Origin of the sequence: Xenorhabdus mauleonii, assembly GCF_900113945.1 — a bacterium.
Taxonomy (GTDB): Bacteria; Pseudomonadota; Gammaproteobacteria; order Enterobacterales; family Enterobacteriaceae; genus Xenorhabdus; species Xenorhabdus mauleonii.
The window spans coordinates 1-99,117 of record NZ_FORG01000017.1 but is presented as its reverse complement, the minus strand read 5'-3'; the positions used below and the strand labels follow the sequence as shown (position 1 = coordinate 99,117).

The window sequence follows — 99,117 nt, the reverse complement described above, 5'->3', positions numbered from 1 at the left end:
CGAAGCTGGTAGTAAAAATAATCCGGTTCTTCTCCGGCCAGTAGCTCCGCTGCGGGCGTAAATTGCTCTATCGGCAGATAGCGGTAAGGCGTGCCTCGTTGGGTGTCATCATCGGGCTGTTGAACCACCTTAACGTCATGTAATCGGAACAATTTCATGGCATCGCCCAGCAGCAAGGGATAGCAGTGATTTTCGGCACTCAGCAGGACAGGCGGGCTGGTTCTTTTTTCCAGATGAATGGCCGGCACACAGCCCAACATAAAGGCATCACCGACATCATCCAGCGGCAGTTCGCCTTCAAAACGAAAAATCAGTTCAAAAGTACCATCCGTATTAAGCGGAACTTCCGTGCAACTACAGCTGATATCCAGCGTGACAAAGTTATACAGATGCGGCAGCGCATAATACTCAACCAACGTTTGCAGGCCGGCATAGGAGCTTTTTTTCATCGGCAGGATGGGAGCATCCAACACATCATGCCAACCATAGGGAAAACAGCGCAATTTTCGTTGTTCACCCTGTGTGCGCAGGCTGACATCACAAATATGCTGATCTAACCACAGGCTGAGCTGTGCTGCCTGTTCAGTAACCGTGCCAAGGAAAAATGAGAGCGCTCCGCATTTCCAGACCGAAGAAGTACTTCCCGTCTGACAAAGGGTCAGGATAATTTCACTGTGGGTGCCGGTTTTTTTCACCCTGCGATCCCATACAACTAGCGGCTCAATATGCAGTGAACGGCAGGTTTTGAAACTGAGCAATTGCCCATCCGTTTGCGCAGAAACGGAAGTGTTCTTGGGAATATCAACAGCCCCCTGATGTTCGCCATCGGCAGGGAAAAATTGCATGATAGTGGTGGGCGGAACAGGGCACAGCACTAACGGCCAGATACGGGACAGAATACCGTGGGTAATTTCGGGGAAATCATCCTCCAGTTTATCCCGTAAGCGGGCAATCAGCAGGGCAAACGCCTCGAAAAGACGTTGAATATCGGGATCATGGGCTGTTGCCAGAAAATCAGTTAAATGGGGTGATGCTTTTGCCACGCGCTGAGCTAGTTCCCGCAGGTAAGCGCATTCTTGCAGGTACAGCGATTCCTTGCGGTTTTTCATATTTCTCCTTCTTTGCACAGATATTCAAACTAATGAACCATCGGCATTTCATTGAAAATATTTATAAATAAAAAAGAAATAGACGATATTTGACTATTATACGGAGTTATTTGTTAGTTTAACTAATGAATTTCGATTTTTTTGCTATTCAAGAAAAATCTTAAAAAACAATCGCAGTAATCATTTGACCCCTTTCACTTCAACCGATAACATCTTTGCTGACAATAACGATCCATCGCCTGTCAGGATCACCTTCGGGTGGCGAAATAAATCTCCCGTAGCCTGAAAGGGAGAGCAAGTATTGCGGTACATCTGCGCACTTTTGGAAGCAGATATCGTTGGACAATAACCCATCGTCTGGCGATGAAAGTTATCCGGCTTCTTGATTCACCGGCTTATCATTCACGTAGAGCAGTCCCCTGCCACGTTTTGATTAACGAATGGTTAAACGTCCCGAACACCGCGCGGCGTCACTTGCGTTTAAGCGGAGCGATTACCAAGTGACGCCGCTAAGCGGCCAACGTCCAAAGCACGCCCGGCCTGCCTTTACGACCCATTTGATCCACGTATTACTCAAAGTCACCCGTTGTTACGGGCCTTTTTCTGTCTGAATCGACTTGCTTCGTTTGTTTTTTAATCCACTGCCTGACAACAGGCTGATATCGAAAAAAAGGAGAAATTACCCACGTCACGATAATGAGGCGTTCATCCTGACTAAATCAGGCACTGAACGGGGAGTACTCCATCGCCGTGCTGAGCACATAGCGAACTCCTGCAAAAACTCAACACAATTCTCGCCCTGCTACACATTATCTGACGCACCACGGAACGGTGAACCTCACCGACACGCAGGGAGTGTTTCGAAATAAGTAAAATAAGTCTGAAAAACACAGGGGAAATACGGATAGCGAAGCGATCACGAACAAGAATAAACAACAAAGATTGATTTAGCCGTCCGTATTCTTCCCTGAGTTTGTGTGATAACGGAGGACAGGATTCGATGTGCCTTGACCAACAAAATGATTTAACTCACCGCTTGGTCTCGCAGAGGTCAACTGAGTTTAAAGTACACAGGCACAATGCTAAGCGGATTTATAGCCGTTCAACTTAGTAGTTCGGTTATTGAGTTAGATAAAACAATCAGTTAAAGTATTCCCGCCATTAGCAAAATCTAATGGTCAAGGTTTTGCAGCCTTGCGCACTTATACACTGGTAAGATACTTTACCAGTGTTCTTGCTATTACCTTTTCTATGGTGGTTCAGGCTGGGGAGGCTATGCCTCGCCGGAATAAGTGCCGGTCTGCAAACCCTGTCTGAATCACCACCATCAATGAATAATTAATGGAAGGGGTAGCAGGAATGATTGATATTAAAAAAGATTGGCATCAGGCCGATATTATTGCGGCATTACGTAAGCGTGGTACTACCCTAGCGGCAGTCTCCCGTGAAGCTGGACTCAGTTCATCAACATTAGCCAATACGCTCAGCAGACCATGGCCAAAAGGCGAATGGATCATCGCTAATTACCTCGGCATCCATCCCTCAGAAATCTGGCCTAGTCGATATTTTGATTCATACGGTCAGCCTATTGAACGCAAGATTCGCGATAAATCTGAAGTGGTCAATAAAATTGGTCACTAACTTAGAACGTTGCCAAAATAATCTATCTCATTCGTTGAGTATTAACTCATTGGTACACCTCGATTTAGCGTGTACCCAAGGGGGTACCCCTAGAAAATATTGAATATCACAAACCCATAAATAACAAGGCTTAATGCCGTATACTCAATGAACAGATCCAATATTGAATAGTATTTCATAGCCTCTCATAGCACTTCACAAAGCCAGTAATACTCAGATATTGCTGGCTTTTTGCTATTTCAGGGAATTGTATGGCTTATCAGCAAACTACGTCGTGTTTTATTTCCGATAGGATTTCGACATATTGATGCCTCGAAATCAATTTATTAGAACAACAACTTATTAGAATAAAACAAGAAAAGGTAACTTATTATGCCAATCCCTCAGCGATTAAAACCCTATAAGCCAAATGAAGAAGAATTTGCAAGAATGGAGTCATTGCTGACTCAAATCGAAGATAAAATTTTTGACCATAAAAATGCGCATGTTCCGGAGATCCAAGAACTCATCAATGAATGGAATAAAAATGCCAGCCGAGAGTTTGAATTCCATGAGTTCCGGGATTTGCATTCCTATACTGACAATGAAAGCTTTATTTACTCCGCTTTTTATAAAATAAAATACATTGCAGATCTGGGCTTTGATGAAGCGATGGCCTTGGTTAATATTTTCTCTGAAAACAATGAGCATGAGTCAGATGTGTACTATGCAATCAATTTATTGGAAGAGAATTTTCCGGATACCAATATTTCAGATCTTATTTTTTGGCCTGATGATTGGTTCCAAAATGAAACATTCGAAGCTGAACTCACCTCTGAAGAAATATTGGGTTATGCGATGGCTCGTTCAGGTAGATTTTTACCCGACGCTCCTGAAATTGAACTGAAATATCCAATCCCCCAGCAGTAACCTCCTTTCTTACTGATTGCCTTGATAGAAAGGTAGTATTAAACCTACTTGAGCGTTGCATGGCGCTCTTGTTGGGGATTTCTATGTTCGGTATATCTCCGTCATCTTATAAGCCGCATCTAGCGCTCACCCGACGATAGCGTGCGCATGACATCTAATTTTTGAGTCGGTTTAAACGTCATATTTTAATACCTCTTCAATCGATGTTGGTATGACAGGTTTGTCTCTCGGCTCTTGCGTCAGCTCAAAAAGACGCTGTAAATCATCTAAACTTTGCCAAAGCAACAATAGTTGGCGAAAGGATATTTACCCGGCCAGCTCAAATTTTTTAATGGTCGCAGCAGGTATACAACTACGCTTAGCCAACGCTTCTCGTGAGAGTTTAGCTTGCTTACGGAGGCTACGAAGATGTTTGGCAAAAGCATGTTGGACATCGACATCATCCAGTAATAAAAAACGGCCCATGACTTTCTCCCAAGATCTCCATAAATGGACACAATAATATCCATAAAGAAATCTGAATGTGATGGCTAAAATTCAGATGACGAACACGCAGCAGGCAAATAATTTCAAATGCATTTTTGCAATCCAAGGTGGGGGATAACTCCCCACCATTATGCAAAAATCACCAACTACCTGAAGCGCCACCGCCCTCGCTTTTGCCGCCGCCGCCAATAAAGCGATCGTTATCGTCATCATCGCTGTCATCTTCATTTTTTATTTTTATACTTTCAGCCGGAGGTTGAGTTTGGGAACTTGAGCCACCAAACAGGCCACCAAACAGTTTTTTGACCATTCCCCCCACCAGCGACAATAGCGAGAAAATAACCAAAAGCGCCAAAATGACTGGCAACAGAAAAATGAGCAGGTAATACCAAATAGACAGAGGGGGAAATACACCGACAAGGCTCAATACAAATGTAGCAGCAGCAACAGTCAAGGTGCATTTAAGGAAACGCTTAGCCCAGTGCCCTTCACGGAAAACCGCCAATGGCAGGGATATCATACCCAACAAGTAAAGCACTAATGGAGCAGTAAGATCTTTTCCGAGTGAGCTGTCAGATGATGCATTATCTTCTTCAAAAGCCTGAACGGTTTTTGCAATATCGCTCGGTGTTTCCATTTGTCCCGGCTGTTTCAGCAATGTTTCGATGGAATCAATCGAATTGCTGAGTCCTTCGAAATAAGCATCCTCTTTAAACGCCGGTTTCACATCCTGACGCAAAATACGTGCAACTTTACCATCGGTTAATTTATGCTCCAGACCAGAACCCACTGAAATACGCATTTGATGGTCAGCAGATGCAACCAAAAATAAAATGCCATCATTGTGTTCGGTACTGCCCAATTTCCACTTGGCAAAGACACGGGAAGAGAATTCTTCAACAGTCTCTCCACCAAGTGTCGGGATAATTAAAACAGCCATCTGCACCTTTTCTTCTGATTGCAATTTTTTCAGCTTACGGGTCAGGCGCTGCTTCTCTTCTTTGGTTAGAACATTGGCGGTGTCTACTACGTGCTTGTTTAAGACGGGGATCTCAACAGAGGTTGTTTTTTGATTTAGCTCTTTGGCAGATACATTTCCTATTCCGATAAGCAGTAAGAACAGAATAACAACGTGTTTCATCATCGAAAAATAGCGGCTTACCGGCTGTATCATGCGGGTACTACGACCATCCTTTGGCATACGGGCAATTACTGACATCAAATATCCTTGGTTATTTCTTCAACTATCAATTGCCAGTATTATAGGGATATATCCGATTACGTGTAATGAGAAAAGCGGCATTATTTTTACATGATGCCGCTGCTGGCAGGCTTATTTCCCTTCTTTGATTTTTGCTGCTTTACTTGCCGTCAACAATGCCAATATTGGCGTAATCGCGAAGAATAAAAGCAACCAATGGGAAGAGGTGGATGCACCTTCTACTCCTCCCGGCTGATAAAATCCGAATAAATTGACTATCATGCCGCCCAGTGCAGAGCCAAATGCGGTGGCAAATAATTGCACGGTAGTGATGGATGAACCGGCAATATTCTTATCGGCATCGCTGGAAACCTGCAAAATGCGGGTCAGAAGATGAGGCCAGCCAAAACCGATGCCGAACCCAAATATCCCCAAACCTAAAACGATCGCCAGTATTGTTTGCCACTCCCCAGCCGATGGGTTGGGCAATAGTACAAGCAACAGCAACATGCCAAGAAACATGAAAACGGGGCCACTCATAATGGCGAATCGCATTTTCGCGCCTTGCCAACTGGCACTGGCCATCTCTCCTATTGTCCAGCCAAGCGCTGCGGTCGCAACCATATAACCAGAAACCAGAGGAGATTGCCCATGCAAAATTTGCAGGAAATAAGGAATAAAAACATCACATGACAGGCCAACAACCAGCAGTAATATGGTAAGAAATAAAATCAGATGGGGAGAGCGCAGGCTCAGGGCGTTTTCAGGCAATAATCTTGCTGAAGTACGACGTTCATAGATGACCAGCAATGAGACCAATATCACGGCCACAGCAATGCCCAGAATATTCATCCGAACATCTTGGGACAAGCTGCCGGATGACACCGCCAGCACAGCCGCTGCCAATAAGATCAGTTGCACAAACGGTAATGGCGTATTGGTTTTATCCTGTTCCTGTTTTTTCGGCAGAATCATATAGGTAAATATGGCATACAACAAAATAATGGGCACCATAATGCCAAATGCATAACGCCATGCGTTCATTTCAGCGAAAATGCCGCCTATGGCCGGCCCGATTAAGGTTGCCACACCCCACACTCCCGAAATCAAGGCCATCGCCCGGGTCCAGAGGGATTCCTCAAACACCAGATTGATCATCGCATAGGACAGTGCAAACAAAAATCCACCACCGAGTCCCTGAATAGTTCTTCCAACCAGCATCATTTCCATCGTCGGTGCGACAGTGCAAGATAAACTACCAATGAGAAAAATGAGGGCCGCGATCAAATAAGCATTTCTTGCGCCTGATACACTCAGTAACTTAGCAGAAAGGATAGAACCAATTATTGATGCCATGACAAACAGTGTCGTATTCCAGGCATAGAGGTTCAAGCCACCAATATCGTTTACAACAGAGGGCAGAATAGTAATCGCAATTAAGGTGTTCGTTGCCATTAATCCGACACCCAATGAAAGTGCTATCGCACTTGGCGCATTTTTACTGGAAAACAGGTCCTTCCAGCGGCCTTCCTCAGCTATTATCATGATTTTGTCCTGAACACAGGTTGAGTTATGAAAAGTCTTACGTTAAATTAAACAAGCTAAATCTTGGAATAAATTAATGTCGGGATCATGAATATGTCAAGCTCAGACTTGGAATTTAATATAATCGCTGGGCACACAGTGAGTGATAAGTTATTAATGCTGCTAAAAACTCAAGGTGCCTTACAAGCCTCTGATGCCGGCAAGTTATTGGGAACAACTGGCGAAGCAGCCCGCCAGCAATTTGTAAAACTGGCTAAGGACGGCTTAGTCGAGGCGAAATCAGAAGCGAGAGGGGTCGGTCGCCCAATTCAACTCTGGCATCTTACGGAGAAAGGCCATGCCAAATTCCCTGATGCCCATGCAGAGCTAACAACACAATTGATTGCGATTATTCGCAGTCAATTGGGCGAAACGGCCATTGAAACAATTGTCAGCGCCCGTGAAAAAGAAACGTTTTCCAATTACCAAAAAGCAATGGCCGGTATCACAGACCTACAGGAAAAGGTAAAGCGCTTGGTTGCGATCCGCTGCCAGGAAGGTTATATGGCTCACTATTCTGTTGAGGATAACGGGGATATTCTGTTTTTTGAAAATCATTGCCCAATCTGTAGTGCAGCAAAAACATGTCAGGGCTTTTGCCGGGCAGAGTTGAACATTTTCAATGAAATTTTGCAGGCAGATGTGCAACGAATCGAATACATCCTCAGTGGTGGCAGGCGCTGCACCTACCGCATTACACCACTTAACCGTAAATAAATGCCATACGATTGAAATCATCACGCGCACCTCTTTTGCCAGACAGCATCACCGGCAAAAGAGGTGTGAAAGTGATTAGTTGCCCGCCGCACCCAGCCGCTGATAAATATAGTGCTTATAGCTCTCGACCAGTGCGCTATCCGAACAATCATTCAACGCACCGTCACACAAATGACGCATGGCGATGTTGGCCTGATAAAAAGGCGGGGCCGCCAGGCGGGCGCGCTCCAGGATCATTCCGCCAAGGAACGAAATATCGGTCAGCTTGCCCGTTGTGATGGGTGCTCCCTGTTGCAAGTTATCCCGCAGGGTAAATTGGGTAATATGAGCGGGATCAGAAAGCGCTGTGTGATAATGCTCAAAGTGAATGCTTGGCTGATGATCACCAAAATAGAGGAAAACCGTAGGCTTATCACGTTTGGCAACGAATTCACTGAAATCCTTGATGGCGGGATCAGAAGCCCGGATTTTCTCTATATAGTGGCTGAACTTGCCGACTGCCGTTGAACGTTCAATGTTTCCCGTCAGGCCATAATCGTCATGATGGCTTTCTTCATAAGGGCCATGTTCATACATTGTCAGGGAGAAAATAAAAATTGGCTTGTCTGTTTCTCTCGCCAGAATGGCTTTCACATAAGACAGCATATCCTGTGTCGGGATTGTCCACAGATTTTCATCCATGCTGGCGGGATATCCCAATTCCTGTGGCTGGATAATCCTATCAACACCCAATGTCTTGTAAGCGTGTCCTGCATGGTAAGCTGACTTATTAAATGGTGTCAGGACAACGGTGTAGTAACCGTTCTCTTTCATCGCACGGAATAAGCTGTTTTGCAGATGATCAACGACAAAGTAAAACACCCCGTTTTTACGTGAGCCAAAATCATCGGTATTCAATCCGGTTAAAACAGAAAATTCAGATAACCAAGTACCGCCACCAAAGGTTTGTACCCTGAGGGGGCTTTGGGCGCTGACTCCCGCATCACGCTGGAACATATAAAGCTCCGGCAACTTCACATTCGCGGGCAATTGGTACAGCTCGGGGTTAACCGTGGATTCTTGCAATAATACAACAACGTCAGGTTTCACATCAGCTTGCACGGCTGGCAAAGAAATCTGTTGCGCCTGTTGCAAGAAATAGTCAGCAGAAGTACCAAATTTCGGTGGCTGGTAATGTGCATCCATCGCTGACATTACCATATTGGTCATCGTTCCCCGCCCTTTCGGCAATTCTCCCTGCCACTGGGCATGATAAGCATTGACGGTCAGATGAATGCCCCAAAAACTGGCTGCCACCAGAACAATGCTGGCAATGCGCCATTTGATACCACGTACGGAAGGGGCGTTTTTCCAACCCAATATCATGTTGAATATCAACCAGACAATCATCCCCGCTACCGCAATACCTGCCAGCCAATAATGGCGCAAGGTTTCCTGATTTGAGGGATCTAACATGACGTTCAAATCCGAAAACAGCAGTTGCTCTTTGTAGTAATGGACTTTTATCTGATTGAGAAATTTGAGGATAATAAACAGAGTTCCGGCCAATACCGCTGAAAATAACCAACGTGCTGAAATCAGGAAAACCAGACCAAAGATGATGCCAAACACACCAACAGATATTAACGCAGGATAAATATCACTGCCCTTTTCAAATACCAATATCAAGGAAGCAATCAACAGCAATCCAAGATAAATCCCGGAGATTATCTTTTTCTTCATACTTTATTGAGTCCACACGTGGGTTCATGCTTGACATCCCTCGATGAAAATCGCTGGGTTGCCAAAGATACAGCCAATAAAATTCAGCAAGTTTGCTCAATGAAGACACCTTGGATCCAAAGGAGTTCAATAGAATGGTTTAAAAAACCCCCTCATCCCGCAAAACATGCAGATCGGCCTTTCTACGGGTAAATCCTGTCCGGTCGAAAAACTCCAGAATCTGGATAGCCAATTTTCGGCCGATGCCTAATTCATTTCTAAAATCAACCGCCGTGATCCCACCTTTATTCTTACTATATTGGCGAATGCAATCAGCAAATTGCAGTATGCGCTGACGATGGTAGTAACGATCTGGCACAATGGCGATAATTAACCCCAACTGGGCAGCTTTTCGCAGAAGAGCACGCACAATCTCTTCGTCTTCTCCCATTTCCGTTGCCAAATCGCGTACCCACCATGCTTCATTTTTAAAATACAGTTCATTGTTAAAGTGAAGCTCGGTCTTTTCCCAAAGGGCAACCTGTTCGGGGCTAAACGCCAAACCATGCTCCGGCAGGTGCAACAGGCCGTGGGTTTGCTTCAATTCCTTCCGTTCAAGCAACCGACTGACTAAGGTATAAACGAGAGTTTCATCCAATGAAGGTAATGCCATCCGCTTCAGGCGGGCTTTACTCACCCCCAGCTGATCGGCATGCTTTTGGTGATAATCCGCCAAAACCTGCACGAGCCTTTGTTCTGCCAGTACCGCATGATGCCGCGATAATGCCCAATCTCCCGCAATGACAATATCCATTTCTGCCAACAAATTGTTTAGTTGGTTCTCCGTCAATTGACGCGCCCAGGCAAAATGGCTGAGCGATAGCGCACCACGTGGCAAATACACGGAGAGATTATCCGCGTGGCTGCCCGAGCGAGCCAATTGAGACAGCCAATGCAAAAATTCAGGCTGCCGTTTGCCCCTGCGCGGGGGATCCAAATGAATGACCCGTGCTCCCGCCAGCGTCCTCTTGGCACCGATATCACGCAATATCAAGCGATCATTTTCTACCAGGCACAAAGGCTTATCCAACACCAATTCAGCCAATAACGGGCTATCCGCGAGTGAACTGCCCGCCAATGAATCGAGCAATGAAACCCGCCCGGTGAGATGGCTGGCAGCATGATGAATATGAAGGGACTGCCAATTTTGCAACGGTGCATCCGCTTCAATTTCTACCAATACTCTGGTCACCGCAGGGATTGATTGGAGAAACGGCGGCTTTTGTAACAGCAGCCAATCACCACGGGAAATCTGCTCTTTGCTGATATTACCGGCGATATTCAATGCAATGCGCTGCCCCGCCTGAGCCTGTTCGGCTGATTGATTCTGGGCATGCAAGCCCCGAATTCTGACCGTTTGATCACACCCGGTCAGCCATAGCGTATCTCCAACGCTGACACGTCCTGCCAACGCCGTTCCCGTAACGACAATTCCCGCCCCTTTAACGGTAAAAACCCGATCGATGGCCAGACGAAAACGGTGATTAGCTTTTGCATGTTGCGGGTTTTCAAGAAAAGAGGAGCGTTGATGAGTAAGGTTTGGCGAAGATATTGGCTCGGGCTGGTGGATGCCCCTTGATTGATGAATAGACAGTAAATGCTCCCGCAGTGGGGCGATGCCTTCACCATCAGTGGCAGCCGTGACAAACAAAGGCGCTGCTGGCCAACCTTGTGATCCCAGCAACTGCATTACCTCTTGCCGGACCTCTTCGACCCTAGCCTGCTCAACACAATCCGCTTTGGTCAGCACAACCGTGATATTCGGTCGCCCGAGTAAACGTAAAATGGCCAGATGTTCCCGCGTTTGGGCCATCACACCATCATCACAAGCCACGACCAACAGGATATGCTCAATTCCCCCCATCCCCGCCAACATATTGGACAAGAATTTTTCATGTCCCGGGACATCGACAAAGCCTACAGAAGAGCCATCCGGCTGTGGCCAGTAAGCATAGCCGAGGTCGATGGTCATGCCCCGTTTTTTCTCTTCCGGTAAATGGGTGGTATCAACGCCGGTAATGGCTTGAATCAATGTCGTTTTACCGTGATCGACATGTCCCGCAGTGGCAAAAATCATAGTCATTGCGCCTATTTTTATAACGCCGATTTTTTATGGTGATGTTTATAGTGAGGGCAGTAATGACCGCAATAATGCACTCCCATCTTCGAGGCAACGTAAATCCAGCCATAACCGTCCATCATACAAGCGCCCGATCACGGGATTATGCAAATTGCGCCATTGGTGAGCCAGTTTTTCCAATGTACTGCCACGCCCGTCAATGGCAGTAAACGTCAACGCCCAACTGGGCAGGCGATCGACAGGCAAAGATCCGCTGCCAATCTGGGAATGGCAAGGTTCATCGCGAACAATAAATTTTTCGCCATAATATGCCCGAACTCGGGGAAGCAACTGTTGCGCCATATCATGGATTTCGCTTTGTGGGCGAGTCAACAAGCGTAGGGTCGGTAATTTTTGATGGAGTTGTTCTGGATGTTGATAGAGGCGCAGTGTTGCCTCCAGCGCTGCCAGCGTCATTTTATCCGCCCGTAGCGCACGTTTCAGCGGATGGCGCTGAATAGCGTCAATCCACTTTTTTCTGCCGACAATGATGCCAGCTTGCGGGCCACCCAGCAGTTTATCGCCCGAGAAAGTGACCAAATCGATGCCTTGCCTCAGATATTCCCCGGGCATCGGTTCCGCAGGCAAGCCGTATTGCGTCATATCAATCATGGAGCCACTGCCAAGATCAATGGCCGTTGGGATTTGCACTCCCATCCCCAGCTTCGCTAACTCCTCTCCCGAAACCTCAGCCGTAAAACCCTCAATACTGTAATTACTGGTGTGTACTTTCATCAGCAATCCGGTTTCCGGATTGATTGCCTGCTGATAATCTTTCAAATGCGTTCGATTCGTCGTTCCCACTTCCACCAGACGGCAGCCGGCTTGCTCCATCACATCAGGAACACGAAACGCACCGCCAATTTCCACCAGCTCACCGCGGGAAACAACCACTTGCTTGCCCTGTGCAACCGTTGCCAATACCAACAGAACCGCAGCCGCATTATTGTTGACGATACAGGCATCTTCTGCGCCCGTCAGTGTGCACAACAGATCCGCCAATGCACGGTCACGGTGCCCCCGGCCTGCACCATCAAGGGAATACTCCAGTGTAACCGGCGAACGCATCGCTTGTGTCACGGCTTCAATCGCTGATTCAGCCAGCAATGCACGCCCCAGATTGGTATGAAGCACCGTACCGCTCAGGTTAAGTACCGGCTTCAAGGCTGATGTTTGCTCTTGTTTGATCCGGTTATTCAGTGATGCCGCCCAGTTATCACTCCATTCAGGCAAGGTTTGATGATTCCGGATATTGAACCGCGCTTGCTCCTGCATTTCCCGCAACATGTCCACGACCCGCGTCTGTCCATGCGACTCAACCAGCGGGATGATCCCGGGTTCCTGCAACAATTTGTCGATAGAGGGCAACTGGCGGTACAGCGAGTTTATTGCTTGTGTCATCGCTTTTCCCTTAGCCACTTATTCGTTGGGAAACAAAAAAGGATTCAGGCTGCTGCGAGAAAAACCTTCCTCTTCCATTTTTGCATCCAGAACCAGTGACGCCAGATCATCAGCCACGGCATCCACATTGGGATCTTTTTCCTGATAAAAAATTTTCAGGTAACTACCGCAATCCCCACAACTTTCTGCTTTCACTGCCGCTTGCTCACTATCCAGTGACCAATACCCCAAATCACCAGTTTGCTCACAATTACTGCATTTGATTCGCACAACATGCCACTCACTTTCACACAAATGGCAATGCAAATAACGCAAACCCTGACTCGAGCCAATTTGCACAATGCTGGCAACAGGCATACTGCCGCAAACCGGGCAAAACTGACGATGCTCGCCATATTCCGCCCGCGCTTTTCCGGGGATTAAACTGGCCATTTGCGCCCAATAAACGGACAGTGCTGCCCAGATAAATACGGCCTGATCGGCACTGACCTTGCCAAATTCACTATTGAGCAATGCACTGGCCATCTCTTCCAGCTCTTGTTCTGAATTTTTCGCCAGATTTTCCAGAGCTGGTTTCACGTGTTCAGGTACTGTAGGCAACAGTTCGGCCATTAAAGACTGTAAAATATTGTGCCAATGGAGAGTACGGGGTAAGGTTTTACAATTCAGAGGGATGCCACTTTTTTGCAGGTCATGGCTGAGGATCTCATCCAATTCGCGATCCAGAGGGTTATCATACAAAGCCTTCTGTTGCGCCTGCACAATTTCAGCAACAAAATTCAGGTAGCTTGAAAGTGGATTATCTTCCGTTGCCAACGTTTTTAAACGTTCCGCACGATGCTGATACAGATTTTTTAGGTTGGCAAACAACAAAGGAGGAATAAAACCAGCCCCTCTTTCATTAACGCGCTCTTTGCCTAACTGTTCTTTTGGCACAATGCGAATGCTCATTACCTTACCCCTCCCGCTGTGTTGATATCTAAATAGCAACCAATCTTACCTATCAAACCACAGAATGGCATGACCGTTAAGTTCAACACAAGTTTACTGGCATCAAATTTATCCGGATACCAAAAAAATACGCCAACGGTCGCAGAAGAAAAAAAAGAAAATGTCAGGTTCTGGTTAGGATTGCATTATTTTCGATTGAGAAATATTGTCTTAGCAGCATAATCATCAGAACTCTGCTTGATTGGGTTATCCATATCTGAAGATAATTAAAATGAAAGCCACACTAAAAGGGCCGCTCCAAATCAATATGAGCGGTATCTGGGAAAGTATGCTGAATCTTGATCCTGAGCTATCGATTGCCGGGCTTATCAGACAGCTAGAAACGAAAGTTAATTTTTACCTCGTGTCTTCGGAGTGGCTGGGATAAATTTTGCTGCTGGTACTATTTTCAATAGGTACTATCGGTACAACAAGAGAAAAACACATCGCTCTCCACACATGTTATTGAATACCACAACTGCCTTTTGAATAGACACACTCATAATTATTTTTTTGCATAAAAATCATAATATTATAATTATTTTCGTTTGTTGTTCTAATTCCAGCACGGCCGAAAATTATTGGTTTTTTAACTTTATAGTTCTAAAATGAAACAATTAATTTAAAGTAGGATATTAAGATGTCGAACATGGTTTATTGCCGTGGCTGTGGAAAAGAAATCCACGTTTCTGCTAATTCTTGCCCTGGTTGTGGCGCAGTCCAACAAGAAGAAATTAAAGGCGAAAAAAGCAGAATCACTGCAGCACTGTTAGCCTTCTTCCTTGGCTGTATCGGGGCACATAAATTTTATCTAGGAAGAATAGGAATGGGGCTTTTATACCTTATTTTTTGCTGGACGTTCATTCCTTATATTGTTTCTTTTATCGAATTTATTATCTACTTATGTATGTCAGATAAAGATTTCGCCAAGAAGTATGGCTAACCCTTTTTAAGCTAAACAGACGGGCTAACTAGCCCGTCCATTCACGCTGACGGTTTTTTAGTTCTAGAATCCAAACGGCCTGCTCAAAAATCACTCTTTCTCTTTTTGTTGCTCTTGCTTTACGATTTCACGATACCAGCGCGGGTGGTGTTTTTTCGCCCAGCCACGCGTAACCCAACCTTCAACCATTGCCCGCACTGAGCCTTTCACCCAGAATGCGGCATAAGCGTGTACGATAATGGTCAGGATCAAGCCAATCGCGGCCAGTGAATGTACCAGCAAAGCGATCCGGATTAATGGGATCGGAAAGTATTCCGCAAAATAGGGGCGCCAAATGATAATGCCGCTGACCAATAGCAGGAGCAAGCAAACACTGACCGACCAGTAAATCCCTTTCTGGCCGAGGTTGTATTGCCCAGTATCGCCGGCTTCTTCATTACGCAACACTTTATGAACATTTTTCGCCCACTCAATGTCGTCCTTGTCTATCATGTTATGTTTGAAGTACCTGAAAAACATAAAGACAAACAAAATGAACATCACCGACCCCGCAAAGGGATGCAGTATTCGCGAAAGCTGCGGCGTACCAAAGATATTCATCATCCAGTTCAAGGATGGGAAGAAAAAACCCAGTCCGCTGATGGCCGTGAACAGAAAACAGATAACAACCGCCCAATGATTGACTCGTTCAACCGGAGAATGACGAATAATGACATCGTTACGCTTTTTCATTTTTTCACCTCTCCGTTATTTTCATTGTCCGAATCAATATCCTTGAGGGCGCTCTCTTCCTCTTCTTCAGAAACCCGGTTCGGGCCGATACCCACATAATGGAAAATGCTCACGTGTTCTGTTTCGAACTCAAGGGGGTGAATATCCCGGAAGAGCATCATGACCAATTGCCTATCGGCGTATTTCTTCGTGAAACCGAAGATGAGATCATCTATCAATATGATTTCACCAATGATTGGTTTCATCAGATAATCGTAGAGAAAGTGTTGGAAAAGAACGTTAAGCAGCCTGAAATCACCGCTGGTATTGGTATGTATCCGGTTGAAGATTCTGGCGGTATCTGGAATTGGAACAATTTACTCAAGTTGCGGAAAATGAAACCCCCTGACAGAAGAAGAAGCAAAGATGCTCGAATGGGCAAGATTATCCCCCGAATGAACAACCTGAGTATTTTGATAAACAGCAGGCGAACGATAGACTCAACGCGTTGTTTAATCACTAAATCAATTAATCATATCTTGCAAAACCGGAAGAAATGTATCGCCTCCGGCTTCATTTTTAACTTTCCTATTCAATTCAATAAGCTGAAAGACGATCCTCTACAGTGTCATTGAACGGCAAAAGCCAATGAGCTGTTCCCCTTTCTATTTAAAATTATTTTCGATTCAGAAAATAACAGATGCAAGTAAAGACTAAGGCAAGTCCGGCCAAAGATAATGTTAGTGCTTGATAACCCTGAAGCAATGTATCAAAGCAGGATAATAAGAATACAGCAAAAGCGATACCACAAGCTCCTCCCATATTATGAATAGTCCATGAAGTTCCCATAGCAACAGCTGCTTGTTCCCTCGGCAAAGCACCCAATGCAATTAAAGTTGACGGCCCAAGAATTGAACCCCATCCCATGCCAAATAACAGTAGCGGGATAATAAACCACCAAACATTTTCTTGTGTTGAAGCGAGAGAAAGTAAAGCCGCAGCAGCGACAAACAGTAGCAAGCCAACCAAAATTATCCGTGAAGGGCCAAATTGTTTACTGCGATTACCTACCCAAGGAGAGGTTAAAGCAAACATAACTGTAGCTGGTAACAAAAACAAACCTATCTCAATATCATTTTTCTCCAACTGTTTTGCAAAAAACATCGGTAATGTCAATAGAACTATGCAGTAGAAGAAAGCAAGAAAAAATGTTGCGAACAGTGCTGAAACAAAACGCATATTATAAAAAAAATGGAACTCAATGATAGGTTCTGAAGTTTTTAACTCATGCCGTATAAAAATAAATAAGGCTATTACTGCAATGACCAACAAACCCCATTGTTGTAGAGAGTTTCCATCCAGAGAGAAATAACTAACCAGACTCATTAGAAAAAAAATCAAAAAAATACAACCGAGTATATCCAGCTTTTTCACTTTTTCACTTTTATACTCAGGTATAGACCAGATACATAGAATAAAGCTAATTACGATAAAAGGGATGTTTATCAAAAAAGCATAACGCCAATCTACAATACCAGCAAATAACCCGCCAATAATAGGACCTATTGCAAGACCTAGTCCATTAATACCGAATAAAACTCCAAGCGCTTTTCCTTGTTCATTTTTATCAAATAAATAGGAAATAATGGCACCAGAAACAGTATAGAGAATTGCACAACCAATTCCTTGAATAAATCTAAAAGCAGTGATAATGGCAAGATTAGTTGCGAGGCCAACAAATAATGATGCTGCACCAAACAGCACCAATCCCCAAATCAATACTTTTTTCCGCCCGAATGTATCAGCCAGTGTCCCCATAGGAACCATAAAAGCGGAAAGAGCTATCATAAATACAGAAGTAATCCACTGAGTTTCCCTCAATGATGTATTAAATTCACGCCCAATTGCAGGAATAATAGTATTAACAACAGTGAGATCTATACACCCAAGAAAACTCGCAATACATATTCCTATTAATCCTGTATATTTTCGGGTTTCAATTGCTGATTCACTCATTCATTAGTTCCCTTTTCTCTGCTTCAATAGAAGTTTGTGATTTACTCTTAAATTTCAAAGAGAGCCAGTTAGCACATTCATTATGTGATTCCTCAACAAAAACCTCTCTAGTTTTACTCATTAGTGCAGTCATTAATTTCGCATAAATGATAAAATCGATACCATCATCCTCCCACGTTGACATACGGATAGGACACTCTGCAAGAATATAAAAAAATGAACAGTAAAAAGCACCTTCGTATTCTGTAGTTCCACATTTAAGATTATTTCTTGATGAAGAATAATTTTTATTTTTCTTTCTCAACAGCTGCATCATAAGTAAAATTAGATATTCTAATAGCTAAGAAATCACCAATACATAATGCACGCAGATGATTATCTATCAGAGACTTAACATCAACTCCTATTGCTTTATTCATATTATCGCATCATCAAAACAGATTAAATAATATTGCATAAAAAATAAAAAGTAATTAAATAACAAATTATTATTAGATTGCATCTTATAATACTGAATAATCATAATAATTAATATTGATAGATAATAATACCCATAAAAATTAATAACCAAACAACCTAATTACCTCTAATTTCTTTTAAAAAAATAATAAATTTTGTTTACTATTTTATGGATTTTTTCAATAAAGATTTATCAATTTGTCATTCTGGTTATTCCATGCCTGAGAGGTAGGGCGAGGTTCTATATTTTTAATATATTAAATTAGTTAAATAAAGCAGCATAGTTACCAACACGATGCAATATTAATTCGGTGTTCTTTATATTTAGGTAGTAATGGCTGACCGACCTGTAGAAGGGCAAGGGGTTCAAGGAGAACATCTTGCGCTTTTTATTGTGGCATCTTTCTTCGCTCCTTTTTAAATCGAGTCTGGCAAATAATCACCAACATTGCCTCTACCACCCTAAATCGCGAATAGCTTGTCGAGTTTCACTGTTTGACCGAAGGAATCCGTCAGGTAATTACCCCTCAACCGCCAACCGATTAATTAACAAGCATGCATATCACAGTGGATAAACCCAAGCCCAACGCTTTGGCATTTGCCATAGCCGCTTCTTTAGATGCTGAAGATACTCTGGCTCTTACAACAATATCAGCCACATACATACCTTCCCCATATCAAATGTTTCGGTTAAGGAACATTGCAGCTATTTTGTTGCCACACAACAAATATAAAAAAACAGGGTATATCAAAATACCCTGCTCAAAAATCACTCTTTCTCTTTTTGTTGCTCTTGCTTTACGATTTCACGATACCAGCGCGGGTGGTGTTTTTTCGCCCAGCCACGCGTAACCCAACCTTCAACCATTGCCCGCACTGAGCCTTTCACCCAGAATGCGGCATAAGCGTGTACGATAATGGTCAGGATCAAGCCAATCGCGGCCAGTGAATGTACCAGCAAAGCGATCCGGATTAATGAGATCGGAAAGTATTCCGCAAAATAGGGGCGCCAAATGATAATGCCGCTGACCAATAGCAGGAGCAAGCAAACACTGACCGACCAGTAAATCCCTTTCTGGCCGAGGTTGTATTGCCCGGTATCGCCGGCTTCTTCATTACGCAACACTTTATGAACATTTTTCGCCCACTCAATGTCGTCCTTGTCTATCATGTTATGTTTGAAGTACCTGAAAAACATAAAGACAAACAGAAAGAACATCACCGACCCCGCAAAGGGATGCAGTATTCGCGAAAGCTGCGGCGTACCAAAGATATTCATCATCCAGTTCAAGGATGGGAAGAAAAAACCCAGTCCGCTGATGGCCGTGAACAGAAAACAGATAACAACCGCCCAATGATTGACTCGTTCAACCGGAGAATGACGAATAATGACATCGTTACGCTTTTTCATTTTTTCACCTCTCCGTTATTTTCATTGTCCGAATCAATATCCTTGAGGGCGCTCTCTTCCTCTTCTTTAGAAACCCGGTTTGGGCCGATACCCACATAATGGAAAATGGAAGCAGCAAACGTCGCAGCAAAACCAATTGCGGCCAATGGCTTCCAGACACCTTTCCAAAACGTGACTGTCGGACTGATGGTCGGATTGTCCGGCAGGCCGTGATAAAGCTGCGGCTTGTTGGCGTGATGCAACACATACATGACATGGGTGCCGCCTACACCTTCGGGATCATACAGACCGGCATTGTCATAGCCGCGCCCTTTCAACTCTTGCACCCGCTCAGCCGCCAGTGTTTGCATATCCTGCTTGCTACCGAAATGGATCGCTCCGGTCGGGCAAGTTTTCACACAAGCTGGCTCCTGCCCCACACCAACACGATCAACACACAGCGTACATTTATAAGCCCGGTTGTCTTCTTTATTGATGCGCGGCACGTCGAACGGGCAGCCCGCAATGCAATAGCCGCAACCAATGCAATGCTCTGACTGAAAATCAACAATCCCATTGGCATACTGAATAATCGCGCCTTCTGCCGGGCAGGCTTTCAGGCAACCCGGATCGGCACAATGCATGCAGCCGTCTTTACGGATCAGCCATTCCAGTTTGCCGTTTTCTTCCACTTCTGAAAACCGCATTACTGTCCATGACTTTGCGGTTAAATCGGCCGGATTATCATACACGCCAACGTTGTGCCCGATTTCATCACGAATATCGTTCCATTCTGAACAGGCCACCTGACACGCTTTACAGCCGATACAGGTGGTAACATCGATCAATTTTGCCACTTCTTGCTGGTGATCCCGCACATGCGGTGCGGGAGTCAACGAATTGGTGGCAGAGCGACGAATAATGTCTTGAGATTGCAATGACATAAATTTTCTCCCCTACACCTTTTCGATATTAACCAGAAATGCTTTGAATTCTGGCGTCTGCGTATTGGCATCACCAACGAACGGCGTCAGGGTATTCGCAAGGAAACCTTTTTTCGCCGCGCCTTCAAATCCCCAATGAATCGGAATACCAATGGTATCCACTTCACGTCCATGGACATTCAAAGTACGGATACGCTTTGTCACCACTGCTTTGGCCTTGATATAACCACGATTGGAGCTGACTTTGACCGTATCACCCTGTTTGATGCCTTTCTCCGCCGCCAGCCGTTCACCAATTTCCACAAACTGCTCTGGCTGGGCAATGGCGTTCAGCAATGCATGTTTTGTCCAGAAGTGGAAATGTTCGGTCAGGCGGTAAGTAGTGCCCACATACGGGAATTTATCTGCCTTGCCCATCGCTTCAAAATCGCTCTTGAACACACGGGCGGCCGGATTGGAAACCACATTCGGATGCAGGGGATTCGTGCCCAGCGGTGTTTCAAATGGTTCATAATGTTCAGGGAATGGCCCTTCTGCCATTTTATCGATGGCAAACAGGCGCCCCATCCCTTCCGGCTGCATGATAAACGGCCCGACATCCGTACCCGGAGCCGCATTGCTGTAATCAGGAATATCCACTCCCGTCCATTTGCCGCCATCCCATTCGATTAACCGCCGTTTGGGATCCCACGGATTGCCTTGTGGATCAGCCGATGCACGGTTATACAGAATTCGGCGATTCAGTGGCCACGCCCATGCCCACCCCAGTGTATTACCGATACCGGAAGGGTCCGCATTATCACGGCGTGCCATTTGGTTGCCTTCGGGGATCCAGCTTCCGGCAAAAATCCAGCAACCACTGGCCGTTGTCCCATCATCACGCAATTGCGCAAAAGATGACAATTGCTGGCCTTTTTTCACCAGCACATTGCCATTGGCATCCAGCACGTCAGCCAACGCGCGGCCGTTATTTTCCTGCGCCACTTCTTCCGCTGTCGGGGCATCGGGGTCAAAGTAATCCCAAGTCATATTCAAAACTTGCTCTGGAGCCGCCCCCCCTTCTTCCCGGTACAGATCACGCAGCCGCTTGAAAATACCTGACAGGATTTCACCATCCCCAATGGCTTCACCCGGCGCATCAGCCCCTTTCCAATGCCATTGCAACCAGCGGGCTGAATTGACTATCGAGCCATTTTCTTCCGCAAAGCAGCAACAAGGGAGCCGGAACACTTCGGTTTGAATAGAGGAAGGATCAACGTCATTGAATTCGCCATGATTCTGCCAGAACGAGGCTGTTTCCGTACTGAGTGGGTCAACCGTAATCAAGAATTTCAGTTTCGACAAAGCAGCGGCAACTTTATTCTTATTCGGGAATGATGCGATTGGGTTGAAACCTTGGCAAATATAGCCATTCACTTCCCCTTTCGACATCATGTCGAAATATTGCAGGACATCGTAAGGTTTATCCCATTTCGGCAACAGATCAAAACCCCAATCATTCTCTTTACGGGCATTATCCCCATAAAAGCTCTTCATCAGGCTGACAAAAAATTTCGGGTAATTACCCCAATAATTCACCTGCCCCGGCACCGTGGATTTTGGCGTATTTTCCTGCAAATAGGTCTGCAAATCAGACTGTTTTTCTGACGGCAGGGAGAGATACCCCGGCAAACTCTGGGATAACAGCCCCAAATCCGTCAATCCCTGAATATTAGAGTGGCCACGCAGGGCGTTAATGCCTCCGCCCGCCATGCCCATATTGCCGAGCAGCAATTGGATCATAGCCATAGTACGGATATTTTGTGCGCCAATGGAGTGCTGCGTCCAGCCCAATGCATACAGGAAAGAGGCCGTTTTATCTTTTGCGCTGGTTTCAGCGAGATATTCACACACCTTGAGAAAATCTTCCTTCGGTGTACCACAAATATCCGCGACGACATCCGGCGTATAGCGGCTGACGTGAGTTTTCAACAAATTCCAGACACAGCGGGGATGGGTCAGCGTTTTATCGCGCTTGGCAAAACCATTCTCATCCAGTTCATAATTCCATGAGGTTTTATCGTACTTACGGTTTTCCGCATCATAACCACTGAACAACCCCTCATCGAACGAGAAATCTTCCCGCACAATCAAGCTGGCATTGGTATAAGCCTCAACATATTCACGGTTAATCTTTTTATTGGTCAACAGGTATAAAATCACACCTGACAGGAAAGTAATATCCGTACCGGAACGAATAGGCGTGTAAAAATCCGCCACGGATGCCGTACGGGTAAAGCGTGGGTCAATAACGATAAGTTTGGCATTGTTGTGAATTTTGGCTTCCATCGCCCAGCGAAAGCCGACCGGATGCGCCTCAGCAGCATTCCCGCCCATCACGACAATCAGATCCGCGTTCTTAATATCCACCCAGTGGTTGGTCATCGCACCGCGACCAAATGTTGGAGCAAGACTTGCTACCGTTGGTCCGTGTCAGACACGCGCCTGGTTGTCTACGGCAAGCATGCCGAGAGCGCGACTAAATTTTTGCGATAAAAAACCAGTTTCATTACTGGCGGCAGAGGCACACAACATCCCCGTGGTCAGCCAGCGGTTGACTGTAACGCCATCTTGGTTAGTTTTAATGAAATTGGCATCGCGATCTTGTTTCATCAACCTTGCGATGCGATCAAAGGCTTCATTCCAGCTTATGCGCTGCCACTGATTGGAGCCGGGGGCACGATATTCCGGATAGTGCAGTCGATTTTTGCTGTGAATAAAATCAACTAAACCCGCCCCTTTAGGACATAAGGCTCCCCGGTTTACAGGATGATCCGGATCACCTTCAATATGGAAAATAGTGGATTTGGCATTTTTGGCGCCATCGCCAAGGCTGTACATCAACAATCCACAGCCGACAGAGCAGTACGTACAGGTATTTCTGGTTTCACGCGCACGCAGCAATTTGTAGTTACGTGTTTGTGCGATTGCAGCAGCCGGGGCAAATCCCAGAGCAGCAGCCGTCGTACCCGCCATACCGCCAGCGCAGATCTTAAAGAACTGCCTTCTGCTGACTTGCATGGGGAACTCCTCACTCACATTGCTCATTTCACACCCTCTAACAGAGAATTCGCAGGGGTGTTCGTTTTTTATCCCTACATCGTTTGATAATCATTGGATGAAGGTTTTTTTGATTTTCAACGCCATCTGTTATAAACATTGTTCATTGTGTGGCTCCAGCGACATTGCGCGGGTTGATCCCCTTATGTACCTCTATGGGTTTTGGGTTTCGAGTTGCATCAGGGCGGCAAAGGAGTGAACTCCGGAAGCATTGATAACCGTCTGCTGATAAAAACGGTGACCGGGGTGAACGAGTGCAGCCAACAAAAAATGCAGCTTGAAAGACGACAGGTATATCCACACAAACGGTATTATGAATTAATCCGCCGGAGAATTCACTAATGGATGATACAAAGCCAGGCAATGAATTAGCCATTGAAGGTATCAATGGTGCTTTCCGTTTCAATGTGAAACAAAAAAATCACCTTAACTGCACCAAACCAGATTGGGTGGCAGAAGAGGTTCCCATTGCATTGGTATATAACGGTATTTCTCATGTTGTTATGATGGGCAGCCCCAAAGATCTGGAACATTTCGCCATAGGTTTTTCCTTATCGGAAGGAATAATCACATCCTTGCAGGAGATCCGGGGCATTGATTCAGTGATCAGTTGTCACGGCGGAATTGAACTGCATATTGAACTATCAAGTCGCCGTTTTGTTGCCCTGAAAGAACGTCGGCGCAACATGGCCGGCAGAACCGGCTGCGGCATTTGCGGTACTGAACAACTGGCAGAGGTTTTTCAGCCACTTTCTCCCCTGCCTTTCACCCAGACATTTTCACTCTCTAATCTTGATACTGCATTGGCTCAATTATCCCACGTACAGGAAATCGGCACACTCACAGGCTGTACCCACGCCGCTGGTTGGGTTGATCAAGAGGGAAAAATGCTTGGCGGTTGCGAAGATATCGGTCGCCATGTTGCATTGGATAAGGTGCTGGGAATGCGGGCAAAAACGGGATGGCAACAAGGTGCCGTGTTGGTATCCAGCCGTGCCAGTTACGAAATGGTGCAAAAATCAGCCCATTGTGGGGTGGAAATTTTGTTTGCCGTTTCTGCCGCTACCTCGCTTGCCATTGAAGTCGCTCAGAAGTGCAATCTGACGCTGGTCGGATTCTGCAAACCAGGGCGGGCGACAGTGTATACTTACCCTCAACGACTCGTAGACTAATGAAGGCGGTACTTCATTTTCCCCAATAACCAAAAATAACCGAATGTTTATCAATCACTTCCTCTCCCTCAAATAGTAAAAATAAACATTTCAGCAACAAAAATTAACATTTAATTTACATTCGTATGAGTTGAATGTACTTTTCCAATACGGACTGAATGCGCTTCTTCAATATAGGTAATTAAATATTGAAGTTAAGGGCTATGGAGATTTAGGACGTTTTTACAGCAGGACAACAATAAATTCCTTATGTTTTGTATTTAGTGGGGAAAATAATGAAAAAGATCCATATATTCATAGCAATATTAGGCGCTTTAGGGTTAATAGCCCAAGCCCAAGCAAAGTTTGGAGATGGCATAAGCCAACAAGAAACAAATCCACATCTACTAATCGGAGAAGTGGAAGGTGAACCCGGTCTCGGGATAACTTCTCAGGGGGATAAAATTTACCCTGCTTCTTCTCTGAAATTCTTCGCAACGCGCGATAATAATGGCGTTTATCGTTACGACAACGGTAATGGTAGTATTATCGATGTCGCTCAGATTTACGGAACGAATATTTATTTCGGCGAATGGTCTCAAAACAAGTCCGATAAATCAGACGTCACCCATACTGTTTTTTATGCAGGTGAAAATGTGACAACCAATATGCCGAGTAATGGTTCTGCCACTTATTCGGTAGTAGGCCTTAATCAATACGACCATACCAACCCCCTCGTCGGTGAATTCAATGCAAACTTTGATACCAGAAAGATGAATGGTTCACTGAAAAATCAATCATTAAATATAAATATTGATGTCAATATCAATGATGATGCTGGATTCTCAGGCAAAGCTACAGCCAACAACAATATCAATGGAGTCACCGATGGAAAATTCTTCGGTGATTCGGCTGCTAATTTGGCTGGGTACACCAAATTTGATAGTGATATCTCCAAAAATACCGCTTTCGGCGGTACTAAAAAATAAACAGCCATAACCCATTTTCCAGAAGGCAGTGTTGATTTTAACACTGTCTTCTTCATTCACCTTATTTTCCCTGTTTTTTCGCGTTTTCTATCGCAATGCATTTTCAATTATGTGAACTTTGTGAGCAGGTTTTTCTATGACTAGCAAAAAAATAACTGAGAAAAAGATCCAGGGATTATTCATCATACTATTCGCCTTTCTCTGTTTAGCAACAGCCTATGCCAATGAAAATATTGACGATAAAATTTGGCAACCTGTCCATGCCAATCAGCAAAAAAACGACCTCAAAAACATCGCCCAAGCACTGTATCTTGCCATTAATCATCAACAGTGGCGGGAAGTCAGCCGCCTCTTGGTGCTTTACCAAAAAATACCTGAATACGATCCATTACTCGTCAATTTTGCCCAAGGTGGATTAGCTCGCTTTGAAGGTAATCTGACGCTTGCTGCTTCTTATTACCAAAAAATTCTGCGGCAAAAACCGCAATCCACACGTATCAAACTAGAACTGGCTCGCGTTTATTTTGAAGATCAAAAAAACCGGAAAGCCGAACAACTCTTCGATGCATTAAGTAAACAACGTCCATTACCCGAAACAGTCTTGCAAAACATCCATCGCTACCAAACAGCAATCGCCCGAAGAAGGGGCTGGCACAGTTCACTCTCACTCGGTTATATCTATAACGATAATATCAATGCATCTTCAGATCAGAGCCACTGCTTGCTTCCCATAAAAAATATGTGTGTGGAGAAAGTGGCCGCACCAAAAAAAATCAAGGATTGGGGGAATACTTATCACTTTACCTTAAACCGGTATGACCAATTTTTTGGCCATCATGGTATTTTTGGGCAGGGTTCGATTTATGGTGAGAATTATCTCCATTACCATGACGGAAATGAAAACTCACTCCGGTTAGCTGGAGGATATTATTATAAAAACAGAACCCATGATTTATCTTTCGGCCCTCTGTTTGAATATAATTATGACTTAAACAATCAAAGTTATTATGCCATTGGCGCTAACATGAAATGGCAATGGGATATGTCCGCTCGAACTGCGCTCTACGTTGAACTTGAACATAAAAAACTAAAATATAAACAAGAGTTTCACTTTAAAAACAGCGAACTGTCCTCATCTTATTTCAGCCTATCCCATGCCATCAATGACAAATTTATTCTGTTCGGCGGGGGGCTTTGGGTCTATCGAAACAATCCATCCCCGCCAGAACGCTATCAGAAATGGGGAGTCAATGCGGGAATAACCGGACAGCTCTATCCCGGTATCATAGCTTCACTGCTCGTCACTCTAAATCAATCACGCTTCGGATCCGACGCCACATCATTGCTTATCAGCCGTCAAGATAATGAGCAAATTTATACTGCTTACATTAAATTTCCTGCCGCTCAGATAGTGGGAATAACACCATCTCTCACTTTGCGCCATCGCCGCAACCGCAGCAATAGCAGCAATAACAGCAACATAGGCTGGCTGCATAATTATGATAAAAACGAAGTGCAGATACGATTGGAGAAGAATTTTTAGCCTATATTCGCTGTGACATTGCGCGCAAAATGCAAAAAAGTTTGATGGAAATAGAATTGATGGGAGTGCTTGTTATCAAGGAATATATCAATATCGGGTTTAACCCTATGATCGTTAAATAACAGGTAAAAAGATAAAATGGCTGCCAGTGTTAACAAATTATATATGGTGTCTATCATATTGGGGGCATCTCTCGTAGGGCTGGCGATGGGATATACACTCCCAATGGTCAGTTTGAAGCTGGCAGAGCAACACTACACATCAACATTGCTGGGTATCATGTCAGCACTGCCGGCAGTGGGAATGTTTATTTCTTCCATGGTGACCCCAGCAATTAGCCGTTTATTTAACATCAATAAGTTACTGAGCTTTAACTTACTGTTACTCACGGCTTCCACTTTATTTTCGACTTATTTCAATCACCCCTACTACCTCGCCCTTCCCCGGTTTTTGATGGGATTTGCCTGTGGTGTCATTGTGGTTATCGGTGAATCCTGGATCAGTGCCAATACCACAGATAAATACAAAGGCACATTGATGGGGCTGTACGCTTCAGCTTTCACTGGATGTCAGTTGCTCGGGCCATTGCTGATTTCACTCTTTGGCATAACGTCATTCATTCCCGCAACATTGCTGGCTATACTTGCCCTCTTTTGCATTACTTTGATCCTGACCAATCCTTCTGCATCCATATCATCACAAGCAGGAGAGGAAAAAGGCGGGTTTCCTGTATTCCCGCTTATCATGTCTGCCCCGTGCCTAATCGTTGGTGTCATTTGTTTTTCTTCTTTTGATGCCGTCGCACTCTCCATGTTTCCTCTGTATGGATTATCGTTGGGGATACCAGAAACCATTACGATTACGCTAATCACATTGATCTTTCTGGGAGACGCTATTTTTCAGGTTCCTATCGGGTGGCTTGCAGATAAAACGGATTTGAAGCGAATGCACATTATTTGCGGCACCATCTTCACGCTTTCCTTACTGGCACTACCGTTTACAGTGAATTCCATTTTCTTATGGTTCAATGTCATCATCATGGGTGCATTCGGCGGAGGGATTTACACTTTATCTTTGGTAAGGGCAGGAAAGAAATATTCAGGCCAACTGCTAATTGCCATAAATTCTTTGTTCGGCATTGTCTGGGGAGTCGGTAGTCTTACCGGGCCTTTAGTAACCGGTATCGCCATGGATCTCTTGGACGAAAAAGGCTTTATTATCACGCTTTCTTCCGTTGGCTTATTGTTTATTCTTTCACATTGGTTTCCCAGCAAGCCTATATCCAATGGTGGGCTTCAAGTTGCAGCCAACAAAACTACAACTTGAAAGGCAGAGAATGGATTGTTTATACAGATCATTTAGCGAATTAATCAAGGCTATGATACATCCACAAATTAGGCTCAATGTAATAAGCCATCTGTTTCTCAACATCCACCACCAGCGGAACCAAACCGCCCGGAATAACATACTCCCCGCTTTGTGGAAACTGCATGCCAGTCCATTCCTGCCACTGTTCCACTGTGCCATAAATATCCATGGAGCGAAGAGCCGGCTTGATTATTTTTGCCCCTAAACGCCAATGGGTACGGATCCACGGATCAAATGGCTCACCTTTTTCATTCTTCCAGCCACAGTATTCAACAAAATCTTGCAACGGATATTTGCTTTTCAAACTCGGCCTGACAGGAACCACCAGCCCTTCCAATCCTGCATCACGGGCTGTTTGTTTTATGCTGTTGATTAATAAAGCAGGGAGATTTTTCCCACGGAATTCAGGGTCAACCGTCACACCCAATGCTGACAACATGTTGGCTTTCTGCTTTCCTTTCGCTTCCCCTCCGGCATGTAATACGGCATCCCATCCCTCGTCGGGTAATTGATCCCATGAATGATTTCCCCAGGGAAAGGGTATCGCATTGAGTAGGCCAATCAGACGCTCTTCTCCATCTTGTTGCAAAATAGCGAACTTCTGAAACTGGCTGAAATCAGGTTCATAGAGCTTATCCCAGTGCTGTTCCGCCATCGAATCATAATCCATAAATAGCGGCCAATGGCTGCCGACAAGATGACCTATAGCCCCCTTGAGATCGGGTCGTTCTTTAGCTGATTGAATAATGATCTTTGCTTCCACTGTATGCCTTCCTCTTTTTATGCATATTTGTTCAAACTAGATTTTTAGTGAAATCAATAAATTATAATTTCCAGTAATTTAGAAAATGAATTGCACGCCTTATCATTCATATTCTTGCGTTATTTTGGAAAAGAAAAAACAGATATTAAATATAATTATAAAAATTGATTATTTATATAAAAGCAGAAACAAAGACTTTTTAATTAAAAATGGTTACATTATTTTTTATTAATTCATTTAATGAATGATAAGGTAAATTATCAACTTAATTAACGAGGATATTTTAATTACTAAACTACGTTATTAATAGCACAATAACATTAGGTCATTAAATCTACTTACATCACATTTCTTGCAAAAAAACAGATAAATAATCTATTTTCTAAAAAACAAAAAATAAATATAAATCAAATCATTACAAATAAAATTTCATTTCCCACCGACAAACAAAATACCAAACGGTAATAATTATCATTTACATTATCATTTAAACAATGTACTTTTTTTCCGCGCAATAAATCAGGCCGTTTTTAAGATTGGGTAACAAGGGATCCCCCATTCCAAACGAGGATAATGATGAAAAAGATAAACGTATTAGTCGCCGCCTTAGGGGCATTGGGATTTATGGCACAAGCTCAGGCAGCCGTTGGATTTGGCCAGAGTCAGATAAGCTCTCCGTCATACATTAAGGTTGGCGCAACCGAATCGGGTTCAGGCTCGCACGGTGGCAAAAGCGGCGAACCCGGTATTGGTGTCAGTTCCGTTTATAACGGCAAAATTACTGGCTTTGCTGGCTTGACGCGCATGGCACCAACTGACAGCAATGGTATCCATAATATCTCAATGGCAGGGGCACCCGGTACTCATGGCGGTATGGGCGTATTCCATTTCAGCAAAGTTGCCAATGCAGATGTGTATTTTGGTGAGTGGTCTCAGACAGGTCAAGCATCAGACAGTACCCACACTGTTTACTATTCAGGCAAGGATGTTACCACCAATATCCCAACCGATGGTACAGCGACTTACGCAGTAACGGGTATCAACCAATACAGCGGCAACAACGCCCTGTCCGGTACATTTACTGCAGATTTTGGTGACAAAACACTGGTGGGTTCACTGGCAAATACTGCGATGACGATAAATATTAATGCTGATATCTATGCTGATGCCAGCTTTGCTGGTGATGCCAAGATTGGCAATCTTAACGGAGAAACTCAAGGCCACTTCTTTGGTGACAGTGCTGCCAGCTTGGCTGGATATGCCAACTTTGCAGGTGACAAATCCAAGGATACTGCTTTCGGCGGTTCTAAACAGTAATCACTGATTTTTCAGAGAAGAGAACAGTGCCATTTTGGTGCTGTTCTCTGTTTTTATTTCTAATAACGTGAGATTTGTAAGTTGGTTTTCCGATGCCTGACAACAGAATAACGCCAAAATTATCAGCAGCACTGATTGCTCTGTGCCTTTCCCTGCCCGTTTATGCCGATGAAGATACTCCACGCAAAATCTGGCAGGAGGCTCAACATAACCAACAAGAAAATGAAACTAATCTCATCACGCCGGAACCCCTTTTTGCTACAAACAACCCATCATTAATTGTGATTAACGGACAAACTTTTCAGGTCGAAAATAATATTAATGATATCGGGCAGGCATTATTCCTCGCCATTAATCACCGGCAATGGCCGGACGTCAGGCGCTTTCTCACCGCTTACCAAAAATTGCCGCAGCATGATGTCATGCTGGTGAATTTTGCCCAAGGGGGGCTGGCACGCCTTGACGGGGATTTAGATCTCGCCGCCTATCATTATCAACAGATCCTGCATCAACAACCTGATTTTCCCCGTATCGAGCTGGAACTGGCCCGAATCTATTTCGAAGATCACAAGAACCGAGAAGCTGAACAATTATTTACGAAACTGAATGTTGCTGGCTCGAATGAAAAACAGCAGCTACCCGCCGCTGTCTTGAAAAATATTAACAGCTATCTGGAAGCAATAGATCTGAGAACGGGCTGGCGCGGTTCTTTTTCAGCAGGCTATGCCTATAACGATAACGTCAATATGTCCTCTGATTATGGCCCTACTTACTTTATGGGCAGATATATGCAAGCTCCCAAGGCCGTGAAAGCATGGGGCATGTCTTACGATGCCACATTAAGCCGACGTTACCAGCTTTCGGGCCACCACGGTATTTTTGGCCGGGGCCTGGTTTATGGCGAAAACTACCGTAATTACCACGATGAAAATGAGAATACTTTCCTGCTGGTCGGTGGATATAACTTTAAAAACAGCAATCACGATTTCTCCTTCGGTCCGCTGTTTGAATATAAACAGCACACGGATGACATCAGCTACCGAGCCATTGGCGCTAAAACAGAATGGCGATGGGCATTGACCAATAAGACAGCCATGAATCTTGAGCTGGAACATAAACAACTGCGGCATCAGGAGCCACGTTACCGCAGAAAAGACGGTGCATTTTCTTCAACCTATCTCACGTTATCCCATGCCATTAACAGAGACTTTATTCTGTTTGGAGGGGGTGACTGGCTATACCGGAGCAACGACCATCATCCTGTAGATAGCTACCAACAATGGGGAATCCGGGCAGGGATCGCCGGGGAACTCTATTCCGGCATCAATGGCTCACTGTCTGCCACCCTGAAAGAACGCCGCTTCGGCGCGTTTCACCCCATGCTAAACACAACACGTCAGGATACTGAACAGATTTACACAGCGGTTATTAAAGTACCCGCTGCAGAAATATTGGGTATGACACCTTCCCTTACTTTCCGCCACCGACGCAATCACAGCAATGTGAATTGGCTATACGGCTATAACAAGAATGAAGTGCTGATACGGTTGGAAAAGTATTTTTAATCAAAAAATTATTATTTTTTATTTTCTTGATGATAACGAAAATCGAGGCAGGGATAACAATGGTATACCGCGTTAAAACACAACTCACCCCCATAACAATTGCATTGTCACTGGCATTTTCACTGACGGCATTTCCTGTATTTGCCGAATCCAAATCGACCGGCGCATCCTCAAATGGTAAAACTGATTTGGATAAAACTGATTTAGGTAAAATTATTATCACCGATACCAGCGAGAAAGATGAGGCTGGGTATAATGCTGTCTATGACAGAGATATCTCCAACATTTATATCGGCAAAAAAGAGATAGAGCGCTACAAAGGCTCATCGCCCGCCGATTTAATTAAAGGAGCCGTTGGCGTATACAGCGGAGATGCCCGCAACAGCGGTGCATTGGATATCAATATCCGTGGTGTTCAGGGACAAGGGCGTATTCCTGTGACCATTGATGGCACGGAACAAGCGATTACCGTCGGCCGTGGTTACAATGGCGCCAATAACCGCAACTACATTGACCCGAACTTAATCAGTAGTATTGAAATCGAAAAAGGCCCCTCTCTCAATCGCAATATTAAAGGCTCCGTCGGTGGTGCTGTCGCCATCAAAACACTGGGGATTGATGATGTGGTACCGAAAGGAGAGACCTTCGGCATCAATACCAAACTGGAAACCAGCAGCAACTCCGTAAAGGAGCGCACGCCTTCCCTGTCATTGGGGCAGGACTACCGCGATATCCCGAACTTTACCCAAAATGGCATCGAGACCGATCCTGCTTTACAGGTCACTCCCCATTCATCAAAAGACAATAAACTGTTTGGTTTTAATGATAATGCGTTCCGTATTGCAGTAGGCACACGGCAGGAATATTTCGATTTGATGGTGGCTTATGCTTACCGCCGCCAGGGCAACTATTTTGCTGGCAAGGGGGGAGCTCATCGTTATGATGAATCCATTACAGATGCCGACAGGGAGTTGATGAAAGGGGTGAGAACAACACTGGACCCTTATCTGCCATTTGCCGCCCGTATCTATCGCCCCGGCAATGAAGTACCGAATACCTCCAGTGAAATGCGTTCCTTGTTAATCAAAAACAGTTGGCGTTTTACTGATGATCAAACATTGCTGTTGGGTTTCCGTAATACCCATATGGAATTTGGCGATATTATGCCATCACGCTTGGGCTGGGTTGATCCGGTAAACAATAAGGTTCCCCAATGGCCGCTGGCGAATGTCCACCAACAAGCCGCCAACCTTAGCTATAAATGGCAACCAACCGATAACCCTTATGCTGATTTAGACATGAACCTGTGGACAACCCGCACCACCAGCAATACCAACACCGCAGGAGGGTATCCGCGCACTCCTGTCGATAGGGATTGGTACTGGGAAAATGGCGCCAAAGACAGAAACCCCAATATTGATGGCACATTGGTCAATTCTTCCGAGACCAATTCCCAAAACAACCGCTGGGGTATTGATATTTCCAATAAATTTACCCTGCATCCCAGTTTGGATCTGACTTTAATAGGCAATTTCCAACGGGAGCGTCTTGATTCCAATGATGACTACAGCTCCACTAATATGTATTTTTTCCAGTCGCCCTCACGAAAAGGACAACGTCAGGAGATCAATCTCGCGTTTAATTTTGACTGGCGACCAACTTCATGGTTGGAACTAAAAGCCGGTGCCAAACGTGTCTCTTACTGGTCTCAGGATGATGTGCTTAATGAACGACGAGCTGCAAAAGATTGGCGTTATCAAAAACAACAGGAAACAATCGGGCATAAAATGAGTTATTGGCGGACACCGACCGAAAGAGAAGCCTATATAATCCAAAAGTGGTCTGAAAAAAGAAAACCTCGATCACAAATGAGTAAAGAAGAAAGAGAAGAGCAACGAAAAATATCTAATGAATACTTTAAGATAAAGGCAAATAGCATATCTACACGCGATGGGCAAGAACGCAAGATGGCTCACGAAGAATTCGCTTGGCTTTACGATTCAAGAACTGGCACTCTCAATAAAAGCGATAACCCTTATTTCAACGGTCAATTGGATATGAATGAAAAGGTTATCGACCCAATAAGTGGCAAGGAAGGCTATAAATATGAATATGGATCAGGTGTTGATGCAAATGGCATACTCGGCCCTGAAGTTAATGATCCTTGGGAGCCCGCAGCCAGACGTAAAGATCATGCCTGGGCACCTTCATTCTCGGCAACGGCTTATGTGACCGATGACCTCCGGCTCTATACCCGTTATGTCGAAGCGGTAAGAATGCCCAGCCTTTTTGCCGACACGGTCGGTTTTTCCGGTTCACCGGGTAACCATTCAGGCCAGCACTTCAAACCCGAACGTGCAAAAAACGCAGAAGTTGGTTTTGTTTATGATTTCAGCCAATTAGTAGAAGCTGAACGCCATGCCGATATCAAATTTTCTTACTACAATACTGTGATTGAAAATGTATTCGATCGGGACGACACCTATCAATTTTCCCAAATGGACAAGCAAAAACTTGCTGGACTGGAATTACAGGCACGTTATGACAACGGCAGTTTCTTTACCGATATGGGGTTAACCTACAACATGAAAAACAAGGTGTGTGACAAGAGCTCCACCTTAAGAATGGACTCCCAAAATCGTTATGGTATCCCTGAATGTATTGATGGTGGTTTTCCTGGCGGTTACCTGCGTACCTCGATCCAGCCCCAATACTCTGCCAACCTGACCGTCGGCGGACGTTTGCTTGATGAAAAACTGGAGTTGGGCAGCCGCATGCTTTACCACAGCAAGGCAGAAAACAAAGATGAGAAATGGTTGATGAATGCCTTGCCGGATATCTATAAAGGCCAAGCCAACAACCCAATGCGCTGGAATCCGGTGTTCACGGTTGATGCCTATATCAGTTATCAAATCACCCCAGCCGTATCGATGGAGCTGGTCGGCACAAACTTAACCAATCGCTACTATCTTGATCCGCTGACACGTTCGATGATGCCGGCACCGGGCAGAACCTTTAAGCTCAGTTTAACGAGTCAGTTTTAAGGGATAACGATGATCAACACAGCCATATCAGACAATCCGTCCATCCATTTTCCGGGCATGCCCAAAACAGGCATACTGGCAAGTGTTCTGATTGCCGTTTTATTGCATACCAGCCTGATATGGCTGTTTAACCGACATGCTTCATACGATGACACCGCCCATCATATCAATAACAGCACCCAAGCCACGGGGCTATCGATTACGATGGTTTCTGCCTCATCATGGGCAAGTGAGCCTGAGGCTGTCCCTCCGCCTCCGCCACTGTTGTCTGTTCCTGAATCACCGACAAAACCTGAAATTGCCTTGGATAAAGCCGTTCCCTCTGAAACTAAAGTGGAAAAACAGCAGGAATCCAATAAACCTAAAAAACGAAAAAAACCACAAGAAATGCCTGAAAAGAAACTCTCGCCATCACCGCAGGTACAAGAAAACAGTCATACCGAACAGGAAATCAACGGTAGCGATCAAATTAATTCACAAGGCAATATGAGCCGGGCAACAACTTCACAGCCTTTGGTCGGGCAAGGGAATAGTGAGGTGGATAATTATAATGCGAGATTACGACAAGAAATTGAGCGACATAAAAAATACCCGCGCAAAGCCAAAAGGATGAAACAACAAGGTATCGTCACCGTCACGTTTACCCTGCTCAACGACGGTACATTAGCCGCTGCCAGAATCGTTAATTCCTCCGGTAGCAGTACATTAGATAATGCCGCACTTGATGCTATCAATAACGCCAATTCAGTTGGCACCAAACCTGCGGATATAGCACCAGAAGTGACGCTATTACTTGAATTTATGTTGAATAAAGCGGATTAAAACGCCTCAGTGAAAAGAGCCGTGTTTTTAGAATTTTTCAAACTCTGTTAATTGAATGAGTTTGGCATTTTTAAAATTCACGCCTATTAATGCCGTGAATATCAAGAATATTAAACCAAAATAAATTTCAAGCTACTGCTAATAAGGCAGCAACTTGAAAGATGATGGGGATGGAATAGTAGAATTCAGCGGTAAGTTACTTCCCGATACAAAAACTCGAGAAAATCCGCCCAAGCAAATCATCTGAGGTAAATTCCCCCGTGATTTCGCTCAATACTTGCTGCGCAAGGCGCAGTTCTTCTGCCAGCAGTTCTCCTGAGCGGGCAAAGACCAATTGCTGGTGGCCTTCCTGCAAATGTTCTGCTGCCGTATTCAGCGCCTGCAAATGGCGACGACGTGCCAGAAAACCACCTTCAGTATTGCTGTTGAAACCCATAGCTTCTTTTAGATGATCGCGCAGCAAATCGACACCTTTCCCGTCACGGGCGGAAAGGCGAATTAATGTGTAACCACTGATTTCTGAAACGCCGGTTTCTTCTCCGGTCATATCGGTTTTATTGCGGATAACCGTCACTGGCAGGGATTCCGGCAACTTAGCCATAAATTCAGGCCAGATTTGTGCAGGTTCAATCGCATCAGTGGTCGTACTGTCTACCATAAACAGAACCCGATCCGCTTGCTCAATTTCCTGCCATGCCCGCTCAATACCGATGCGTTCCACTTCATCGCTGGCTTCGCGCAAGCCCGCCGTATCAATCACATGCAACGGCATGCCATCAATATGAATGTGTTCACGCAAAACATCACGCGTTGTACCTGCGATATCAGTAACGATTGCAGCTTCACGACCCGCCAATGCGTTGAGCAGGCTGGATTTACCCGCATTCGGACGCCCGGCAATCACGACTTTCATCCCTTCACGTAACAGGCTACCCTGACGTGCCTGTGAACGAACCTGTTCCAGCTCGGCAATCACTTCATCCAGCTTGGCTTCTATCTTACCATCGGAAAGAAAATCAATTTCTTCGTCAGGAAAATCAATCGCAGCTTCAACGTAGATGCGTAAGTTAGTCAGCTCTTCCACCATTTGATGAACCTGATGGGAAAATGCCCCTTGCAAGGAGTTCATCGCGGAACGGGCAGCTTGTTCAGAACTGGCGTCTATCAAATCGGCAATGGCTTCTGCCTGTGCCAAATCGAGTTTATCGTTCAGAAATGCACGTTCCGAAAATTCCCCCGGATTGGCAATGCGAACACCCGAAATCGCCAGAATGCGCTTTAGCAGCAAATCAAGAATCACTGGCCCGCCGTGCCCTTGAAGCTCCAGTACATCTTCCCCCGTAAAAGAGTTGGGACCAGGGAAGTAAAGTGCGATGCCTTGATCAAGTACAGAACCATCCGTATCCCGGAAAGGCAGGTAATCAGCGTAGCGGGGCTTCGGCAGTTTTCCCAATACCACCTCAGCGACTTCCGCCGCCTTGCGGCCAGAAATACGCAGAATGCCTACACCGCCTCGTCCCGGAGGGGTGGCCTGAGCGACTATCGTATCGGTGGTATTCATGGAATTCTCTCTTTTGATCTATGAACTGAAATTTTGCCAATGCACTAAAATAGTAAAGGCGGCCAATGACCGCCTTCGTGAATGTAATCTTTAAAAGATTTACTTCTTACTGAGATCGATTTTCTTTTCACGCTTTTCGCGGGTATGCAAGCCACGCTTCTCCAGACTGCGGAAAATAACCTGCTGCTGGATAATGGTCACCAAGTTACTCACGATATAATACAGAACCAGACCAGATGGGAACCACAGGAAGAAGACAGTGAACACAACCGGCATGTAGGTCATGATCTTCTGCTGCATCGGGTCAGTCACAGTAGTCGGTGACAGTTTCTGAATAACAAACATGGTCACACCCATCAGCAATGGCAGGATGTAGTATGGATCCTGTGCAGACAAGTCTTTAATCCAACCAATGAATGGCGCATGGCGCAGCTCAACAGACCCCATCAGCATGTAATACAAAGCAAGGAAGATTGGCATCTGGATAAGCAGAGGTAAACAACCGCCCAGCGGGTTTACTTTCTCTGTCTTGTACAACGCCATCATTTCCTGGCTCATACGCTGGCGGTCATCACCAAAACGCTCACGCATTGCCGTGATTTTTGGCTGCAACAGACGCATTTTCGCCATTGAGGTGTATTGCGCCTTAGTCAGCGGATACATGATACCGCGCACGATAAAGGTAATCGCAATGATGGAGAAGCCCCAGTTACCGATGAATTCATGCAGGAATTTCAGCAACTTGAACAGTGGCTGGGAAATAAACCACAACCAGCCGTAATCTACGGTCAGATCCAAGTGTGGTGCAATGGCCGCCATTTCGTCCTGAATTTCAGGACCAACCCACAGAGTCGAAGAGATGTTCTGCTGGCTGTTTGGCGCGATATTGATACTTTCACCCTTGTACCCAATAATCGCCATTTTTTGGTTTTTCAGGTCAATGGTGTAGAAATTGCTGCTCTTGCCTTCTCCCGGAACCCAAGCAGTCGCGAAATACTGCTGGAGCATCGCAACCCAGCCGCCTTTTGTGGCAACGGAAAGTGGCTTGCTTTCAATTTCGTCAAATTTGTATTTTTCGTATTTTGCTTCATCGGAAGAATAAGCAGCACCTCGATAAGTATGCAGGGCAAAGTTGCTGCTGCCCGTATCACGGTGTTTCGGTAATTCAACACTTTGCTTCAGCTGACCAAAGAACGCCATCTGCAATGGCTTGTCAGTAACGTTATTGATGCTGTAGTCAACAGAAACCGCATAAGAACCACGTTTTAGAACGAAAGTCTTAACATAGACAACACCATCCGGCGCAGTGTAAGTCATCGGAATACGCAATTCATTCTGACCATCAGCCAAAACGAAATCATGCTGAGTGACTTGATAAAGTGGACGTACCGCTTGGTTATCTGGGCCATTAAGACCAGTTAACCCACTTTGGGCCTGATAAGTGAATTCTGGCGTTGTTTCCAGAAGTTTGAACGGAGTTTTAGAACCTAGGGTATCAGGATAGGCCAGCAGATCAGCCTCCTCGATATCACCGCCACGGGTATTGATATGCAATGACAGCACATCCGTTTTCACGGTGATCAGTTTACTTTGCTCACTGCTACTTACTTCGTTGCTCAGCGTATTGACTTGCTGAGTGATCTGGGTTGCTGGTTGTGGGTTCTTATCACTCTCCCACGCTTGCCAGACCAAGAACGAAACAAACAGCAAAGCGATGAGAAGAAGATTGCGTTGCGAATCCATCGTTAATGTTCTCTGTTATCGTCGTTTTTAGGTGGGACAGGATCATCACCACCTTTGTGTAAAGGGTGGCATTTTAATACGCGTTTCACTGTTAACCAACTGCCTTTTATCATTCCAAACCGACGCAATGCCTCAATTCCGTAGTGGGAACAGGTAGGATTGAAACGACAACGAGGTCCCAGCAGTGGACTAATCACTAGCTGGTAGCCCCTGATCAACATAATCAGGAGGCGCGAGCCAAGCGACAGTGACGACGCCATAATTTGCCCAAAGCTTCCGTTAGCTCACGGTTATCGAGCTCAGCGACCCCTTTCCTCACCAAAATCACAAAATCCATTGACGGCAATTTATGTTGATTTAAACGAAAACATTCACGAGCCAGTCGCTTGATACGATTACGCTCATGGGCGCGTTTAACGTTTTTTTTGGCGATGGTTAGACCAATGCGGGGATGCCCCAGCTCATTCAAGCGTCCAAGAATAGTTATCTCTGCGGAGCTTGCCCGTTGCGGCTGCTGGAAAACATAAGTGAAATGCTCGGGAGTTAACAAACGTAACTCCCTCGGAAAAGCGAGCTTAACCATGCGGTATGGTTAGCTTTATTACTTAGAAACGGTCAAACGAGCACGGCCTTTTGCACGACGGCGAGCCAGAACCTGACGACCATTTTTAGTGGCCATACGAGAGCGGAAGCCGTGAGTACGGTTACGCTTCAGTACGGATGGTTGAAAAGTGCGTTTCATAGCGATTTCTACCTAGCTTAAAATTTGTTACTGATTCAGCAAATGCGTTGGCGACCAGTGAGAAATAAGTAGACACCGATGCCTCAATCGCAACATCAATATATAGAAAGAGGCCGGATTGTAATAAAATGTACTACCCTTAGTCAATCCAAGATGACGCGAGTCTGACCGTCTTCTACCAGATTTTTAGTTCTCCTGACATGGCCAGACTTTTTGCTACCTAAGTTTCCTACCAAAAAGTGTTTCCCAAAAATCCTCACCAGACATAACCGGAAAAAATCGTTGGCTTCACACGCAGGGTGCAAGATTATACGGACTGTACAATAAATCGCAAGGATCATACACAGATCGTTTCATATGAATATGTGATCATTAAAGTTGTGTTTACTTTGAATCCTAAACAATAGTTAAATGAAATTTGCTATATGCCATGATTACACTAAAGTATCTACTGTGAGTCTTTATATTCTGCAAGTGCCAAAGCGTGGTGACCTCCCTGTGGATAAAAAGCGTCAAAGCTGTGTAAAAGAATGAGGATTTCTGTCGTCTTTTGCGTTATGATCGTCGGCCACGATCCCAACCTGTCTATAAGCGGATCGTTGGGGAGCGATGATATTCAAAATCGCCACAAGGTACATGCTGTCTTCCTCACCACCGAGGGTATGCCTTGTGCCCAGTATAACTATCTATTATTCCGATTTCTTTTATTGGTCTCGTTTTAGGGGAGTTCGCCGTGTCACTTTCGCTTTGGCAGCAATGTCTTGCCCGATTGCAGGATGAGTTACCTGCCACAGAATTCAGTATGTGGATACGACCCCTTCAGGCAGAACTGAGTGATAACACTTTGGCTCTCTATGCCCCCAACCGTTTTGTGCTTGATTGGGTAAGAGAGAAGTATATTAATAATATCAATTTGTTATTAAATGATTTCTGTGGTCCTGAAGTACCGTTGTTACGTTTCGAAGTAGGAAATAAACCTATTTCACCAAACCAAACTGCATCTCAGAAAATCATTACCGATATGCCGGTGGCTACAGTGCCGTCCAGTTCGTCGATCCGTCCGAGCTGGGACAATGCAAAGGCCCAGCCTGAGTTATCTTATCGTTCCAATGTGAATCCCAAGCATACATTCGATAACTTTGTTGAGGGTAAATCCAACCAACTGGCCAGAGCCGCCGCCAGACAAGTTGCCGATAATCCAGGGGGAGCATACAATCCTTTGTTCCTCTATGGCGGAACCGGTCTGGGTAAAACCCACCTTTTGCACGCGGTCGGCAATAGCATCATGGCACGCAAAGCCAATGCCAAAGTCGTGTACATGCATTCTGAACGTTTTGTTCAGGACATGGTCAAAGCATTGCAAAACAATGCGATAGAAGAGTTTAAACGTTATTATCGTTCCGTAGATGCTCTACTGATCGATGATATTCAGTTTTTTGCAAATAAAGAGCGATCCCAAGAAGAATTCTTTCACACGTTCAATGCCCTGCTGGAAGGTAATCAACAGATTATTCTGACATCAGATCGCTATCCGAAAGAGATCAATGGCGTCGAAGATCGGTTAAAGTCCCGTTTTGGTTGGGGATTGACCGTTGCCATCGAACCACCGGAACTGGAAACTCGCGTTGCCATCTTGATGAAGAAGGCTGACGAGAACCAAATCCAGTTGCCGGGTGAAGTGGCTTTCTTTATTGCCAAACGCCTGCGATCTAACGTTCGTGAACTCGAAGGCGCTTTAAATCGAGTCATCGCCAATGCTAACTTTACGGGTCGGGCGATTACCATTGATTTTGTACGCGAAGCATTACGTGACTTATTGGCTCTTCAGGAAAAGCTGGTAACCATTGACAATATTCAGAAAACTGTAGCTGAATATTACAAAATCAAGGTTGCGGATCTGCTTTCCAAACGCCGTTCACGCTCCGTTGCCCGTCCGAGACAAATGGCAATGGCGCTGGCAAAAGAGCTGACAAATCACAGCTTGCCTGAAATCGGGGATGCCTTTGGTGGACGTGACCATACAACCGTACTTCACGCTTGTCGTAAAATCGAACAACTGCGTGAAGAGAGTCATGACATCAAAGAAGATTTTTCCAACTTAATCAGAACATTATCTTCCTAGCGCTATGAAATTCATCATTGAACGTGAGCAATTATTAAAACCTTTGCAGCAGGTGAGCAGCCCCTTGGGAGGCCGCCCTACCCTGCCCATTTTAGGCAACTTATTATTGCAGGTCACAGAAGGCTCTCTACTGTTAACCGGCACCGATTTAGAAATGGAAATGAAGGCGCGGGTTACACTTGCCCAGCCACATGAAAACGGTGCAACCACTGTCCCCGCCCGCAAATTTTTTGATATTTGGCGCGGGTTGCCGGATGGTGCTGAAATCAGCGTAGAGCTGGATGGCGATCGTATCCTCGTCCGTTCCGGACGCAGCCGCTTTTCACTCTCCACCCTGCCCGCAACAGATTTTCCCAATCTGGATGACTGGCAAAGCGAAGTCGAATTTTCATTGCCACAGGCCACATTGAAGCGCCTGATCGAATCCACTCAATTTTCCATGGCACATCAGGACGTTCGCTATTATTTGAACGGTATGCTTTTTGAAACCGAAGGCGAAGAGCTGCGCACTGTTGCAACCGACGGCCACCGCTTGGCTGTCTGCTCGATGAATATCGGGCAAACATTGCCCTCCCATTCGGTGATCGTACCTCGTAAAGGTGTCATTGAATTGATGCGCCTGCTGGATGGTGGGGATAACCCACTGCAATTACAAATTGGCAGCAACAACATTCGCGCTCACGTCGGTGATTTTATTTTCACCTCCAAATTGGTTGATGGCCGTTTCCCTGATTACCGCCGCGTACTGCCGAAGAATCCAGATAAGACGCTGGTAGCAAATTGTGACATGATCAAGCAGGCCTTTTCACGGGCAGCGATTTTATCCAACGAAAAATTCCGTGGTGTTCGCATCTATTTAAGCGAAAACCAACTCAGGATCACCGCAAATAACCCTGAACAAGAAGAAGCGGAAGAGATAGTTGATGTCAGCTACCAAGGCACTGAAATGGAAATTGGCTTCAATGTCAGCTACGTACTGGATGTTCTTAACGCATTGAAATGCGAACAAGTAAGTCTCCTTCTGACAGATGCGACATCCAGTGTGAAAATCGAGAATTCAGCCAGTCAGGCAGCGACTTATGTCGTGATGCCGATGCGTCTGTAAAAATTCGCCTGTAGACAACACTGACTCATAAATATGATTCTTTCGCGTTTGCTGATCCGCGATTTTCGTAATATCGCGAATGCTGACCTGCCGTTGGCAACGGGGTTCAATTTTCTGGTTGGGCCAAATGGCAGCGGCAAAACAAGTATACTGGAAGCCATTTATACATTAGGTCATGGCCGTGCTTTTCGCAGCATCATGGCGGGGAGAGTGATCCGCCATGATTGCGAAGAATTCATTCTTCATGGACGGCTTGAACAACAACTTTATGAACGCACGTTAGCGGTGGGTTTAAGTAAAAACCGCCACGGTGATAGTAAAGTCAGAATTGATGGCAGTGACGGGCATAAAATTGCAGAGCTGGCAAAAATGCTGCCTATGCAACTCATCACGCCGGAAGGTTTCACTTTACTAAATGGTGGCCCGAAATACCGTCGGGCATTTATCGATTGGGGTTGCTTTCACAATGAACCGCGCTTTTTTACTGCCTGGGCCAACCTGAAAAGGCTGCTCAAACAGCGAAATGCAGCATTGCGACAAGTTACCCGATACAGCCAGATCCAACATTGGGATCGCGAACTTGCCCCGTTGGCGACGGAAATAAGCCAATGGCGGGCAGAATACATCGCAGGAATTTCCGAAGATATCGAGAAAACCTGTAAACAATTTTTACCTGAATTCACTCTCAGTATCAGCTTTCAACAAGGTTGGGACAAAGAGAGCGAATATGCAGAACTGCTCGCGCGGCAATTTGAGCGCGACAAAGCGTTAACCTACACCGCTTCCGGCCCCCATAAAGCAGATCTGCGGATCAGGGCGGACGGCACCCCGGTGGAAGATATGCTTTCCCGTGGTCAGTTGAAATTACTGATGTGTGCGTTGAGGTTAGCGCAGGGTGAATATTTCACCCGACAGAGCGGGCAAAAATGCCTGTATCTGCTTGATGATTTTGCTTCAGAGCTGGATGCTGGCCGTCGTCAGCTATTAGCCGAGCGTCTGAAATCTACGCAAGCCCAAGTGTTTGTCAGTGCAATCACCACTGGGCAAGTTACTGACATGATTGATGTAAATAGCAGGATGTTTCGCGTAGAACATGGCAAAATAGAGGTTCAACCACAGGATTAAGATGAGCGAGAAACGTTGATGTCGAATACATATGACTCCTCAAGTATCAAGGTATTAAAAGGGCTGGATGCTGTCCGTAAACGTCCAGGCATGTATATCGGTGATACCGATGATGGTACCGGTCTGCACCACATGGTCTTCGAGGTTGTTGACAACGCTATCGACGAAGCCCTCGCAGGTCATTGTGACAAGATAGTTGTCACCATTCATGCAGATAACTCAGTTTCTGTACAGGATGACGGCCGCGGTATTCCTACCGGGATACACGAAGAAGAAGGTGTTTCAGCAGCAGAAGTTATCATGACCGTGCTGCATGCGGGGGGTAAATTCGATGACAATTCCTATAAAGTTTCCGGCGGCCTGCACGGCGTAGGGGTTTCTGTTGTAAACGCCCTATCGGAAAAACTGGAACTGACTATCCGTCGTGACGGTAAAGTCCACGAACAGACCTACATGCATGGGGTTCCACAGTCTCCGCTGAAAATCGTCGGTGATACCGAGCAGACAGGAACCACAGTCCGTTTCTGGCCTAGCATGGATACGTTCAAAATTAACACTGAGTTCGAATATGATATTCTGGCAAAACGCCTGCGTGAATTGTCATTCCTGAATTCCGGCGTTTCCATCCGGTTAGTTGATAAACGCACCAATACCGAAGATCTCTTCCACTATGAAGGCGGAATCAAAGCATTTGTTGAGTTCCTGAGCCGCAATAAAAACCCACTTCACCCAAATGTCTTCTATTTCTCCACAGAAAAAGACGGTATTGGCGTCGAAATTTCCATGCAATGGAATGATGGTTTTCAGGAAAACATCTACTGCTTCACCAACAATATTCCTCAGCGCGATGGGGGAACCCACCTCGTTGGTTTCCGTACCGCGATGACTCGTACCCTCAATAGTTATATGGACAGAGAGGGCTACAACAAAAAATCCAAAGTCAGCGCCACAGGTGACGATGCCCGTGAAGGCCTGATCGCGGTTATTTCCGTTAAAGTCCCAGATCCTAAGTTCTCTTCCCAGACTAAAGACAAGTTGGTTTCTTCAGAAGTGAAAACCGCCGTCGAAACACTGATGAATGAGAAACTGGTCGAGTACCTGCTGGAAAACCCGAACGACGCCAAAACTGTCGTCGGTAAAATCATTGATGCGGCTCGCGCCCGTGAAGCGGCACGTAAAGCCCGTGAAATGACCCGCCGCAAAGGTGCACTGGATCTGGCTGGCTTGCCGGGTAAACTGGCTGACTGTCAGGAACGTGACCCAGCACTATCCGAACTCTACTTAGTGGAGGGTGATTCTGCGGGAGGATCAGCAAAACAGGGACGCAACCGTAAAAATCAGGCGATTCTGCCCCTGAAAGGTAAGATCCTGAACGTTGAAAAAGCGCGTTTTGATAAAATGCTCTCTTCACAAGAAGTGGCAACATTAATCACCGCGCTGGGTTGCGGAATTGGCCGTGATGAATACAACCCGGACAAGCTGCGTTATCACAGCATTATCATCATGACCGATGCCGACGTGGATGGTTCTCACATCCGTACCTTGTTACTGACCTTCTTCTACCGTCAGATGCCGGAAATCATTGAGCGCGGCTATGTCTACATTGCCCAGCCACCGCTATATAAAGTGAAGAAAGGCAAGCAAGAGCAGTACATCAAAGATGACGATGCAATGGAAGCATACCAGATGTCCATCGCACTGGATGGAGCCTCTCTGTATACCAACCCGCATGCTCCGGCACTGAATGGTGAGGCTCTGGAAGCACTTGTTACTGAGTTTAATTCCACCCAGAAAATCATCCGTCGCATGGAACGCCTGTATCCGTTGTCTCTGCTGAACAGCCTGATTTATCATCCGAAACTGACGGAAGATGAGTTGAACTCTCAAGCAAAAGTGGAAGAGTGGGCAAAAACCCTGTCCACCAGCCTGAATGACAAAGAGCAGCACGGCAGCACTTATAGCTATAAAATCCATGAGAACCGTGAACGTCAAGTTTTCGAGCCTATCTTGTGCATTCGTACCCATGGTGTTGATACTAACTACAATCTGGATTTCGATTTCATTCACGGTGGCGAATACCGTCGTATCACCAAACTGGGTGAATCTATCGGAACGCTGATTGAAGAAGGTGCATATATTGAACGTGGCGAGCGCCAACAAGTAATAAGCAGCTTTGAACAGGCCCTGGAATGGCTGGCGAAAGAGTCACGCCGTGGTCTTTCCGTACAGCGTTATAAAGGTCTGGGTGAAATGAACCCTGAGCAGCTGTGGGAAACTACGATGAACCCAGAAACTCGTCGTATGATGCGCGTTACCGTGAAAGATGCGATTGCAACTGATCAACTGTTCACGACCCTGATGGGGGATGCGGTTGAACCTCGCCGTGCATTTATTGAAGAGAATGCCCTGAAAGCAGCGAATATCGATATTTAATATTTTTGCTTATAAATATATCCCAGATAACAGTATGTTATCTGGGACATATTATCTGAAACGACTCATCAAATTTTCCCAACCAAACAGCCACTTCATTTTCCCTTCACAAATTCTGCTAGACAAAAGAAATATTCTATTTATCCTATAAAAAAATAATTTATAAAATAAATCATTCACATAAATACACCAAAATAAATAATCAAATCTCAGATTAACTTCAACTTATAAAAGCCCATTTTTTATAATTTAAAGAGGTTTATCATGCTAAAAAGAACAAATTCTCTGAATAGCTATATACACAAATCTCCATTTAAAAACCTATCACGTTCAAATTCTTTTGATTCTTTCCCCCCAAATAACATTAAGGAAATAAATATTAATTATAACAATCCTAAACTAACAAAGGAGTATATTCCATCAATAATTCGGGAGGTTAAATTACATGATATGATAAATATTGCGGATAAAATTTACTTTTCAATCGGAAATGATGGATGGTTTGATCAGATATTAAACATCATTGAAGATGAAAATGATTTAGAAACTCACATAAATGGAATTAGCGGGAAAATCGGAAAAACAACTGATGATATTTGGGATTTAAAATGTAGCATAACACTTAATCAATTAATTCATGTTAAGAATGAACTTTATGATAGATCCCAAACTGGAGAAGATAAAAACTTTATTTATTTTACTTGCTATATCAGAAACATACCTGTGGGAATAATGATAGTCAAATGTTACGAAGAAGTCATGCTATACAGATATGATCCTGATTTACGTTATTATCCTGAAGTCACTCATCTTGTCATGCATCCGGGATTAAAGAATTGTGCTTACTTATTAATGGAAAAAGCGGTTAATCTGTCCTATGAAAAAGGTTGTCATGGTAAATTAAAATTAGCAATTGCAACCCCAGAATTATCAAACGTTTATAGCCGAATGGGATTTATCCACTATACACAGGATGAAATGTCTTTAGATCCAAATGGAAATAATGCTTGGACCTTCACCTCTAATCACGGTGGTTATCGATTTGTGGGTACTTGCTGAATAGATTTTAAAAAAAATATTATCAATCAGTTGTGCTTTATCACCATGTATGCTTCATCAAATTGGCAACCTATTTCATGAGATTGTTTAAATGAAAACAGCAGAGTGTCACTAAACACTCCATTAATGCATTCAACTCATATCAGGATATTTTTATTATGATAAGAAAATTCAAATGATATTAAAGATTAATCACCGCCAATGTTTAAGATTTACTATCCAATTGGCGGTTTATTTCCACAAACTCAATAACGATTAAGGTTTTCTTACAACAATACCCTCAGCATACGGCGCAAAGGCTCTGCCGCTCCCCACAGTAACTGATCGCCAACCGTAAATGCAGAGATGTATTCCGGCCCCATATTCAGTTTACGCAGGCGGCCAACTGGCGTATTCAACGTTCCTGTCACCGCTGCCGGCGTTAGCTCCTTCATCGTCAACTCACGATCATTCGGAATGACACGCACCCAATCATTATGCGACGCCAACAGAGTTTCAATTTCATGGATCGGGATGTCTTTTTTCAATTTCAGGGTAAATGCCTGACTATGGCAGCGCAGTGCACCGATACGGACACACAGTCCATCAATTGGAATGATATTATTGCCCGTGTTCAGGATCTTGTTGGTTTCCGCCTGGCCTTTCCATTCTTCACGGCTTTGCCCATTTTCCAGCTGCTTATCAATCCACGGTATCAGGCTGCCAGCCAAGGGCGCGCCGAACTGCTCCGTCGGCAATGTACCGCTGCGGGTAAAATCAGTTACACGTTTTTCAATATCTAAAATCGCAGAAGCCGGATCTTGTAACTCTTTTGCTACCTGATTATGCAACATTCCCATTTGCACCAGCAATTCACGCATATGGCGGGCACCACCACCCGAAGCAGCTTGATAGCTTGATACCGATGCCCACTCAACCAAATCATTGGTAAACAACCCACCCAATGACATCAGCATTAAACTCACTGTACAATTGCCACCAACAAACGTTTTAATACCTTTATTCAGGCTGTTTTGAATATGTTGATGGTTAACCGGATCGAGAATAATGACAGAATCATCATTCATACGCAGGGAAGAAGCCGCATCAATCCAATATCCCTGCCACCCGGCAGCCCTCAGTTTTGGGTAAACTTCATTCGTATAGTCCCCACCCTGACAGCTAATGACAATATCCAGCGCGCTCAGTGCATCAATATCAAAAGCATTCTGTAATACACCTGATTTTCCAGCGCTATTTGCCGCAAATTGTGGGGCTGGCAACCCGTGCTGGGATGTTGTGAAGAAAACCGGATTAATCTCGTCAAAATCCCGCTCTTCCAACATTCTCTGCATCAATACTGAACCGACCATGCCACGCCAGCCGATAAGACCTACATTTTTCATCATATTTACCCTGTCTCAAGAAATGTTGTTCAGACACACTGATAACATTAAAACTGACAAAATATGACGAAAGGTGCAAGTATATTTATGTACTATAACACCAGCATTTCTGTATGGATGAGTTTGCCATTTTTAAACCATCTTGCCGTGTATTGTTCAAAGTCAGGATCATCATTATTTACCGGCCTTCCTGGTCTCTTGGTTCTCAAAAAGTATCTAGGAGTAATGGGGTCTACTGTTTCAATCTTTGAATACGTTTTTTTTTCTGCCTCAAAAGCATCATTAGCCTTTTTATTACCAACAAGTCTTGAAAAATGAATATCATATATATGTCTTAAATCAAAAATTAATTCGTGACGTTGGGTATTGTCATAATTTTCACTATAAGAAAGATTCTTCTTATTAAATACTTTAGTACGTCCTCTAATATTCCCCACATAACCGATAACAATACTATTCGGGCAAAGTTTAGAGAGTTCAGAAGCAAAAGATTCTTCATATTCGAGAGTGGTATCTGGGTTATCCTTTTCACAATTTGCAGATTCACATACAATCAAACGAATATATCTAAAACTATTTAACATTATTCCTTTTGATTTTAATTCGTTATCTAGTTCCCGAGGCGTCAATTGATCATCATACATATTCACACCTGATATATACCCGATAAAATAAATTTTATCATAACTTCCATGAGCGCATACGGTTAATCTGGGATAACCATGATAGCTATCTTCAAATACGTAAAATCTATAAAATACACTAATATTTTTCATGAAAACCACTCCTCAAATTTCATTGTTATCTCCATCATGTCCACACGAGCAAAATGAACACGATGGTAATTCCATATATTATTTTCAAGGGCTAATGAGTTAATAACCATTAAAACTTAATATTGAATATAAACAAGTGAAAAAAATGACTTAATTAAGGAGGGAATGTCTGATGGGTTTCATATATATCAACGAGATAAGAAAAAATAGAATCAAAAAACCTACAGCAGAACTGTAGGTTTTCAATCAGCGTTTCTTTTTCTTGCCTTGAACAGCCTTAAAACGCGGGTTAGATTTACAGATGACATACAATCGGCCACGACGGCGAACAACTTTGCAATCAGGGTGCCGTTGTTTTGCTGTCTTCAACGAACTTAATACTTGCATGACAATCCCTCTTTATTTACTGCCCAAAAAACTGCCAAATCTTTTCTGGAAACGAGCTGTACTACCTTCTTGCGATACACTCCTTTGCTTACCCGTATAAAAAGGGTGCGATTCCGATGACACTTCAATCATGACATAAGGATATTCAGTTCCTTCTAGCGTAATCTTCTTCTCTGTACGGATAGTCGAACCTACTTTGAAATAGGTATCAGCACTGGTGTCGTGGAACACGACAGTCCGGTAAGTTGGGTGGATCCCTGGCTTCATAAAATCTCTCCAAACACACTTTATGTTATAATATAACATTACAATAACTCAGCTTCATGCTGTTGACAACTACCTTTTTAAGATTTTATCTCGAATATTTTACGTTCTAAGCGATTAGATCACGTTACATCAGACGACGTAACAACTGTCTTGAGTCCTATCTAATTCAAAAAATAATAATACCCATAATTAATATAATTATTTTTATAATTGTTTAAATTAATTACTTGGCAGCTCGATTAAATCATCCCCGAATCCTTACTGATATTACGGCATTAGATTTTTCCACTACTAACTCCCGTTTTATAAGAAAATTAATTTATAATTTACTTTTATTTCAGCCCCACTGTCTTATTGATCCCTCAATACCCAAACTGGGTATATTTACCTCTCAATATCCATGATAAACATCAACAAATAGGAATTATCTAATTATTGAGAGAAGATTCAAAAAAGACCTCTTTTCCTCTATTAACTTATTTATAAAACTGGTTTAATTAAGTATTATTTAATAATAACTTCCCTCCCAGAGACCGTATTCTGATGGACCTTTTCTTACAAAACTGTTTGGCTTTTCCAGTTGTTATTTTTAGTGGCCTATTAATCATTGTTTTGTTTTATTGGATATGTGCTGCTTTCGGCTTACTTGATATTGATATTATGAGTATCGATACGGATGGTTTCGACGTATCCACTCTGGCGGGGTGGTTAACAAAACTCGGCCTTACTGGCGTTCCCATTACCATCATTATTACGCTAATTACACTATTCGGCTGGCCGCTCAGTTATTTCAGCATGCATCTGATGCTCCGTTTCATTGAAACTGATGTGATCCGCTATTTGCTCGGAACCGTGACATTCTTTGCCGTGAGTTTTATCGCCTTATTACTGACAGCAATGATATTGCGCCCATTAAAACCAATGTTGTCCAAGCTCAATCGCTCCAACAGTGTTGATACTCTGATTGGCAAAGTTGCTGAAGTGCGTTCTCCCATTGTGACGGAACAGCGCGGAGAAGCGCTGATGGAAAATCACGGAGCCAGCCTGATACTGCAAGTCCGGGCACCGGAAAGTGACGGCATTACCCGTGGCAATCGTGTTGTGTTGATAAGCTATGACGCCGCCACACACAGTTACACCGTCGTCAGTGAAGACGAATTTAAATTGTAGCTACGAGTTACAACAACAAATTAACGCTGAATCATTACCGTAAACCTTGCTATCTGACATGCCTCACTCATATTTCGGTCATGGATGAATAGCAACTTAAGTTATGGATCACTGGCGCCTTACCCGTCAGTCCCAAACAAGTTCGCCTCAAAATAAAATGGAGAAATACATGTCAGATATTGCCTTGGCAGACTTCATGCCCTTCTTAATCATCATGGCAACGATCATTATCGTTATTCTGGGCTTCTTTGGTCTTTTTAAAGCGTTTTATATCAAAGTGCCACAAGGAACGGCCCTGATCGTCAATGATATGTCAGCGCAGCCAAAAGTCCATTTCACGGGCGCGTTGGTCTATCCGGTGATTTATAAAAAGGAGTTCATGCGCATTTCCCTGCTGACACTGGAAGTTGATCGCCGCGGTAAAGATGGCCTGATCTGTAAAGACAACCTGAGAGCAGACATTACGGTTGCCTTCTACCTGCGTGTAAATGAAACTACTGAAGATGTCCTGAAAGTAGCTAAATCTATCGGTGTCGAACGCGCTTCCGACCATAATGCCGTTAATGCACTATTCAGCGCCAAATTCTCAGAAGCGCTGAAAACCGTGGGTAAACAGTTTGAACTGTCGAAATTGTTTGAAGATCGCCAGAACTTCCGTGACCGCATTGTTGATGTCATCGGTAAAGACCTGAACGGCTATGCACTGGAAGATGTTGCCATCGACTATCTGGAGCAGACCCCGAAAAACTCACTGGATCCGAACAATATCTTTGATGCGGAAGGTATTCGTAAAATCACCGAAATCACCGCCATCCACAATATTGAAACCAACCAGAAAGAGCGCGACCAAGAACTGGCGATCCAGAAGAAAAACGTCGAAACCCGTGAAGCCAGCTTGGCTCTGGAACGCCAACAGGCAGATGCCGAAGCGCGTCAAAAGCGTGAAATTGAGAGCATCCGTGCCCGCGAATCCGCCGAAACGCTGAAAGTAAAAGAAGAAGAACGCCTGAAAGCAGAACAGGCCCGTATCCAGACCCAGCAAGAAATCGAAATTCGCGAAGAAAACCGCCTGCGTGAAGTGGAAGTGGCGCAACAAAACCGCGAACGTGCCGTCATCATTGAGGTGGAAAAAGTCACTCGCGCACAACAACTGGAAATTGTTTCCCGCGAGCGTGAAGTCGAACTCCAGCGCATTGATAAAGAAAAAGCGCTGGAAGAAGAGCGGAAAAATATTTCTAACGTGATCCGTGAACGTGTTGCCGTTGAGAAAACTGTCGCACAGGAAGAAGAACGCATTAAAGAAGTCCGCATGATTTCTGACGCGGATCGCCAGAAACAAATCACGATTATTCAGGCTCAGGCCAAAGCAGAGCAAGAGCTGGTGCGCCAGGTCAAACAAGCTGAGGCAGATGAAAACAGCGCTAAATTCAAAGCACTGGAAATCAGCACTATGGCACAAGCGGAGCTGGAAGCCGCCGCCAAACAGGCAGAAGCGAAAAAACGTCTGGCCGAAGGTACTGAAGCAGAAGAAGCGGCCTTGGGTCTGGCCGAAGCCCGTATCCGCCAAGCCAAAGCCGAAGCGGAAGAAAAAGAAGGGCTGGTACAGGCAAATGTGATTGCGGAAAAACTGCTGGCGGAAGCCCGTGGTACACAAGAAAAAGGTCTGGCGGAAGCGCGTGTTCTGGAAGCTCAGGCCGACGCAGCAGAGAAGCAGGGCCTTGCCGAAGCGAAAATACTGGAAGAAAAACTGGCTGCACAGGCACGTGGTGATGAGCAACAAGCCCAAGCCAAAGAGAAATTGGGTCTGGTGGATGCCAAAGTGCTGGAAGAAAAACTGGTCGCACAGGCTCGTGGTGAAGGCCAGCTCGGTTCAGCCCAAGCTGAGGTTATCCGCCAGCGCCTGAAAGCCGAAGCCGATGGTTTGACCGACAAATTCACCGCGATGGGCAATCTCAACGATACCGCACGCGATCACGAAGAATTCCGCATGCAGCTTGAGAAGAACTTCGAACAAGCCATGGCTTCCATTGCAGCCAACAAAGAGATCGCCAAGGAACAAGCCGAAGTACTGGCAGCGGCACTCAGCAAAACCAACATTGATATCGTGGGAGGCGACGGCAGTTTCTTCAATACCTTCTCCAAAGCGCTCAGTGTGGGCAAAGCCATTAATGGCGTCGTCGATAAAAGCCCGCTGGTCAAAGATGCCGTACAGAAATTGCTGGCTGGCAAAAGCGGAAAAGGTGAAAAAGAAGTCGGGGACACAAAACTGGATCTCGACTCACTCCTGCAAAACCCAGAAGTACAGTCTTTGGTCAACATGTTCAGCTCAAATCAAAAAAATCAGGGTAAAGGGAATACCGAAGAGTAATCAATAACGCTTATCCGCCACAATTCACTGTGGCGGATTTTTCCCTGCACTCATCCCATCCGGGATATCAGTACAGTGCACTAAAACCAGTTTTAACGTCATTAAAATCCATCTTGAGTAAGGAAACGTGATACGCCATGTCAGATAGCCAAGTGAATAATCGTGAACAGGAATTACTGGATAATGCCGTCGCAGAAGGCGGAGCCTACGATATCTTACGCAATCGCCTGTCTGAGCAAGGCCAGCAACTGCATGAAAAAGTCAGCCAGCTTAATACTCGTCGCTTGGAAGAATTTGGCAAAAACCAGACTGACATTATCGGGCGTATCCGCATCCGCACAGAAAACAATTGCGTAGCCCGTGATATTGTCCGGGTTGGTGATTGGCTGCTATTTGGCTACAACGTTTTCCTTGGATTAAAAAAAGAGACACGGGTTGAAGATGTTTTCTCCCTGTACAAGCTCAAGAAAGAAAATGACGAATATGATGTAGAATCCGTTCCGCTAACCGGCACATTTCTCAATATCACCAGCTTCGTACAAGACTTCCACGAACTTTATACCTACTACAAAAACACCCAATTACTGGAACTGGTTGAACGTGATGGAAAACTTCTCGCCAGCTTCCAGATTGGCGAAAGAATTACGGATATTCGGGTGTTTCGCTGGGCCATTTCCAGCGATAAAACAGAAATAACCTATATCGATAATCGCGGCGAGCGCGACATCGCCCTGCCCCCCGCTTACGATTTTGAATGGCAGAAAACCACGCGGGAAAATACCGTAAATGGCCGCTATCCGCACATGAACATTCTGGATACCGTGTTTGTGGAAACCATTGGCGGTGATCTGACCATCAAATGTGAAAACAATACCGAAGATGGTTTGGGGATCTACCGGGAAGCGGTATTGGATAAAACCCAATCACTGGATGACGCACAGATTGAATATGCTCAGACCGGCAGCTTGATCCTGCTGAAAATTCTGCCTTATCGCGAAGAATCCTGGCGTTATCTGGTCTACAACACTCTGGCCCAAAGCGTACAACGCATTGATGCCATTGGTTTGGCCTGCATTCAATTGCCGGAAGACCACGGCATTATTTTTCCGGGCGGTTATTACCTGCAAAGCGGGGAATACAAGACGTTTGATCAATCGATGGATGGCATGCGCTTCCGCCGAGTCCGCCGCTCCCCGAATGGGGAAGATGTCATGTACATCTTCTACGAACCCAAGCGCGGCCGTTTGGCCCTGTTTAACTACAACCTGATTGAACGCAAGCTACAGAATCCATTGTTTGGCCACGGCTATGCCATGCTGGAAGACGGCCAAATGGTGCTGTTTGAAGGGCAATCAGAAGAACCAACCCGCATTCATCCGATGCAAATCTGGCAAACACCGTTCTATTCTGACGAATATGCGGCTCGCCAGCCGGCAAAAAACAGCTTCTTGGGGCGCATCGGCAATGCTGAGTTGGTTCGGGGCATTTCTGACCTTTACCATATCGCCAAAGAAATCGAACAACAGCAGATATCTTCCCTGCTCTACGAAAAACTGTGTCAGGATGCCCGGCGTCTGGTCGATATCTACTATTGGTTGAATGACGAACAGAGCCTGAATATCTCTTTATTGCTGAAAGAGATTGCCAATACCGGCGAAAAAGTGCTGGATGAATACGAAAAAGTAGAAAGCATCCGCCGTCAATCCATTCGCGCCATGAATGCAGCGACATCGCATCAGAAAGAATTGCTGTCAACCATGCTGCCGGAAAGCTGGACAGAGACTCAGCAATTTATCGAAGCCTTAAACAGCTTGAGCATCCAGCGCGGTCACTTAATCACGCTTCGTGATCATCGCTATATCGACCTGTCTCTCCTTGATGAAATGGAAACGCAATTGGCTGATAGTCAGCAGCGCATTTCACTCGCGACCGCAGAATTCCTTGCCAGCGAAAAAGCATTACAGCCATTTACCCTGCAACTACAGGAACTGGAAAAACAAGTTCAGGCCGCGGCCAATCGCTCTCAGCTCGCTGAACCGCTGGCAGGCATGGAAAAAATGTCCACTGATCTGGATATGCTGTCGAACCTGATGGCCTCATTAAAATTTGAGGATACAACCCAGCAAACCCACATCATCGAGTCAATTTCCGAAATTTATGCCCTGCTGAATCAAGCACGGGCCAGGCTGCAACAACGCCGCAAAGAGCAAGGGGCGGTTGAATCGATTGCTCAATTTGGCGCTCAATTTAAACTGTTCAGTCAAGGGATCACCAATGCCCTGACACTCTCCACCGATCCAGAACGTTGTGATGAACAACTGTCCCGCCTGCTGGTACAACTGGAAGAGTTGGAAACCCAATTCAGTGATCACGATGAGTTCTTGAATGACATTCTGGACAAGCGTGAAGAGTTGCTGGAAACCTTTGAAACACACAAACAGTCATTGCTGGATGAACGCCAGCGCAAGACCCAGAATTTACAGGTAGCGGCAGAGCGCTTGCTGGATAGCATTATCCGCCGGACAGCGAAATTTGCCTCCCTTGATGAGCTGAATGCTTTTTTTGCCTCTGATGCCCTATCACTGAAAACCCGGGAAATCATTGAACGCTTGCAGGAACTGAAAGACAGCGTAAAAGCGGATGATATTGATGCCAAATTCAAGGCGGCAAGGGATCAGGCCATTCGCAGCCTGCGGGACAAAACAGAAATCTATGAAGATGGCGGCAACGTTATCAAACTTGGCCCGCGCCACCGTTTCAGTGTCAATACACAAGAGCTGGATCTCACTATTCTGCCTCGGGGAGAGCATCTCTATTTGCACCTGACAGGTACTGATTACCAAGAGCCGATTGATAGCCCAGAACTTGAATCCATGCAGCCTTACTGGTCTATCTCCCTTGAGTCAGAATCACCACACGTTTATCGCGCTGAATTCCTTGCTTATTCACTCATTTATGCAGCAGGCAAAGAGCATGATGGCCTGATGCTGAACGAGCTGAAATCCCAGTTGAACAAACCGGACATGCTGGAAAAAACCGTCCGCGATTTTGCCGCTCCCCGCTACAAAGAAGGCTATGAAAAAGGGATCCACGACCGTGATGCGGTTGCCATCCTGCGAAAATTAATCCCCGTCGGGGAAAGCGCCGATCTTTTGCGTTTCAATCCCCATGCAAGAGGAATTGCGGTACTGTTCTGGGAACAAATCCAACGCGAAGAACAACCTTCATTATGGCCTGAGCGTGCCCGTACCTGCTCCAACATTTATCAGCTTTTCCGCAATGATGCCGGGTTGCTGGATCTACAGGCTGAAATCGAAGCAGAACTCAGCCTGTTCCTTGAGCGCCATCCTCTCAAGTGTGAACCTTATCAACTGGCACAGGCAGCGGAATATCTGAGTTTGGCACTAAGCAGGCCAACGGTGGAGTTCAATTTCAGCAAATATGCCCGTACGTTATTGGAAGGGTTGCAATCTGAACTGGAAAAAGCCCATATGTGGGGGGATTTCAACCACTCGCAGCAGAATCTCGGCCAGCGTTTTACCCAGCGTTGGATGCTGGTGGAAAACTGGCTGAATGGCCTCTGCTCCTTGCCTGAGTTTTCGCCACTGAAAGGGTATATTTCAGAAGCAGTCGTTCTGGTTTTACTGGAAAAAACACTCAGTGCCCGTTTCAGTGAAGTCGATTTACATTTTACTGTCACCGATTTAATCGGCGAACACCCTTCCATCATCAATCAAGCATTAACCTTGAGCCTTGATGACTATTTCTGCCGGATGCGGAAACACCGCAAAATCTTCATTCCTGATTATCATCATTATCAGGAATTACGCCAAAACGTTTTAACCCAACAACGCAATGCACTGCGGCTGCACGAATTCAAGGCACGGCCACTCAGCTCATTCGTGCGCAATAAATTGATCAGCGATGTTTATTTGCCACTGATCGGAGATAACTTTGCCAAGCAAATCGGCGCAATCGGGGAAGGCAAACGAACGGACTTGATGGGAATGTTATTAATGATTTCCCCACCCGGTTACGGCAAAACGACGCTGATGGAATATATCGCCAATCGTCTGGGTTTGATCTTTATGAAAATAAACGCCCCTGCCTTGGGGCACGATGTCCTGTCTCTCGATCCGGCTCAAGCCCCGAACGCCACTGCACGTCAAGAGTTAGAAAAACTCAATCTGGCGCTGGAAATGGGCAACAATGTGATGCTGTATGTGGATGATATCCAGCATACCAACCCTGAATTCCTGCAAAAGTTTATTTCCCTGTGTGACGGCACACGGCGTATTGAAGGGGTTTGGAAAGGCCAGACAAAAACCTACGATATGCGCGGCAAGAAATTCTGTGTTGTCATGTCGGGCAACCCTTACACCGAATCCGGTGAACTGTTCAAAATACCGGATATGCTGGCTAACCGTGCTGATATCTATAACCTCGGCGAAGTCTTGGGGGGCATGGAAGAGACATTTACCCTGAGTTATATCGAAAACAGCCTGACATCAAACCCGGTGCTGGCGCCACTGGCATTACGCGATATGAACGATCTGTACCTGTTTATCGATAAAGCAATGGGCAAACCCTTCTCCAGCAATGGATTGAGCTATCCTTACAGCGAAGCTGAAATAACTGAAATCGTTGCAATACTTGAGCGCCTGCTGGAAATGCGGGATATCGTGTTCAAAGTGAATCAGCAATACATCATCAGCGCCGCGCAATCAGATAAGTATCGGACAGAGCCGCCATTCAAACTGCAAGGCAGCTATCGAAATATGAACAAACTCTGCGAAAAAGTATCTGCTGTCATGAATGATGCAGAAATTCAACGCATCATTGATGATCACTATTTGGGGGAAGCTCAACTGCTGACCAACGGAGCGGAAGAAAATCTCCTCAAACTGGCAGAAATCCGCGGCACCATGACTCCGGAAGAAACGCTGCGCTGGCAGCAAATCAAGCGCGATTTTATGCGGAATAAAGCGCTGGGCGGCGACAATGCGGATGTTGGTGATCGCGTTGTCGCTCAACTCGCGGATTTAGTTGAGAGCATTCAGGCGTTGGGGAATGCAAAATAATCCTAAACCCCGTCGAAAATGACGGGAAATGACATTCTCATTATTTAAATGAACGTTAAAGGTAATAAAAGAAATGGAAATATTGATCACGGCTGCGGTGATTTTTATTCTGCTGGTCTGTGGAATAAGCTGGGGGATCACTCTCTATAACCGCTTGGTTATGCTACGCAACAATGTTGATAATGCCTTTGCCAATATTGACGTCATCTTGAAACAACGTGCGGATCAGATACCCGCTTTAGTTTCAGTTGTCTCCAAAGCCATGTCCCATGAGCGCGAGCTTTTCACGGCACTCAGTACTGCCCGCCAAAATTACCTGAATTCAGGTTCCCTGCCTGAAAAAATCACCGCCTCTAACCAAATGGAGCAAGCGTTTAAATCAGTCATAGCGATTGCAGAAAGTTATCCTACTCTGATTTCCGGTGAAAACTTTATTGAACTCCAGCAAGCCGTCAGCAATGTCGAAGATAAAATTGCTCGCCGTCGCGAGAACTTCAATGACGCGGTAACACTTTACAATATCGGCATTCAGGTTTTTCCGGCAGTTATTGTTGCCAACATACTGAAATACCAGCGCCTTCCTTTGCTGGAAATTCTGGCGGAAGAAAAGAAATATAACGGCGTTCGCTTTCAATAAACCCATTTTCTCTGAATAAGAAACTTACCTATATATGATGAACTTCATTTTTAATAGTTTGGATGACAGTGTCGCTTTCGGCCTCTTTGCCGTATTTTTTATCACTCTCTGTATTTTGGTCTGGCTACAAAAAACCCCTAAAAAACAGTTTTTCAAGCTCCAGAAAAATTTGCCTACCTCTAAAATAGGCTCAATGGCAATGGGATTGGTCGAAGTACAAGGTCAGGTGATAGCTGAAAAACAGAAGTTGCACACAGCGCCACTCAGTAAAAGGAAATGTATTGCCTACCACTACACTGTGCACCAAAAAACAAAAAATTCGGAAGGAAAGGAATATTACAAAACAATTACCGATGTAACCCAATGCGCACCTTTTAAAATTCAGGATGATTCAGGCTCAGTTGCCGTAATGATTGACAAGATATCGCTCATATCCCTCCCACCTACATGCCGAAATGAAGAAGGAAATATGCGTTATGTGGAACGGGCAATATTCAACCATGACACCATGATGTTGATTGGTTCAGCGGCAGAAAAAGATAACCAAATCGTGATCCAAAAAAGCATCGAAGACGATGTCTTGTCCGTTTGCCCTGTAGAATCTGTGACGCATTGGAATAAACATCATCCCCTGAAAAAATCTGCCCTCATATTTATGATGACAGCAATATTCCTCTGCGCGCTCGTACTGAGTATCCCTTATGAATATAACGGGCATATGCTTACACTGATGTTGAATAAATCGCCTTTATTCAGTTGGCTGTTTTAATAAGGAAAAATGAATGGATCCCTTTTTTATTTCCGTTTTTATCCTTGTTATCTTATTCGTTTTATTGAGTTATTACCTGATCAACACTTATAACAACGTAGTGACGCTGAAAAACTACACAGATAAAGCCTTTGCCAATATTGATATCCTGTTGAAACAACGTGTTGATGAAATACCGGAATTGGTCAATATCACAGAACAAGCCATGTCGCACCAAAAATCGCTTCTACTAGAACTGGCGCAGTTACGTGAACGTTACTTGGTCAGCCATCATACCGATCACAAGATCCAAATTAACAACGAAATAACCCACACCTTATATAACGTATTGGCAATAGCAGAAAACTATCCCCAATTAAATTTGCTAAACAATCTGCATCAACTGCAAAAACGTCTCACGCTATTGGAAAATAAAATCGCGGATCGCCATGAGTTTTTTAATGACAGCGTGACTCTTTATAACATCGGCATCCAAACATTCCCCAATGTGGTATTTGCCAAAATATTGGGGTATCAAATACGTACAATGCTTGCTATTAACACAATCGGTGAATAAGGAAATCTCATGTTAACCTTCCCTTTTCAGTTTTTTGGCCTTGCCGATATGATAGAAAACACGCCGGTATCTATCGTTTTTCTCTCAACATTTGGCCTGCTCATCCCTTTATTGATCGTAGCGATATTGAAGAATATTCCGCCATTACGTGTTTTATCCAACATTGCAGCGGGAACACTGGCATTATCATTTTTTCCTAATCTTCTCGTATCGATTTCTCTCAACACTTTGAATGTCGGCGGAATACATATCCTCTTTATCTGCATGATCATTATGTTGAGTTGTTTGTTCTTTATTGTGTTTAATTACCGGGCACTAGCCAATTTTACGGAAAAACCTTTTTCCCACCCTGAACCAGAAATCATCGGCAAACGACAAGACAAGAAACGGGGCAAGAAAAAAAAATAATGCCTGCGGGAGAATAGTTGCTTTTTGCTGTTCTAAAGATTGTTGTTCTGAAAATTGTTGTTGATAAGAATTTGATTGTTCACCATCAAAAGGACCCAGATATGCGAATTATTATAATATTTCTTATGTTTTTCTTTTATGGGGGTAATACGCTGGCTGCGACGCCTCAAAATTACCTATACACATCCTCAGGAGAGCTTGAAGAAGTAGGCCCGTTGCTCGCGCGATCTGATATTAACGGGGTGCAGATTATTTATACTTGGAAACAATTGGAAAAATCAAAAGGCGAATATGATTTCTCCGCCATAAAAAAGGATCTGGCAGTACTGAACAAAATGAATAAAAAGCTTTTTATTCAGATCCAAGACCGATTTTTTGAACCAACCCGTAGAAACATTCCTCTCTACTTACAGCAAGAACCTCAATATAGTGGCGGCTTGGTCGCGCAATCTGACAATCCGGGTGAAGGTAAAGCGCCTGCTCAAGGTTGGGCTTCTGCACAGTGGAATGAAGCACTAAGAGAACGGTATCAACATCTTCTGTCGGCATTGGCGACCGAATTGGATGGAAAAATAGCTGGCATCAATCTCCCTGAGACGGCCATTAGTATTAACCTGAAAAAAGCAAATGCCGGCTTTACTTGCGATAAATACTTTTCAGCCACCATCGAAAACATCTTATTTGCCAGAAAAGTCTTTAAAAAATCGTACGTTATACAATATGTTAATTTCTGGCCCTGCGAATGGAATAACGACCATAACTATATGTCCCGCCTGTTTGAGATTGCACAGAAAAACAATATTGGACTGGGAGGGCCTGATATCGTTCCTTATAAGAAAGGACAAATGAAAAATTCATATCCTTTTTTCCATAAATACAAAAACAAACTGGCGCTTGTTGCGATGGCTGTTCAGGAACCCACACTAACTTATACAAACCCTCAAACTAAAAAGAGATTCACTCAGCAAGAATTTATCAAATTTGCAGAAGAATACTTGGGCGTTAATATTATTTTTTGGAGCACCAGCTCCCCTTGGCTGAATCAATAGATTGAGTGAACTCCTTGTTTTCAAAATGAGGATTAGCGCCCACTTTATCCCGGCAAGCCAGCATCTTGGGCACGTCTTGACAGGAAATGATTTCCCTCAGAAAATCGTGCCCTTTGGTAATATGCACAATGGATTTCAAGTTGCATCGCGACGGCAAGGGAATGACAAATTCGTCGGGAACGAATTTGAACAGCCAAAGGCGGGCCTCCGGTGAGAGGCTGGAGCCTCTCATAATCCCCGGGAGCATAGCTCACCGTATGTTTATAAAAACGGTGAGCGAGCGTAGCCAACAAAGAGACCGCTTGAAAGACGAAGTGTATAAATCTAAATGATAAGGTAATCAATTACAGTGAAAATATGGCTACAACAACGCCTGCATATTCTAATCGGATTAGCATCAATACTTATCATAATCCAATTGCTGGATACCTTAACCGGCGGTTCATTAAGCAATTTAGGTATTATTCCACGCTATGCCCAAGGGCTGATTGGCATTCCGCTATCACCTTTCCTGCATGGCAGTTGGGGCCATTTGCTCAGTAACCTGCCCGCGTTATTAGTCCTCAGCGCATTACTGATGGCTCACTCCATCCGTTACTATGTGCTCGCCAGCCTGTTTATTATCGTCGTGGAAGGCACTCTGGTTTGGTTATTTGGCCGAACGGCCATTCATGTTGGGGCCAGCGGCTGGATCTTTGGTTTATGGGGATTATTGCTGGCCAACGCTTACTTTTTGAGAAGAGGCAAAGACTTATTCTTCGCCATTTTGGTCTTCATTTACTACGGCGGAATTGCTTTAGGACTATTGCCATTGCAAGAAGATATTTCAACCGAAGGGCATATTTTCGGTGCGATAGCAGGATTGACGTTCTCCTGGCTGACCAAAAAGTGGAGCATGACAAACCCTCAGCGTTAAGTGATTGGGAATATTTATTATTCCCATTTCACAACACTAGCGAGAGATGATTACATTCGCTTTGATATGTTTAAGGTGAACAACAATCGTAAAGGTAACAACGACCAATAATGACCATGCCCCCCATTTCCCTGCATGAACCGCAGACCAAGCCCCTAACTGATGAGGATATTGCCAGATCCCAAAGAAAGTCCCGAAATTTTCCGCCAACCAAATAAAAAAGCCAATCAATATAAAAGCCAGTAATAGCGGCATTCTGCGTTCTTTATCCAACGGCGTATAAAAAACAGTGCCACGCGCATACAAACCGAAAATAAACGCAGTTAAGTACCAACGATAATCACCAATATAATGATGACTGAAGAAATTGATATAAATTGCCAGAGCCACCAGAGTTGCCATCCAATAAGGTGGGTAATGCTCAATACGTACCTTAAAAAAGCGCCATGACTGGATAATGTAGCTCCCTACGGCCGCATACATAAAACCTGTAAATAACGGGACTCCCCAAAGTTTAGTCAACGCTGCATCAGGATATTGCCATGAACCAATAGATGTTGATGTTTTAAATAGCTCCATGATGAAACCAACTAAGTGGAAGACGCAGATCGCTTTCAATTCATCCCATGTTTCAAGTTTTGAACATATTAAGAATGCCTGAAAGGCTACTGCAAAGACTAATAGCACATCATAACGTGGTATGCCTGATATGCCTTTAGCCGGAACCAAAAATAAAGCCAAAAAAAAGAAACCCGCAAATAAGCACGATCGTGCATTAATCAACCCAAAGAAAAGAAATTCTAAAATAAATCGCTTAATACCCGTGCTGTTATTCGGCTCATGAGCCATTAATAAATTATCAATTTTACGAAGAGCATTAAGTTTCAGTAAATTACCTTCCATTTAATTAACCTGTGATGTCTATTTATTTCACGCTGTTAATTCTAACAGAGTCTGAATAATCATTCATGCTTAAGAAACGCAGTCAGAATGACTTAATCATATTTATTTCCACTACAATAAGCGATATTGGATTTAAGTACCCTTACCGATTACACAATATTGTAGATTTTAATTTTATAAGCATTAATGGTTCCAGAATACTCATCCTTGAGTTTGCAAATAATGTCAATTACCTAGAAATTGAATCTCAAAGGTTCTCTGGCGGGCTTACTCTACAAAAGAAAAAAACCGCATGGCCTGTAACTTTATCAGCGCAATAACAGCAAACAATGAACGCCTGTCTGATAAAGAGTTTATCAATATGCTCCATGAATATCTTCAAGCAGCACATGCCCGCCACGCTTTGAATCGGATTAAGTCTGATTAATGGAATAATCAGCCCATAATAATAACGGGCCGATTTCCGTATTTCACCACGGCATAAGCGCCATTGCATCAATGATAATAATTAATTCTATACCTTATCGAATTCAGAGATCACTTCCACTTCAATGCTTCATCATCCACTGGCTGCTTCAGCAGTACCTCAACATCCTTTTCATAATTATGGGATACATGCCAATTTTCGCTTCTCCCCTGACGTGGAAGACTATTATCTGCACGTTTTATATACCCCGATTGCAATTTGCCTAGAATATTTTGATGCTTCAGTATTTCATTCGATTGAGCACAAGGCGTGACAGACGTTGCACCACGGCGATCCATTTCTTTCAGTAAACGACAAATGTAATTAGCGGACAGATCAACTTTCAATGTCCAGGCACTTTGTATGACATAGCCGATCAAATAAGCAAAATTCGGAACATCTTGTAGCAAAGTCCCTTTGTAGAGCATACGCTCATTGCCATCTACTTTTTTGCCATCAATAGACATTTCAATGCTATTCAGAACGGATACTTTCAGCCCCGTTGCAGAAACAATAATATCGGCCGTCAGTTCTTGCCCAGACTTAAGCAAGATGCCATTTTCAGTAAAACGTTCAATATGGTCAGTCACGATAGAGGCTTTACCCTCTTTCAGTACTTTAAAAAAATTCCCAGAAGGAATGGCACATAAGCGTTCATCCCAAGGTAAGTAATTGGGCGTCAAATGATTCATATTGAAATCCGGCCCAACCTTTTTTCGGGCAGATGACAACAAGAACCATCTCAATAAGGTGGGTACATGCCGGCTGGCTTTATAAAGTAACCGCTGAAAAAAAAGATTACGCTTTCTACTGATGGCATACACCCAATGTTTCGGCATAAATTTACCGAGAAATTGAGATATGCCGTCATTGGCAGGGATAGACAGGTAATAACTGGGTGAACGTTGCAGCATTGTGATATGCGCAGTATCGTCCGCCATTGCCGGAATCAGTGTCGCGGCGGTAGCACCACTGCCAACGACAACCACTTGCTTCCCTTTATAATTCAATTCCTCCGGCCAATGCTGAGGATGAATAACAGGGCCTTTAAAATCATTTATTCCCGGATATTCAGGTAAATAAGCCTCATCGTAATTATAATAACCTGTCGCGGCAACCAAGTAATTACAGGTAAAAATACGGATTTCGCCAGTGGCTTCTTCAAGTGCCGTAACACGCCATTGGCTCGTCGAACTAGACCAATCCGCATTTGTGATTTTTAAACCAAACTGTATTTTTTTATCGACCCCATACTCTCTTGCTGTTTCATTGACATAATTTTTAATTGATGGGCCATCAGCAAACACGCTGGTTTCAGGCCAAGGCCGGAAGTTATAGCCAAAAGTCATCATATCCGAATCAGAACGAATGCCCGGATAACGATATAGATCCCAAGTTCCCCCAATAGCCTGGCGGCGCTCTAAAATAACAAATTCCTTATTGGAACATTCCCTTATTAAGTGACACGCGACACTAATGCCTGCAACTCCCGCTCCCACAATCAAAACATCATAATGATTATTCATATGACTTCTCCTGCAAAAATGTTTTTTTAAAAACAAATAGTCAGCGTAATTGGTCATATTATTTTTTATTTTCTGGGGCAACCATTTGCATTTATATGGGGGGAGTATCACTATGTTAACGAGTCGAGTATTCTAAACGTTAATGGCTGATACCCCGTTGCCTTCCAGGCGGCATTTTGTTGGTAGCCACTTAATACAGTTGTGGGCATAAATCCATAAAAATCAAATCAATATAATATTGGTAATAAAAATGATACCTATAGAAACGCTTGCTACATTCATCAGTGTCTCAACTTTTTTATGTCTGTTACCAGGCCCTGATAATATTTTTGTGTTAAATCAATCTGCCATCAATGGACGTAAGGCCGGAGTATCAATTACCTTTGGGTTATGTATTGGATTATTAATACATACCTCTTTAGTCGCATTCGGTATTTCAGCCATTATACGAGCCAATGCTGTCGCGTTTGAATGTATCAGAATATTGGGTGTGATTTACTTAACCTATCTGGCTTGGGGGGCTTTCAAGGCAAAACCTGTTAGCTTTAAAAGCAGCAATGAGAAACCTAATCAGACAAGTAAATTAATTAAAACAGGATTGATAATGAATTTATCAAATCCAAAAATCATTATTTTCTTTTTGGCCTTTCTTCCTCAATTTACGACCAGCAGCCAAAATATCCCCTCCATTCCGTTTCAGTTGTTATATCTGGGACTCATGTTTGCCATCATCTCTTTTTTAGTTTTTACATTTATATCTTATTTGTCTGGTTTTTTGAGCAGTATTCTCTCTGACAAACCATCAATACAAATTATTTTAAATAAAATAACCAGTTTAATATTTATCGCGTTAGCAATTAATTTGGCTATCAGCCGATTTTAAAAAATAATGAACAGCAAAAATCACTCGATGTGCAGCCTCTCGGCTGCACAAACGAAATGGGATTATTCGATCACAGAAAGGATTCCGAAGAATCCGGCTGTTTTCTCATTCTGCTTTCAGTTTCAATACAATGAACCCAATGAAGCTGATAGCTGACATGCCTAAACAATAAGCCACCAGTGGCCAAGCGGTGTCACCATCAAGCATCAAAGTCATGAGCGTTCCCACGCCACCCGCAATCAGGCTTTGAATACAATAGTACAGCGCAACAGCTGTACCCGATGCATCACCAAAATCCCGAAGTGCGCCATTTGCCGTAACCGAACCAACGAATATCATACCCACTGCAATCAACCACATTGGTATCACAAACGTCATAAACGAGGGTTTCGAGAAAACTGCGCAAGCCGCTAAAATAATAGCTCCCGCCATCATAACAAATAAACCTCGTACGAAACTTCCCTGAATCCCCCAACGTGCCACGAAAAATTTCGCGAAACGTGTCACAGCGATCATGACAAGTGCAACCGTCGCAAAAGCGATACTGAACTCTATCTGAGAAAAACCAGCAAGGCCGACGAGCACACGGGGAGAAATAGAGAAAAACACGAAAAATGCTCCCATTGCAGCACTGAATCCGAGGGTATAGACCCAGAACGACTTGTTAGACAGAATCAGCGATATCGCCAACCCCTGTTTATCCTGCTTAGGTACCCGAGTTTCATGCCATCGCAGTAGGGCGTGAGCAAATGCCAATAACCCCAGCATACCCAACATTATGAAAATCCCCCGCCAGCCAAAAGCAAACGCAATGACTGAACCAAGAATAGGCCCAAGTGCAGGAACAGACGCCAGCATTGAACTAAACAGACTGTAAATAACGCTGCCTTCAGGTTTGTCTGCATAGACATCCCGAACCGTCGCAAAAGTCGCCACCAACGCAGCAGAAGCACTCAATGCCTGCAAAACCCGCAGTGCGACAAACAGTTCACCACTACTTGCCATCGCAAGGCCAAAGGAAGAGATAGAAAAAAGCAACGCTCCACCTAATACGACTGGGCGCCGACCGATGCGATCCGACAGCGGGCCAAAAATCAGCTGACCAAATCCAAGTAAAATCATGTAGATGCTCAGTGTCAATTGAACGATGGCGGGGGAAGTATCAAGCGCAGCAGGCATATCAGGAATGACGGGCAGATATACATCCATTGCCAGTGAGGCGAGGAGGTCGAAAGGTGCCATCAGCACAAGCGCTGACGATAAAGAGTAATTCCAGACGAGAATGGTTTTATTAGACATGACAAAAATCCGCTCAGAAAGTGAAATCTGGCGGCAATCTGCCCATTAATGATCAATAAAAGGAAGATCACCGCAACAACTGCTATGAAAAACGTTGTTGCGGTTTAGCGAACTGTCTGTAGGGAAGGAGCCATATTTTTATCCTTGTGTTTTTGAAGGAAGTACCATGTATCCAACCGTAAAATATAGCATTAAAGCCCACAAACGTAACAGTGACCAACTTCAAGATATTAATATCTAAGGCCATTTTATGGCAGCCAATAAATCCTGAATCTTTAAAAACATGGGTGTTGTTCCATTCGGTGCCGGAATGCCTAATTCAACAAATCCAAGTAAAGTATAAAACGCAACAGCATCAGGATCAGCGTCCAAAAATATTCCCTTAATCGGCATCACATGATGAACTTTAATCACGTGCTCTAAAAATTCCCTCATTAAAATATGACCATATCCTTGCTTTTGATGTTTAACCGAGACTCCCAGCATGACCAAACGAACAACAAAAAGGTCACTTGGCATTGAATCTGTTAAAACCCCACTCAAACGGGATTTTGTCAGCGAATAACCAATAAACCAAGTAACTCTCCAGTTTGTGCATCAATTAAGGCCTTAGAAACACAGTTTCCGTCAGCGACATTGCTTTTAAGGCTGCTGCGAACGTAACGATTAATTTATAAAAATCAAAACCCATACATATCCTGTAAACCACCACACAAAACATAAAAAAATCCAGTTATGTTTTGCACAACCGGATTTAGGAGACTTCACTCACGAGAGTACGGATCGTGACATGGTCGGCAAGGGAAATGGCTTTCTCTCCAGTCAACGGCATACTTTGATCCGATCCTTCGTATGCCATGCTTTATGCATCGACTTTAGGGTCATCCTGATTAGCGGATCCTTCCAACGCTTGCAATAAAGTCGAAAGATGTGCGTCCAGCTCAGCCAGTACACCCGTTGGTATCCGCGAGAGAATGGCCCGTTCATTGTCGATATGTGTTTCGACAGCACGATCAATCAGTGCCCGTCCGTGCGGCGTGAGTTGTACCAGCATGCTGCGTGCGTCGTGTGCGTTAGGCACCCGCTCAATGAACCCTCTGGTTTCCAACCGCTTGAGCCGATGCGTCATCGTACCGGATGTCACCATCAGCGTTGAAAATAACTCAGTCGGGCTAAGGCAAAACGGCGCTCCTGCCCGTCGTAAGGCGGCCAGCATGTCGAATTCCCACAGACTGAGACCGGATTTGGCAAAGCCAACCTCCAGTTGTTGTCCCAGTAGCGCCGCACACCGTTTAATGCGTCCAATTGGCCCCATGGGCGTAGCGTCCAGATCAGGGCGCTCCCGTTGCCACTGTTCAAGAATGGCGTCTACCGCGTCGGGCTGACGAGATTTTGATTTATTTTTCATTTGTCTTGACTTCAAGATAATTGATCTTCACAGTTATATTAACTTGAATTCAAGATAAATTCATGGAAATGATAATGACCTCACTTACATTACGTCATGGGCGCGACATTGTGCTCACAGCGCTGGCTCCAGCTATTTGGGGCTCCACCTACATCGTGGCATCAGAAATCCTCCCGCCGGACAGGCCGTTTACCGCTGCCCTAATCCGGGTGTTGCCCGCAGGTCTGTTGCTGCTTTTGTTAACACGCCGGATGCCCGTGTATCGAGACTGGTGGCGTTTGTTGGTGCTTAGCGCGTTAAATATCGGTATTTTTCAGGCTTTGCTGTTCGTCGCAGCCTATCGTCTACCGGGCGGCTTGGCGGCAGTGCTGGGTGCCATACAACCACTGCTAGTCATGGTGTTGGCGTGGGCAGTAGATGGGCGTTCGCCTGCACGCATCACTTTATGGTCTGCGGTAGCGGGGGTTCTGGGCATGGCTGTCTTGCTGGTATCGCCTCAGACGGTATTCGAGCCTGTCGGGATTATTGCAGCCCTGGCAGGTGCCGCGTGCATGGCTTCCGGTGTCTGGTTGACGCGTCGGTGGCAATTGGACATGCCAGTGCTCGCGCTGACGGGGTGGCAATTGCTTCTTGGCGGGTTGATGCTTGCCCCTATCGCATGGCTGACAGATGCGCCATTACCCACACTGACAATTTCGCAATGGTCGGCTTATACCTACTTGTGTCTGGCAGGCGCGTTGCTGGCTTATGCGCTGTGGTTTCGAGGCATAGCCCGATTACCGACAGTTGCGGTTGCCTCCCTTGGCTTACTTAGCCCGTTGACTGCCGTCGTGCTGGGATGGGTATTACTGTCGCAGTCCATGACTGGGCTTGCCTTTATCGGGTTGTTGATCGTACTGGCAAGCGTCTTTGCAGTGCAGTGGACGACGGCTAAAACCCGATAGTCAGCGCCTATTTTCTTCAATCAACTCCGGAGATTGCTATCACCAATTCTGTTCAACACGCCATCGAATCTCGAACTTCCATCAACCATTTCCAGCTCGATTGCCCGCTTGAAAACAGCAGCTTTCGGGCAGAAAAAGATGGAGGATGCCTCAGTGGCTTTTTGGCTGCGCATTCATAGCTGGCTAGTGCACCTCAACCCAATATGGACACCCGGATCATGACGCAGGACTTCGCTGATGGATGGGTACGGTCTTAAGAGGGAACATCCTGAATATAAAACTAGGGGAGATAAAAGTTACCTACCCTCTGAGCACAGCCTTTCTGTGATCCTGTGGGCAATTTTGTGCTCAGACAGTGACTGATATGATTTAGCCATAAAAAAACCCAGCACACTTTTTAAAAAGCATGGCTGGGTTTTTCTTATTTTAGATCTATTTTGTCAGCCTACAACAGCAAGTACCTTAAAAATCGATCTTATTCCACCGTCACCGATTTCGCCAAGTTACGCGGCTGATCCACATCCGTGCCTTTGATCAATGCAACGTAATAAGACAGTAATTGCAGGGGAACGGTGTAGAAGATCGGGGCGATCAGTTCTTCTACGTGTGGCAGGGGGATGATCTTCATGTTTTCGCTGTTGGTGAAACCGGCATCCTGATCAGCGAAGACGTACAGCTCACCACCACGGGCGCGGACTTCTTCAATGTTGGATTTCAGTTTTTCCAGCAGTTCGTTGTTTGGCGCAACGATGATCACCGGCATATCCGCGTCAATCAGTGCCAACGGACCGTGTTTCAATTCGCCCGCAGCATAGGCTTCTGCGTGAATGTAAGAGATCTCTTTCAGTTTCAGCGCGCCTTCAACTGCGATCGGGTATTGATCGCCACGGCCGAGGAACAGGGCGTGATGCTTTTCTGAGAAGTCTTCCGCCAATGCTTCAATCAGTTTGTCTTTCGACAACATGCTTTCAATGCGGCTTGGCAGGGCATGCAGAGCATGAACAATATCGTGCTCCAATGTTGCATCAGCGCCTTTCAGACGTCCCATGTAAGCCACCAGCATCAACAATACGGTGAGCTGAGTCGTGAAGGCTTTGGTAGAGGCTACGCCGATTTCAGCGCCTGCTTTGGTCATCAGGGCAAATTCGGATTCGCGTACCAGAGAGGAACCCGCGACGTTACAGATGGTCAACGAAGTCAGGTAGCCCAACTCTTTGGATAAGCGCAGAGCAGCCAAGGTATCTGCCGTTTCACCAGATTGGGACAGGGTGATCAGCAGGCTGTTTTTACGGCGTGCTGGCTTGCGGTAACGGAATTCAGAAGCGATTTCAACGTCACATGGAATTCCTGCCAATGATTCGAACCAGTAACGTGAAACCATTCCCGCGTTATAAGAGGTTCCGCAAGCAACGATTTGGATGTGCTCAACTTGGGACAACAGTTCTGCCGCGTTCGCGCCCAGCTCTGACAAATTGACCTGACCGTTGCTGAAACGACCTTCCAATGTGCTCTTGATAGCCATCGGTTGTTCGTAAATCTCTTTTTGCATGTAATGACGATAAATACCTTTGTCACCTGCATCGTACTGGACGTTGGATTCAATCTGCTCACGCTCAACAGCTTCTCCATTCACATCAAAGATGCGAACAGTGCGGCGCGTGATTTCTGCAATGTCGCCTTCTTCCAGATAGATAAAGCGGCGAGTCACTGGCAGCAACGCCAGTTGGTCAGATGCCAGGAAGTTTTCCCCGACACCCAGACCAATAACCAATGGGCTGCCAGAGCGTGCAGCCACCAATACGTCAGGGTTACGGCTATCCATAATGACGGTGCCGTAAGCGCCACGCAATTGTGGGATCACGCGCTGGATCACTTCCAGCAATGAGCCGCCTTGCTGTTGTTCCCAATGCACCAGGTGAGCAATGGTTTCAGTATCTGTATCAGAAGAGAAGATGTAACCACGCGCTTTTAACTCTTCGCGCAGTTCTTCGTGGTTTTCAATAATGCCGTTATGTACAACGGCGATATGTTCAGAAACATGAGGATGAGCATTACGCTCATTAGGCTCTCCATGAGTCGCCCAACGGGTATGGGCAATCCCTGTACCGCCAACTACGGGGTGTTTCTCTGCTTCATCCGCCAGCATTTGTACTTTGCCGACTTCGCGCAGGCGAGTCATACGGTTTTCACTGTCAATGACAGCCATACCCGCAGAGTCATAACCACGGTACTCCAGACGACGAAGACCTTCGATCAATATTTCTGCAATATCTCGTTGTGCACAAGCACCAACAATTCCACACATGTGTTTTATTCCTAAAAACAGGGCCATACCCTTCGTCTTTCAAGCTGCCTCTTTGTTGGCTACATTCGTTCACCTCAGTCACATAGTTATCTATGCTTCTGGGGATTTGCTCATTTGCCGCCGCATTGCAACTTGAAACCCATTGGGATATTCATGCCCTTTTTATGTCGCACAACCTGATTGTCTTACAGCAAATAGCATTACGGCTATTGCCGGTCCCCGAGCTTTGTAGAGATGGGGATTTATTCCCTTCATTTTTCAAACCGCAGTTTTGTTGGCTTCGTTCACTCCTCCAGCCACATAGCGAGCTATGCTATTGAGGATTAATGAAAAATAAAAATCGTTCACCGGAGATCCGCCTTTGGCGGGACAAATTTATTCCAGACGAATTTGTCATGCACTTGCCACCGCACTGCAATTTGAAATCTATTGGGATTTTTTTATTGGTATATCTTATTTATTTTTTCTTAACTGGTCGTGGCCAGTTTTTAATATGAGTTTGCTTAACCCGGCTGATAACCAGATCATTTTCAGCAACATCTTTTGTTACCGTAGTTCCAGCACCAATGGTTGCGCCTTTTTCAATTGTAACAGGTGCAACAAGCTGAGTATCGGAACCAACAAATACGTCATCACCAATAATGGTTTTAAATTTATTAGCACCATCATAGTTGCAGGTAATGGTTCCTGCACCGATATTTACATTGCTGCCAATTTCAGAATCACCAAGATACGTCAAATGGCCAGCCTTGGAGCCTTTGCCAAGAGAGGCTTTTTTCATTTCAACAAAATTGCCGACGTGGGCTTTTTCAGCCAGTTTAGTGCCCGGGCGTAAACGTGCAAAAGGCCCTACTGTACACTCAGTTGAAAGCTCAGAATTTTCGATTACTGTGTAAGGACTCACTACCGAGCCATCGCCAATAACACAGTTTTTCAGAATACAACCAGAACCAATATGAACATTATTTCCCAGTGTAACGTGCCCTTCGATAATGACATTCGTGTCAATCACCACATCACGGCCATGTTCCAGTGTTCCCCGCAGGTCAAAGCGAGCAGGATCTAATAGCATTACACCTGCCAACAATAATTTTTCAGCCTGCTCAGACTGGTAGATGCGCTCCAGTGCGGAAAGTTGGAGGCGATTGTTGACCCCTTCCATTTCACTTAAACGGCTTGGGTGTACTGCTTTGATTTGATGGCCTTCTTGGTGTGCCAGTGCGATAATATCGGTCAGGTAATATTCGCCCTGTGCATTATTATTTTCCAACTTAGATAACCAGCGTTTCAAATCACCACCATTCGCGACCAAAATCCCCGTGTTGATTTCGTTGATTTTACGCTGCTCTTCAGTGGCATCTTTTTGTTCGATAATGCCCGTTACTTCACCATTTTCACGAATGATACGGCCGTATCCCGTTGGGTTATCCAAAATAGCAGTCAATAAACCAATACCACCTTCTGGTTTCACCTCGATCAGACGCTCTAAAGTATCTTTGGCAATCAAAGGAACATCACCGTAAAGGATCAGAATATCTTCATCATCGGAAAAATGTGGTGCTGCCTGCTGCATGGCGTGACCAGTACCAAGCTGCTCAGCCTGCAATACCCAATTTAAATTTTGATTGGAAAGTGTTTGTTTCATCAAGTCACCACCATGTCCATAGACCAAATGAACATGTTGGGTTCCCAATTCCATTGCAGTGTCAATGACATGTTGAACCATCGGCTTACCAGCAAGTAAGTGCAGGACTTTGGGAAGAGAGGAATACATGCGAGTTCCCTTGCCGGCAGCAAGGATAACAACACTTTTAGCACTGACACAGTTTGAATTAATAGACATAAGAAACCTGACAATTCCAATTTTAAGTATGAAAGTAAACTCGTTTGCAAAATAAATTGCCACATATTTCGCAACGCAAAAATGCAAGAAAAGCAAAAAAGCCAGTTAGCTTTCACCAACTGGCTTTTTATCTCACTGCCTGTACCCTTTTCCAAGTTACCGCTTTATTGCCTGCAACCTGAATCTATCGGGGACTTATTACATCATTTTTTTTGTCAGTTCGATAACGCGAAGCTTCGCGATCGCTTTAGACAATTCAGCAGATGCCTGAGCATAATCAACATCGCCGTGAGAATTACGGATATGTTCTTCCGCCTTGCGCTTGGCTTCAAGCACTTTAGCTTCGTCCAAATCCTTACCACGGATCGCTGTATCGGCCAGTACGATAACGCCGTTTGACTGAACTTCAAGAATACCACCAGACAGGTAGATAAACTCTTCTTCGCCAAACTGCTTAACAATACGTATCATGCCCGGTTTTATGGCAGTAAGCAGTGGTGTGTGTTGAGGATAGATCCCCAATTCACCTTCACTGCCTGTCACCTGAATTTTCTGTACCAGTCCTTCAAACAAATGTTTTTCAGCACTGACTACGCTCAGGGAGAACGTCATTGCAGCCATATCAACCTCCCGTCAGCCGTATTAAAGCGATTTCGCTTTTTCCACAGCTTCTTCGATGGTACCAACCATGTAGAACGCCTGCTCTGGCAGGTGGTCATAATCACCGTTCAGGATGCCTTTGAAGCCACGGATGGTGTCTTTCAGAGAAACGAATTTACCTGGTGAGCCAGTGAAGACTTCTGCTACGAAGAATGGCTGAGACAGGAAGCGCTGGATCTTACGGGCACGTGCCACAACCAGTTTATCGTCTTCAGACAGTTCATCCATACCCAGAATAGCGATGATGTCTTTCAGTTCCTGATAACGCTGCAGGATAGACTGAACGCCACGAGCCACATCATAGTGCTCTTGACCAACAACCAGTGGATCAAGCTGACGGCTGGTTGAATCCAGTGGGTCAACCGCAGGGTAAATACCCAAAGATGCGATCTGACGGCTCAATACAACGGTTGCATCCAAGTGAGCAAAGGTTGTCGCTGGTGATGGGTCAGTCAAGTCATCCGCAGGAACGTAAACGGCCTGTACGGAAGTGATAGAACCAGTATGGGTTGAAGTGATACGCTCTTGCAGAGCACCCATTTCTTCCGCCAGTGTTGGCTGATAACCTACCGCAGATGGCATACGGCCCAACAGTGCAGATACTTCTGTCCCTGCCAGGGTATAACGGTAAATGTTGTCAACGAACAACAGAACATCACGGCCTTCATCACGGAATTTTTCCGCCATAGTCAAACCAGTCAAAGCAACGCGCAGGCGGTTTCCTGGTGGCTCATTCATCTGACCGTATACCAGAGATACTTTGTCCAGTACGTTTGAGTCGGTCATTTCATGGTAGAAGTCGTTACCTTCACGGGTACGCTCACCAACACCGGCAAATACGGAGTAACCTGAGTGCTCAATCGCAATGTTACGAATAAGCTCCATCATGTTAACGGTTTTACCTACACCCGCACCACCGAACAGACCGACTTTACCACCCTTAGCGAATGGGCAGATCAAGTCCATGACTTTGATACCAGTTTCCAGCAGTTCCTGAGAGTTGGACAACTCTTCGTAGGTTGGTGCTGTACGGTGAATTGACCAGCGCTCTTCTTCGCCGATATCACCTTTCATGTCAATTGGATCACCCAATACGTTCATGATACGGCCCAGTGTTGCTTTACCCACTGGAACTTCGATTGGATGTCCTAAGTCTGTTACTTCCAAATTACGGCGCAGGCCATCAGAAGTACCCATTGCGATACAACGAACGATACCACCACCCAACTGTTGCTGAACTTCCAGCACCAGTTTTTCTTCACCGTTTTTAACCTCAAGGGCATCGTATACTTTTGGTACGCTGTCCTGAGGGAATTCGACGTCCACTACGGCGCCGATTACCTGGATAATCTTTCCAGTAGCCATCTTGAATCCTCTACGTAATTCGTAAACCTAGCTGTTAAACCGCAGAAGCACCCGAAACGATTTCGGTGAGTTCCTGAGTGATACTGGCCTGACGAGCCTTGTTGTAAACCAACTGCAACTCTTTGATCAGGTTGCCACCGTTATCGGTCGCGGCTTTCATCGCTACCATTCGTGCGGCCTGTTCACTAGCCAGGTTTTCAACGACGCCCTGATAAACTTGCGATTCTATATAACGGCGCAGAAGGGTATCCAACAGCGCTCTAGGATCAGGTTCATACAGATAATCCCAGGACTTCTTCTTCAGTGTTTCATCGTCTCCGGCTGGCAGAGGCAATAACTGAGTAATTGTCGGAACCTGAGACATTGTATTAATGAACTTGTTTGTCACTATATACAGTTTATCCAGACGCCCTTCGTCATATGCTTGCATCATGACGTGGACTGGCCCGATCAGTTCGGACAATGATGGGTTATCTCCCATCCCTGTTACTTGGGCAACAATGTTGCCACCAACAGAAGAAAAGAAAGAAACCCCTTTCGATCCGACAAGCGCCAAGTCAACTTGGACGTTTTTATCAGACCAGTCTTTCATTTCTATCAGCAATTTTTTGAACAGGTTAATGTTCAAACCGCCACATAAACCACGGTCAGTCGAAACAACCACGTACCCAACACGCTTAACTTCGCGCTCTTCAAGGTATGGATGTTTGTATTCCAGATTACCTAACGCAAGGTGTCCAATCACACTGCGAATGGTCTCTGCGTAAGGACGGCTGGCCGCCATGCGATCCTGCGTTTTACGCATTTTGGACGCGGCGACCATTTCCATCGCTTTAGTGATTTTTTGCGTATTTTGCACACTGGCGATTTTGGTACGTATCTCTTTTGCGCCGGCCATTTCTGCTTCTCCGAATTCAACCAGACGGCCCGTGTTATTTTAATTAAATTAAAATTAAACTGGGCCGAATAGTGTTACCAGGACTGAGTCGCCTTGAAGGATTCCAACAGAGCTTTCAGCTTAGCTTCAATCTCTCCGTTGTAATCACCAGACTGGTCAATCTCTTTCAGAAGATCAGCATGTTCACGGTTAGCATACGCCAACAGAGCAGCTTCGAAACTGACCACTTTCGCGATTTCGATATCTTCCAGATAACCGCGCTCAGCAGAAAACAGAGACAGAGCCTGCAGCGCAACGGACATTGGCTGATATTGTTTCTGTTTCAACAGCTCAGTGACTTTCTGACCATGATCCAACTGCTTACGCGTTGCATCATCCAGATCGGAAGCAAACTGAGAGAACGCCGCCAGTTCACGATACTGAGCCAGAGCGGTACGGATACCACCAGACAGTTTCTTGATGATCTTAGTCTGTGCAGCACCACCTACACGGGATACGGAAATCCCTGGGTTAACCGCTGGGCGGATACCGGAGTTGAACAGAGAAGATTCAAGGAAAATCTGACCATCAGTAATGGAGATAACGTTTGTCGGTACGAATGCAGAAACGTCACCAGCCTGAGTTTCAATGATTGGCAATGCAGTCAGAGAACCCGTTTGGCCTTTCACTTCACCATTAGTGAATTTTTCAACGTATTCAGCGTTAACACGCGCAGCACGCTCCAGCAGACGGGAGTGGAGATAGAAAACGTCACCAGGGAATGCTTCACGTCCAGGCGGACGACGCAGCAACAGAGAAATCTGACGGTACGCAACAGCCTGTTTAGACAGGTCATCGTAAACAATCAGTGCATCTTCACCACGATCACGGAAGTATTCACCCATCGCACAGCCAGAATATGGCGCCAAGTATTGCAGGGCCGCAGATTCTGATGCGGATGCAACAACAACGATGGTGTTTTCCAGTGCGTTGTGCTCTTCCAGTTTACGAACTACGTTGGAGATGGTAGAAGCTTTCTGACCAATAGCAACGTAGATACATTTGATACCGGAATTACGCTGGTTGATGATAGCATCGATAGCCAGAGCGGTTTTACCCGTCTGACGGTCACCGATGACCAGCTCACGCTGACCACGACCAATTGGGATCATGGCATCAACGGATTTGTAACCGGTCTGGACAGGCTGATCAACGGATTGACGATCGATAACGCCAGGCGCAATCACTTCAACAGGTGAGAAGCCATCATGCTCAACAGCACCTTTGCCGTCAATTGGCTCACCCAGCGTGTTAACAACACGACCCAGCAAGCCACGACCAACAGGCACTTCCAAAATACGGCCAGTACACTTAACTTTCATGCCTTCGGCTAAGTCAGCGTATGGACCCATCACAACCGCACCTACAGAGTCGCGCTCCAAGTTCAGTGCAATTGCGTAACGGTTGCCAGGCAGAGCAATCATTTCACCCTGCATGACATCGGCTAAACCGTGGACACGAATGATACCGTCGTTGACGGAAACAATCGTACCTTCATTGTGAGCTTCGCTCACGACATTGAACTGAGCAATACGCTGTTTGATCAGTTCGCTGATTTCGGTGGAATTCAGTTGCATATGCTCCAGTCCCCTTAAGACTGCAAGTCGTCTGTTAAACGATCCAGACGGCCACGAATACTGCCATCGATCACCATGTCACCCGCGCGAATAATTACGCCGGCAATAACAGACTTATCAATTTTGCAATTCAGCTTCACTTTGCGTGACAGACGTTTTTCCATCGCCGCAGAAATTTTAGCCTGCTGCTGCTCATTCAGTTCGGTCGCAGAAATCACTTCAACATCAATGGTTGATTCAAGTGACGCACGCAATTGGATAAATTGCTGGAGGACTTCTGGCAATGCCAGCAAGCGACCATTTTCTGCCATTACACGAATAAAGTTCTGAGCATGCGCATCAACCTGCTCACCACAAAGAGTGATAAAGGTTTTGGCTAACGTTTCCGGTGCTAATGAACCGGAAAGCAGCTCACCAACCTGCTCATTGCGAGTAACCTCAGCAACAAACGCCAGCATATTCTGCCAGTGTTCAATAGATTGGTGTTCTACAGCAAAGTCAAAAGCTGCTTTGGCGTAGGGGCGAGCTACCGTAGCAAATTCAGACATGCCCCTCCCTCCTTACAGTTCAGCGACCAGTTTATCAACGATGTCGCTGTTAGCAGCTTCATCCACGGAACGTTCGATGATTTTCTCGGCACCTGCGATAGCCAGCATCGCAACCTGCTTACGTAACTCTTCACGAGCGCGTTTGCGTTCAGCTTCAATTTCAGCCTGCGCTTGCGCTACGATTTTGTTACGCTCCAGCTCAGCTTCTGCTTTTGCGTCATCAATGATTTGAGCTTTTTGTTTATTAGCTTGCTCAATGATAACTTGCGCATCCGCTTTCGCTTTTTTCAGTTGGTCGGTCGCATTGGCTTGCGCTAAGTCCAGGTTCTTTTTGGCACGCTCTGCCGAAGCCAAACCGTCAGCAATCTCCTTCTGACGTTTTTCAATGGCCGCCATAATCGGTGGCCATACATACTTCATGCAGAACAAAACAAACAGGACAAACGCGATGGCCTGGCCGAGGATTGTTGCGTTAATATTCACTGCACAATACCTCTATTTCAATTAATGAATTGGCGTAATATTCAGTTCTACGGTTTTATTAACCGCCAACAGCGAACATCATAAACAAGCCCAGGCCCACAGCGATCATTGGGATGGCGTCAACCAGACCCATGACGATAAAGAACTGCGTACGCAGCAGAGGGATCAGATCAGGTTGGCGAGCAGCGCCTTCCAGGAATTTACCTCCGAGGATGCCGATACCGATCGCAGCACCAATAGCCGCCAGACCCATCAGAATAGCGGCAGCTATGTACAGCAGATCCATATTCAGGTTTTCCATGACAGTCTCCAGTTTGTTTCAGTTAAAACACTATTATTGATAAATATTAATGTTCTTCAGATGCCATCGACAGATAAACAATCGTCAGAACCATGAAAATAAAGGCTTGTAACGTAATAATCAGTATGTGGAAAATCGCCCATGGCAGGCTAAGTGCCCATTGTGACCAAAACGGTAAAAGAGCCGCTATAAGAATAAAGATCAATTCGCCAGCATACATATTACCAAACAGTCGCAGACCGAGTGATATAGGTTTAGACAGCAAGCTGACCCCTTCCAAAATTAAGTTAATTGGAATAAACAGTGGATGATTGAAAGGCTGCAATGCCAGCTCCTTCGCAAAACCACCAATTCCTTTCATCTTAACGCTGTAGAACAAAATGAGAACAAAGACACCGAGAGCCATTGACAAGGTAACACTGACATCTGCGGTTGGAACAATACGCAGAGCAGGTAAGCCGAGAGCTTCACCAGCTAAAGGAATCAAATCGATTGGCAGCAAGTCCAATGCGTTCATCAGTAACACCCAGACGAACACAGTCAAAGCCAGAGGGGCTATCACTTTGCTCTTGCCGTGATACATATCACGAACAGTGTTATCAACAAAGCCGATTATCATTTCTACTGCGGTCTGAAATTTCCCCGGAACGCCATCAGTAGCACGAACCGCAACTCTTCTAAACACAAATAGAAATAACATTCCTAATACGATGGAGAAAAAAAGCGAGTCAATGTTCAATGTCCAGAACGTCGCCTCATAACCACTAGCGTTGGGATTGACCAACTCAAAAGTACGTAAGTCCAACTGAAGATGTCTCAGATGGTGACTTATATACTCTGAAGTTGAAACTTCTCCTGATGCAGACATGATGCTTTTTACCCTTTTGTTGTTAAAAACGCTAACCGTTCATTACGGCAGGTGCGATGATCTGCACAATCAGCACCGCTAAATAGGCCACACCAAGTGGTGCAAATGCCGCCTTGAACACCCCTAAAGCGACTATCAGCACAGCTATCGTAATGATAACTTTGACCCCTTCGCTAATCACGAAAAACCATGCAATTCGTACTGGAACACCTTCTTCTTTCACTTTTTGAAAACGGCTAAGCAGCATGAAAGCAGCATTTGGCAACCAACACGCCAACCCACCAGCAAAAGCAGAAGCACCCCACTCTATACTTTTGGTACAAAAAGCTACACTGAGAATAACAAAAGTCATTAACTGCAAAAGTAACAGTTTCAGTGCCGTTCTACCGCTGTAAAGGGATACAGACATGACTTTTGTTTTCTCCCTGAGGTACACCATCACATATCAGGTCTTGCTGAATGTTGTATAAAACTGGCTTTGCTTAAGAGTGTCAAGTGACAAAAACGTGCAAATTATACGGGCAGCCAAAATGAATTCAATCCATAAGTAGCGAAAAAGTGAATAATTATTTAATTTTCTAACTTTGGTGCTAGATTGCTCACAAATACCATTTAATATTCTGCAACTATTATTGGTACGACCTCTATATCAAACGTGATGCATATCACATCAAATAGAATCATTAATTATTTTTACCATTAAAAATGTGATGAAAATCTTTTTATTTTTTTAAAAAAAATCAAACAATTAATATTATACCTATAAAGTTTTATCTGATATATCGATAAAAAACGTTGAATGTTTATTTTGAACACTTTCCCTAAAATTTATTTATAAAAAAAACCGATAGGCTTCGTCAAAAAGGAAAATTATATCAATATAAAAATAAAGTTGATTTTCTGTGACTTATTAGTAAATAAAACCGAAATAATGAAAAGGAATAATTAGTAACGTCCGTAACATTTTATATGTGTTTGGCGTCACTAATTATTTATAATTTTATTGACAAATAGCAAAGTTAGTTTGACTTAAGAATAACGAGATGGCGCTGCTCGCTCAATTCTGGGATCGTCAAAGGGAAAATGCTTTCTAACATGAACCCATCTGGTAACTTAGCGACTTCATCTTCCGATAACGTTCCTTTCAGGGCGTAAAAACGCCCTTCGACGGGTTTGGGAAGATGATGGCACCATGAAAGCATGTCTTCCAAAGAAGCAAATGCGCGGCTGATAACCCCATCAAAGGGAGGTTCAGGAATAAACTCTTCAACCCGGCTCTGCACAGGCTCGATATTAGGTAAATCTAATTCGTGCTGAACTTGACGTAAAAAGCGAACCCGTTTTCCCAAACTATCCAACAGAGTGAAGTGGGAATCAGGCCGTACAATCGCCAGAGGGACTCCCGGTAATCCTGGCCCTGTCCCTACATCAATAAAACGCGTTCCACTAAGCAACGGGTTAACGACGATGCTGTCCATGATATGCCGAACCAGCATCTGCTCTGGATCACGGACAGATGTCAGGTTATAGGCTTTATTCCATTTGTTGAGCATGCCAACGTAATCAATGAGCTTTTGTTTCTGATCCCGTGATAACTCAAAGTCAGTTTGCGCCAGAAGCGATTCTAATTTGTTTAGCAAAATTCGTCTCCTCAGGCGCTGCGACGCAATAAACCTTGTTTTTTCAACCATACCAGCAAAATGGAAATGGCTGCTGGTGTTATGCCTGAAATACGTGATGCCTGGCCAATAGAACTTGGTTTATGGTCATTCAGTTTGGCGATAACTTCATTGGAAAGCCCTGAAACTTGTTGATAATCCAAATCAACCGGTAGTGCTGTATTTTCATTGCGAAGCTGTTTTTCAATTTCTTCGTGCTGACGAGCAATGTAACCTTCGTATTTCACTTGGATTTCAACTTGATCCGCAGCCTGAGGCTCTGCCAGCCCTGGGGCAAAACGTGGCAATGATGTCAGCAATTCATAATTCATTTCCGGGCGGCGCAACAAATCTTCACCATTGGCTTCTTTCGATAATGGTGTTTTTAACATTTTGTTGATATCCACCAAATTATCAGAATGAGGATGTACCCAGATATTACGCAAGCGCTGACGTTCTTGTTCGATCATTTCAACTTTGCGGCTGTAATGTTCCCAACGAAGATCATCAACCAATCCCAACTTACGACCTTGCTCGGTTAAACGAAGGTCTGCATTGTCTTCACGCAGCATCAAACGATATTCCGCTCGGGATGTAAACATGCGGTAAGGTTCTTTCGTTCCCAAAGTACATAGATCATCGACCAGAACACCGATATAAGCCTGATCCCGGCGTGGGAACCAACCTTCTTCATTGTTGGCATAGCGGGCAGCATTGAGGCCGGCCAGTAATCCCTGTGCGGCGGCTTCTTCATATCCGGTGGTGCCATTGATCTGGCCTGCGAAGAACAATCCATGGATATATTTGCTTTCCAACGTCTGTTTTAAATCGCGCGGATCGAAAAAGTCATATTCGATCGCGTAACCAGGACGAATGATACGGGCATTTTCCATGCCTTTCATGGAGTGAACAATCTGCATTTGCACGTCAAATGGCAAACTGGTCGAGATCCCATTTGGGTAGATTTCGTTGCTGGTCAACCCTTCTGGTTCCAAGAAGATCTGATGTGCATTGCGATCTGCAAAACGCATGACCTTGTCTTCAATGGAAGGGCAGTAACGAGGGCCGATCCCTTCGATGATCCCCGCATACATTGGACTGCGATCCAAGTTATTACGGATCACTTCATGCGTTTTTTCATTGGTATGCGTGATGTAACACGGGATCTGGTGCGGATGTTGATCCATGTTGCCCATGAATGAAAATACAGGCGTTGGATTATCACCCAGTTGTTGTTCAAGCTGGCTGAAATCGATGGATCGCGCATCAATACGGGGAGGTGTGCCTGTTTTCAAGCGGGAAACCCGTAAAGGCAGTTCTCGCAGACGATGAGACAATGCGATCGCAGGAGGATCACCTGCACGGCCGCCACTGTAGTTCTCTAAACCGATGTGGATTTTTCCGTCAAGGAAAGTTCCTACTGTGAGAACGACAGATTTTGCTTTAAATTTTAATCCCATACGTGTGACAACGCCTGTAACGGTGTCGTTTTCCACAATGAGATCTTCTACGGATTGTTGGAAGATCATTAGGTTAGGCTGATTTTCCAACGCCGTTCTTACGGCTTGTCGGTAAAGTACTCGATCCGCTTGTGCTCGCGTAGCCCTGACAGCTGGGCCTTTACTGGCGTTGAGTGTTCTGAACTGAATACCGGCCTGATCAGTTGCTTTCGCCATCAGACCACCAAGTGCATCGATCTCTTTTACCAGATGCCCTTTACCGATCCCACCAATGGCTGGATTACATGACATCTGGCCCAAAGTATCAATATTGTGAGTCAGTAGTAAGGTTTGACGCCCCATACGTGCTGCGGCCATTGCAGCTTCAGTGCCGGCATGACCTCCGCCGATAATGATGACGTCAAAGTGCTCTGGATAAAACATGTGCGAACCTTCAATTGTGAGAATGCTTCATATGCATTGGGAAGAGAATTCTACCCAAGTTTCTACTTAAGACAAGTAGGATGAGATCATCGTTAATTAAAAGAAGATCTTTTTATTTAAAGATCTCTTTATTAGATCTTTTATTAGGATCATGATCATCTGTGGATAAGTGGATTTTCCATATAGAGATCATAATGCTGTAAAGGATCATTTGCTGTGAATGATCCGTGATCCAAGTCAGTATAAGCTGGGATCTAAATGCGTAGTTATTCACAGGCGGTAGATTGCATTTAGGTTATTAAATGGATAACTACGGGTTAACCCCTGCTTTTTATATTAGTTATCCACAGTTGATCGTTATATTTTTAATCGGATCAGAGTAACTTTGCCCACTCTTTGCCCCATTCTTCGGCTGGATCTTCTGGAATTTCGTGTTGCTGAATGTCTATTTCCAGTCGATCACCGATCCGTTTTGCTCCGAGATCCACCAGCAAACATTCCAATGATCTTATTGCGCCACAAAATGTGTCATATTCGGAACTGCCTATGCCGACTGACCCAAATGTGACATTACTTAAATCCGGTTTCTGCTGTGTGAGTTCATCTGCCAGAGGCTGGAGATTTTCAGGAAGATCCCCAGCTCCGTGTGTTGAAGTGACCACAAGCCACAGCCCTTTGAGGGGAAGATCATCCAGTGTGGGACCATGAAGCATCTTTGTTGAAAACCCGCTGTCTTCTAAGATCTCAGCCATATGTTCGGCAACGTATTCGGCGCTACCCATTGTGCTGCCGCTGATTAAGGTTATCGTGCTCATCATGATCCTTGCTAAATTAAAGAGCAACTATTGTACGCTGTGAATCTATTGGGATCTACTTGTGGATAATGTGGTTAATTTATTTTCTGCCCTAAGGCTTTATTGTCCTCATTATCGGGTTTTGCAAAGAGATCAATGTCTCCGTTGACTGGATTTCATCAATCGTCTGGATCTTGTTGATAAGTACATCCTGGAGGGCTTCGATGGAGCGGCACATGACCTTAATGAAAATGCTGTAATGTCCTGTGGTGTAGTAAACCTCAACCACTTCATCCAGCATATCGAGTTTTTTCAGGGCCGAGGGATAGTCTTTGGCGCTTTTCAATATGATACCGATAAAACAGCATACGTCGAACCCCAGCTGTTTTGCACTGATATCAACCCGAGTACCTGTAATGATCCCTGACTGTTTCATTTTTTCTACACGAACGTGAATTGTGCCCGGGCTGACGGCAAATTTTTTGGCTAATTCTGCGTAAGGTGTGCGTGCGTTTTCCATTAAAGCGTGAAGTATGTCACGGTCCAAATTATCGATCTGATAAATTTCTGCCATTTTTAATCCCTATTTTTGAATGATATTCATTTTTATAGTGTAAAAATTATCGTTTATAAATAATAAACAATATTTTTATTATTATATATTGAATTTGTACCCTGTTTTGTTGCTTAATCTATAGCAACGGGACACAGGGTCACTAAAAATTTTTGAGAGTAGTATCATGAAAACATCCTTCATTGAAAAACAGCAGCAGATTAGTTTTGTGAAATCATACTTTTCCCGCCTGCTAGAGAAACAACTTGATTTAATCGAAGTTCAAGGACCAATCTTGAGCCGTCTTGGAGATGGTACTCAGGATAACTTGTCTGGGCATGAAAAAGCCGTTCAGGTAAAAGTGAAAACATTGCCAGAAGCAACGTTTGAAGTGGTTCATTCTTTAGCAAAATGGAAACGCAAAACATTAGGCCGCTTTGGTTTTCAAGCTGAACAAGGGTTGTATACCCATATGAAGGCTCTGCGTCCTGATGAAGATCGCTTGACTCCTATTCACTCTATCTTTGTTGATCAGTGGGATTGGGAGAAAACGATGGGTGAAGGTCAGCGTTCACTCGACTATTTAAAACAGACAGTAGGTAAAATCTACGAAGCAATAAAAGAAACACAACAAGCGGTAAGTAAGGAGTTTGGTCTGGCACCGTTCCTGCCAGATCAAATTCACTTCATCCACAGTGAAGAGCTTCTGAAACGTTACCCTGATCTGGATGCTAAAGGTCGTGAACGTGAGGCTGCCAAGGAATTTGGGGCGATTTTCTTGATGGGAATCGGCGGTAAATTGTCTGATGGCCAATCACATGATGTTCGCGCACCTGATTATGACGATTGGACGACTCCAAACAGTGATGGTTACCTTGGCCTGAACGGTGACATTATTGTCTGGAACCCTGTTTTACAGGATGCTTTTGAAATTTCTTCAATGGGTATCCGTGTTGATGCAGAAGCTCTGCAACGTCAGCTTGAACTGACAAGCGATGAAGAGCGCCTGCAATACGACTGGCATCAGGCGTTGATTAAAGGTGAAATGCCACAGTCCATCGGTGGCGGTATCGGGCAGTCTCGCTTGGTTATGTTGATGCTACAAATGGCTCATATCGGTCAGGTTCAGTGCGGTGTGTGGTCACCAGAAGTTATCGAATCAATTGAAGGTGTGCTTTAAGATTTAATCCGCCACTTTCTCTGCAAGCGGCTTGTAAACTCGGTATCAAAATGCCAGATATGATCGAATATCCGCATGATACCGGGTTTTCCATAACGGGAAAGGGAAACTGCATGGAAGCGGTGTTGTTGATGCTGTTGCAGATTTTTTATCTGATGGATTAGAGAGCCAGGCAAACGCTGGGCAATAAAATCTGAAATAACAACAGCATCAGCATCTTTCCAAATATTTTCTTTCATTTTTTCAATTGTTGCACTTAAACAAGATGCTATATCGGTTCCACCTCTGAATGTTTGCCCCAAAAAATGTACTGCCTGAGTGAGTCCATTGGGGGAAGTTAAGTCATAGTGGATCTGCTCTGTTGAGAACAGCATTATGTGGCAGTGGCGATTGTCCTCTAAAGCAATACGCATCAAAGCCAGACAAAATGCCTTCGCACATCGTTCATTAAACCCTCCCATTGAGCCTGATGTATCAACACAAACAATAAAAGGCCCGCGAGGTTGCTCCGCATCGTGATGATGAGTTACGGGTTTGAATGCGGTTTTTGATTGCCAGCTATCCCCTTGCAGGCGATAAGACAGTAATTTTTTCTCTGCCAGCCGCCGATAAAATTCGTATTCCAGTCCTTCAATGCCCAGCATGGCTATCTCATTGGGCAGCAGCCTTAAAATGTCATCACCTTGCCGAATCCCACTGACCTGTTCTGGTACGGTATCAGGTATTTTCTCGATCTGAGTAAACGGCTCAAGGACATGGCTTGTTTCGGGAATTGATTTAGCTGTCTGGCTGCGGCCAAGCAGTTGTGCCATTTTTTCCAGTTCAGGCTGCTGCCTGAGAACGTCAGCATAGAGGGAGAAAAGTTGTAAATTGCGTGAATTCAGGTGAAGCTGGCTTTTACTCATATCCCACAACCGGCCTGCTGCGCGATCATTGTGATCAAAGATAGGATCAAGTTTATCGCTGAGGGTTATTCGTTTCTGGATCTCTGCCAATAATTGTTCTTTTTCTTGATCTAATAACGTTTTGTTAAATGTGGTTACTTGCAGGATCAAACTGATGCGCCAGCGTTTAAGAAACAGTATTTGGCCTGAATGGCTATGCTCAGAGGTGGTTTTTAATAGCTTGCTGGCTTCATTGGCAAAAGGTGAGTCTAATTGCAGAAGTTTTTCTATGGTAATTGGCAGTTCTTGATAAAAATCTGCTGTATTGATTGCCTGCGCATTTTGATATAGCTGAAATTCTTCAGCCAATGGAGGAGGTATGAGCGTTTCTTTTATTCTTTGCTGCAATATTTGCCGCCATGAAGGGAGATCTTTCAGTAACGCTTGTTTCAGCCGTGGGTGTTTTTCAAAAAAAATAGCCAATTGAGGAGTACTCAACAACGTAAAAATGATCTCCTCGATCAGCTCGCTTTCGTTAATGGAGAGCAGGAGATCGAGCGTTGTCAGTGTTAACATATTACCCTCCGATTTTCGACTTTAAGTGTTCCAATTTTTCGGCTAATTGAAAGAAACTTTGCTCAATATCGGCAATCCAATATTCTTCAATAAATAAACAAGGCTGATGCTGGCTAAACAATAGGTGTTGATGCTGAATTTCATCACGGATGGATACCAATTTTTCATTCCATTCGGAATTGTTTTGTGTAGTTGTTTTTTTCGCTGAACTTATCGATTTCTGCCCTGTTTGGCAAAGGATCGCGCTATTGCGGCTGGCATCCAGAACTTCAATCTGATGCTTTTCGTTGATTTCCATCATGATGGTTTGTGGGAAACCAATACCATTTAAACGAACAGGTAATTCTCCAGTATTATTCTTTAATGCATTTTCCAGAGATATTTTGTCTATTTCTATGAAGTTAACGTCGATATTGTGCAGATGTAATGGAGGGTGCAAAAATAGTGTCAGCTTTTCATCTTTGATTTCTTCGGGGAGTGAATAGGCGCTTTTACGGCCAAAGAGGGATTTTTGGATGATTAACAGCAAGGGGCAATGATCATTTTCGCTTTGGCTGGATTGAACCCAGTGTTGATACAGCTTATCCATTTTCTGGATCAGGAAATTTTGTTGATAGGCTTGCTCGGTCACTAAAGTATGCAGGAATTGTGGCAGCAATTTTAAGGTGTTCAAGTCGTGCCACAAGCAATCTTTTAATAACACCATATCTAACGCTGATATCTCGTTTCTGCCACTGAACAGGGCGCTGGCCTGCAATAAGCGGATGGATTTTTTCCAGCGTCTGTCTGAAACATCAGCCATATTCCCAGTTGCATTTACTTGCTGGCGTAGTTGATAAATCAACTCGAAGATAGGATCGGGCAGGGATACATGGCTGATCTTGTCTTGCCATTGATGGAACTCGTCATCAGTGATCTGAATGTAGGCTGGTACGGGGTTGTTATTTTCATTGCTCCGATCAGTCAGTAATGCCCGGAAATTTTTCTTTTCCTGTATCTTGTCCAACCAGATCCTGATCAACATGCGATCGTAGAGTGCTTCCAACCCGCTGTCTGTATCGGGAAGTTCATTGGATGCAGTAACGAGTAAACGCATTGGCAGGTGCTCTTCTTGATTACCATTTCTGAATTTCTTTTCATTAATCGCTGTGAGTAAGGTATTCAGGATGGCGGGTCCTGCTTTCCAGATTTCATCCAGAAAAACAATTTCGGCGGCAGGTAAATAGCCTTCAGTCAGGCGTTGATAACGCCCTTCATCTTTGAGCGCTTGAATCGAGAGGGGGCCAAAGATCTCTTCGGGGGTAGAAAAACGGGTCATCAGATATTCAAAAGCGTGTGCATTTTGAAATGCGAATTTGAGCCGACGCGCAATAAGGCTTTTGGCTATCCCCGGTGGGCCAAGGAGAAAAACACTTTCCCCACATAACGCTGCCAGTAGGCAGAGGCGAATGGCTTGTCGCCTCTCATATAGGCCACTTTCCAGATACTGACTTAGTTGGGCTATTTTCTCGACTAATCGCATATCGTGAACACCACAGTTTGCACAATCAATTCCATTTTATTTATAGAGAAAATGCAATCTATGCAAAGGTTTTGTGGTGAATTATGAGACTCATTTAGGTTAAAAAAACCGATTCATCTTAACTTGTTAAATAAATTAATATTTTTTGATTAAATTATATTTTTTATAAAAGTTTCATAATGATCACATTTTTATATGAATCATGTTGTCTTTGATACTGGGCTTTATATGATTCCTTCTCAGCGAAACGTTTCGCTAAGGAGCAATAAAAATGAAAAAAGGTGTTTTATTACATTCTGGTATTTCAGCTGTTATTTCTCATTTAGGGCATACAGATCAAATAGCGCTTAGCGATGCGGGATTACCTATCCCATCCTCTACCCAACGAATTGATTTAGCGCTAACCCAAGGAACGCCTGATTTGTTATCTGTGTTTGATGTTGTTGTTCAGGAACTACAAGTAGAGGCGATCATATTGGCCACTGAAATTATTGAACATAATCCTCAAATACGTGAGCAAATCATCAAGCGTATTGCTGATCTCGAAACACAGCAGGGGAATGTGATTACAGTCAAGTATGTGAGTCATAACATTCTGAAAGAGAAAACAAAGGAGAGCAAAGCCGTCATCCGGACGGGGGAATGTACTCCCTACGCCAATATCCTTCTTTATTCTGGTGTAACTTTCTGAGGTGACTATGGAGCCATTACTGGAGTTAAAGGGGATTAGTAAGTCCTTCCCCGGAGTAAAAGCCCTGTCAGGGGCTGCATTGAGTGTTTACCCTGGAAAAGCGATGGCGTTAGTCGGTGAGAATGGCGCGGGTAAGTCCACGATGATGAAAATCTTGACCGGCATCTATACAAAAGATACCGGCACGATCCGTTATCTTGGGCAAGAAGTCGCCTTCTCTGGTCCCAAAGCATCCCAAGAAGCCGGTATTGGCATTATCCATCAAGAATTGAATCTTATCCCTCAGTTGACGATTGCTGAAAATATTTTTTTAGGACGGGAATTTGCCAATAAACTGGGCATGATCAATTGGAAAAAAATGTATGAGGAAGCCGACAAGCTGCTGAAGCGTTTAAATATCAGTTACAGCAGCCATCGGTTTGTTTCTGAGTTATCCATTGGTGATCAGCAAATGGTGGAGATAGCTAAGGTACTGAGCTTCCAATCCAAAGTCATTATCATGGATGAGCCAACGGATGCCTTGACTGATACGGAAACCGAATCCCTTTTTCATGTCATACGAGAGCTGAAAGCTCAAGGGTGTGGCATTGTCTATATTTCTCACCGTCTGAAGGAAATCTTTGAAATCTGCGATGATGTGACCGTATTTCGTGATGGGCAGTTTATCGCTGAACAACCTGTCCATTCTCTTGAAGAAGATCGTTTGATCGAAATGATGGTAGGCCGCAAGTTGGAGGATCAGTACACGCGCTTGGATCTCCCCAGAGGAGAAAAGAGGCTGGAAGTGGAAAATCTTTCAGGGCCAGGGATCAATAATGTCAGTTTTTCCCTCTTTGGCGGGGAAATTCTGGGGATCTCAGGTTTGATGGGCGCTGGGCGTACTGAATTGATGAAAATGATTTATGGCGCTTTGCCGAAAACAGCAGGCAATATCTTGTTGGACGGGAACCATCTGAAGGTTCGCAACCCACAGGAGGGGCTGATCAATGGCATTGTCTATATTTCGGAAGACCGTAAGCGTGACGGATTGGTTTTGGGCATGTCAGTTAAAGAGAATATGTCCCTCACCGCATTACGCTATTTCAGCCAACATACCTGTTTCTTGAATCACTCAGAGGAACAAAAAGCCGTTACTGATTTTATCAATCTATTCAATATAAAAACTCCCTCAATGGATCAAACAATAGGACTGCTTTCCGGTGGTAATCAGCAGAAAGTTGCGATTGCCCGTGGCTTGATGACTCGGCCGAAGGTCTTGATTCTTGATGAGCCGACCAGAGGCGTGGATGTCGGAGCGAAAAAGGAAATTTATCAACTGATCAATCAGTTCAAAAAAGAAGGTCTGAGCATTATTTTGGTTTCTTCGGAGATGCCGGAAATCATGGGAATGAGTGATCGTATTCTGGTTATGCATGAAGGGAGCATCAGTGGGGAATTCAGTGCAGACAGTGTTTCTCAGGAAGCGTTGATGTCGGCTGCTGTTGGCAAGCAATTTATCAACGCACCCCCTGCCAGATAACAAAATAGGGTGAAGTTTGAAGATAATGGTCGAGGATAATAGATATGAATTCTAATACAGAGCTAGCCTCCCGGCGTTGGTTCACGAAAGCATGGTTTCTGGAACAGAAATCACTGATTGCACTTTTATTATTAATTGTTGTGGTTTCTGCCCTGAGCCCCAACTTTTTCACATTGAATAACCTGTTTAATATCCTTCAGCAAACTTCTGTTAATGCCATCATGGCAGTAGGCATGACGTTAGTCATTCTGACATCGGGGATTGATCTCTCCGTGGGTTCCTTGCTGGCCTTGACGGGAGCAGTGGCTGCATCAATGGTGAGTGCGGATATTAATGCACTGGTCGCTGTTGCGGGAGCGCTCGCACTGGGAGCGGCCATTGGAGCCTGTAGTGGCGTAATTGTCGCAAAAGGCAAGGTACAGGCATTTATTGCGACGTTGGTGATGATGCTACTGCTGCGCGGCGTGACTCGTGTTTATACGGATGGCAGCCCAATTAATACAGGATTCAGTGATAACGCTGATTTATTTGGTTGGTTCGGCATTGGCCGTCTATTGGGAATACCCGCCCCCGTGTGGATTATGCTGCTGGTTTTTATTTTGGCTTGGTTCATGCTGCATCACACTCGTTTAGGACGTTATATCTACGCGCTAGGTGGAAATGAATCTGCAACGCGCTTATCGGGTATCAGTGTCGATAAAATAAAGATCATCGTTTATTCCCTATGTGGCCTATTGGCAGCGCTGGCCAGCATTATAGAAGTTGCTCGATTATCTTCTGCTCAACCCATGGCAGGAAGCGGCTACGAATTAGATGCCATCGCTGCGGTTGTACTGGGAGGAACCAGTTTGGCTGGAGGGAAAGGTCGTATTGTTGGCACGCTGATTGGTGCGCTGATTTTAGGCTTTTTGAATAATGGATTGAACCTATTAGGTATTTCTTCCAACTACCAAATGATCGTCAAGGCAGCTGTCATTTTGCTGGCGGTTTTGGTTGATAACAAAAGCAGTAAATAATCTTACCCTACAGGAAAAACAATATGAAAATGAAGAAGCTGGTAACTCTTTTATCTGCCATGGCCTTGAGTGCAACAGTAAGTGCCAATGCATTGGCGAAAGAGAGTATAGCGTTGGTTATTTCCACCTTGAATAACCCTTTCTTTGTCGCAATGAAAGATAGCGCCCAGAAAGAGGCTGATAAGCTGGGCTACAACCTGATTGTGCTCGATTCTCAGGATAATCCGGCCAAGGAGTTGGCTAACGTACAGGATTTAACTGTTCGTGGAACGAAGTTAATGCTGATTAACCCTACAGACTCTGATGCTGTGGGCAATGCGGTCATCATGGCGAACAAGGCCAATATTCCTGTTATTACACTCGATCGTATGGCTAACAAAGGTCAGGTGGTCAGCCATGTCGCTTCTGACAACGTGTCAGGCGCTAAAATGGCGGGGGATTTCATTGCTGAGAAACTAGGTAATGAAGCCAAAGTCATCCAGTTGGAAGGCATTTCAGGAACTTCTGCTGCACGTGAGCGTGGGAAAGGTTTCGCTCAATCAGTAAAAAATCACAAATTTAATCTATTAGCCAGCCAGCCTGCTGATTTTGACCGAACAAAAGGGCTGAATGTGATGCAAAACCTTTTGACCGCTTACCCAGAAGTGCAAGCTGTGTTTGCCCAGAATGATGAAATGGCTCTGGGTGCATTACGTGCACTACAAACGGCGGCTAGAAAGGATATATTAATTGTTGGTTTTGATGGCACAAAAGATGGTCTTAAGGCCGTACAGAGCGGCAAATTAAGCGCCACAGTTGCACAACGCCCAGACCAGATTGGGATTATTGGTGTACAAACCGCAGATAAAGTACTTAAAGGTGAACAAGTTGGCGCTACCATTCCGGTTGAGTTGGAGTTAGTTTTCAAAAAGTAAGCACTTGGCATTATCAGTAACCATCAATTTTGGTGGTTACTCCAATTATTGAATGGGAAATGTTGAACAGGATGTGTTGAGCAGGAATAAATTAATGAATATAGCGAAACTTGTTGTGATGGGTAGCATTAATGTGGATCACATTTTGAACATTGAATCTTTTCCTCAGCCGGGAGAAACCGTAAAAGGGAGACAGTATCAGGTTGCTTTTGGAGGAAAGGGCGCTAATCAGGCTGTGGCTGCTGGTCGTTGCGGTGCTGACATTACATTTATTGCCTGTGTGGGTCAGGATGATATTGGCGAGCGTGTTCTCCAGCAGTTGGTGAAAGACAATATTAATACTTCATCAATTGAATGTATCGAAGGGGAAACTACGGGAGTGGCCCTGATTTTTGTCAACCAGCAAGGGGAAAATGTCATTGCCATTAACGCCGGGGCAAATGGCGCTCTGACACCTGACTATTTCTGCCGTTATAAGCATATGGTCAAAGAGGCAGGCGCTCTATTGCTACAGTTGGAAACGCCATTGGAAACGGTGCAACTTGCTGCTGAAACGGCGAAGAAATATCATACCAAAGTTATTTTGAACCCCGCTCCTGCCCAAAAAGTATCAGATCAGTTACTTTCTCTGGTTGATATCATTACGCCGAATGAAACCGAAGCAGAATACCTGACAGGCATTGCCGTAAATGATGATGCGGGTGCGAATCAGGCGGCTCTGGCCTTGCATGATAAAGGTATAGAAACAGTCATCATTACTTTGGGAAGCCGGGGCGTATGGTTAAGTGAGAAAGGTAAAGAAGGCAAAATTGTCCCCGGATTTAAAGTGAAAGCGATTGATACAATTGCGGCTGGGGATACGTTCAACGGTGCTTTGGTTACGGGGATGCTGGAAGGAAAAGGTATGTTGTCGGCGATCCGCTTTGCTCATGCTGCGGCTGCAATTGCCGTGACACGCCAAGGAGCACAGCCCTCAGTACCGTGGCGACATGAAATTGATGCATTTCTATCTGAACAGGACTGATTGTGGCTACCATGAAGGACGTTGCCCGTCTTGCGGGCGTATCGACATCAACGGTTTCTCATGTGATAAATGAGAACCGCTATGTCAGTGACGGTGTAAAAAAGAAAGTCAATGCGGCGATCGACGAACTGAATTACGCTCCCTCAGCTTTGGCGCGAAGTTTGAAAATTAAGCAAACAAAAACGATTGGAATGCTGGTGACGGCCAGTGACAACTCGTTTTATTCTGAAGTCGTCAGAGGAGTGGAACGCAGCTGTTACGAGCGGGGATACAGTTTAATTCTGTGTAATACAGAAGGTAGTGTGTCTCGCATGATTCGCAGTATGGAAACATTACTGCAAAGGCGCGTTGATGGCCTGCTGATTATGTGTTCTGAAACTCATCGGTTATCCGACGACGTTTTTCGCCGCTATCCCTCGGTACCGATGGTCATCATGGATTGGTCGCCGTTCGAATCCAGCAACGACATTATTAAGGATAATTCCCTGCAAGGTGGAGAAATGGCTACCAATTATCTTATTGAGCGGGGATTTCGCAAAATTGCATGTATTACTGGCCCGAAGGATAAGACGCTAGCTAGCTTGCGCTTGGCTGGGTATCGAAAAGCAATGCAAAATGCGGGATTGGAAATTCCTGCTGGATATGAAATCTACAGCGATTTTGAATTTGCGGGTGGATTATCATCAATGCAGCAATTGCTCCAATTGCCTGAACCGCCTGAAGCATTATTTGCGGGCAATGACGCTATGGCGATAGGCGCTTACCAAGCTTTGTATCAGGCAGGGCTTTCTGTTCCGGATGATATTTCTATTATTGGATATGATGATATTGCAATTACCTCCTACTTGATCCCTCCCTTGACAACTGTCCACCAACCCAAGGATGAATTAGGCAAACTGGCGATTGATAGTCTGCTCTATAGAATGGATAACCCGGAAAGCGAGCCTAAGGAACTGGTTTTGACACCAAAACTGATTGAACGCAGTTCCGTTGCCAGGCGCTAATGGGTTTCATTTCTTAATTAAGTGATTGCCATCTCCTTTATTAAGTAACAGGAATACTGTAGAGGAAATCAGGGTAATAACTCCCATCGTAATCAACGTATAGTGGAAATGGCTCACGGTTGAGCCATACTCCATCGATTCATAAAACCGAAGCACAGCGGCGCTGACCGTTACGCCAAAACTGATAGATAATTGTTGAGTCACCGCTAGCAGGCTATTGCCGGCACTTGCATTATTGTCATTCAAATCACCAAGTGTAATCGTATTCATTGCAGTGAATTGCGTAGACATGGCCATTCCCAGTATAAACAGGGGAATTATCAAAAATGCGATGGGGAATCCCGGGGTCTGCAGTGAAAACTGAGAAATCATCACCCCTATAACCACGGTGACCCAAATAAGTGTATTTCGATATCCAAATCGACTGAGGAGCTTGGGAATAAAAGGCTTAGCGAAAATTGAGCCAATTGCGTTGGGCGCCATCATTATTCCCGCTATCACGGCTGAGTATCCAAACCCTACTTGCAGCATTAAAGGAAGAATAAATGAAAGGGAGCCTGTACCCAGACGGGTAGCTATGTTGCCTGCAATACCGACTGAAAATGTGTGAGTTCGGAATAACCGGAGATCAATAAGTGGGTTCTTGTGCTTCTTCGCATGGAATATATACCCTATTAATATAGTCATGCCGCCGGCCAGCAGAGCCAGAGGGATATATCCAGCAAGGGTGTCATCACCAAATAAATCAAAGCTAACTGAAATCATGACTAATCCCAAGCCAAATAATAGGAATCCCAGAAAATCAAAAGGGCTTTTTGGCATCGTTAAATTGGGCATATTTTTTCTGGCATAAATAATGCCCAATAAACCGATGGGAATATTAATAATGAAAATCCAGTGCCATGTAGCATAGCTGACCAACAACCCACCCAGCATTGGCCCTAAAATTGGCCCTAATAACCCGGGCATGGTGACAAAACTCAAAATTGGCAGCAATTCACTGCGCGGATACGTTCGCAGTAATGCCAAACGCGCCACAGGCATCATCATTGCCCCACCGACTCCTTGAATCACTCGGGATATGACCAAAAAAGTAATATTGTGGGAAAGCGCGCAAGCGAGCGAACCTAAAGAAAAGAGGAAAACGGCATAAATGAAAACTCGGCGGGTGCCGAACCTGTCAGCTAACCAACCGCTGACGGGAATTAACATTGCTACAGTTAATGTATAACTGACAATCGCTGGCTGCATTGCCAGTGGAGAATGATTAAGGCTCTTAGCAATTGCCGGTAGAGCAGTGTTGAGAATTGTGGCATCTAAAGATTGCATAAAAAAAGCTATAGCCGCAATCCACGGTAGTCCCGACATACTGCGTGCGGATTTAATCATTAGATATCCCGTCTTTTCAGTGGATGATATTTAGTTACTAAATTACTTAGTACATTGTTCAGCTCATTGGTGTGTACATAGTATTTTAATACACTAGTCGATGATTGGTGATTCGTGGCCTTTGGCATTTATCATCATATTGCTGGAATAAATTTTTCAGGGCAGTGATGGTATACAGGCTAGAACAGATTAAGAAAAGAGCTAACAAAGGGATTTATTAAGTGCTTGCTTCTTTGTCGCTGTTTTTTTTTAACTGCACAAATGCCATTTCTGATTTATTTAATTCGTTATCTTACTGCATGGATTCAATGTTTGTTGCTTATAACACCAATTTTTGATCGAAAAAGAATCTTAAATGCCGGTTTTGTTGAAAAAAAACACGAACGGAAAAAAAATCGAAAAAAACTATTGTCACATCCGTAAAACTCCCTATAATGCGCCACCACTGACCGACGCTGAGCTGAAGCAAGCCGCCGAGGGCAGTCGGAGAAAA

Annotated in this window: 89 protein-coding genes; 38 read left to right on the top strand and 51 right to left on the bottom strand. The window is 44.7% G+C overall.

The genetic code is table 11. The features are described from left to right. Both BM100_RS15575 and BM100_RS23855 read right to left on the bottom strand, forming a co-directional pair. Positions 1-1,109 (bottom strand): type VI secretion system baseplate subunit TssF (locus BM100_RS15575; protein ID WP_092512571.1); only part of this gene is annotated, 1,109 nt, incomplete at its 3' end. Positions 1,110-1,289: 180 nt separating this feature from the next. After that, positions 1,290-1,421, bottom strand: coding sequence for a hypothetical protein (locus BM100_RS23855; RefSeq protein ID WP_274539941.1), 132 nt, complete (start codon positions 1,419-1,421; stop codon positions 1,290-1,292). A 1,047-nt stretch (positions 1,422-2,468) separates the two neighbouring features. On the opposite strand from BM100_RS23855, the gene BM100_RS15570 reads away from it, so the two are divergent. Both BM100_RS15570 and BM100_RS15565 read left to right on the top strand, forming a co-directional pair. Further along, positions 2,469-2,750, top strand: coding sequence for a helix-turn-helix domain-containing protein (locus BM100_RS15570; RefSeq protein ID WP_092512569.1), 282 nt, complete (start codon positions 2,469-2,471; stop codon positions 2,748-2,750). Positions 2,751-3,122: 372 nt separating this feature from the next. Further along, positions 3,123-3,659, top strand: coding sequence for a hypothetical protein (locus tag BM100_RS15565; protein ID WP_092512567.1), 537 nt, complete (start codon positions 3,123-3,125; stop codon positions 3,657-3,659). Positions 3,660-3,965: 306 nt separating this feature from the next. On the opposite strand, the gene BM100_RS24090 is transcribed toward BM100_RS15565, so the two are convergent. The 3 genes from BM100_RS24090 to BM100_RS15550 all read right to left on the bottom strand — a co-directional run bounded on the left by BM100_RS24090 (position 3,966) and on the right by BM100_RS15550 (position 6,891). After that, on the bottom strand, positions 3,966-4,124 hold the full coding sequence (locus BM100_RS24090) for a helix-turn-helix domain-containing protein (RefSeq protein ID WP_244590639.1): 159 nt from the start codon (positions 4,122-4,124) through the stop codon (positions 3,966-3,968). A gap of 160 nt (positions 4,125-4,284) precedes the next feature. After that, complete coding sequence (locus tag BM100_RS15555) at positions 4,285-5,364, bottom strand: TPM domain-containing protein (protein ID WP_092512565.1); 1,080 nt, start codon at positions 5,362-5,364, stop codon at positions 4,285-4,287. A gap of 114 nt (positions 5,365-5,478) precedes the next feature. After that, the gene (locus BM100_RS15550) at positions 5,479-6,891 is read right to left on the bottom strand and encodes an MFS transporter (RefSeq protein WP_092512563.1); all 1,413 of its coding nucleotides are present in this window, start codon (positions 6,889-6,891) and stop codon (positions 5,479-5,481) included. Positions 6,892-6,984: 93 nt separating this feature from the next. Here BM100_RS15550 and BM100_RS15545 point away from each other — a divergent pair, with 93 nt between their 5' ends. Beyond that, positions 6,985-7,647 carry a helix-turn-helix transcriptional regulator gene (locus BM100_RS15545; protein ID WP_092512561.1) on the top strand — a complete coding sequence of 221 codons (663 nt, stop codon included), beginning with the start codon at positions 6,985-6,987 and terminating at the stop codon, positions 7,645-7,647. Between the two features lie 75 nt (positions 7,648-7,722). Here BM100_RS15545 and BM100_RS15540 read toward each other — a convergent pair whose 3' ends face one another. From BM100_RS15540 to fdhE, 4 genes are all read right to left on the bottom strand, one after another. Then, positions 7,723-9,369, bottom strand: a complete 1,647-nt coding sequence (locus tag BM100_RS15540) for an LTA synthase family protein (RefSeq protein ID WP_092512559.1) — start codon at positions 9,367-9,369, stop codon at positions 7,723-7,725. 139 nt (positions 9,370-9,508) lie between these two features. Then, positions 9,509-11,485 carry a selenocysteine-specific translation elongation factor gene (selB, locus tag BM100_RS15535; RefSeq protein WP_092512557.1) on the bottom strand — a complete coding sequence of 659 codons (1,977 nt, stop codon included), beginning with the start codon at positions 11,483-11,485 and terminating at the stop codon, positions 9,509-9,511. 45 nt (positions 11,486-11,530) lie between these two features. Beyond that, positions 11,531-12,928 (bottom strand): L-seryl-tRNA(Sec) selenium transferase, encoded by a 1,398-nt coding sequence (selA, locus tag BM100_RS15530; RefSeq protein ID WP_092512555.1) that lies wholly within the window; start codon positions 12,926-12,928, stop codon positions 11,531-11,533. 18 nt (positions 12,929-12,946) lie between these two features. Then, the gene (gene fdhE / locus BM100_RS15525) at positions 12,947-13,879 is read right to left on the bottom strand and encodes a formate dehydrogenase accessory protein FdhE (RefSeq protein ID WP_092512553.1); all 933 of its coding nucleotides are present in this window, start codon (positions 13,877-13,879) and stop codon (positions 12,947-12,949) included. Positions 13,880-14,150: 271 nt separating this feature from the next. Here fdhE and BM100_RS23120 point away from each other — a divergent pair, with 271 nt between their 5' ends. Both BM100_RS23120 and BM100_RS15520 read left to right on the top strand, forming a co-directional pair. Beyond that, complete coding sequence (locus BM100_RS23120; RefSeq protein WP_169924714.1) at positions 14,151-14,306, top strand: DUF7401 domain-containing protein; 156 nt, start codon at positions 14,151-14,153, stop codon at positions 14,304-14,306. Positions 14,307-14,558: 252 nt separating this feature from the next. Beyond that, positions 14,559-14,861 carry a TM2 domain-containing protein gene (locus BM100_RS15520; protein WP_092512551.1) on the top strand — a complete coding sequence of 101 codons (303 nt, stop codon included), beginning with the start codon at positions 14,559-14,561 and terminating at the stop codon, positions 14,859-14,861. 90 nt (positions 14,862-14,951) lie between these two features. Here the strand turns inward: BM100_RS15520 and fdoI (BM100_RS15515) are convergent, their stop codons facing one another. After that, positions 14,952-15,593 (bottom strand): formate dehydrogenase cytochrome b556 subunit, encoded by a 642-nt coding sequence (gene fdoI / locus BM100_RS15515; protein ID WP_092512549.1) that lies wholly within the window; start codon positions 15,591-15,593, stop codon positions 14,952-14,954. Beyond that, complete coding sequence (locus BM100_RS22610) at positions 15,590-15,706, bottom strand: formate dehydrogenase N subunit beta transmembrane domain-containing protein (RefSeq protein WP_244590640.1); 117 nt, start codon at positions 15,704-15,706, stop codon at positions 15,590-15,592. The genes fdoI (BM100_RS15515) and BM100_RS22610 overlap by 4 nt, the downstream gene beginning before the upstream one ends. On the opposite strand from BM100_RS22610, the gene BM100_RS15510 reads away from it, so the two are divergent. Next, the gene (locus BM100_RS15510; RefSeq protein WP_244590641.1) at positions 15,707-16,207 is read left to right on the top strand and encodes a plasmid pRiA4b ORF-3 family protein; all 501 of its coding nucleotides are present in this window, start codon (positions 15,707-15,709) and stop codon (positions 16,205-16,207) included. Between the two features lie 40 nt (positions 16,208-16,247). On the opposite strand, the gene BM100_RS15505 is transcribed toward BM100_RS15510, so the two are convergent. The 6 genes from BM100_RS15505 to fdnG all read right to left on the bottom strand — a co-directional run bounded on the left by BM100_RS15505 (position 16,248) and on the right by fdnG (position 23,441). Next, positions 16,248-17,588 carry an MFS transporter gene (locus tag BM100_RS15505; RefSeq protein ID WP_092512547.1) on the bottom strand — a complete coding sequence of 447 codons (1,341 nt, stop codon included), beginning with the start codon at positions 17,586-17,588 and terminating at the stop codon, positions 16,248-16,250. Next, complete coding sequence (locus BM100_RS15500) at positions 17,581-17,892, bottom strand: hypothetical protein (protein WP_139216971.1); 312 nt, start codon at positions 17,890-17,892, stop codon at positions 17,581-17,583. Before BM100_RS15500 ends, BM100_RS15505 begins: the two co-directional genes overlap by 8 nt. Next, positions 17,876-18,007 (bottom strand): hypothetical protein, encoded by a 132-nt coding sequence (locus BM100_RS23850; RefSeq protein WP_274539942.1) that lies wholly within the window; start codon positions 18,005-18,007, stop codon positions 17,876-17,878. Before BM100_RS23850 ends, BM100_RS15500 begins: the two co-directional genes overlap by 17 nt. An 809-nt stretch (positions 18,008-18,816) precedes the next feature. Then, positions 18,817-19,458 (bottom strand): formate dehydrogenase cytochrome b556 subunit, encoded by a 642-nt coding sequence (gene fdoI, locus BM100_RS15490; RefSeq protein ID WP_092512543.1) that lies wholly within the window; start codon positions 19,456-19,458, stop codon positions 18,817-18,819. Then, entirely contained in the window at positions 19,455-20,381 is a 927-nt protein-coding gene (gene fdxH / locus BM100_RS15485) for a formate dehydrogenase subunit beta (RefSeq protein WP_092512541.1), read from the bottom strand. The genes fdoI (BM100_RS15490) and fdxH overlap by 4 nt, the downstream gene beginning before the upstream one ends. Before the next feature lie 12 nt (positions 20,382-20,393). Next, positions 20,394-23,441 carry a formate dehydrogenase-N subunit alpha gene (gene fdnG, locus BM100_RS15480; RefSeq protein ID WP_099139536.1) on the bottom strand — a complete coding sequence of 1,016 codons (3,048 nt, stop codon included), beginning with the start codon at positions 23,439-23,441 and terminating at the stop codon, positions 20,394-20,396. Between the two features lie 380 nt (positions 23,442-23,821). Here fdnG and fdhD point away from each other — a divergent pair, with 380 nt between their 5' ends. The 4 genes from fdhD (at position 23,822) to BM100_RS15455 (ending at position 28,489) form a co-directional block, all read left to right on the top strand. Beyond that, positions 23,822-24,652: a formate dehydrogenase accessory sulfurtransferase FdhD gene (gene fdhD / locus BM100_RS15470; protein WP_092512535.1), complete on the top strand. Its 831-nt coding sequence runs from the start codon at positions 23,822-23,824 to the stop codon at positions 24,650-24,652. 275 nt (positions 24,653-24,927) lie between these two features. Beyond that, positions 24,928-25,620, top strand: coding sequence for a Slam-dependent surface lipoprotein (locus tag BM100_RS15465; protein WP_092512533.1), 693 nt, complete (start codon positions 24,928-24,930; stop codon positions 25,618-25,620). Between the two features lie 136 nt (positions 25,621-25,756). Beyond that, the gene (locus BM100_RS15460) at positions 25,757-27,163 is read left to right on the top strand and encodes a surface lipoprotein assembly modifier (protein ID WP_092512531.1); all 1,407 of its coding nucleotides are present in this window, start codon (positions 25,757-25,759) and stop codon (positions 27,161-27,163) included. Between the two features lie 138 nt (positions 27,164-27,301). After that, positions 27,302-28,489: an MFS transporter gene (locus BM100_RS15455; protein WP_092512529.1), complete on the top strand. Its 1,188-nt coding sequence runs from the start codon at positions 27,302-27,304 to the stop codon at positions 28,487-28,489. A gap of 40 nt (positions 28,490-28,529) precedes the next feature. Here BM100_RS15455 and BM100_RS15450 read toward each other — a convergent pair whose 3' ends face one another. Next, complete coding sequence (locus BM100_RS15450; protein ID WP_092512527.1) at positions 28,530-29,294, bottom strand: GNAT family N-acetyltransferase; 765 nt, start codon at positions 29,292-29,294, stop codon at positions 28,530-28,532. Between the two features lie 576 nt (positions 29,295-29,870). Between BM100_RS15450 and BM100_RS15445 the strand changes: the two genes are divergently transcribed. The 4 genes from BM100_RS15445 (at position 29,871) to BM100_RS15430 (ending at position 36,042) form a co-directional block, all read left to right on the top strand. Continuing rightward, positions 29,871-30,611, top strand: a complete 741-nt coding sequence (locus BM100_RS15445; RefSeq protein WP_092512525.1) for a Slam-dependent surface lipoprotein — start codon at positions 29,871-29,873, stop codon at positions 30,609-30,611. Between the two features lie 92 nt (positions 30,612-30,703). Further along, the gene (locus BM100_RS15440; RefSeq protein ID WP_092512523.1) at positions 30,704-32,176 is read left to right on the top strand and encodes a surface lipoprotein assembly modifier; all 1,473 of its coding nucleotides are present in this window, start codon (positions 30,704-30,706) and stop codon (positions 32,174-32,176) included. Positions 32,177-32,235: 59 nt separating this feature from the next. Beyond that, entirely contained in the window at positions 32,236-35,220 is a 2,985-nt protein-coding gene (locus BM100_RS15435; RefSeq protein ID WP_092512521.1) for a TonB-dependent receptor domain-containing protein, read from the top strand. A 9-nt stretch (positions 35,221-35,229) separates the two neighbouring features. Further along, positions 35,230-36,042: a TonB family protein gene (locus tag BM100_RS15430; RefSeq protein WP_092512519.1), complete on the top strand. Its 813-nt coding sequence runs from the start codon at positions 35,230-35,232 to the stop codon at positions 36,040-36,042. Between the two features lie 196 nt (positions 36,043-36,238). On the opposite strand, the gene mnmE is transcribed toward BM100_RS15430, so the two are convergent. From mnmE to rpmH, 5 genes are all read right to left on the bottom strand, one after another. Further along, positions 36,239-37,603, bottom strand: coding sequence for a tRNA uridine-5-carboxymethylaminomethyl(34) synthesis GTPase MnmE (gene mnmE / locus BM100_RS15425; RefSeq protein WP_092512517.1), 1,365 nt, complete (start codon positions 37,601-37,603; stop codon positions 36,239-36,241). Between the two features lie 99 nt (positions 37,604-37,702). Beyond that, the gene (gene yidC / locus BM100_RS15420; protein ID WP_092512515.1) at positions 37,703-39,346 is read right to left on the bottom strand and encodes a membrane protein insertase YidC; all 1,644 of its coding nucleotides are present in this window, start codon (positions 39,344-39,346) and stop codon (positions 37,703-37,705) included. A 2-nt stretch (positions 39,347-39,348) separates the two neighbouring features. Next, entirely contained in the window at positions 39,349-39,606 is a 258-nt protein-coding gene (gene yidD, locus BM100_RS15415; protein ID WP_092512513.1) for a membrane protein insertion efficiency factor YidD, read from the bottom strand. Continuing rightward, positions 39,570-39,929 (bottom strand): ribonuclease P protein component, encoded by a 360-nt coding sequence (gene rnpA / locus BM100_RS15410; protein ID WP_092512511.1) that lies wholly within the window; start codon positions 39,927-39,929, stop codon positions 39,570-39,572. Before rnpA ends, yidD begins: the two co-directional genes overlap by 37 nt. An 18-nt stretch (positions 39,930-39,947) precedes the next feature. Beyond that, positions 39,948-40,088: a 50S ribosomal protein L34 gene (rpmH, locus tag BM100_RS15405; protein WP_015836465.1), complete on the bottom strand. Its 141-nt coding sequence runs from the start codon at positions 40,086-40,088 to the stop codon at positions 39,948-39,950. Positions 40,089-40,821: 733 nt separating this feature from the next. On the opposite strand from rpmH, the gene dnaA reads away from it, so the two are divergent. From dnaA to BM100_RS15380, 5 genes are all read left to right on the top strand, one after another. Beyond that, positions 40,822-42,210, top strand: coding sequence for a chromosomal replication initiator protein DnaA (gene dnaA, locus BM100_RS15400; RefSeq protein WP_092512509.1), 1,389 nt, complete (start codon positions 40,822-40,824; stop codon positions 42,208-42,210). 4 nt (positions 42,211-42,214) lie between these two features. Further along, complete coding sequence (gene dnaN, locus BM100_RS15395; protein ID WP_092512507.1) at positions 42,215-43,315, top strand: DNA polymerase III subunit beta; 1,101 nt, start codon at positions 42,215-42,217, stop codon at positions 43,313-43,315. Positions 43,316-43,348: 33 nt separating this feature from the next. Continuing rightward, a complete protein-coding gene (recF, locus tag BM100_RS15390) occupies positions 43,349-44,440 on the top strand; it encodes a DNA replication/repair protein RecF (RefSeq protein WP_092512505.1) in 1,092 nt (363 codons plus the stop codon). A gap of 18 nt (positions 44,441-44,458) precedes the next feature. After that, positions 44,459-46,873: a DNA topoisomerase (ATP-hydrolyzing) subunit B gene (gene gyrB, locus BM100_RS15385; protein WP_092512503.1), complete on the top strand. Its 2,415-nt coding sequence runs from the start codon at positions 44,459-44,461 to the stop codon at positions 46,871-46,873. Between the two features lie 264 nt (positions 46,874-47,137). Beyond that, positions 47,138-47,932, top strand: coding sequence for a hypothetical protein (locus tag BM100_RS15380; protein WP_092512501.1), 795 nt, complete (start codon positions 47,138-47,140; stop codon positions 47,930-47,932). Positions 47,933-48,198: 266 nt separating this feature from the next. Here BM100_RS15380 and asd read toward each other — a convergent pair whose 3' ends face one another. From asd to BM100_RS15360, 4 genes are all read right to left on the bottom strand, one after another. Then, positions 48,199-49,317, bottom strand: coding sequence for an aspartate-semialdehyde dehydrogenase (asd, locus tag BM100_RS15375; RefSeq protein ID WP_092512499.1), 1,119 nt, complete (start codon positions 49,315-49,317; stop codon positions 48,199-48,201). Positions 49,318-49,409: 92 nt separating this feature from the next. Further along, the gene (locus BM100_RS15370; RefSeq protein WP_092512497.1) at positions 49,410-50,093 is read right to left on the bottom strand and encodes a hypothetical protein; all 684 of its coding nucleotides are present in this window, start codon (positions 50,091-50,093) and stop codon (positions 49,410-49,412) included. 246 nt (positions 50,094-50,339) lie between these two features. Next, on the bottom strand, positions 50,340-50,480 hold the full coding sequence (gene ykgO / locus BM100_RS15365; protein ID WP_010846148.1) for a type B 50S ribosomal protein L36: 141 nt from the start codon (positions 50,478-50,480) through the stop codon (positions 50,340-50,342). 12 nt (positions 50,481-50,492) lie between these two features. After that, positions 50,493-50,747: a type B 50S ribosomal protein L31 gene (locus BM100_RS15360; RefSeq protein ID WP_092512495.1), complete on the bottom strand. Its 255-nt coding sequence runs from the start codon at positions 50,745-50,747 to the stop codon at positions 50,493-50,495. A gap of 660 nt (positions 50,748-51,407) precedes the next feature. Between BM100_RS15360 and BM100_RS15355 the strand changes: the two genes are divergently transcribed. The 8 genes from BM100_RS15355 (at position 51,408) to BM100_RS15320 (ending at position 62,785) form a co-directional block, all read left to right on the top strand. Continuing rightward, the gene (locus BM100_RS15355; protein WP_244590642.1) at positions 51,408-51,917 is read left to right on the top strand and encodes a ubiquinone biosynthesis protein UbiH; all 510 of its coding nucleotides are present in this window, start codon (positions 51,408-51,410) and stop codon (positions 51,915-51,917) included. Between the two features lie 178 nt (positions 51,918-52,095). Further along, positions 52,096-54,285: a flotillin family protein gene (locus BM100_RS15350; RefSeq protein ID WP_211284498.1), complete on the top strand. Its 2,190-nt coding sequence runs from the start codon at positions 52,096-52,098 to the stop codon at positions 54,283-54,285. A gap of 137 nt (positions 54,286-54,422) precedes the next feature. Next, positions 54,423-59,366, top strand: coding sequence for a DNA repair ATPase (locus BM100_RS15345; protein WP_092512489.1), 4,944 nt, complete (start codon positions 54,423-54,425; stop codon positions 59,364-59,366). 73 nt (positions 59,367-59,439) lie between these two features. Then, on the top strand, positions 59,440-60,003 hold the full coding sequence (locus BM100_RS15340) for a LemA family protein (protein WP_092512487.1): 564 nt from the start codon (positions 59,440-59,442) through the stop codon (positions 60,001-60,003). A 34-nt stretch (positions 60,004-60,037) separates the two neighbouring features. Then, positions 60,038-60,772 (top strand): hypothetical protein, encoded by a 735-nt coding sequence (locus BM100_RS15335; RefSeq protein ID WP_092512485.1) that lies wholly within the window; start codon positions 60,038-60,040, stop codon positions 60,770-60,772. A 13-nt stretch (positions 60,773-60,785) separates the two neighbouring features. Beyond that, a complete protein-coding gene (locus BM100_RS15330) occupies positions 60,786-61,328 on the top strand; it encodes a LemA family protein (RefSeq protein WP_092512483.1) in 543 nt (180 codons plus the stop codon). 9 nt (positions 61,329-61,337) lie between these two features. Next, complete coding sequence (locus BM100_RS15325) at positions 61,338-61,736, top strand: hypothetical protein (protein ID WP_092512481.1); 399 nt, start codon at positions 61,338-61,340, stop codon at positions 61,734-61,736. A gap of 101 nt (positions 61,737-61,837) precedes the next feature. Then, complete coding sequence (locus BM100_RS15320) at positions 61,838-62,785, top strand: hypothetical protein (protein WP_211284499.1); 948 nt, start codon at positions 61,838-61,840, stop codon at positions 62,783-62,785. Here the strand turns inward: BM100_RS15320 and BM100_RS22605 are convergent. Further along, positions 62,745-63,017 (bottom strand): hypothetical protein, encoded by a 273-nt coding sequence (locus tag BM100_RS22605; protein ID WP_169924715.1) that lies wholly within the window; start codon positions 63,015-63,017, stop codon positions 62,745-62,747. The two genes, BM100_RS15320 and BM100_RS22605, sit on opposite strands and share 41 nt — an antisense overlap. 117 nt (positions 63,018-63,134) lie before the next feature. On the opposite strand from BM100_RS22605, the gene BM100_RS15310 reads away from it, so the two are divergent. Further along, positions 63,135-63,701 carry a rhomboid family intramembrane serine protease gene (locus tag BM100_RS15310; RefSeq protein ID WP_092512477.1) on the top strand — a complete coding sequence of 189 codons (567 nt, stop codon included), beginning with the start codon at positions 63,135-63,137 and terminating at the stop codon, positions 63,699-63,701. Between the two features lie 36 nt (positions 63,702-63,737). Here BM100_RS15310 and BM100_RS15305 read toward each other — a convergent pair whose 3' ends face one another. Continuing rightward, positions 63,738-64,550 (bottom strand): DUF817 domain-containing protein, encoded by an 813-nt coding sequence (locus BM100_RS15305; protein WP_244590646.1) that lies wholly within the window; start codon positions 64,548-64,550, stop codon positions 63,738-63,740. 346 nt (positions 64,551-64,896) lie between these two features. Between BM100_RS15305 and BM100_RS23845 the strand changes: the two genes are divergently transcribed. Next, positions 64,897-65,031 carry a hypothetical protein gene (locus BM100_RS23845; protein WP_274539943.1) on the top strand — a complete coding sequence of 45 codons (135 nt, stop codon included), beginning with the start codon at positions 64,897-64,899 and terminating at the stop codon, positions 65,029-65,031. A 110-nt stretch (positions 65,032-65,141) separates the two neighbouring features. Here BM100_RS23845 and BM100_RS15300 read toward each other — a convergent pair whose 3' ends face one another. Then, positions 65,142-66,596, bottom strand: a complete 1,455-nt coding sequence (locus BM100_RS15300) for a flavin-containing monooxygenase (RefSeq protein WP_092512473.1) — start codon at positions 66,594-66,596, stop codon at positions 65,142-65,144. A 250-nt stretch (positions 66,597-66,846) separates the two neighbouring features. Here BM100_RS15300 and BM100_RS15295 point away from each other — a divergent pair, with 250 nt between their 5' ends. Continuing rightward, positions 66,847-67,479: a LysE family translocator gene (locus BM100_RS15295; protein ID WP_092512471.1), complete on the top strand. Its 633-nt coding sequence runs from the start codon at positions 66,847-66,849 to the stop codon at positions 67,477-67,479. A 105-nt stretch (positions 67,480-67,584) separates the two neighbouring features. Here BM100_RS15295 and cml read toward each other — a convergent pair whose 3' ends face one another. The 3 genes from cml to BM100_RS15280 all read right to left on the bottom strand — a co-directional run bounded on the left by cml (position 67,585) and on the right by BM100_RS15280 (position 70,186). Further along, positions 67,585-68,778 carry a CmlA/FloR family chloramphenicol efflux MFS transporter gene (gene cml, locus BM100_RS15290; RefSeq protein WP_092512469.1) on the bottom strand — a complete coding sequence of 398 codons (1,194 nt, stop codon included), beginning with the start codon at positions 68,776-68,778 and terminating at the stop codon, positions 67,585-67,587. Positions 68,779-69,015: 237 nt separating this feature from the next. After that, positions 69,016-69,321 carry a GNAT family N-acetyltransferase gene (locus BM100_RS15285; RefSeq protein WP_244590643.1) on the bottom strand — a complete coding sequence of 102 codons (306 nt, stop codon included), beginning with the start codon at positions 69,319-69,321 and terminating at the stop codon, positions 69,016-69,018. Between the two features lie 319 nt (positions 69,322-69,640). Further along, positions 69,641-70,186 (bottom strand): MarR family winged helix-turn-helix transcriptional regulator, encoded by a 546-nt coding sequence (locus tag BM100_RS15280; RefSeq protein WP_092512467.1) that lies wholly within the window; start codon positions 70,184-70,186, stop codon positions 69,641-69,643. A 74-nt stretch (positions 70,187-70,260) separates the two neighbouring features. On the opposite strand from BM100_RS15280, the gene BM100_RS15275 reads away from it, so the two are divergent. Further along, positions 70,261-71,130: an EamA family transporter gene (locus tag BM100_RS15275; protein WP_420855320.1), complete on the top strand. Its 870-nt coding sequence runs from the start codon at positions 70,261-70,263 to the stop codon at positions 71,128-71,130. 475 nt (positions 71,131-71,605) lie between these two features. Here BM100_RS15275 and glmS read toward each other — a convergent pair whose 3' ends face one another. The 15 genes from glmS to asnC form a co-directional block, all read right to left on the bottom strand. Then, positions 71,606-73,435, bottom strand: coding sequence for a glutamine--fructose-6-phosphate transaminase (isomerizing) (gene glmS, locus BM100_RS15270; protein WP_092512465.1), 1,830 nt, complete (start codon positions 73,433-73,435; stop codon positions 71,606-71,608). A gap of 457 nt (positions 73,436-73,892) precedes the next feature. Then, on the bottom strand, positions 73,893-75,278 hold the full coding sequence (gene glmU, locus BM100_RS15265) for a bifunctional UDP-N-acetylglucosamine diphosphorylase/glucosamine-1-phosphate N-acetyltransferase GlmU (protein ID WP_092512463.1): 1,386 nt from the start codon (positions 75,276-75,278) through the stop codon (positions 73,893-73,895). Between the two features lie 198 nt (positions 75,279-75,476). Beyond that, a complete protein-coding gene (locus BM100_RS15260) occupies positions 75,477-75,899 on the bottom strand; it encodes a F0F1 ATP synthase subunit epsilon (protein WP_092512461.1) in 423 nt (140 codons plus the stop codon). A gap of 21 nt (positions 75,900-75,920) precedes the next feature. Continuing rightward, positions 75,921-77,303: a F0F1 ATP synthase subunit beta gene (atpD, locus tag BM100_RS15255; RefSeq protein ID WP_092512459.1), complete on the bottom strand. Its 1,383-nt coding sequence runs from the start codon at positions 77,301-77,303 to the stop codon at positions 75,921-75,923. Positions 77,304-77,337: 34 nt separating this feature from the next. Continuing rightward, a complete protein-coding gene (gene atpG / locus BM100_RS15250; RefSeq protein ID WP_038240671.1) occupies positions 77,338-78,201 on the bottom strand; it encodes a F0F1 ATP synthase subunit gamma in 864 nt (287 codons plus the stop codon). A 74-nt stretch (positions 78,202-78,275) separates the two neighbouring features. Further along, a complete protein-coding gene (gene atpA / locus BM100_RS15245; protein WP_092512457.1) occupies positions 78,276-79,817 on the bottom strand; it encodes a F0F1 ATP synthase subunit alpha in 1,542 nt (513 codons plus the stop codon). Positions 79,818-79,831: 14 nt separating this feature from the next. Then, positions 79,832-80,365 (bottom strand): F0F1 ATP synthase subunit delta, encoded by a 534-nt coding sequence (gene atpH / locus BM100_RS15240; protein ID WP_092512455.1) that lies wholly within the window; start codon positions 80,363-80,365, stop codon positions 79,832-79,834. Positions 80,366-80,377: 12 nt separating this feature from the next. Next, positions 80,378-80,848 carry a F0F1 ATP synthase subunit B gene (gene atpF, locus BM100_RS15235; RefSeq protein WP_092512453.1) on the bottom strand — a complete coding sequence of 157 codons (471 nt, stop codon included), beginning with the start codon at positions 80,846-80,848 and terminating at the stop codon, positions 80,378-80,380. A gap of 58 nt (positions 80,849-80,906) precedes the next feature. Beyond that, complete coding sequence (gene atpE / locus BM100_RS15230) at positions 80,907-81,149, bottom strand: F0F1 ATP synthase subunit C (RefSeq protein WP_092512451.1); 243 nt, start codon at positions 81,147-81,149, stop codon at positions 80,907-80,909. A gap of 46 nt (positions 81,150-81,195) precedes the next feature. Continuing rightward, positions 81,196-82,017, bottom strand: a complete 822-nt coding sequence (gene atpB, locus BM100_RS15225; RefSeq protein ID WP_092512449.1) for a F0F1 ATP synthase subunit A — start codon at positions 82,015-82,017, stop codon at positions 81,196-81,198. Between the two features lie 31 nt (positions 82,018-82,048). After that, positions 82,049-82,426: a F0F1 ATP synthase subunit I gene (gene atpI, locus BM100_RS15220; protein ID WP_092512447.1), complete on the bottom strand. Its 378-nt coding sequence runs from the start codon at positions 82,424-82,426 to the stop codon at positions 82,049-82,051. A 610-nt stretch (positions 82,427-83,036) separates the two neighbouring features. Next, positions 83,037-83,657, bottom strand: a complete 621-nt coding sequence (gene rsmG / locus BM100_RS15215) for a 16S rRNA (guanine(527)-N(7))-methyltransferase RsmG (RefSeq protein ID WP_092512445.1) — start codon at positions 83,655-83,657, stop codon at positions 83,037-83,039. Positions 83,658-83,668: 11 nt separating this feature from the next. Beyond that, positions 83,669-85,558: a tRNA uridine-5-carboxymethylaminomethyl(34) synthesis enzyme MnmG gene (gene mnmG / locus BM100_RS15210; protein ID WP_092512443.1), complete on the bottom strand. Its 1,890-nt coding sequence runs from the start codon at positions 85,556-85,558 to the stop codon at positions 83,669-83,671. A gap of 374 nt (positions 85,559-85,932) precedes the next feature. Beyond that, positions 85,933-86,373, bottom strand: coding sequence for an FMN-binding protein MioC (gene mioC / locus BM100_RS15205; RefSeq protein ID WP_092512441.1), 441 nt, complete (start codon positions 86,371-86,373; stop codon positions 85,933-85,935). A gap of 91 nt (positions 86,374-86,464) precedes the next feature. Next, entirely contained in the window at positions 86,465-86,926 is a 462-nt protein-coding gene (gene asnC, locus BM100_RS15200; protein ID WP_092512439.1) for a transcriptional regulator AsnC, read from the bottom strand. A 166-nt stretch (positions 86,927-87,092) separates the two neighbouring features. Between asnC and asnA the strand changes: the two genes are divergently transcribed. Then, complete coding sequence (asnA, locus tag BM100_RS15195; RefSeq protein ID WP_092512437.1) at positions 87,093-88,085, top strand: aspartate--ammonia ligase; 993 nt, start codon at positions 87,093-87,095, stop codon at positions 88,083-88,085. Here the strand turns inward: asnA and viaA are convergent. Together viaA and ravA are read right to left on the bottom strand one after the other, a co-directional pair. Then, positions 88,082-89,545 (bottom strand): ATPase RavA stimulator ViaA, encoded by a 1,464-nt coding sequence (gene viaA / locus BM100_RS15190; RefSeq protein WP_092512435.1) that lies wholly within the window; start codon positions 89,543-89,545, stop codon positions 88,082-88,084. The two genes, asnA and viaA, sit on opposite strands and share 4 nt — an antisense overlap. A 1-nt stretch (position 89,546) precedes the next feature. Then, the gene (ravA, locus tag BM100_RS15185; RefSeq protein WP_092512433.1) at positions 89,547-91,067 is read right to left on the bottom strand and encodes an ATPase RavA; all 1,521 of its coding nucleotides are present in this window, start codon (positions 91,065-91,067) and stop codon (positions 89,547-89,549) included. Between the two features lie 271 nt (positions 91,068-91,338). Here ravA and rbsD point away from each other — a divergent pair, with 271 nt between their 5' ends. The 6 genes from rbsD (at position 91,339) to rbsR (ending at position 97,235) form a co-directional block, all read left to right on the top strand. Next, on the top strand, positions 91,339-91,758 hold the full coding sequence (gene rbsD / locus BM100_RS15180; protein ID WP_092512431.1) for a D-ribose pyranase: 420 nt from the start codon (positions 91,339-91,341) through the stop codon (positions 91,756-91,758). Positions 91,759-91,765: 7 nt separating this feature from the next. Continuing rightward, on the top strand, positions 91,766-93,277 hold the full coding sequence (gene rbsA, locus BM100_RS15175) for a ribose ABC transporter ATP-binding protein RbsA (protein ID WP_092512429.1): 1,512 nt from the start codon (positions 91,766-91,768) through the stop codon (positions 93,275-93,277). 44 nt (positions 93,278-93,321) lie between these two features. Then, positions 93,322-94,293: a ribose ABC transporter permease gene (gene rbsC, locus BM100_RS15170; RefSeq protein ID WP_092512427.1), complete on the top strand. Its 972-nt coding sequence runs from the start codon at positions 93,322-93,324 to the stop codon at positions 94,291-94,293. A 23-nt stretch (positions 94,294-94,316) separates the two neighbouring features. Next, positions 94,317-95,207, top strand: coding sequence for a ribose ABC transporter substrate-binding protein RbsB (rbsB, locus tag BM100_RS15165; protein WP_092512425.1), 891 nt, complete (start codon positions 94,317-94,319; stop codon positions 95,205-95,207). Positions 95,208-95,301: 94 nt separating this feature from the next. Then, the gene (gene rbsK / locus BM100_RS15160) at positions 95,302-96,231 is read left to right on the top strand and encodes a ribokinase (protein WP_092512423.1); all 930 of its coding nucleotides are present in this window, start codon (positions 95,302-95,304) and stop codon (positions 96,229-96,231) included. A gap of 2 nt (positions 96,232-96,233) precedes the next feature. Further along, a complete protein-coding gene (rbsR, locus tag BM100_RS15155) occupies positions 96,234-97,235 on the top strand; it encodes a ribose operon transcriptional repressor RbsR (RefSeq protein ID WP_092512421.1) in 1,002 nt (333 codons plus the stop codon). Positions 97,236-97,241: 6 nt separating this feature from the next. Here rbsR and mdtD read toward each other — a convergent pair whose 3' ends face one another. Further along, the gene (gene mdtD, locus BM100_RS15150) at positions 97,242-98,624 is read right to left on the bottom strand and encodes a multidrug transporter subunit MdtD (protein ID WP_092512419.1); all 1,383 of its coding nucleotides are present in this window, start codon (positions 98,622-98,624) and stop codon (positions 97,242-97,244) included. Between the last annotated feature and the right edge of the window lie 493 nt (positions 98,625-99,117).

Coding starts and splice junctions, on each gene's coding strand:
- BM100_RS15280 (WP_092512467.1), bottom strand. CDS start 70,186: ATGAAAAATAAATCAAAATCTCGTCAGCCCGACGCGGTAGACGCCATT.
- mnmG (WP_092512443.1), bottom strand. CDS start 85,558: ATGTTTTATCCAGAGCACTTTGACGTCATCATTATCGGCGGAGGTCAT.
- fdoI (WP_092512543.1), bottom strand. CDS start 19,458: ATGAAAAAGCGTAACGATGTCATTATTCGTCATTCTCCGGTTGAACGA.
- BM100_RS23120 (WP_169924714.1), top strand. CDS start 14,151: ATGAAAGCCACACTAAAAGGGCCGCTCCAAATCAATATGAGCGGTATC.
- atpI (WP_092512447.1), bottom strand. CDS start 82,426: ATGTCTGTATCCCTTTACAGCGGTAGAACGGCACTGAAACTGTTACTT.
- BM100_RS15570 (WP_092512569.1), top strand. CDS start 2,469: ATGATTGATATTAAAAAAGATTGGCATCAGGCCGATATTATTGCGGCA.
- yidD (WP_092512513.1), bottom strand. CDS start 39,606: ATGGCGTCGTCACTGTCGCTTGGCTCGCGCCTCCTGATTATGTTGATC.
- BM100_RS15555 (WP_092512565.1), bottom strand. CDS start 5,364: ATGTCAGTAATTGCCCGTATGCCAAAGGATGGTCGTAGTACCCGCATG.
- BM100_RS15325 (WP_092512481.1), top strand. CDS start 61,338: ATGTTAACCTTCCCTTTTCAGTTTTTTGGCCTTGCCGATATGATAGAA.
- mdtD (WP_092512419.1), bottom strand. CDS start 98,624: ATGATTAAATCCGCACGCAGTATGTCGGGACTACCGTGGATTGCGGCT.
- BM100_RS23855 (WP_274539941.1), bottom strand. CDS start 1,421: ATGTACCGCAATACTTGCTCTCCCTTTCAGGCTACGGGAGATTTATTT.
- BM100_RS15360 (WP_092512495.1), bottom strand. CDS start 50,747: ATGAAGCCAGGGATCCACCCAACTTACCGGACTGTCGTGTTCCACGAC.
- rbsD (WP_092512431.1), top strand. CDS start 91,339: ATGAAAAAAGGTGTTTTATTACATTCTGGTATTTCAGCTGTTATTTCT.
- BM100_RS15330 (WP_092512483.1), top strand. CDS start 60,786: ATGGATCCCTTTTTTATTTCCGTTTTTATCCTTGTTATCTTATTCGTT.
- recF (WP_092512505.1), top strand. CDS start 43,349: ATGATTCTTTCGCGTTTGCTGATCCGCGATTTTCGTAATATCGCGAAT.
- BM100_RS15540 (WP_092512559.1), bottom strand. CDS start 9,369: ATGAAGAAAAAGATAATCTCCGGGATTTATCTTGGATTGCTGTTGATT.
- fdhE (WP_092512553.1), bottom strand. CDS start 13,879: ATGAGCATTCGCATTGTGCCAAAAGAACAGTTAGGCAAAGAGCGCGTT.
- glmS (WP_092512465.1), bottom strand. CDS start 73,435: ATGTGTGGAATTGTTGGTGCTTGTGCACAACGAGATATTGCAGAAATA.
- mnmE (WP_092512517.1), bottom strand. CDS start 37,603: ATGAATACCACCGATACGATAGTCGCTCAGGCCACCCCTCCGGGACGA.
- asnC (WP_092512439.1), bottom strand. CDS start 86,926: ATGGCAGAAATTTATCAGATCGATAATTTGGACCGTGACATACTTCAC.
- BM100_RS22605 (WP_169924715.1), bottom strand. CDS start 63,017: ATGAGAGGCTCCAGCCTCTCACCGGAGGCCCGCCTTTGGCTGTTCAAA.
- rbsA (WP_092512429.1), top strand. CDS start 91,766: ATGGAGCCATTACTGGAGTTAAAGGGGATTAGTAAGTCCTTCCCCGGA.
- glmU (WP_092512463.1), bottom strand. CDS start 75,278: ATGTCTATTAATTCAAACTGTGTCAGTGCTAAAAGTGTTGTTATCCTT.
- asd (WP_092512499.1), bottom strand. CDS start 49,317: ATGAAAAATGTAGGTCTTATCGGCTGGCGTGGCATGGTCGGTTCAGTA.
- ykgO (WP_010846148.1), bottom strand. CDS start 50,480: ATGCAAGTATTAAGTTCGTTGAAGACAGCAAAACAACGGCACCCTGAT.
- BM100_RS15520 (WP_092512551.1), top strand. CDS start 14,559: ATGTCGAACATGGTTTATTGCCGTGGCTGTGGAAAAGAAATCCACGTT.
- BM100_RS15445 (WP_092512525.1), top strand. CDS start 29,871: ATGAAAAAGATAAACGTATTAGTCGCCGCCTTAGGGGCATTGGGATTT.
- BM100_RS15460 (WP_092512531.1), top strand. CDS start 25,757: ATGACTAGCAAAAAAATAACTGAGAAAAAGATCCAGGGATTATTCATC.
- rnpA (WP_092512511.1), bottom strand. CDS start 39,929: ATGGTTAAGCTCGCTTTTCCGAGGGAGTTACGTTTGTTAACTCCCGAG.
- BM100_RS15565 (WP_092512567.1), top strand. CDS start 3,123: ATGCCAATCCCTCAGCGATTAAAACCCTATAAGCCAAATGAAGAAGAA.
- cml (WP_092512469.1), bottom strand. CDS start 68,778: ATGTCTAATAAAACCATTCTCGTCTGGAATTACTCTTTATCGTCAGCG.
- fdxH (WP_092512541.1), bottom strand. CDS start 20,381: ATGTCATTGCAATCTCAAGACATTATTCGTCGCTCTGCCACCAATTCG.
- yidC (WP_092512515.1), bottom strand. CDS start 39,346: ATGGATTCGCAACGCAATCTTCTTCTCATCGCTTTGCTGTTTGTTTCG.
- BM100_RS15300 (WP_092512473.1), bottom strand. CDS start 66,596: ATGAATAATCATTATGATGTTTTGATTGTGGGAGCGGGAGTTGCAGGC.
- BM100_RS23850 (WP_274539942.1), bottom strand. CDS start 18,007: ATGAATAAAGCAATAGGAGTTGATGTTAAGTCTCTGATAGATAATCAT.
- BM100_RS15355 (WP_244590642.1), top strand. CDS start 51,408: ATGAGTATCGATACGGATGGTTTCGACGTATCCACTCTGGCGGGGTGG.
- BM100_RS15505 (WP_092512547.1), bottom strand. CDS start 17,588: ATGAGTGAATCAGCAATTGAAACCCGAAAATATACAGGATTAATAGGA.
- atpA (WP_092512457.1), bottom strand. CDS start 79,817: ATGCAACTGAATTCCACCGAAATCAGCGAACTGATCAAACAGCGTATT.
- BM100_RS15455 (WP_092512529.1), top strand. CDS start 27,302: ATGGCTGCCAGTGTTAACAAATTATATATGGTGTCTATCATATTGGGG.
- BM100_RS15545 (WP_092512561.1), top strand. CDS start 6,985: ATGTCAAGCTCAGACTTGGAATTTAATATAATCGCTGGGCACACAGTG.
- BM100_RS15335 (WP_092512485.1), top strand. CDS start 60,038: ATGATGAACTTCATTTTTAATAGTTTGGATGACAGTGTCGCTTTCGGC.
- atpD (WP_092512459.1), bottom strand. CDS start 77,303: ATGGCTACTGGAAAGATTATCCAGGTAATCGGCGCCGTAGTGGACGTC.
- rbsB (WP_092512425.1), top strand. CDS start 94,317: ATGAAAATGAAGAAGCTGGTAACTCTTTTATCTGCCATGGCCTTGAGT.
- atpE (WP_092512451.1), bottom strand. CDS start 81,149: ATGGAAAACCTGAATATGGATCTGCTGTACATAGCTGCCGCTATTCTG.
- dnaN (WP_092512507.1), top strand. CDS start 42,215: ATGAAATTCATCATTGAACGTGAGCAATTATTAAAACCTTTGCAGCAG.
- atpH (WP_092512455.1), bottom strand. CDS start 80,365: ATGTCTGAATTTGCTACGGTAGCTCGCCCCTACGCCAAAGCAGCTTTT.
- selA (WP_092512555.1), bottom strand. CDS start 12,928: ATGACACAAGCAATAAACTCGCTGTACCGCCAGTTGCCCTCTATCGAC.
- rbsC (WP_092512427.1), top strand. CDS start 93,322: ATGAATTCTAATACAGAGCTAGCCTCCCGGCGTTGGTTCACGAAAGCA.
- BM100_RS15295 (WP_092512471.1), top strand. CDS start 66,847: ATGATACCTATAGAAACGCTTGCTACATTCATCAGTGTCTCAACTTTT.
- BM100_RS15430 (WP_092512519.1), top strand. CDS start 35,230: ATGATCAACACAGCCATATCAGACAATCCGTCCATCCATTTTCCGGGC.
- BM100_RS15370 (WP_092512497.1), bottom strand. CDS start 50,093: ATGAAAAATATTAGTGTATTTTATAGATTTTACGTATTTGAAGATAGC.
- atpG (WP_038240671.1), bottom strand. CDS start 78,201: ATGGCCGGCGCAAAAGAGATACGTACCAAAATCGCCAGTGTGCAAAAT.
- ravA (WP_092512433.1), bottom strand. CDS start 91,067: ATGCGATTAGTCGAGAAAATAGCCCAACTAAGTCAGTATCTGGAAAGT.
- BM100_RS23845 (WP_274539943.1), top strand. CDS start 64,897: ATGGCCTGTAACTTTATCAGCGCAATAACAGCAAACAATGAACGCCTG.
- selB (WP_092512557.1), bottom strand. CDS start 11,485: ATGATTTTTGCCACTGCGGGACATGTCGATCACGGTAAAACGACATTG.
- BM100_RS24090 (WP_244590639.1), bottom strand. CDS start 4,124: ATGGGCCGTTTTTTATTACTGGATGATGTCGATGTCCAACATGCTTTT.
- viaA (WP_092512435.1), bottom strand. CDS start 89,545: ATGTTAACACTGACAACGCTCGATCTCCTGCTCTCCATTAACGAAAGC.
- BM100_RS15550 (WP_092512563.1), bottom strand. CDS start 6,891: ATGATAATAGCTGAGGAAGGCCGCTGGAAGGACCTGTTTTCCAGTAAA.
- BM100_RS15305 (WP_244590646.1), bottom strand. CDS start 64,550: ATGGCTCATGAGCCGAATAACAGCACGGGTATTAAGCGATTTATTTTA.
- BM100_RS15275 (WP_420855320.1), top strand. CDS start 70,261: ATGACCTCACTTACATTACGTCATGGGCGCGACATTGTGCTCACAGCG.
- fdoI (WP_092512549.1), bottom strand. CDS start 15,593: ATGAAAAAGCGTAACGATGTCATTATTCGTCATTCTCCGGTTGAACGA.
- mioC (WP_092512441.1), bottom strand. CDS start 86,373: ATGAGCACGATAACCTTAATCAGCGGCAGCACAATGGGTAGCGCCGAA.
- BM100_RS15320 (WP_211284499.1), top strand. CDS start 61,838: ATGCGAATTATTATAATATTTCTTATGTTTTTCTTTTATGGGGGTAAT.
- BM100_RS15465 (WP_092512533.1), top strand. CDS start 24,928: ATGAAAAAGATCCATATATTCATAGCAATATTAGGCGCTTTAGGGTTA.
- BM100_RS15340 (WP_092512487.1), top strand. CDS start 59,440: ATGGAAATATTGATCACGGCTGCGGTGATTTTTATTCTGCTGGTCTGT.
- fdhD (WP_092512535.1), top strand. CDS start 23,822: ATGGATGATACAAAGCCAGGCAATGAATTAGCCATTGAAGGTATCAAT.
- BM100_RS15435 (WP_092512521.1), top strand. CDS start 32,236: ATGGTATACCGCGTTAAAACACAACTCACCCCCATAACAATTGCATTG.
- atpB (WP_092512449.1), bottom strand. CDS start 82,017: ATGTCTGCATCAGGAGAAGTTTCAACTTCAGAGTATATAAGTCACCAT.
- asnA (WP_092512437.1), top strand. CDS start 87,093: ATGAAAACATCCTTCATTGAAAAACAGCAGCAGATTAGTTTTGTGAAA.
- BM100_RS15380 (WP_092512501.1), top strand. CDS start 47,138: ATGCTAAAAAGAACAAATTCTCTGAATAGCTATATACACAAATCTCCA.
- BM100_RS15260 (WP_092512461.1), bottom strand. CDS start 75,899: ATGGCTGCAATGACGTTCTCCCTGAGCGTAGTCAGTGCTGAAAAACAT.
- rpmH (WP_015836465.1), bottom strand. CDS start 40,088: ATGAAACGCACTTTTCAACCATCCGTACTGAAGCGTAACCGTACTCAC.
- rbsK (WP_092512423.1), top strand. CDS start 95,302: ATGAATATAGCGAAACTTGTTGTGATGGGTAGCATTAATGTGGATCAC.
- BM100_RS15345 (WP_092512489.1), top strand. CDS start 54,423: ATGTCAGATAGCCAAGTGAATAATCGTGAACAGGAATTACTGGATAAT.
- BM100_RS15440 (WP_092512523.1), top strand. CDS start 30,704: ATGCCTGACAACAGAATAACGCCAAAATTATCAGCAGCACTGATTGCT.
- gyrB (WP_092512503.1), top strand. CDS start 44,459: ATGTCGAATACATATGACTCCTCAAGTATCAAGGTATTAAAAGGGCTG.